This is a genomic window from Flavobacterium ginsenosidimutans (genome assembly GCF_003254625.1).
GTDB lineage: Bacteria > Bacteroidota > Bacteroidia > Flavobacteriales > Flavobacteriaceae > Flavobacterium > Flavobacterium ginsenosidimutans.
Genome location: NZ_QJRJ01000074.1, coordinates 1 through 115,343, shown reverse-complemented (window position 1 = coordinate 115,343; position 115,343 = coordinate 1). Strand labels below are relative to the sequence as shown.

Here is a 115,343-nt window from a genome sequence, read left to right as displayed (position 1 = left end):
AAATTTATTGGATGCAAATTGATGGGACTTGATTTCAGCGCCTGCAATAGTTTTTTATTTTCGATGAATTTTGAGGATTGCATTTTAGATTATTCGACTTTCATTTATAAAAAGCTCAAGAAAACCAATTTCGTCGATTGTTCTTTAAAAGAAACAGATTTATCAAATACCGATTTATCTCTGGCTATTTTTAAAAATTGTGATCTTTCTGGCGCCACTTTCGTGGAAAGTATTCTGGAGAAAACTGATTTCAGAACTTCTAAAAATTATTCTTTTGATCCGTCAGAAAACAAAATAAAAGGCACAAAAGTTTCACATACAGCGCTCGCAGGATTACTTGAAAAATTCGATTTTATAATTGAATAAATTAGAAATCATTTTGTAAAAATATAGATTCATAAAAAAAGCGGAATACAAAAATGTATTCCGCTTTTCTATTAACTAACCATGAAATTTTATTTTAACCATCTTGGATCTCCAATATTGTTATCAATCAACGTTTGATTTTTAACTGTGAAATCTCCATTTGCTGGATCAACAAACTGTGGATTTGCAGTAGTTGCTGATGCATCAATTTTATTATTAGTAATTGTTGCGTCTATAAAACTTACCGCATCATTGTAATAGTTTTTATTAAATGTCGGCTGATTGGTCGCTGGCTGATTGGTAAAAATTGCAGTTGTTGAAGTAATCAACGTGTTTTTAACTGTTGAGTTATTACTTGCAAAACGTAAGTACAATATTCTCTTAGGAGCAACTGTATTTGATACATTGTATAATGTACAGCTGTCAATTAATACATTTGTAGTTAATCCCGTTCCTGAGAAACCATTTGGAGAAACTACAGCATCAGCTCTAACAAAGTCACGTCCTATAGAGCAAGTGTCGAATGTACTGTTTTTAAGAACAATACTTGCAGCATACGTATTTCTAAAATCGATAAAATCTGCACCAATATTAGTGTTTACATTTTTTACAATACTATTATCTACTGTGAAAGACGACAATTTAGAACCAGCTGCGTTTGCCGCAATTAATGCGCGAGTATAATCATGTATTTTACTGCTGCTAATTAAGAAATCACCATAAGTTGAGTTTGCTCCAGAGATAGTAATTACGGCCGCATTATCCATTCCTGTTCCATCCAAATCAAGATCGATCAAAGACAGATTTGCTGTTCCTGCATTAACTGTAAATTTCACATGCAACTTCGGTTTATCATAAGTACGAAGCCCTCTTAGTGTAATCGATTTGTTCAATGCGATCTCGCCTGTAAATACAGTATAATCTCCAGGCATTAATACAAGAACTGATCCTGAAGCCGCTTCAGTAATTTTAGCATTCAAATCGTCTTCTGGTTTAATCAAAATTCCAGTTCCAATATCAATTCCAGTCGTAAATGTTGTTGTACCTCTTTTCTTAGTACCATTCATTAACTCGGCTGTATAAGCTGTTTCAGCAGTTAATCCGGTAACAACTGCAACTCCTGCTGTTTTTTCTGCTGCTGTAATCGTATGTGTTATTGCACCTGGATTTACAACAATTTGTGTAACAGTAATGTTAGGAGTCCATCTTAAAGTCACTTGTTTTGCTTCTACATCACCATCTTGAATTGGAAGAAAAAGTTCCTCTGACGAAGTTGTAGCAGTTACAACAGACCATTTAGAATCATCTAAACCAGAAGCGCTTACTGATTTCACTCTGATTGAATAAACCGTTTCTCCTTCTAGCGCCACTTTTACAGGAAGTTCTGTTGGAGCCACATTGATGGTTTTATAAATGGTTTTAAACTCTGGATCATCTGCACTAAACTCTACCACATAATGATCTGCATCTTCTTTTACTGTCCAATTTAATTCGACAGTAGTCTGATTTCTAACGGTAGCTGTAAGCCCTATTGGCGAAAAAGCTCTAGTTACATTTAAATCGTCGATAACAGCTTCATTAAAAGTTTCACAGCTTGAAAAAGTCAGCAAAACTAATAATGCAGCGATTATTCCTCTAGTTATATATTTTGTTTTCATAATTCTACTTTGTTAATTCTCAGAATGTTATTAATACCCATAATCATTAGTCAGTTTTCCATTACTTCCGTCAAGGAACACCTGCCAGATTGGCCAGAATTGTCTATTATCTGGATTAACCCCTGGTTTGTACAAAGTATTGATCTTAGTTTCTGATGCGGCACCAGTCCAAGTCCAAGCGAATTGTGTATAATCTGCGCCTGGATTTGTAGTTTCGCCACGGTTAAGACCATAAATATCTAAGCTTACATTATCAGATTGGTACTTATAATATAATGTTGCTGGAACATCTGCGTAAGCACCTGTACGATCCGCTAAATTTTTCATTTTTACTTTAGCTTCATCTAATTTTGTTTTTAACAAATTCCAACGAATAAGAGCTTGTTTACGCTCCATTTCACCTGTAAACTCATATTTGTTTTCTTCAACAAGAGCATTAAACATAGCTGTTTTGCTAGTCAATGCATTTACATAATTATCAACTTTTTCTGTTTGAACTGCTGTTGGGAATGCTCTTCTTCTAATTTCTTTTAAATATGGAGCTGCCGCCGCTGGACCTTCTAATTCGTTAGCTGCTTCAGCTGCAATTAAAAGAACTTCTGCATATCTCATATAAATTTTGTTCACCCCATCGTCATTTGTTGAAGTAACAAAACGAGTCATCCATTCGTAACGGTATTTCCCAAAATACCAAGTATTTAAAGCTCCCAATTCTTGTTTAGCAATATTGTTTACTGCTGTACCATATTTATAAGGAACACAAGTTACATCTCTTCTTGTATCTGCTTGATCGTAATCGTAGAATACTGTTGGAAGTGGTCCTGCTACACCACCACGATTTGCACCGTTAGCATGAAACTGGTCATTTGTAGTATGACGAACTGCAAAAGTAAATAACATACGACCTCTACCATCTGAGAAAGGAAGCTCCCAAAGAGATTCTCCTCCTGCTGTAATATTTTCTTGGTTGTATTTTTTCCAAAATGTCTCAAATGAAGACTCCAAATGTGCTGAACCGCTAGCAATAACAGAACGAGATTCTGATAAAGCTAATGCATACATATTTGCAACAGATAATTCAGGATCTGTACTTCTTCTAATTCCGTCAGGATATTGCTGATAACCGCTTGCCGCTAATGCTAAACGAGCTCGAAATCCTTTTACAAAAGCTTTATTAATTCTTTCAACTGTACTTGTCGCAGTAGATTCACCTGGCCAAGGAACCAATGTTGCTGCTTCAGCTAAATCAGCCAGAAGTTGTTTGTAAATTACATCTCGACTTGATTTTTCAATATAAATAGTTGCATTGTTTAATGGCTCAAATCTTGCAGGCACATCTCCCCAAGCTTTTACCAAATCGGCATAATAAATTGCTCTTAATGTCAAGGCTTCACCTAACAAATATCCTAACTCTGATCCTGGTGTTGGATTACCATAAGTACGTAAACCACGAATACAGATATTAGCACGCTCAATACCTGAATACATCATTGCCCAAGCATTGTTAGTTGTATTCATCTGAGAGTTATTTGGCTTTGCATCATAAGTACATAAATCAGAAGCGTCGCTAACTGTCTGAGAAGAATTGTACCATTCTGTATCTGTATTTAATCCATAAAAAGGAAGAAAACGTCCTCTGTATGAGTTGGTCTCAGCAAATGGAATTTTAATTCCGTCAATTGCCGATTCAGCTAATCCTGGGCTAGAAAAAATAACCGATTCATCTAGTGTTGATTTTGCTGGAGCATCTAAGTAATCATCTGAGCAAGAAGTAAAAAAGCTTGCTACAAATATTCCTGCGATTAATATTTTATGTTTCATCTTGTGAAAGTTTTACTGAATTAAAAATTAAGGTTTAAACCAAAAATAAACTGTCTGCTTCGCGGATATGCTGAATAATCAACACCCGGTGTGTAAGGCGTGTTTCTTCTAGTTGAAGCTTCTGGATCCGGACCTGAATATTTCGTCCAAACAAAAACATTACTAGCTGTAAAATAAAATCTTAGCTTAGAAACTCCTAAAGCAGAAGTTAAATCGCCTGGTGTAGTATAACCTAAACTTAAATTATTAAGTCTCAAGAAAGAACCATCTTCAACAGCCCAGTCACTAAAAACATAACGAGGCATATAAGGAGACCACATTGTAGTATTTGCATTTAAAGCAGCTAATTCCGTTGGATCTGTAACTAACTGTCCAGTAGTTGTATTCAAGTTTGTCCATCTTGTTCCATCAGCCATTTCAGAATTTAAATTTCTATATTGCCCATTTGGAATTGATGTAGAAAACTCCACTTTATTTGCATTGTAAACATCATTTCCAATACTCCAGTTAAAAGCTGCAGAAAGATCAAATCCATAAGCATTAGCATTTAACACCATACCTCCAGTACTTTTTGGATTAGCGTTTCCAATAACCGTAAGATCATTAGCATCTACCTTACCATCGCCATCGATATCTTTTAATTTCATAGCACCTGGCTGCATCTTTCCTACTACTGTAGTAGCATCTGGCACTCCATTTTTTAAAGTATAAGCCCCTGCACTGTAATCAAAGTCTGAAACTTCGTAACGCCCATCGCTCTTATAACCATACATGATACCTAATGGCTGTCCTACGTTTACTAAATAATCTCCAGTAATTGATGAAGAAGCCCATCCAGAAGATGCAGTAAAATTATCCATTACTCCAAGTGAGTTGATTTTATTGGTATTAAATGCAGCATTGAAAGATAAACTCACTCCGTATTTAGGTCTTTCAATAAGATTTAAGTTCAAAGTCGCTTCAACACCGCTGTTTTGAATTTCACCCATGTTTCTATATTGGTTATCATAACCTCCAGAAATTGGGAAAAGCATTAATAAATCTTTCGTCTTATTTTTATACATTTCGACAGATCCAGTTACTTTATTTTTGAATAAGTCAAAATCTAAACCGATGTTTTGTGTAATTGTAGTTTCCCATTTTAAATCTGGATTGGCCATTGTTTTAGAAGCTGCCCAATAGTTATCAACACCATTGATCCATGTTGAGGTAGAAGAAATAAAACTTTGGACCATTTGTCCAGTTGGAATATTATTATTACCTGCTTCACCATAACTTACTCTTAATTTAAGCAGGTTAACCCATGAAGCATTTTTCATAAATTCTTCTCCAGATATTTTCCAAGCTGCTGCTGCTGCTGGGAAAAAGCCCCATTTATTATCTCCTAAAAATTTACTTGAACCATCTGCACGATAAGTCGCTGTAAAAAGATATTTGTCTTTATAATCATAATTTGCGCGTCCAAAGAAAGAAAGCAATTTATCGTCTGGATAATAGAAATTATCAACTGATACTGGAGTTCCTTGTGTAGTTAATTTCTTTGCTTCATCTAACTCGAAAGACAATGGATATCCTTGAATTGTATTCGTTAAATCATTTCTTTTATAATCTATAGATTCTTCTCCTAAAAGCAATTTCAAACTATGATTCTCGCCAACTATTTTTTTCAAATCGTAATTAAGCGTATTTGCATTTCTAAAACGAGTATCTTTTCTATCTGACATTATCATTGCAGGCATACCTTGTCTTTCTGCCGCAGGGTTATTTTTTACGTAATAAGTCGTACGTCCGTAGAAACGGTAATCTTGATAGTTGTAGTTATCTAAACCTAATTCTGTTTTAAAAATTAAATCTGAAGTAAGTTTCCAAGAAAAACTTCCTAATGTGTTAAAGTTTTTTCTCAATTGCTCACGATTGTTATCTACAATAGAAACAAAAGGATGCACTAAATTGTTGGCTACAGCTTCATCTGTATCATCAGTTGTTAATCCAGGAATTGGAATTGGCGCATATCCTACAACATTTTTCAAACGAGAATCTGCAGATGAAACTTCATTTTGTTCGTTCATTCCTGCACCATTAATTTCAGTATCAGAATAACGAACTGTAAAACTTAAATCTATTTTATCTGAAGCTTTACTATTTAACGCAAGAGATAAGTTGTTTCTCTTAAAATCTGATCCTAGCATAATTGCTTTTTCATCATAATGTGCGTAGTTGAAGTTGTAATTCATTTTGTCACTTCCACCACGAATAGATAAGTCACGGCTTTGCACTTCACCTGTACGTCCAAAAACTTGCTTCTGCCAGTTATTTCCTTTCATACCTTTGTACATATCATAATCCTGCCAATTACCAAAATATTTGGTATAAGAACTTGGGTTGCTCAAAATGGTTTTATCATTCTGATCAAGTAAAGCATATTCATATTGCCATTTTACATAGTCCTCTGGAGAAGTTACGTCAATAGTATTAGCCAGTTTTTTCATTCCGTAGAACATATTGTAGTTCACAGCTATTTTACCATCTTTACCTTTTTTAGTTGTAACAATAATAACCCCATAAGCTCCTCTAGAACCATAAATTGCTGTAGATGATGCATCTTTTAATACCGTCATCGTTTCAATATCTGATGAAGAAATATCGTTGATATTGTTTACAGGAAAACCATCTACAATATACAAAGGAGAAGCATCTTGGCTTAAAGATCCGTTTCCGCGAATTCTCACTTGAACATTTGAATCTGGCGAACCTTCTGAAGAGGATACAGAAACTCCGGCAATACGTCCTGTCAAGGCTTCTGCTACGTTTGGAACCGGAATCTTACGCACCTCACTTCCAGAAAACGTTGCAACCGCTCCTGTTAAATCAGATTTTTTAGAAGTTCCATATCCAATTACAACAACTTCATTTAAGTTATTTGAATCTTCAGATAAAGTTGCATTTACTTTCGTTTTACCGTCAGCAGAGATATCAATCGTTTTAAATCCTATAAAAGAAAAACTCAATACGGCTTTTGAATTGGTCAGTTTCAATTTATAATGCCCGTCAAAATCGGTAGAAGTTCCGTTCTTAGTTCCTTTTTCTAAGACGTTTACCCCAGGAAGAGAAAGTCCCGCAGCATCCTTCACGGTTCCCTCTATCGTTGTGCCCTGTGCGTGTATTTGACTACCGATCAATAAGCACAGTAAGAAAACAAGTTTAGAGCAAAAATCTGCTCCTTTGTTTAATAATTCTTTAAAGTTCATGGTTGATTGTTTAAGTTAATTAATGTTTTTTCGTTTGGTTTAAGTGGTTTTTTGTGGTTACTTTTCAATTCATTCTTATAATTATTACTTGTGGTTTTGTTTTAACATTAAAATTTTTCGACGTCTTATTTCTGCTTCATTTATATTCCTTTTCTAATCGAAATACTTAATCGATTTCGAACATCGAAAAAAAAGTTGTAATCGATTACACAAACATAGATATTTTTTTTAAGCGAAAAATAAATTTTGCCAAAAATTTCATAAAAAAAATTACGAATCAGAAATTTTATCGCTTTTTTATATTAGATATATAATTTATACCAACATAAAATATTAAATATATTATTATTAATCGTTCATTTGATTTGATTTTTGCAAAAAAAACAATCGATTACAGGAATATTAATTACGAAATTATTAGGTGTGGATTTTACACTTAAAAAATTGAAGAAATTTAAAAAAAATTAAAATTAAACAGAAAAAAGAGTGTGTTTTTAAAGTTTATTTTCTGATAAAAATGGCCTCTAGAAGAAATGTGTTCTATAAAATTTTCATTATAGACATAAAAAAAGCCCTTAAACAAACGTTAAGGGCTTAAAAAAGGTAACTAAATTGTATTTAAATATGCTGCAACTGCACTTGTTTTTGATGTAACCTCATCAGTATAAATGTAATAATCATTCCTATAATTGACATCATAACTCCAATAAGGTTTGGAGAAGAATAGCTAAGTCCTGCCGCCAAAGGCAATCCGCCTAAAAACGCACCTAAAGCATTACCAATATTAAAACTTCCTTGAAGTGATGCCGAGGCAATCATCTCTGCTCCTTTTGCCGTACGAATCATTAGCATTTGAATTGGCGCGATAACCGAAAATGAAATAGCTCCGGTCAAGAAAGTAAGAAACAGCGATACATATTGATTGAATGAGAAAAAGTAAACTAGAATTAAATCTATAGACATTACTAACAATAAAGCTAATGTAGTTGGCGCTGGCGAGAATTTATCTGCCAATTTACCTCCAACGAAATTTCCAACAACCATTCCTAATCCTGCCAAAATCAAGATTGAAGAGACATCTTCTGGAGAAAATTTAGATACATTAATTAATAAAGGAGCAATATAACTTATCCAAGCAAAAAGACCTCCAAAACCAATTGCGGTAATCCCGATAATTAGCCATGCTTCTGTTTTCTTAAAGAACTGAAGCTGTGTCTTCATATTTACACTTTCTCCTTTTTCAAGATTTGGCATCCATAAATAAATTGCCAAAAAAGTCAATAATCCAACAATAGCAATTAATACGAAAGTATATCGCCAAATAAAGTGGTGGCCTATATAAGTTCCAATTGGCACACCTATTAAGTTGGCAATCGTTAAACCTGCAAACATGATCGAGATTGCTTGCGCTTCTTTTCCTTTATCTGCCAAACGGCTTGCGACTACCGCTCCCACTCCAAAGAATGCTCCGTGTGGTAAACCAGACAAAAATCGAGAAGCAAATAACACATTATAATCGGGAGCTATAATTGACAATGAGTTAAAAACTGCCAACATTAAAGCTAAAATTAAAAGCATTTTTTTAGGCGCATAATTTCTTCCTGCGATTACTAACAAAGGCGCTCCAATAACAACTCCAAGTGCATAAGATGAAATTAAATATCCTGCAACTGGAATTGAAACTTTCATATCTGAAGCAATATCTGGGAGTAATCCCATCATTACAAATTCTGTAATACCAATAGTTAACCCTCCTAAAGAGAGTGCAATAAGACTTTTTTTCATTTTGATTATTGTAGAAAGGAATAGATTTCTACGACGCAAAATTAACACCGTTAACCTTAAAAAAAGTTGTAAATTTGCGATATAAAATTGTACATTTAGGTTATGCCGAAATTAAATCAGTTTAAAACGCTTGTTCTTGATGAATTTGAAGAAGAGAAATTTCATCTTCCTCCGCATACTCATACGTATTACGAAATCATCTATATAAAGAAAGGAAGCGGAATTCATCACCTCAACAATAATCTGCTTCCGTATAAAGCAGGAGATTTATTTGTTATTTCGCCAGACGACGAACATTATTTTGATATAAAGAAAAGTACCCGATTCATTTTTATCAAATTCACTGATAATTATTTCAACTCCAAACAGAATCTTACTTGCGATGAATTTTTAGTAAATACTCCCGAAAGTTTCATGCGCGATAAAATCCTGAAAGAAATGGTTTTGAAGTTTGACGAACCTTGCAAAACGATTCTAAAAAATACCGTTGAAAACATTGTAACATACGGACATTATATAGATGTCACCTCCTCTCCCATTGTTTTCTATCAGATTCTTTCTCTTTTTGGTTTAATTAAAGAAACAATCCGAGGTATGAATTTACAGATGAAATCGACTCATTTGGATAGCGAACAAATTGCTAATTACATTCATCAGAATATTTATCAGCCAAAACTGGTTCAGGTAAAAGTAATTGCAGATCATTTTAATATTGCTCAAACCTATTTTAGTGCTTATTTCAAAAGAACTTTCAGTATCAGTTATCGCGAATACATTCATAATTTAAGAACGACTTTAATCGAAAAAAGATTTCATAACAATCAATTGCCAATTAAACAGATTGCCTACGAATTTGGTTTTACAGACGAAAGTCATTTGACGAATTATTTCAAAAAACGTAAAAACATGAAACCGACTGATTTTAAGAAACTGTAGTTATCGAAATCTTAAAAAGTAATTTTCCCAAACATTTTTAACTAAATTTGTACTTCTAAAAAACAATTTCTTTGAAAAAGAAAATCCATATAATACTGCTTTTTATAACGCTAAGTTTCTTTTTGAATCCGAGTTATACTTACGCATGCAATATGGGGCATCAAAAAGAAGTTGCTTCTAAAGAAGACAACAGCTGTTCTAAAAAATGCTGTGAAAAGAAAACTTCAAAACAGGAAAAACACAATTGTGACGGAAAATGTCGTCATTCTGGCTGTACAACTTCTGCATTGCAATTTGTTATTTTAACTTCAAATGATCTTGATTTACAAAATGATGTTTTTAATTTTTCTTTAAAAAACACTATTTCATTTTACAGTAACTCTACAATTTCTTCTGGATTTACTTCTATTTGGCTAAAGCCGAAAATATAATTCTCCCTATTTATGACAGCCCATATTGGGTCTTTTTTAAAACTAAATTTTTAATTAATTTTAAAGGAAATTAAAATCCTTTACCAAAATATTATATACAATGAAAAAATCAATCATAGCTTTAGCAACAGTACTTACAGTATTATTTAGTACAAATAACATTCAGGCAAATACAGCAAAATTAGAATCAGGAACAACAGAAATCGTTGATGCGAGTCAGCTTCAATCTGTTTATGATGCTTATTTTACTGTAAAAGATGCACTTATTAAAAGTGACAGCAAATTGACTTCGGCGAAAGCCAAAGACTTACTGACAGCGATTACTGCAGTAAAAATGGACAAACTAAAAAGCAACGAACATACAGTTTGGATGAAAGTGGTTAAAAAATTAACTGCCGATGCTAAAAGTATTTCAGCAACAACAGATCTTAAGAAACAACGCGAGACTTTTAAATCTTTATCTAAAAGCACTTACGATCTTATAAAAGTTTCTAATCCAGAACAACCAATCTACAAACAATATTGCCCAATGGCAGATGCTGACTGGTTAAGCAAAGAGAAAGCAGTTAAGAATCCGTATTACGGTTCTTCTATGCTTACTTGCGGAAACGTGGTAGAAACGATTAAATAATATGAAGCTTTACATCAAAAATATGGTGTGCAGCCGATGCAAAATGGTAGTAAAGTCTGAGTTCGAAAAACTCGGACTTCCTACTATTTCTGTTGAATTGGGTGAAGTCGAATTGGAAAAAGAAATCAGCGACGAGCAAAAAGAAGTCTTATTAGAAAACCTTCAAGTTTTAGGTTTTGATTTAATTGACGATAAAAAAACAAAAACCGTCGAAAGAATAAAAAATCTGATTGTCGATTTAGTGCATCATAAAAACAATGAACTTAAAATCAACTTGTCTGATTATTTAGCAGAAAACCTGAATCAAGATTATAATTCGCTAAGCAATTTGTTTTCAGAAATTGAAAATACGACTATTGAAAAGTATTTCATAAGTCAAAAAATTGAAAAAGTAAAAGAATTATTGATTTACAATGAACTTTCGTTAAGCGAAATTGCCGATATTCTCAACTACAGTAATGTAGCTCATTTGAGTAATCAATTTAAAAAAATTACAGGCTTTACTCCTACATCGTTCAAACAATCGAACGATAAAAAGCGTATTCAGATCGAGAATTTGTAAAAGTCAATTTCTCGCAAAGTCGCAGAGGCGCAAAGTTTTATTTCACGCAGATTTTAAAAGATTTAAGCAGATTTTGCAGATATTTATTTGTTAATCAAATCTGCTCAATCTGCAAAATCTGCGTGAAAACTTTAAAAACTTATTGCCTTATCTTATTTAAAAAACTTCACGCCTCTGCAAGTTTGCGAGATTAATACAAAATTTTTCAAAAATTCAGCTTTAAATCAAGTAGATCAAAAAAATCTGCTAAAATCTGCGGAATCTGCGTGAAACAAAAACCTTTGTAAATCTTACAAATCATTCACAAAATTCTACAAACCAAACTCACAGATACTTCGGAAATTTGCATTGTAATACTTAAAAAACTAATACAATGACTCATCAATATATAATTTCAGGAATGTCGTGCAACGGATGCCGAACCAAAGTAGAAAAAACTTTGAATGAAGTTGAAGGCGTTCAGGCAGAAGTTACCTTAAATCCGCCAACGGCTACGATTACAATGGAAAAACATGTTCCTACTGAAAAATTTCAGGAAGTTTTATCGGTGGCTGGAAATTATACAATTGAAATGGATTCTCCTAAAAACCATTCTGAAACAGCTGTAAAATCTTGCTGTTCTAGCAATAAAAAAGAGCATCACAATCATCATAAATTAGAAACAAAAAAAGTACATCAGCATAGTGCAAATGGTGTTTATTATTGCCCAATGCATTGCGAAGGCGACAAAACCTATAACAAACCCGGAGACTGCCCGGTTTGTGGAATGGATTTAGTGCCACAAGTTGCCATAACTGCAACACAATTTACCTGTCCGATGCATCCAGAAATCGTTTCAAGCGAACCAGGCGATTGTCCGATTTGCGGAATGGATTTAGTTCCGATGCAAGCTTCAGAAAGCGAAGAAAACAAAACCTATTCTGATTTATTGAAGAAAATGAAAATCGCGATTCTGTTTACACTTCCTATTTTCATCATCTCGATGTCAGAAATGATTCCAAATAATCCGCTTTACAATATAATGTCTATCGAAAAATGGAATTGGGTTCAGCTTTTATTTTCGATTCCAGTTTTGTTTTATGCAGGCTGGATGTTTTTTGTCCGTGCTTACAAATCGATTGTGACTTGGAACTTGAATATGTTTACTTTAATTGGAATTGGAACAAGCGTTGCTTTTCTATTTAGTATCGTCGGAATGTTTTTTCCAGATATTTTCCCTTCTGAATTTAAATCGCATCACGGAACTATTCATTTGTATTTTGAAGCTGCGACTGTAATTATCACTTTAGTTTTATTAGGACAATTATTGGAAGCCAAAGCGCACGGACAAACTAACGGAGCAATAAAAGAATTATTAAAATTAGCTCCGACAGAAGCAACTTTGGTTGAGAACGGAGTGGATAAAGTAATCTCTATTCATAATATCAAAAAAGGCGACTTACTTCGCGTAAAGCCAGGAGAAAAAATTCCGGTAGACGGTAAAATAACAACTGGAGAAAGTAGTATTGACGAATCGATGATTACGGGAGAACCAATTCCCGTTGATAAAAAAACTGGTGATGCAGTAATTTCGGGAACAATAAATGGCACAAAATCATTTGTGATGATTGCTGAAAAAGTGGGTTCAGAAACGATGCTTTCGCAGATTATCCAAATGGTAAATGACGCTAGCCGATCTCGCGCTCCCATTCAGAAATTAGCAGATCGCGTTTCTAAGTATTTTGTTCCGACTGTTGTTATTATTTCGATTTTGACATTCTTTCTTTGGGCAAAATTTGGTCCAGAACCTGCTTACGTTTACGGATTAATCAACGCTATTGCCGTTTTAATTATTGCTTGCCCTTGCGCACTTGGACTCGCAACTCCGATGTCAGTTATGGTTGGTGTTGGAAAAGGTGCTCAAAACGGAATCTTGATCAAAAATGCCGAAGCTTTGGAAAACATGAATAAAATTGATGTTTTAATTACCGATAAAACAGGCACAATTACCGAAGGAAAACCATCTGTAGAAAAAATATATTCGGTTAATAATGAGGAAGATTTTCTGCTTCAAAATATTGCTTCGTTAAATCAGCATAGCGAACATCCTTTGGCGCAAGCTGTAGTCAATTTCGCGAAAGCAAAAAACACTAAATTTAAAGAAGTTCAAGGTTTTGAAACCATCGCTGGAAAAGGTGTTTTAGGAAACATTGAAAACAAAAAAGTTGCTCTAGGAAATAAAAAATTAATGGAAGAAATTAGTGCTTCTGTTTCTTCAGACTTAGAACAGAAAGTTACAGCTGAACAAAATCTGGGGAAAACTATTTCGTACATCGCAATTGAAAATGTTGTTTTAGGTTATGTTGCCATTACCGATGCTATCAAAGAAAACAGCGCAAAAGCCATTAAAGAATTAATCGCTCAAGGTGTTGAAGTTATCATGATGACTGGTGACAATCATAATACTGCAAAAGCCGTTGCTGAACATTTACATTTAAGTTCTTTCAAAGCAGATTGTCTTCCAGAAGATAAATTGAAAGAAATTGAACGTCTTCAAGCACAAGGGAAAATTGTTGCCATGTCGGGAGACGGAATTAATGATGCACCTGCTTTGGCTCAATCCAATATTGGGATTGCAATGGGAACAGGAACTGACGTTGCGATTGAAAGTGCAAAAATTACTTTAGTTAAAGGTGATTTAAACGGAATTGTAAAAGCTAAAAACCTCAGCCATGCCGTTATGTCAAATATTAAACAGAATTTATTTTTTGCTTTTATTTATAACACTTTGGGCGTACCAATTGCTGCTGGAATTTTATATCCTTTTTTAGGGGTATTGCTTTCGCCGATGTTGGCCGCGGTGGCAATGAGCTTGAGTTCTGTATCTGTAATCGTAAATGCTTTACGATTGAGAAATTTAAAGTTATAATCCATGATAAAAATCAATTATATACTTGTGCTTTTTTTAATTGTTTTTCAGCTAAAAGCACAGAAAGTAGTTCGTTACGATTTATATGTACGCGACACAATTGTCAATTTTTCGGGCAAAGAGAAACGTGCTATTGCAGTAAACGGACAAATTCCGATGCCAACTCTGACTTTTACCGAAGGCGATATTGCCGAAATTTATGTTCATAACGAACTCAAAAAAGAAACGACTTCGATGCACTGGCACGGATTGTTTCTTCCAAATAAAGAAGATGGAGTTCCATATCTTACGCAAATGCCTATTGAACCTGGAACAACTCATAAATACACTTTTCCTATAATTCAAAACGGAACGTATTGGTATCACAGTCATTCGGGCTTACAAGAACAAATTGGTCTGTACGGGCTTTTTATCATCAATAAGAAAAAAGACGATTCAACAATTCGAAAAGGAATTGACGATTTGCCGACAATTCCTGTCATTTTAAGTGAATGGTCAGATTTGAAACCAGAAAATATCCAGCGAATGCTCCATAATGCCAATGATTGGTTTGCAATTAAAAAAGGAACAACACAAAGTTATGCCGAAGCTTTAAAACAAGGACATTTTTCGACCAAAGTAACCAATGAATGGAAACGAATGAATGCGATGGATGTCAGCGATGTCTATTATGAAAAGTTTCTCATTAATGGGAAAAATGAACAGCAGTTTTCAGACCTTAAACCAGGTTCAAAAGTCCGATTGCGAATTGCAAACGGAGGCGCATCAAGTTATTTCTGGCTGACTTATGGCGGAGGAAAAATTACCGTTGTAGCGAGCGACGGAAATGATGTCGAACCTGTAGAAGTCGATCGTTTGATTATTGCAGTTTCTGAAACCTATGATGTTGTGGTTACGATTCCCGAAGACCATAAATCTTTTGCTTTTTTGGCTACAGCCGAAGACAGAACGGGATCTGCATCTTTGTTTTTAGGAAATGGAGAAAAACAGCCTGTTCATCATCTTTCAAAATTAAAATATTTTGAAGGCATGAAAATGATGAACGATATGATGAAAATGAATGGCGAAATGAATGATATGGGCATGAATATGTCTTTGAATAAAATGGACATGAATGCTGTAATGTATCCAGAAATTTCAGGTGAAGATGAAAATTCAAAACCAAAAATGGATCATTCGAATCATAATATGGAAGAAATGAAAACGGAAAGTGACAGTACTGAAACTTCTGAAATTGTGACTCTGAATTACGGAATGCTGAAATCTCCTTTTAAAACAAATCTTCCAAAAGATGCTCCTGTAAAAGAATTGCGTTTTACGCTTTCCGGAAATATGAATCGTTATGTTTGGAGTTTAGATAACAAAGTGGTTTCTGAAACGGATAAAATTTTAATTAAAAAGGGAGAAAACGTTCGCATCGTTTTATACAATGGTTCGATGATGCGACACCCAATGCATTTACACGGACATGATTTTAGAATTTTAAACGAACACGGCGATTATGCTCCATTGAAAAATGTCATTGATATTATGCCAATGGAAACCGATACGATCGAATTCCAAGCAAATGCTGATGGCGACTGGTTTTTTCACTGCCATATTTTATATCACATGATGGCTGGAATGGGGAGAATTTTTACTTATGAAAATTCAGCACCAAATCCTCTGATTCATCATCCGGAAATGGCTTACAAAATGCTAAAAATGGACGATCGCATGTTTCATTTTATGGCTGAAAATGATTTTGCCAGCAATGGGAATGATGGTGAAGCAATGTTCAGCAATACGCGTTGGAGTATCGGAACCGAATGGAGATTGGGTTATAATAATGAACATGGTTATGAAACGGAAACACACATTGGTCGTTATATTGGAAAAAATCAATGGTTGATGCCTTTTATTGGTTTTGACTGGAGATACCGAAGAATGGGAATGGACGAGCAGGAACAGAATCTTTTTGGCCAAAGTAATACAAAAGACAATCGTTCGGTTTTTAGTGCGGGTCTTGAATACACTTTACCAATGCTGATAAAAGCACAAGTTGAGGTGTATACAGACGGAAATGTTCGTTTACAATTTGAACGAAAAGATATTCCGCTTTCGCAAAGACTTCGAATGAATTTAATGTGGAATACAGATAAAGAATATATGGCGGGATTAAAATATATTGTTGCGAGAAACTTCGGAATTACAACACATTATGACAGCGATATGGGAATTGGTTTTGGGGTTAATTTGAATTATTGATTTTTAAAACATTTAAGTTATTTAGTCCATATTACAATAACTTGTTTAATTCTATTAATTGTAATAATTTTACTACTTTAAAAATGATTAATTATGAGTTGGGATATTGTACTTTTTAATTCCGCAGAAAAAATAATTTCTATTCAAGATTTAGATGAAGAAAAACTTCTTCCAATCGATTTTGATAAAATACTGCTAGAAAATTGTTCAACAAAAAATGCGGAAGATCAAAAAAATAAAAATAGTAGTAAGGATTTCTTTTCTGATTCTATTAATGATGATATTAATTTCTTTTTTGATGATGAGCCAAGCAGTAATAAGATGATTTCTCTTTATAGTGAAGAAGCACTATTTAAAATTATTGAATTAGCAAAACTTCATAATTGGCAGATTTTCGATACTTCATTAGGAGAAATGTTAGATTTGGAGAATCCAGAAAAAAATGGATATAGTAATCATAAAAATTATGTTAGTCAAATTATGAAAAACAAGTGATAAAATTAATTCACTTTTACCAAAACATTAACAATAAAACTATTCTTACAATAAAAAATCCATTTATATTTGATTCACTCAATTATAAATTCTTCTAACAAAAAACAATTAAAACAAAATGACAAAAGTAATTACAATCGTTACTGTTGCTTTATTTTCAATTGGTGTAACCGCTCAGGAAACAAAACCAGTTGCAAAAGAAAAAACTAAAAAAGAATCTTGCTGCAAAAAGACAACAGACAAGAAAGATAAAAAATCTTGCTGCGTTAAAAAATAATTGAAACTCGATTTCAAAAAAAAGACCTCAATTTCTTGAGGTCTTTTTTGTATATAATAAAATCATTTATTACTGACTACTGACATACAGATATCCTGCTTTCTCGATTTTTCTTCCGTTGCTGTCATATTCTAATGTGTAGAAATAAGTTCCAGTCGGAAGCTTGTTTCCTCTGGCAACAGTTGCACGTCCGTCTGAGAATCCCTGAAATGGACTGGTAACGTTGTCGTAGCCGTTTTTCTCGTAAACCACCACTCCATATCTGTTATAGATTCTTACAACATTGTTTGGATAGCAGTCAATTCCTTTTATAAAGAAACTGTCGTTTAGTCCGTCACCATTTACTGACACGGCATTGTAGACTTCTTCTACGCAAGAGACATTAACGGTCTGCACAAAAGAATTCTGATTTCCGCAATTATCTGATGCCGTCCAGGTTCTGATCAGCGAATATCTGCTGGCGCAGTCCCCGTCAACTCTCTGCTCGTCATAAGCAACTGCTGCACTGCCGCAGTTATCTGCAGCTGTAAAAGTCTGGGCTGGAGGAATGGTATCGCAGTCTGCTGTTATCGTTGCCTCAGGCAGTGTTTCTGCAAATACTGGCGCTGCAGTATCATGAATTAATATCGTCTGCGTACACGCTGCAGTATCCAGAACGGTATCCTCTCCTGCATCGCGAACTCCGTTGCTGTTGGCATCTGCATATTCTGTTATGGTATAAGTTCTGGCTACATTGGCATTACAGCCTGGATCCGCTCCATTTGATGCTGTAATTTCAACCACTCCGCATCGGGTGTCTGCTATACGTCCGTCTCCATTTCCTAAAGCTTCGAACTCTGCTTCCGTCAGATTCGCTGCCGAAGGAAGCTCCTCATAGCATTGCACTGAAGTAGGCTGGAAAGTCGGGCAGATCACACTGAAACGGCAGCAGTTTGGCGAAATTCCGGCTACATTTACCGTATTGCAGGCACTTGCATCCTGAAAGCTCACATTATAATTGGTTCCCGAACTGATAAGTCCTGATGTCCAAGCATTTCCCGACCATGTTCCCGGTGCTCCGGTTCCAGTAGCAGTATAAGGCGCCTGACCTGTTACTGATAAAGTGATGTTATATCCTGGCTGTGTAGAAGAACAGGCCGCAGTTTCTGCTCCTGCCAAAGCAATCTGGCTAATAATCACATTCTGGTTTGCCGTTACACTATTGCCATTGCCATCATTAAATGTCCAGGTAATAATTGTCGTTCCCGGATCTGTTATTGGAAACGTTGATGCTGTAACTCCTGCAATTATTCCAGCACACGCATCTGTTGCTGTCGGTATCGCTGGTGTAACATTGCACTGCCCAGTAATATCCGCTAAAACAGGGATATCTGGAGGGGTAATGTCATCAATTATCACGTTCTGATTCGCTGCTGAAATATTGCCATTACCGTCATCAAATGTCCATGTCACAACTGTTGTTCCCTGTGCTGTAATTGGAAAAACAGTAGCTGTAGTTCCTGTTATAATGCCAGCACAATTATCTATTGCGGTCGGAGCTGTCGGAGCTGCGGAGCATTCTGCTGTAATATCTGCGAGTATTGGAACTATCGGAGCGGTGATATCTTTTATAATCACATTCTGATTGGCTGTTGAAATATTGCCGTTGCCGTCATCAAATGTCCAAACAACCACTGTTGTTCCCTGTGCTGTAATAGGAAATAAAGTAGCCGTTGTTCCCGTGATAATGCCAGCACAATTATCTGTAGCTGTCGGCGCTGTTAGTGCTGTCACTGAACATTCCGCTGTCACATCTGACAATAAAGGGACTGCAGGCGGTGTTACATCATCAATGATAATATTTTGGACTGCTGTTGAGATATTTCCATTTCCATCATCAAAACTCCATGTCACCTCTGTTATCCCTTGAGCTGTGATCGGGAAAATTGATGCAGTTGTTCCTGTAATTGTTCCCACACAAGCATCTATAGTTGTCGGTACTGGAGGTGTCACAGAACATTCTCCCATAGCATCTGCCAGAATAGGCACTGCAGGAGGTGTTTCATCATTAATAATTACATTCTGATTTGATGTCGAGATATTTCCATTCCCATCATCAAAAGTCCAAGTTACAATACTTGTTCCTGGAGTTACAATTGGGAAAATAGTGGCTGTAGTTCCAGTAATTGGTCCTGCACAGTTATCAACAGTCGTTGGTGCAGTTAATGTAACACTGCAATCTCCTCTGACATCTGCCAAAACTGGTGCTGACGGTGCAATAGCATCATCAATAATTACATTCTGGTTTGCAGCTGTTATATTTCCATTTCCGTCATCAAAGCTCCAAGTCACTATTGTTGTTCCTTGAGCTGTGATTGGAAAAACTGTTGAAGTTGTTCCAGAAATGATTCCGGCACAATTGTCTATAGCTGTCGGCGACGAAAGGGTTACTTCGCAATCTCCATATACATCTTCAAGAATTGGTGCTGCAGGTGCTGACGCATCTTTTATTATAACATTTTGATTTGCTGTTACGACATTGCTATTGCCATTGTCAAAAGTCCAGATAACTACAGTTGTTCCTTGTGCTGTAATTGGAAAAACTGTATTTGTTGTTCCAATAATAGTTTTAGAACAATTATCCACCGTTGAAGGCGCGGTAAGTGTCACTTCGCATTCTCCATTCACATCGTCCAATATTGGTATAATTGGCGGTGTAGTATCATTAATGATTACATTTTGATTAGCGGTTGATATATTGCCGTTTCCATCGTCAAAACTCCACGTTACAACAGTTGTTCCCTGTGCTGTAATTGGAAAAATCGTCGTTGTGGTCCCGGAAATTATTCCTGCGCAATCATCAATTGCTGCAGGAATAGCTGGAGTAGCAGAGCATTGTTCCTGTATATCTGCTAAAACAGGTGCAATAGGCGCTGCTGTATCTTTAATAATAACATTTTGATTCACAGTTGCTATATTTCCATTTCCGTCATCAAAACTCCAAGCCACTATTGTTGTTCCTTGAGCTGTAATTGGAAAAACTGTTGAAGCTGTTCCAGAAATGATTCCGGCACAATTGTCTATAGCTGTTGGAATAGATGGCGAAACGGAACATTCTGCTGTTATATCACTAAGTGCCTGAACTGCTGGAGCAGTAACATCTTTAATAATTACATTTTGATTAGCTGTAGATATATTTCCGTTTCCGTCATCAAATGTCCATGTAACTATTGTTGTTCCCTGAGCCGTTATCGGAAAAACTGTGGTGGTTGTTCCTATTATAATGTTAGAACAATTTACCGCAGTCGCGGGTGCAGCAAGTGTCACTTCACATTCTCCTGTTATATCTGGCAGGTCCGTCGGAACTTGTATTGCACTGTTTAGAATAACATTTTGATTGGCTGTTGATATGTTTCCATTTCCATCATCAAATATCCATGTAATTATTGTTGTTCCCTGAGTCGTTATCGGAAAAGTTGTTGCTGTTGTTCCTAATACGCTTCCTGCACAATTGTCTATTGCTGAAGGTATCGCAGGTGAAGCGAAACATTGCCCGATTATGTCTGCAAGAACTGGTGGAACAGGTGCTGTGGTGTCACTGATGATCACATTCTGGTTGGCAGTTGCTATATTTCCGTTGCCATCGTCAAAAGTCCAAGTTACAGCTGTTGTTCCTTGTGCTGTTATTGGGAAAACCGTAGCTGTAGTTCCTACAATTGATCCAGCACAGTTATCTGTTGCGATTGGTGCTACTAATGAAGCAGAACAGGTTGCTGTAACATCTGGAAGAGTTGGCAGAATTGGATCAATATTATCCAAAATTATTACATTCTGATTTGCTGTAGCTATATTTCCATTACCATCATCAAATGTCCAAACCACTACGGTTGTTCCTTGCGCTGTTATTGGAAAAACAGTATTTGTGGTTCCTGTAATAGTTCCGGAGCAATTATCAGTAGCTGTTGGAGGTGTTACAGAAGCGGAACATTGCGCTTGCACATCGGGAAGGACTGGAACAGTTGGCAAGGTAATATCTTTAATAATAACATTTTGGGCTGCTGTTGAAATATTGCCATTTCCGTCATCAAAACTCCATGTAACCACCGTTGTTCCCTGAGCTGTGATCGGGAAAACTGTTGCTGTAGTTCCAGTAACTGCTCCTGCACAATTATCCGTTGCAGTAGGGGCAGCTAATGACACAGAGCATTCTTCAGTTACATCTGCAAGAACTGGTGCAGCTGGAGCTATGGTATCATCAATAATGACATTTTGGCTTGCTGTTTGTGTATAGCCATTTCCGTAATCGAAAGTCCAAGTTACCGCTGTTGTCCCTTGTGCTGTAATTGGGAAAACCGTTGGCGTTGTTGCTGTTATATTTCCCGCACACTGATCAGTAAGCATTGGCGCTGCTGGGGTAATTGAACATTGCGCTGTAATATCTGCCATTGCAGATGGCAATGCTGTAGGGTTTATCGTGATTGCGGCTGTGGCTACATTTGAACAGGTTCCGTTGCTGAATTCATAACTTACTGTATAAGTTCCAGGAGTCGAAGCACCCAGATCAATATCGCCTGTCAGTTCGTCTATCACAAGTCCTGCATCTGAACTGTATTTTCCGCTGGCAATCCCAGTTTCTACAGATGTGGCTGTTCCTCTGTTGCAGTAAGGCCCGTTTGGATAATTTATAGATGCCGTTGGAAGTGCATTAATAGTAATATCTGTGGTTACAGTGTTCGAACAGCTGCCATCACTAAATGTATAGGTAATAACATGATCTCCTATTGTTGAAGCTTCTAAATTTATTTCTCCGGTATTTGCATCAATAGCAAGATTAGCATCAGAACTATAGGTTCCGCCCGCCGTGCCGAGTTCTTCGGGAACTGCTGTTCCCGTCTGGCAGTAAGGCGCATTTAAATAGCTTATCACTGCCTGAGGAAGTTCATTTACGATAACCTCAACTGGCGCAATCGAAAAACAGCCGCTAGCGTCCGTTCCTTTTATATAATAGGTATCGCGCACTGCAACCGCTGTGGGATCTGCAACAGGAATCGTAGCCTGCTCGTCTGAGAAATAAGTATACGTAAGCCCCGCAGCGCTTCCCGCTGTAACGGCAGGATCTTTAAGATTGACTGTATTTGGCGCACAGACTGGAGCCGGAGCTGTCGTTACCACTGTCGGTCTGGCGTTTACATTAATGGTCAGATTTGAAACCACACTGCTGTTGCATGGCGCGCCGAGTGTAACGGTGCAGGTATAGTTATTCGCGCCTATTGTCAGATCTGAATAATTGATCATTGGATCTTTCTGGTTCTGATTGGATGCATTTATCCCAGGTCCTGCCCATAAATAGGAAAGCGCGCCGAAAATGTCAACATCCAGCTGTACCGTGCCCGAGGTCATATCGCAGATCACGGCAGGAGTATTCAGTCCGTTGGCCGTAGCTTCTGGGGCTGCCGCCACACCAATCTGTACAGACTGCGTGATCACATTTCCGCAGCCGTCTGCTATCCTGAAAAAATAGGTTGCATCGGTCAGTCCGCTGAAGGTATTCCCGCTCTGGTAAGATCCAAAGGTATTTCCGCCATCGGTGCTCAAGGCATATTGGAGCACATTGTTAGGAGCCGGGGAATTGGATGCTGCGGTGATGGTCAAGACTCCGTTTGTCGCTCCTGTCGCGCACACAAAACCTCCCGTATTGGTTTTGTCAACTATAATAGCATTATTGGCGTCGTAGGTTATAGTCTGGGTTAGGACATCTGTCGTCCCACCTTTAATGCGTAATCCAAAAACATACGTGCCATATCCCAAACCGTCAAAAGGGAATGAAGCCGTAGTGCTGGCTAAATCTCTTGTCTGCCCCACGCTTGAAGGACCTGAAATAATGCGCACCTCATAAGCACTTGGCACATCAAAACTGCCATTCATAACATAGTTAAATCCGCCGCAGACTGGAGTTGTGGTATAACCTGAAAGACTAGCTAAATAACCTTGGACAACTAAATTTACATCTTTAGAGCCACAAGCGTTTGTAATATTGACAGTATAGTTTCCTTTTGGCCAATAACCTGCTGGATCTGTTGGATTTACTTTAGATAATACCCCTGTTCCATTAACATCTAGAGAAGAGGTTCCTGTAGCACCAACTGCTACTAAAGGATTATCTGAAGCAACAATTGTATAAGTTACTGATGGATCTATAAACGGATTAACAAAAACCATTGCTTTTCCATATCCTAAAATATTTAGGTTTGGCTGTATTCCATAAAAACTTTGGACAACAGAAAATGTGGGATTAGGTGGGATAATTATATTTTGAGATGCAGGAAGTCCTTGAAAGTTTCCGGTTGTGTTTCCTTGGGCATCTATATATGTTACGTGATATGTTGCACCGGCTGTAAGACCAAGGAAACTTTCAATTTCTGTGTTAACTGTTTTTAAAACTACATCTGAAGGATTAGCAATATTTGTAAAAACTATATCCATTGGTAAGCAACTAAGCTGATTAGGAGTAATTTTTATCAAACCTGATCCTGCACAATTTTGAACAGCTATAAAGCCACCCGATTGCCATTGAGTCATTGGAAACTCTTTTTCTCTTCCACATTTGTCAATCAATACAACTTTCATATTAGCAATATCGGCAAATATACCAGCCCGATTCGCAATTAATGGCATTCTAAAAACTCTAGTTAACGGAGAATATCCCTCACCATTTAAATCCCCATAGCTATCTCCATCCGTATCTTTTCCATATAAATTCCCTTGATATTTTACTTTCCATGTAAAAAGATCTGCATCTGCTACGGTAATAGCAGTTCCATTAGAATATTGAAAACCTGTTTCATTAGTTATTACTATTGGAGATGAACAATTATTACGAGTTAAATATAAAGGATAAGCGATACTTCCTAACTTAATATCGTTAAGTCCTACTGTTGGATTGGAAATGGAAGTTGCTCCTGTAATAGTAAGTCCACAAGAATCCGTAACACTCACAATATAGCTATTTGCCGGAAGTCCATTAAAAGCAAATGTATTGGCAGCAATAGCACCGCTATTCTGTAAAATTGTTCCCGGTGCTGTCTGCGTGGCAATCGTGTAGGTAAATGGTGCTTTTCCGTTTGCAACTGTAGTTGTTAAAACTGCAGTGCCTCCCACACAATTGGCTATTTTTGTGGGAGTTGTCACTGTCATTGCTGTATAGCCATCGTTTACAGTAATATTGCTGCTCGAATAAACGGTTCCGCCTGCTGTGGCTCTTCCGTTTACTGTATACGTTCCTGAAATTAATCCTGTAAAAACTGGATTTGTTGTAAACTGCGTATTGTCTCCTGAAACTGGAGAAACAACTGCACCAGCCCTTAAAAGCTGATACTGCGGTGTTGCTCCTAATCCTGTACTGCTTGAAGTAATTATACCTTGGCTCTGGCAGCCATTAGTGCTTGGTATACCAGAAACTGTCTGTGAAAAAAGATTGTTACTGATAAAAGGCAGGATGAGCAATGTTAAAATTAAAGTAATTTTTGTCCTCATATTTGTTTTTTATTAATTCAACAACAGCCACTTAAAACGATCTATTCTTCCAAAAAGATTAAATAGCTTTAAATAACAATTGTTTATTATTTTCTAAAAAAATTATACAGTGTAGGTTTTCCGTATTTTTCGGTGGCAAAAGCATGATAGGCTTCTTTTTACAGTTTCCTCTAAAAGCCTAAAAACAACAGAATAGACTATTTCTAATTACAAATACCCAATGTTAATCGATTTTAGTTAAACTTAATTATTTCAAAATTCCTTAAATTATAGAGGCTTGTAGAAGTTGCTTGATAAATATTTTAAGATCAATTTATCAGCTAAAATTTTGATTTAGAAAGAAAGCATTTTTCTTGCGTGTATGAGTTTAATACCATAAATGTACTGAAATTCAGTACATTAACAACATAAAAATAAAAAAAACAGATTTTAAAAACAAAAAAAACGTCAGTAAAAAAAAATTACTGACGTTTTTTATATGCAACAACAAGTAAAAAATTACTGCTGTTTCTATTTATTAATTGATATTGCTACTTTATTTCACTCGAATACTCCATTCAAAATCCATTTCAGAAACTTGAACTCCTTCTTCGTTTGTTCCAATAGATTTCATCCAGAACGTCTGCCCTTCTCCAGTTTCTATAGTTTTCTTTATTGCATCGGCAATTAAATGTCCGTCTTTGCAAACAAATGTAATTCTTCCTGTAGCTTTTTTTGTGAAGTTTCCTTTATTGTTAGCTACTAACATAGAAATCTTTTTACCACTTTGCTGGATTTGAGAAATCACCAAAGCTCCAGTTGTCAACTCAGCAGCCATTGCCTGAACTGCAAAATACATAGAATTAAACGGGTTCTGATTGATCCATCTGTGTTTGACTGTTACGGTACAACTGCTATCGTTTATATCTTTTACACGTACTCCGCAAAAGTATGCTGATGGTAATTTGAATAGGACGAATTTATTAAGTTTTGATACTGAAAGTGCCATAGGATATATTTTTTTATGTAAAAATACAAAAAAACTATGCACGCACAATAAATTCTTTACTTATCAAAAGAAGTCAACAAACACGGGAACTAGCGATGATTTTCAACAATTTAAGCATCATTTCACAACTTTGTGTTTGTTAATTTTTTGTTAATATTTGGTACTATGTAAAACAAGATACTGTCTTTTAGACATATATTTGCATAAGAAATTACTATATGCTTTTAATCATGGAAACAACAACACCACTCATCATGGAAAAAACTTCAGAAAAGAATACAGCAGCATTTACTCATTTGAGTACTTTAAGTCAATATATAATTCCGTTTGGGAACTATATTTTTCCGCTAATCATTTGGACAAACTACAAAGACAAATCTGAATTTGCAGATCATCACGGAAAACAGGCTTTGAACTTTCAGTTAAGCTTATTGCTTTATACTTTGATTTTAGCGCTTATTGCGATACCAATTTTCGTTACTGTTTTCTTGCAGAATCTTCCGCTAGAAGCTGTTTTTAATGACGACGATTTTGTAATTAGAAACTTTAACATTCAAGCAAACATTGGAATTTTAAGTGTAGGAATTACCGCTGTCGTTCTTTTTGGAGTTCTAAAATTTGTTGAATTCTTTTTAGTGATTTATGCTTCGATAAAAGCTTCAAACGGAGAATTATACAAATATCCGATTACGATTCCTTTTATAAAGTGATACAAAAATTAAAAGTTATAGTCGAAACATCAATCAAATCATATAAGTTTCGCAATCAATCATCAATCAATCATCATCAATCAAAAAACGAATTGTTCAATCAAAAAAAAACAAAATGAAATTATGAACATTGAAAACACAAAAGCACAGATGCGCAAAGGTGTTCTTGAGTTTTGCATCTTATCTGTTCTAAAAGAAAAAGACGCATATACATCTGAAATATTAGACACTTTAAAAAACGCAAAATTACTAGTTGTAGAGGGAACCGTTTATCCGTTGTTAACTAGATTGAAAAATGACGGTTTACTAAATTATCGCTGGGAAGAATCGACCTCTGGGCCACCACGAAAATATTATGGATTAACCGAAATAGGACAAACTTTTTTAAACGAACTTAGCGGCACTTGGACGGAATTATCTGACGCCGTAAATTTAATCACCAATCAAAATCAATAAGTCATGAACAAAACAGTAAATATTAACTTAGGCGGGATGTTTTTTCACATCGATGAAGATGCATACTTAAAATTGACACGCTATTTTGACGCTATAAAACGATCCCTTAACAACTCATCTGGTCAGGATGAAATTATTAAAGATATCGAAATGCGTGTTTCTGAATTGTTGACAGAAAAACAAAAAAGTGAAAAACATGTTGTTGGACTGAAAGATGTTGACGAGGTGATTGCGGTAATGGGACAGCCAGAAGATTATAGAATTGAAGACGAAGAAAATGCAAATCAGTCTTTTAATAACTACACTGCAAGACAACACAAAAAATTATACCGCGACAAAGAAAATGGTATGATTGGTGGTGTAGCAACAGGTTTGGGACATTATTTTGGAATTGACGCGGTTTGGATTAAAATCATATTCTTGATCTTCGTTTTTGCTGGTTTCGGAACTGGAATTTTAGCTTATTTCGTTCTTTGGATTGTAACGCCTGAAGCGGTTACAACTTCTGAAAAATTAGAAATGACAGGAGAGCCAGTAACGATTTCGAACATCGAAAAAAAAGTTCGAGAAGAAATTGATTCACTTTCTGATAAATTCAAAAATGCAGATTATGACAAAATGGGAAATCAGGTAAAGTCGGGAGCTGAGAGAATAAGTAGTTCATTTGGAGACTTTATCATGACGGTTTTTAAAATCTTTGCTAAGTTTTTAGGTGTAATTCTAATTATAGCAGGACTTTCAACTTTGATCATGTTGTTAATTGGCGTTTTCACTTTAGGAACTAATATTTTCATCGATTTCCCTTGGCAGAATTTTATTGAAGCCGGAAACTTTACAGAATATCCGCTTTGGTCATTTGGATTATTAATGTTCTTTGCAGTTGGAATTCCGTTTTTCTTCTTAACACTTTTAGGATTTAAACTGTTATCTCCAAACCTAAAATCAATTGGAAATATAACAAAATATACACTTTTAGCTATCTGGATTATTTCTATAGCAATTTTGGCAAGTATCGGAATCAAACAGGCAACTGAAATTTCATACGATAATAAAGTAATAGAGAAAAAAGTTTTTGCAATCAAACCAACTGATACATTATTTGTAAAGTTCAAATACAGTGACTATTATGCAAAAAGTTTAAATCACTACAGAGAGTTTGAATTTGTACAGGATTCAGCAAACAACGAATTGATTTATTCTAATGATGTACGCTTACATGTATTACATACAGACGAGTCAGCTCCATTTATCCAGATTGAAAAAAGTGCTAGAGGAAACTCTTTCACTAATGCTAAAAAAAGAGCAGAAAAAATTAATTATAAGTTTCAAATTAGCGGAAATCATTTAATTTTGGATAACTATTTTCTGACAGATGTGAAGAATAAATTTAGAGGACAAGAAGTTGACATCTACCTATATCTTCCAGAAGGGCAATTATTTAAACCTGAAAATTCTGTTAGAGATTATTTTAATTACGACGATGATTTCTTTAATCTAAATTATGACGGTAATTACAATTATAAAGTTATCGGTTCAAAAGTTAAGTGTCTAAATTGCCCAGCAGACGATAGCGATGACGACGACGACGATGCGGAAGTAATAGATACTACTGCCAATGATACAATAAATGAAGTTTCGGTTAAAATTAATGGAAAAGAAGTTTTAAACGGAAAAAAAACTAAAGGAAAACTAACTACTGATAAAAACGGAGTGATAATCAAAATTAACTAAACCATGATAAAAATAATCATTCATATTACGAAATTTATAGTTGCAACTGTAACTGCTTTATTGTTTGCCTCATGTAATTTTAACATGAATTCAATTGAAGGAAGCGGTAATGTTACAACAGAAAAAAGAACTGTTCAAGGAGATTTTACTAATATCTCTGTAAGCAATGCAATCGATGTGGTTGTTGAGCAATCAGATTCTGTAGAAATTAAAGTTGAAGCAGATGATAATCTTCAAAAGGAAATTGTAACCAAAGTAGAAAACGGAACTCTTATTATCGAATGTAAATACAATTCTTTCCGAAATATTACTTCTAAAAAGGTAACTGTAAAAATGCCTGTTCTTCATAAGATAGAAGCTTCGAGTGCATCATCTGTACAAACTAAAGGCGTTTTTGAAAGCGAAGACTTGACTTTAGAAAGCTCTAGTGCAGCATCGATGAATGTTAACATTGAATCTGATAGAATTTCTATTGATGTTGGAAGCGGCAGTTCTGTCAATATAGAAGGTAAAGCTTTAAGTTTAAATACTTCGGCTTCAAGCGGAGGAAGTGTTGACGCTGATAAATTAATGGCAAATGACATTCACGCAGACGCTTCTAGTGGCGGAACCGTTTTAGTACATCCTATTTTAAGTTTAAAAGCTGAAGCTTCAAGCGGAGGAAATATCAATTACACTGGTGAGCCAAAGAAAATTGAAAAATCAGAAAGCTCTGGAGGAAATGTTGGCAAAAATTAAAAGATTTAACTGTTAAATATAAAAGAAATCATTCATCAAAAGTGGATGATTTTTTTATATTTGTCAAAATCAAATCTAGAATTAATGAAAAAAAGTACAGCGCTGCTCCTATTATTATTTGTTACAGCATTCACTTTTGCACAAAAAAGAGAAAAAATTAAAGGTTCTAAAATTGTAACTACTTCAGTAAAAGAAGTTGGCAGTTTTGACGCCCTTGAAGTCGATGATAATCTTGAAGTTTATCTAGAACAAGGAGAAAAAAATGAAATTAAAATTGAAGCCGATGATAACCTTCATGATATCATTGGAATGGATTTAAGAGAAAAAACACTTCGATTATATACTAATAAAGAATCGACTATTTTTAAGAAACTAGCAGTTAAGGTTACTTACACTAAGTCATTAAACAAAGTAATCACTAAAAATGAAGCTGTTGTTTATGCGATTCAGGAATTGCAATTGGATGATATCACAATGAATGCTCTTGACTTTTCTAAATTATACTTGAACGTAAATTCGAAAAAATTCACTTTAATTGCAGATGATAAATCTAAAACAGAGTTGAATTTAAAAGCCGAAGAAGGAAATTTACAATTGAGTAAAAATGCTATTGTGAAAACATTAGTTTCTGCTATAAAATTTAAATGTGATTTGTACCAAAAAGCAAGTGCTGCTGTTGAAGGTATTGCAGAAAAAGCAACTATTAGATTAGACAATAACTCTACATTTACTGGAGTAAAATTTACTTTGAAAGATGCGAATGTTACTGCTGAAAGTAATGCAGTAGGAAGTATTTTTGCTGAAACAACACTTTCGCTAGCTGTGGGTGATAAAGCAGAAATTTCTCTTTTTGGAAGTCCTGCAATTCAGCTTACTCGTTTTTCTGAAGAAGCAAAGTTGTTTAAGAAAGTTAAGTAGTCGCAGTTCTCAGTCGCAGTTCTCAGTCGCAGTTTACAGTCTGAAAATTTTGCATAAAATAAAAGTCCCAATCGTAAAATGATTGGGACTTTTTTATTTTTAAAGTCTAGTTCTGTTTAAATTCCAATAAACTGAAAACTGCGACTGTGACTGAATACTTTAAATTATTCTTTAGAAGCTAAATATCTTTCAGCATCTAATGCTGCCATACAACCTGTACCTGCAGCAGTAATTGCCTGACGATACACATGATCTGCAGCATCACCAGCAACAAAAACACCTTCTACATTTGTTTTAGATGTTCCTGGAGTATTCACGATATAACCAGTTTCGTCTAGTGTAATGTAATCTTTAAAAATGTCTGTATTTGGTTTGTGACCAATTGCCACGAAGAAACCAGTTGCAGGAATTTCGATTGTTTCGCCAGTTGTTTTGTTTAAAGCTTTAATAGCATGAACTACATTATTATCTCCAAGAACTTCAACAGTATCGTGATTCATTAAAATTTCAATGTTTTCCGTTTTACGAACACGTTCTTCCATAATTTTAGAAGCTCTGAATTTTTCACTTCTAACCAACATTGTTACTTTTTTACAAAGTTTAGATAAATAATGTGCTTCTTCACAAGCAGAATCTCCTGCTCCAACAATAACAACATCTTGGTTTCTATAGAAGAATCCGTCACACACAGCACAAGCAGAAACTCCTCCACCCATATTTAAGTAATGTTGTTCTGATGGTAATCCTAAATATTTAGCCGAAGCACCTGTAGAAATAATTACAGTTTCACAGTGTAATTCGATTGTATCGTTAATCCAAACTTTATGAATATCTCCAGAAAAATCAACTTTTGTTGCCCAACCATCACGAATATCAGCACCAAAACGTTTTGCTTGTTCTTGTAACTGAATCATCATTTCTGGCCCTGTAACTCCATCAACATACCCAGGAAAGTTTTCAACCTCATTAGTTGTAGTCAATTGACCACCAGGCTGCATTCCTTGATATAATACTGGATTCATGTTAGCTCTAGCCGCATAAATAGCCGCAGTATAACCTGCAGGGCCAGAACCTATAATAAGGCATTTAATTTTTTCGATTGTATTTGACATAGTAATAGTTTTTTTGAGTTGCAAATGTAAACTTTATTATAAAAAATAACGTCGAAATTAAATCTGAAATAGCTATCTCAAAATAAGTTTTATTTATTTTTGATTTTTGCTTTTGTAAACGAAATTTATTTATATATTTGCATCCGCTTTCGGGCAGTACAGCAAAACATCTTCGGGGTGTAGCGTAGCCCGGTTATCGTGTCCCGCTCTAAGGCGGGAAGACCACAGTAACGACCAATAAGCAAATGCTACGGGGTGTAGCGTAGCCCGGTTATCGCGCCTGCTTTGGGAGCAGGAGGCCGCAGGTTCGAATCCTGCCACCCCGACAAAAGTCTTTTCATTTTTTGAAAAGACTTTTTTTTTGCTTTAAACTCAGATAAAAAACTTTGCGCCTTTATTAGCTATCCCTTAAACATACTAGAAACGAAATAAATAGTATTCGCCACGAATTCACGAATTTTCTTTTTAAATACTTTATCTAATATTATGCGAATTAATTCGAATAAATAATCGCGAAGATTTGAAAAAATAATTCGTGAATTCGTGGCGAAAAAAATCGTTCTTACTATTTTTCCATACTTATATAAGCAGGATAAGATTCTCCTTTAGGTAAAATAAATTCTTCATCAAAAGGCTGTATTCCTTCACTATTAGTATATAATGCCACACGTTTTGCACCAGTTGCTGTGCTTCCGCCAGTACTATTTATAACATTTTGAATATTCCCTGAGCCAGCAAAACGAGTAATACACATTTTCTCTAATTTTACATTTGGGCTATTCGGAATTTCAAAACCGTTTTTTTTATTCACGTTCCCATCTGTTCCAGTAAAAACGGCATAAGAACCCATTCCGATACTTTGATGTTCTTTTACAGTATTCGCAACTTTAAAAGCCGCATAACCATCAACTTTACCTCCTTGACTGCTCCAGCTCGCCTGATTTGGCGCATCGTACGGAGGTTCATTCTGAAAGAAATAAGTTCTTCCTCGTTCTCCCATCCATATCACTTCATATTCTTGATAATGTTCAACAAATAATCCATAAAGTGTAACATCATCTCCAGCAACTATAAGTCCGTTTTTACATCTGTCTCTTGTCCAGCGCGCATCTCCTCCTTTTTGCGAACCATGATCGGCGCGCCACAACCAAAAATGATCACCCACAACATTATTACTATTTATCTGCATGGAAGCTTGTATCTGGATATTTTTTGATTGAACTCCACCCACACGGCAAGTAATATCACTAAGCAAAATAGGATCTGTAGCATGATCTGCATTTGCCCTTTCATTACCAATTCTAACTTGATAAGTTGTACTATTTAGTGAATCCATCAAAAGTCCAGCAATGATAATTCCGTCTTTATCATCGGCATAAATACAGCCCCAAGTATTTTTTTCAGTCGGTTCTAAAGTTACCGAAGCAATTCCAGAACCAAGAAGAATAGCATCTTTTCTATTTACTTGTATAGGCGCATTCAACGAATAATGCCCAGGCGTAAAAAATATATTCTTACCTGATTTTAATGCAGCATTAATTTCTACATCAGTATCACCTTCTTTAGCAACATACCAGCTTGTAACCAAATCTTGGACATTACCTTTTCCCATATCCGTTGTTGTCCAAGAAGTTCCTACTCGATCTTTTTGCCATGCTGGAATAAACACTTTGTATTCTCCATCTTTATCTATAAACAGAAAAGGTTTTTCTCTAATAATTGGAGTTGTAGAAACTGGAGAATTGGCATCATCCGCTTTTGGCGGATTAACACATCCTTGCCAAACCATATTGTATGAACCTCCCATTACTCCTGAACCAGAAGGAAAAACGGTATTTCTAGTATACCATTGCTGTTGTCCGCCCCAGTTTGCCCTGTCAGATGTGTAATGAGTATCAGCAATAAAACCGCCACTTCCCCAAAAATTTGTATTTCCAACATCTGAAATATATTTCGAAGTGCTATCAATAAGAAGCCTTCTTGCGCTGGTTGATTGAGAAACAGTCCATGAAAAATCGCGCATTACTTCTACATTTTCTACCGAACGCCAAAATGTACAAGTAGCATTTGCTCCACCAGAAAGATGAGGCCTAGTAAATATAGAACCCAATTTAACATCTGATGGCACTTTACCCAAACCTCCAATATGAGAATAAAATCCCAATTCTATTGAATTAGCCTCCACCGAAGAAGCAGAACCTGACCCACCAACATCATAAGTCTGTCCGTCAACATTTGCTTTAAAATAATATGCCTGACGTTTTGTTGTCCATTCTCCATTTGCTCCTCCTAAACCAATTGCACCAAAATGCGAATTAATTTCATTTCGGGCTGTTTCAACTTTTTCATACTTTCTGTCGTATAAATATAGGTTATCACCAAAAATTTGATTTTCCAGCGAAATTATTATGGTTGTGTCATTACGCGTAATTTTATAATAGTTCTCGTATTTATCTGTATTCGGTTTATTATCTGTAAATGTCAATTTGGAAGTAGACCCAACTGATACAAATTCTGATGCCAAACGACTTCCTCCTCTACTAATTATATAATTTCCAGAAGAACCAAAAGCCGACCACGATAATGTTATACTGTGTTTTTTCTTGTTATAAATAATTTTTCGTTCGATCTTGTTTTCATGTTTTATTTCAACAGACGAATTCGGTGAGACAAAGCTGGAAAGCATAAACACTGACACGAATGTTAGAAACATTGAGTTTACTTTTTTAATCATAAAAATGTTTGTTTTTTGTGGTTTGATAGTATGTAATTGCTGTAGTTTTTAGAAAGCCCAAAATAGCAATAATCTTTAACCCGTGTCTTTACATATTTCTTATCAAAAACTATACAAAGCCCGTATTTTGTCCTTTAATGACATAAATAAACCTTTTTGAAGATGTCCATTTTTCTTCAATAACTTTCTTTTGCCAGTTTAATCGAAAGGGAAAATAAAATGAAAAAGATTCTATTGTTTACTGCTATAGTTTTTTCTAATATCATAATCGCGCAAGAAAAGAACACGACTTCTGTGGATTCATGTTCAGCAGCAAAAGAAGGCGTATTATACAAGACAAATGCACACGCTTCTTATTATCATGATAAATTTAACGGAAGAAAAACCGCAAGTGGAAAAAGATTTAACAACAATGATTTTACTGCTGCACATAAAAAATTTCCTTTTGGCACAATATTAAAAGTCACAAACGAAATAAATAAGAAATTTGTAATCGTAGAAATTACAGACAGAGGCCCTTTTATTAATGGAAGAGAAATTGATCTCAGCAAAAGAGCATTTATGGAAATCGCTTCTAATAAAAAAAGTGGTTTAGTTTATGTCACTATCGAAATTTTAAAATAACACCTTTTCTTCAAAATAAAATTTAATTCTTGTCATTTTATTGAAAGAACCTCACCTAAATTGGTCAAAATATTGCTAATAATCTTATTCATAACTAAAATTATTTTCAAGCAAACACCCATGAAACCCCGATTAAGCAAAGTTTCACAAATGTTAACAAAATAGATTTTCAAAAACCATAAATAATTGTATTTTTACGGTTCAAAATTCAGAAAATAAATGGGCAAAATCATTGCTATTGCTAATCAAAAAGGAGGCGTTGGAAAGACTACTACATCAGTCAATCTAGCTGCCGCATTAGGTGTTTTAGAAAAAAAAGTATTATTGATCGATGCTGATCCTCAAGCCAATGCTACATCTGGCCTTGGAATTGACGTAGAAACAGTTGAAACTGGAACGTACCAAATTCTTGAGCATACTGTAACACCAAAAGAAGCCGTTTTAAAATGTACAGCTCCAAATGTTGACGTGATACCTGCTCACATTGACCTTGTTGCTATCGAAATTGAATTGGTTGACAAAGAAAACCGCGAGTATATGCTTAAAAAAGCATTAGAAGAGGCAAAACAAGAATATGATTATATCATTATCGACTGCGCACCTTCTCTAGGTTTGTTAACATTGAATGCTTTAACAGCGTCTGATTCTGTAGTTATTCCTATTCAGTGCGAGTATTTTGCACTTGAGGGATTAGGAAAATTATTGAACACTATTAAAAGTATTCAGAAAATCCACAACCCAGATCTTGACATTGAAGGTTTATTATTAACAATGTACGATTCAAGATTACGTTTATCTAATCAGGTTGTAGAAGAGGTTCAAAAACACTTTAACGATATGGTTTTTGATACCGTAATTCAGCGAAATGTTAAATTAAGTGAAGCTCCAAGTTTTGGTGAAAGTATCATTAATTATGATGCAACAAGCAAAGGTGCAGTGAACTATATTCATTTAGCCCAAGAAATTATAAAGAAAAACAGTAAATAGTTTTTATGACAAAAGTAATTAAAAAACAAGCCTTAGGAAGAGGATTATCTGCCTTATTGAAAGATCCGGAAAACGACATTAAATCAGTAGAAGACAAAAATGCTGACAAAGTTGTTGGAAATATCATTGAATTGGAAATAAGCGCGATCGAGATAAATCCGTTTCAGCCTAGAAGCAATTTTAATGAAGAATCATTACGTGAATTAGCCACTTCTATTAAAGAACTTGGGGTAATTCAACCTATTACTGTTCGTAAATTAGATTTTAATAAATACCAGTTAATCTCTGGAGAACGTCGTCTTCGTGCTTCTACATTAGTAGGTTTAACACACGTTCCTGCTTACATTCGTATTGCAAATGACAACGAATCATTGGTTATGGCCTTGGTTGAAAACATCCAACGTCATGACTTAGATCCAATTGAGATTGCTTTATCATACCAACGTTTGATCGACGAAATTCAATTAACTCAAGAACAAATGAGTGAAAGAGTTGGAAAAAAACGTTCGACAATTGCCAACTACTTACGCCTATTAAAATTAGATCCGATTATCCAAACAGGTATTCGTGATGGTTTTATTAGTATGGGACACGGTAGAGCAATTATCAACATCGAAGATTTAGACGTTCAAACTGATATTTACCAAAAAATAGTTAGCCAAAACTTATCTGTTCGTGAAACAGAGGCTTTAGTTAAAAATTACCATGAAGGTCAGCAACCAAAAGCAGAAGGAAAACCAAAAGCTGATTCTGCATTTGTTGTTAGAGAAACTCAGAAAAATACTTTCAACGATTATTTTGGCTCAAAAGTTGATATAAAAGTTGCCGGTAACGGAAAAGGAAAAATTACAATTCCATTTAATTCTGAAGCTGACTTTAACAGAATTATAAAATTAATAAACGGATAGTGAATAAGATTGTCCCCATTGGTCTATTGTTCTTTCTAACAGGAACCGTTTCTCTTTTTGCCCAGGTAAAAAAAGACACGGTTTTGGTCGTAAAAGACACTACTGCATTACAAGAAATAGATCCGCTTACACCAGCAAAAGCAGCTTTTTATTCTGCTATTTTACCAGGTTTAGGCCAAGCATACAATAAAAAATATTGGAAAATTCCGTTGGTCTATGGAGCAATCGGAACAAGTTTGTATTTCTACATAGACAACAACAAAAAGTACCACGAATATCGTGATGCCTACAAAAGAAGATTAGAAGGCTATAACGATGACGATTATCAATTTCTTGATGATGACCGACTTATCGCTGGACAGAAATTTTACCAAAGAAATAGAGATCTATCTGCTTTATTTGTTGTTGGATTTTATGTTTTAAACATTATTGACGCCAATGTCGACGCAGCTTTGATACAGTTTAACGTAAACGAAAGGCTTTCAATGCGACCAGAAATTTACCCCGCCGACGTAACATTTAAACCAAATGTCGGACTAACTTTTAATTATAAGTTTTAATAGATCTGTTCTATTAAAAAAAATCAAAAATATATCATAATGAAAATTGCGCTTTTAGGATACGGAAAAATGGGTAAAGTAATTGAACGAATTGCTTTAGAAAGAGGTCATGAAATAGTTTTAAGAAAAGATGAATTTAATACCTATGACGGACTTTCAACAGCTGATGTTGCCATTGATTTCAGCGTTCCATCAGCGGCAGTAAGTAATATTTCTGCTTCTTTCAATGCTAATGTTCCTGTAGTTTCAGGAACAACTGGATGGTTAGAACATTATGATGAAATGATTGCGCTTTGCAATGAGAAAAAAGGAGGTTTTATTTCTAGTTCAAACTTCAGTTTGGGAGTAAATGTTTTCTTTGGCTTAAATGAATATTTAGCAAAAATCATGAAACAATTTGATTCTTATAAAGTTTCAATGGAAGAAATTCATCATATCCACAAATTGGATGCTCCAAGCGGAACTGCGATTTCTTTAGCTCAAGGTGTAATCCAAAACAGCAATTATGCTAATTGGACGATGGAAGATGCTAAAGCAAACGAAATTCGTATTGAAGCAAAAAGAATTGGAGAAGTTCCTGGAACTCACACCGTAAATTATGACTCTCCTATTGACAGTATCGAAATAAAACACACTGCACACAACCGCGAAGGTTTTGCTCTTGGTGCTGTTGTTGCCGCAGAATGGCTTGCTGGAAAGCAAGGGATTTTCTCAATGAAAGATGTACTAAACTTACAATAAATTGAATAAAGTTTTGGATTGCTAAAATCCTGAATTTAAAACTTAAAATACAATATTATGACACTTTACTCTTGGTTCGTATTTTTCTTAGCTGTTCAAATCATCCATTTCCTTGGAACTTGGAAATTATATCAGGCAGCGGGAAGAAAAAGCTGGGAAGCAGCAATTCCGGTATACAATTCAATCGTATTAATGAAAATTATCGGGCGCCCTACATGGTGGACCTTATTGCTTTTTATTCCGATTATCAACTTAATTATGTTTCCAGTTGTATGGGTAGAAACTTTAAGAACTTTTGGTAAAAGATCAACTTTAGATACTATTTTAGGTCTTTTCACTCTAGGTTTTTACATCTATGTTGTCAATTATACTCAGAAATTAGAGTATAATAAAGACCGTAAATTAACTCCCGAAAACAAGACAGCTGACACTATTAGTTCTTTGCTGTTTGCTATTATTGTAGCAACTTTGGTACACACTTATGTTGTACAGCCTTACACAATCCCGACATCATCTTTAGAAAAATCTTTGCTAATTGGTGATTTCTTATTTGTGAGCAAAATAAATTACGGCCCTAGAGTACCAATGACAACGGTAGCTTTACCAATGGTTCACGATTCTATACCCTTAACTAAAAGAAAATCTTATTTAAGCTGGCCTCAACTACCATATTTTAGACTACCAGCAATCGAAAAAATAAACCGATGTGACATAGTTGTCTTCAACTGGCCGGTCGATACGGTTCATTATTTCTTTGAGCCAAAAGGAAGACCAGGCGTTATCAAACCTATCGATAAAAAATCGAATTACGTAAAAAGATGCGTTGGTATCCCTGGAGACAGTTTATCAATAAAAGATGGTTTTGTTTACATTAACGGGAAAAAATTAGTTTTACCAGAAAGAGCTAAACCACAATATTCTTATTTAGTCGCTTTAGACGGAAAAACTTCTATTGATTTCGAAAATCTATTCAAAGAACTAGATATTACAGATCCAGCAGGTTTTAGAACAGAAAAAAGAGATACACTTTTCTTAGGTGCATTGACAGAAGCTGGCGCTGAAAGATTTAAAAACACTCCCGGAGTTACTGCTGTAATAAGACAGGTTGATAAAGGAAATAACAATGCTATCTTCCCTCATATCAACAGATGGAACCAAGATAACATGGGGCCAATTTATATTCCTCAAGCAGGAAAAACGGTAGCTTTGACAAATGAATCACTTCCTTTCTACAAAGAAATCATTACAAACTACGAAGGAAATACATTAGCTTTAGAAGGTTCTAAATTTTTAATTAACGGAAAACCAACAACGACATACACCTTCAAACAAAACTATTATTGGATGATGGGAGATAACCGTCACAATTCTGAAGATAGCCGTTATTGGGGATACGTTCCTGAAGATCACATCGTAGGAAAACCAGTTTTCATTTGGATGAGTTGGGATACCAACGGAAAAGGCATCAATAAAGTTCGCTGGAGCAGAGTATTTACAACTGTAGATGGTGAAGGCCAACCTCACTCTTACTTTAAATACTTCTTAATACTTCTTGCTATCTATTTCGTAGGAGATTTTATCTGGAAAAAGAGAAGAGAAAATAAAGCATAAAACGTTAATTCGTTAAACTGTAAAATCGTTTAATCGTTCTCAAAAAGTACGGTTAAACGATTTACCGATTAAACTTAAATCATCATGAATTCCTTAATACTTCCAACTTATTTCCCATCAATTAGTCATTTTGCTGTAATTGCGCAATCTGACAGCATTACTTTTGAAATGGAAGATAATTTCCAGAAACAGACTAATAGAAACAGAACCTATATCTATAGTCCAAACGGAATTCAATTATTAAACATACCCGTTAAGCATTCTAAAGAAACGCATCAAAAGACAAAAGACATTTTGATCGAAAATGAATTTGATTGGCAGAAACAGCATTTTAAATCATTAGAAGCTGCATATAGAAGTTCTCCTTTCTTTGAGTACTTTGAAGACGACATTGTGACTATTTTCGAGAAAAAGCACACCTTTTTAATGGATCTTAATTTCGAAGTTTTTGACACCGTAACAAAATGCCTTAGAATGAAATTAGAGTTCGGAAGAACAACTGAATACTTTCACGAAGCACAAGACTTTACAGATTTCAGGTATTTAGCAAATGGAAAAAAAGACACTAATTCTTTCGAAAAATATACTCAGGTTTTTGATGACAAACACGGTTTCATCAATAATTTAAGTGTTTTAGACTTACTTTTTAACGAAGGGAAATTTGCTATTGATTACCTAAAAACACAGAAAATCATATAAATTATGAATTGTAAGTTATGAGTTATGAATTCTCATAATCCCCTTAACTTTTGTCTTTCCACTTTTAACTTTCGGCTAATAAATTATTCCATAGAAAGTCTTGTCATAATCGGATAATGATCTGAATTTTCGAAGTCAGAAAAACTTTCAAATTCCTTTACTTTCATTTTACTATCTGTAAAAATGTAGTCAATTCTAGCAGGATAATATTTGAATTTATAAGTTGCGCCAAAACCTCCGCCAGCTTCTTCAAAAGCATCTTTTAGCTTTCCTTTGATATTTCTATAAACATACGAAAACGGACTGTTATTCATATCTCCACAAATAATCATTGGAGTTTTACATTTTTTGATATGCTCTTTAAAAATCTCAGCCTGTTCTTGCTGTTGCTCGAATCCTTTGCTGATTCTGCCATAAATACGCTGCGATTTCTTTTGGTTTACATTATCAATATCATCTGATATTTCACTTACATCAGGAGAAATCTTAATTGATTGCAAGTGCATATTGTAAACACGTATAATATCTTTTCCGCGTTTAATATCAGCATAAACTACATTGTTATCTGATTTTGGAAAAACAATATTTCCTTCCTCGATAATAGGAAATTTAGAAAAAATAGCCTGTCCTGTTTTGATTTTTTTTCCATCAATAAAAATATAACGATGCGGATATACTTTTAAGTCCAAATGCGCCGAATTTGAATATTCTTGGATACATAAAATATCTGGATCTTTTTCGTCTATAAAAGCTTTTATGTTTGACGGAATATCATCTCGGTCTAGCCATTTAAAAACATTAAAAAGACGTACGTTATAACTCATTACAGAAAAATCTTTTTCGTCTTCCACATACTCTTTAGCAGAGAATTTATAAAACTTACTGATAAATGTAATTCCTGTCAGCAAAACCAGACCAGATAAAATAAGGCGTTTTTTAAACTGAATTGCCCAATAAACAAAGAACAATCCATTTGCCACAAAAAAGGCTGGCATAAACAAAGTAAGCACCGATAAAAGTGGGAAACTTTTAGGTGCTAAAAAAGGTAAAACATAGACGCTAAATGTAAGCACAGTTAGGACTATGTTCAAAAAGAACATTACTTTATTAAACCAAGAAAGGTTTTTCATATTTATCTCCTACAAGTTTATTTTCCAGCTTTAAATAAAAACTCTTTTTCTTCTTTTGTCAGACAATCATATCCTGATTGGCTGATTTTATCCAAAATCTCATCAATTTGTTGTTGCGTTTTGTCTTTTGTTACAATTCTTGATGTCGTTTTTTCTGTAGGTTTTTTGTAATTTTTATGAACTTTTCTAAATGGGGTCGAAGGAGATTTTCTAAAAAGATTTGCAAAGAAATCTAAAGTTTTAGAAACAATGGTACTTAAGTCGGTACCGTTTTGAAGTAATTTAATGTACGCAAATCCGAAGAATGCTCCAGCCAAATGCGAAATATGTCCGCCCATGTTTCCTAAACGGAACTGCATTAAATCTAAAATTATAATTACTGCTGTAATGTGCCAAAGTTTTACATTTCCAAATAAAAATAGTCGAACATCCATTAACGGAGAATAGGTCGTTGCTGCTACTAAAATTGCCATAATAGCCGCCGAAGCCCCCACAATAGAGCCACTGATATTAGAAAAATAAAAACTTAATGCAAAAGCTACTCCAGCAAAAAGAGCGCTTAAAAGATATAATCCTAAATATTGCTTTTGAGTGAAATACGTTAGAAACAATGTACTTGCAAAATTAAGAACCATCATATTAAATAACAGATGAAAAAATCCGTCGTGAAAAAAAGCATAGGTTAAAAGTGTCCACGGTTTGAACATGAAAACCTGAGGATCGGATGACAAAGCAATCCAGCTAGGAAAATCAAACTGACCAATTGAAAATTGATAGAAAAAAATAAGAGATACAATAAAACATGCGATGTTCCAATACATAACACGCATAGCAATACCCCCCAATCTATACTGTAATTTTAAATCGTCTAGAATATTCATAGAAACTTTTTTTGTTTTATAATTCGTACTTTAAAGTTAAAAATTAATTCCAACGATTGTTATTAAACTGATTTTTTTTCCAGTAAAGCATCATTAAAAAACCTGCAATTGCACCACCAACATGGGCAAAGTGCGCAATTCCAGTTCCACCGCTACCAAACAAAGAACTTCCTTTAAATCCTAAAAATAAGTCAATTGCTAAAATTCCAGGAACAAAATATTTTGCTTTAATTGGAACAGGAATAAACAATAAAGCAAGCTGCGCATTTGGAAACATAAATGCAAAAGCTGTAAGTAAGCCATAAATTGCTCCAGAAGCTCCTAAAACAGGTGACTGAACTATTGAACTTGCCTGAGCCAAAGAATTAAATTGCTCTTGAGTGCAATGTGCTTTACTTAAAATATTAGAAACTTCTCCCTGAACCATTTTTCCGCTAGAATCAAATAGAGAAGAATAATCTGCATTTAAAATCAAATGAAGTTCTGATTTAGATAAATTCAGATCAGATACAGAACTTAAAAGAGATTGTAACTGTAAATAATTCACACCAGTATGAAGTAATGCCGCACCTAATCCGCATGAAATATAGAAAAACAAGAATTTTTTTCCGCCCCAAAAATGCTCTAATGCAGAACCAAAACTATATAATGCAAACATATTAAATAAAATGTGAGCAAAATTAGGTAATGGCGCATGCATAAACATGTGTGAAATGATCTGCCACATTCTAAAATTATCACTCTCTGGATAATACATCATTAAATAATCATACGAAACTGGCACTAACTGAGAGCCAATAAAGAATATAATATTTATAATTAGCAGTTGTTTAACTACTGGTGTAATATTCATCATAATGCAAACTTTTTATCTATATCTTCCACACGCATCGTGATGAAGGTAGGTTTTTGAAAAGGTGAAATATTTGGATCTTTACAAGCAAACAAACCGTTTACTAGATTATCTTGTTCTTTTTCGGTTAAATAAGATCCCGTTTTAACCGCTAAACTTTTGGCCATCGATTTGGCAATTGTATCATTTTGGCTATAACTGTTCGCTGGAATTCCGTCTTGCAAATCACTCAATAACTGTTCGATCACCAAAGGGACTTCACTTTCGGTAATATTTACCGGAATTCCTGAAATCACAACATGGTCTATTTTACTTTCGTCAAAAACAAATCCTGTTGTTGCCAGCGAAGGTTTTAATTCTTCGATTAACTTCATTTCAGATGCCGAATAAAACAAATCCAAAGGAAAAAGCAATTGCTGACTTGCTGCTTGATTTACCGTCATATTCAGCAAAAACTGTTCGTACAAAATACGCTGATGCGCACGCTGTTGATCTACAATAACCATTCCTGATTTTATAGGCGAAACAATGTATTTTTTATGAATTTGATACGTCTTTTGAGTCGCTTGTTCTACCTCATCATCATTGAATAAAGAAGATGTTACTTCTTCATTTTCGAATGTAAAAGGCGAACTTTCTATACTTTCCGGATTTTCAGTATCTAAGCCAACATATAAACTTTCCCAGCTTGCAGTTGGTTCTACTCTTTTTGAATAACCTGAATAAGACGAACCTGAGTAAGATGATCCAGACCCAGAAGACGACGAACCTGAACTGTAACTTGATGACGTTCCAGAGCTAGCTTTGCTGTAATGCTGATTCGTTTTATCATCTGTAAACGGATTAAAAGTCCCATCAACCTGAATCGTAGGTACTTCTGCTTCCATGTCTTTATAATGATAAGGCGTATCTAAGTTAGCATCTCTATCAAAATCTAAAACGGGCGCAACGTTAAATTGTCCTAAACTGTGTTTAATAGACGCTCTTAAAATTGCATATAATGCTTGTTCGTCATCAAACTTAATTTCCGTTTTAGTTGGATGTATATTGATATCAATAGTATTTGGCGGCACTTGCAGATACAAGAAATAACTTGGCTGAGAACCATCTTTCAGCAATCCATCATAAGCAGACATTACTGCGTGATGCAAATAACCGCTTTTTATAAAACGATCGTTTACAAAAAAGAACTGTTCTCCCCTATTTTTCTTAGCAAATTCAGGCTTGCATACAAAACCTTGAATATTTATAATTTCAGTATCCTCGTTTACAGGAACTAGTTTTTCATTAGTTTTTCCAGACATGATACCCACAATTCTCTGACGGTAACCTGATGCTGGAAGATTATATAATTCACTTCCGTTATGATAAAAACTAAAATGAATATTTGGATGTGCTAATGCCACACGCTGAAATTCATCCATTACATGACGAAATTCAACCGTATCTGATTTTAAGAAATTACGGCGAGCAGGAATATTAAAAAATAAGTTTTTAACCGCAAACGAAGTTCCTTTTGGCAAAACAGCCACTTCTTGCGAAACAAATTTACTTCCCTCGATTATAATATGCGTTCCAAGCTCGTCCTGATCTTGTTTGGTTTTCAGCTCCATATGCGCGATCGCAGCAATAGAAGCCAAAGCCTCACCGCGGAAACCTTTTGTTCCAAGTGAAAACAAATCTTCTGCCAAACGGATTTTTGAAGTTGCATGACGGGCAAAACACAAACGTGCATCTGTAACGGTCATTCCAACGCCATTGTCGATAACTTGGACTAAAGATTTACCAGCATCTTTTATAATCAATTTAATATCAGTTGCTTTTGCATCAACGGCATTTTCTAACAACTCTTTTACGACTGAAGCTGGTCTTTGAACCACTTCTCCAGCAGCAATTTGGTTAGCAACGTGATCAGGAAGCAATTGAATAATACTCGACATTAAGCAAAAATAAGTTTAAAGTTTAAATTCGGTTTTTATAAACCAAGAAGTACAAATTTAGTAAATTTTGATTGGCTTTTAGAATAAGAATAATCATAAAAAAAACAAAAAACCTATACTATTGTGACACAGTATAGGTTTTAATATTTTTAAAACAAATGTGTTTTATTCGTTCTCTATTTTTCTAGGAGAATCTTCAATTTGCAACGCCCCAGAAGTCAATAAAGGCTGATTGAAAGCATGAGATATTGAGGCTTGCTGACGAATATAAGCCATTTTGATTGCCGCAATTGCTGCTTCAGTCCCTTTGTTTCCGTGAGCTCCCCCACTTCTATCAATTGACTGTTGCATGTTATTATCTGTTAAAACACAGAAAATAACTGGAATATCAGTTTGAACATTCAAATCTTTAATTCCTTGTGTAACACCTTCGCATACAAAATCAAAATGTTTTGTTTCTCCTTGAATCACACATCCAATTACGATAACTGCGTCAACCTTTTGCGTTTGAAGCATTTTTTTAGCTCCATAAATCAACTCAAAACTTCCTGGAACATTCCAACGGATAATTTGTTGAGCAGGAACGTCACAATCAGTTAAAGCATCAAAAGCACCATTATAAAGTCCTTCTGTTATAGTATCATTCCATTCAGAAACAACAATCCCAAATCGAAAGTCTTTCGCATTTGGGATTGTGTTTTTATCGTATTCTGATAGATTTTTATTTTCAGTAGCCATCTTTTATATTTAAGATTTTAGTTTTTTAATTTCAGATTGTAAAAATACAAATCTAAAATCTAAAATCTTAACTCTACAAATAATATTATTGTGCTAATCCGATCAAAGCATCAACAGATGCTGCTTCTGGAGTACTGTCGTAATTATCTTTAATGTCATTGAAATATTTCAATGCATCTTCTTTTTGTCCTAAAGCTAAAGCAGTTTTTCCTGCTTTTAATAAGAAACGAGGTGTTGTAAAATCGTTTTTGTTAGACTCAGCAGCTTTCACATAAAAATCAAGAGCTTCTTTTTGCTGATTTTTTTGAGAGTAAGCATCTCCAGTTGCACCTTTAGCTAAAGCGCTTAAGATAACGTCTTCAGATTTAAATTCACCTAAATATTTAATCGCCTCATCATATTTACCAGTATTTAAGTAAGCAATACCAGCATAGTAGTTTGCTAAATTTCCAGCGTCAGTTCCAGAATATTCGTCAGCGATTTTAATAAATCCGAATTTACCTTCAGAACCGTTTAATGATAATTTGAATAATGAATCGCTAGAAACACCATTTACAGCTTTTTCAAAATTTTGTTGAGCAACAAACATTTCGCTTGCAGCTTCTTCTTGTTTAGGAGTTGCAATGAATTTTTGGTAAGCCAAATATCCAATTGTAGCAACAGCAATACCAGCCACTAAACCAATAATGATTTTTTGATTTTTAGCCACCCAATCCTCAGTTCTTGAAGCTGTTTCGTCTAATTTTGAGAAAACTCCAGCTGTTGTGCTGTCTTTCTCGTCAATAACTACTTGTTGTTCTTCAGTAACTTCTTTTACTTCCTTTTCTTTTGGTGTCTTATATCCTCTTTTATTGTAAGTTGCCATTTAAAAATTATTTAGTGAACGGCAAAAATAAAATTTTTCTTGAAACTGAGGCAAAAAAAATCAATTTTATCACTATTTTAAAAAAAATATTTTCATGATTCTCTTGTCCTTCCGCGAAAGCGTCAAAATAAATCGGCTGAAGAATACCGTAAAGCCAATTATATCGATAATTTTCGGTAATTTGCAGCCTCAAAATTTTACTGGTCGAAAACGGTAAATTTTTCACATGGAGTCCCGAAAAATGCATTTAAACAAAATCTCTTTATTCAATTATAAAAACTTTTCTGAAGCAAGTTTTGATTTTGACATCAAAATCAACTGTTTTGTGGGAAAAAATGGTATTGGCAAAACCAATGTGCTTGATGCTATTTATCATTTAGCTTACGGAAAAAGCTATTTTAATCCGCTTGCCGTTCAAAATATCAAACATGGCGAAGAGTTTTTTGTCATTGATGCTGAACTGGAAAAGAATGAACGAACAGAACAAATTGTCTGCAGTTTAAAAAAAGGACAAAAAAAGGTTTTAAAGCGAAATGGAAAACCTTATGACAAATTCTCCGATCATATTGGATTTATTCCGTTGGTTATTATTTCGCCCGCAGATAGAGATTTGATCGTTGAAGGAAGCGAAACGCGCCGTAAATTTATGGACAGCGTGATTTCGCAATTAGATTCTACATATTTGCATGAATTGATAAATTATCAAAAAGTGATTACGCAGCGAAATGCTCTTTTGAAATATTTTGCCCTAAATCATGTTTTTGACAACGACACCTTGTCTATATATAATGAACAATTGCAAGGTTACGGAAAATCTATTTTTGAAAAACGAAAAGATTTTCTCGAGCAGTTTATACCTATATTTAATAGACACCATCAGGCGATAACTGGATCTGAGGAAAAGGTTCAGTTGGTTTATGAAAGTCATTTGTTCGAAAAAGACCTTTTAACGCTTTTGCAGGAAAACATCAATAAAGATCGAGCGCTACATTATACAACTGTTGGAACTCATAAAGATGATTTGTCTTTTGAGATTGATTCGCATCCAATAAAAAAATTCGGATCTCAAGGTCAGCAGAAATCATTTCTAATTGCTTTAAAATTGGCTCAATTCGAGTTTTTGAAAAAACAAAGCGGTGTAAAACCTATTCTTTTGTTTGATGATATTTTTGATAAACTGGACGAAACGCGTGTTGCCAAAATTATAGAAATGGTAAATAGCGAGACATTCGGACAGCTTTTTATATCTGATACACATCCAGAAAGAACCGAAGCGATTGTAAAATCGACGCATCAGACTTATAAAATCTTCAATTTATAAGTCTTAAAATTGGTACAATTTGTATCAGTTTTCAGGATCAATCCCAAAATAGAAATCATTAAATTAGCCTGAGCAAAATTTAAAAAACAACTGCAATAAATATTTAAGGAATATGCTAACGAAAGAATCATTGCAATTTTTAGACGATTTAAAAAGAAACAACAATCGCGAATGGTTTCAGGAAAATAAAAAGAGATATGAAGTTTTCAAGAAAGATTACCATCAATTGGTAAGTGATTTTCTTGATGCCATGAAACCGCTTGATCCTTCATTAGAATTGTTGGAAGTTAAAAACTGTACTTTCAGAATTAACCGTGATATTCGTTTTTCTAAAGACAAATCGCCATACAAAGCACATTTAGGAATCTGGATGTCTGGCGGAACAAAAGGTTTGAACCGCGCCGGATATTATGTTCATATTGAAAAAGGTGCAAGTTTTATTGCCGGTGGATTTTATTCGCCTGAAGCGGAAGACTTAAAGAAAGTCCGTAAAGAAATTGCTTTTTTCTATGATGATTTACAGGAAATTTTAAATGATAAAAACTTCAAAAAAGAGTTTGAAAGTTTAGACATAAACGAAAACAATTCACTTAAAAGCATGCCTCGCGGTTACGAAAAAGATCATCCTGCAATTGAGTTTTTAAAATTAAAAAGTTTTACAGCAACTCAAGTCTATAATGTCTCTGAAGTGATGGAGAAAGATTTTGTAAAGAAAATGAGCCAAAAACTTATCGCTTTAAAACCTCTAAACGAATTCATCAATCGCGCTTTGGATACTGAAGAATTTTAGTTTTATTTGCCACAGATTTCACAGATTCTCACAGATTAATTTTTCGCAACTGCAAAATCCTTTTTAATCTTTTTAATCTGTGGCAAAAAATAACAACTGAATGAAAAGGAAAATACTTTTTCTTGGAGAATCTTACCGTGCTGACGCTATTACTTGGATGAAAGGTCTGAAAGAATTTGGCGATTTTGAAATTATTACTTGGGAACTTCAAACGCCAAATAATAAAAGATTCAAACGTATTTTAGAGTATTTCTTTGCTCCTTTTTCTATTCGAAAAACAATCAGAAAAGAAAAACCCGATATGGTTATTGCCGAAAGAACAACCAGTTACGGTTTTCTTGCTGCATTATCTGGATCTAAAACCATTGCGATCGCGCAACAAGGTCGAACCGATTTATGGCCCGAAACTTCAGTTTTATATCCTTATAAAAAATTCATTCAGAAATATGCTTTTAAAAAAGCACATTTAATTCATGCTTGGGGACCAGTTATGGCAATTCACATGAAAGCAACTGGCGTTGACATGAACAAAGTATTAGTTCTTCCAAAAGGAATTGACTTATCACTTTTTACTCCTTCTACTAATAATTCAAATAAAATTGAAGCGATTGTTACACGTTCGCTTCAGCCAGAATATCGACACGATTCTATTCTAAAAGCTTTTGGAATTTTAAACCAAAAAGGAATAGATTTTTCTCTTACAATTGTTGGAGATGGAACAAGATTGCAGTTTTTGAAAGATTTAGCCAAAGAACTACAAATAGAAAACAAAGTGATTTTTACAGGAAGAATCCCGAATACGGAACTTCCAAAATTATTACAGCAATCGAATATTTATATTAGTATGCCAATTACCGAGGGAGTTTCTGCTTCTTTGTTTGAGGCGATGGCTTCTAATTGTTTTCCTATTGTTTCTGATATTCCTGGAAATCAAAGCTGGATAACACATCGCGAAAATGGTCAATTAATTGAAATTGATAATATCGAAATGCTGGCCGAAGAATTAATCTGGTCTTTTGAAAATCCCGAATTGCGAAATGAAGCGATTATTCGAAACAGAAAATTTGTGGAGGAAAATGCGAATTATAATATTAACATGAAGGTTATTTCGGAGAAATATCACGAATTACTTGATTTGCGAAATATTTAACCGCAAAGAACGCAAAGTTTTTTTTACGCGAAGAACGCTAAATAAATTATAACCTTTTATATATAAAATATTAGCCTTTATTTTTTGGATACGCTAAAGAGACTTTTTTATTATGAGAATCATAAATTACATAATGAAATTCTTTATCATCTTTCAAAATTAGAAATTCTTCTAAATCTCTTTTTGTAGAAAAAACAACTTTGCAATTAGATAAAACAATCTGCTTTTTAGAATCAATACAATCGTTTATAATTTCTTGCTGATTATTTCCATTTGTATTTTGCCATACATAATCATACTTTCTCCATTCTTTGTAAAAATTATTAGCCATTTGAGTATACAGCATTTCATCTCTATCATCCTGCAAAACTCCACTACTTGGAATTAAACGAATTTTATCTCCTTCTTTATAAATATAAAAAACGCCTAAATCTTTAATAAAATCTTCTTTCTGTCTTTTATTCATTCCACATGTGAAGCCAACAAAACGAACGTCCTCCACAGTCAGATGTATGTGATCGTTATCAACCATTGCATAAGTTCCCGAGGTAAAAGCAAAACAACCCGTAAGACATTGCATTGTTTCACCGCTTGAAAATGTACCATCTAAGTTGAATGTTACAGTACGTCCACTATCAGGTTCTTTTTCTTTTATTAAAGAATATTCTGCAACATCAGTATATCCAATTATGTCTCTTGTTTTCCATTTCCCGACAATGTCACTTTGAGCAAAAGAGGAAATTGATAAAAACACATTTAGAATTACAAAAAAGAATGCTCTGTTTTTAATAATTGATTTTGACATGATTATGCGCTATTAACTAGTTCAAACTTACAAAAAAACGAAATCTGATTAAAAGCAAATATGTTAAGTTTCACATTTTAAATAAAAGCTTTTACAAACTTTACACCCTTACAGGCTAAACCAAAACTTATAATCCTTACTTTTGACACAGATTAAAAAGCCTTTTATTTATGGAAATCCAATCCAATTTTTCTTTAAAAAAATATAATACTTTCGGCATTGAAGCCAGTGCTAAACAATTTGTTGCTGTTCATTCTATTGCTGAACTAAAGACAATTTTACAAGAAAACAAAAACGAGAAAAAGTTCATTTTAGGAGGCGGAAGCAATATGCTTTTAACGAAAGATATTCAGGCGCTGGTTATTCACATTGATTTAAAAGGCAAAAAAATCACAAAAGAAGACGATGATTTTGTTTGGGTTGAAAGTCAGGCTGGAGAAACTTGGCATGATTTCGTACTTTGGACAATCGACAATAATTTTGGCGGTCTAGAAAATATGTCGCTAATTCCTGGAAACGTAGGAACAACTCCAGTTCAGAATATTGGCGCGTACGGAACTGAAATCAAAGATACTTTTGTTTCTTGCGAAGCTATGAATATTGCAACTCAAGAACTGAAAACTTTCGATAATGCAGAATGTAATTTTGGCTACCGCGAAAGTATTTTCAAACATGAAGTAAAAGACCAATACATTATTACTTCGGTTGTTTTTAAATTAACCAAACGCAATCATAAAATCAATACTTCTTATGGAGATATTTTGGCAGAATTGGCCAAAAACAACATTACAGAACCAACATTAAAAGATGTGAGTAATGCTGTAATTGCCATTAGACAAAGTAAATTGCCAGATCCGAAAGAATTAGGAAACAGCGGAAGTTTTTTCAAAAATCCGATTTTACTGAAATCTGATTTTGAGAAAATCCATCAGAAATTCCCTGAAATGAAATATTATGAAGTTTCAGATACAGAAGTTAAAGTTCCTGCGGGTTGGCTTATTGAACAGGCAGGTTTTAAAGGAAAACGTTTTGGAGATGCAGGAGTTCATAAGAATCAAGCTTTGGTTTTAGTGAATTACGGAAATGCAACTGGACAGGAAATTTTAGCGGTTTCTAAAGAAGTTCAAAAAACCGTTTTTGAAACTTTTGGCATCCATATCGAAGCCGAAGTGAATGTGATTTAAAAACAGGAATTTCCATCAAATTATAACTTTAATGAAAAAACTAAATGTTGGAGTTCTTTTAATTCAATTTTTTGGGATGATTATCCTAATTAATGGAATTCTGCAATTAAGGATTTATACTGCTGCTGAAAAAGTTATTTGCATAAAAAAACATTGCAATTCTCAAGAATCAAAAAACTGGAGCGCTTTATTCCCAACAAAAGAAGATGCTTTAAGTTTCTGGCCAAGTATATACATCTGGATTTTTCTAGGTTTATTGTTTGGAATTTTAGCTATTGGTTTCTTAAACTGGAAAAACAAACTTTCTTCGATAAATACAATTTTACTCGCCTTGGCTCTTTATATGCTAATGAGACTTAAGTTTTTTAGAAAAGAAGTAATCTCGCTTTTTTTTCGCCCTATCAGAACAGTACTTTCCAATGATTTTGCAACGCAATGTTTAATTGAAGGAGTTGTTTTTACTGTTATCGGAATATTTATTTTATATTTAAGTGTAACTTCAAATCTATTCCTTTTACAAAAAGACACAGCCGAAAATCAATAAGGAATCGAAACCTAGAAATGTTTGACTAAATCTTAAAAAATGTACACACCAGATTTATACAAGAACGAAAATGCTGAAGAAATTAGAAATTTTCTAAAAGAAAACAGCTTCGGAATTCTGATTAATCAAACTAACGGAAAATTATGTGCAACACATATCCCGATAGAACTTGAGCTTAATAATGACGGAAAAGAGATTCTGCAAGGACACATTTCAAAGTTAAATCCGCAAGCAGAAGGTTTTAAAGAAAATGATCAGGTTTTGGCTGTTTTTACAGGTCCGCACAGTTACGTTTCTTCTTCTTGGTACGATCATGAAAATGTTCCTACATGGAATTACATAGCCGTACATGTTTATGGAAAAATCAAAATCGTAGATTATGAAACTTCGGTCGAACAATTAAAAAAATTGGTTGACAAATACGAAGCAAATTCTAAAAACCCAGTTCGAGTTGAAGATTTATCTGCAAAAACAATGCGCGAAGCCAGAGGAATATTTGGTTTTGAAATAGAAATTGAGGAAATTCAGGCAACAAAAAAACTTTCGCAAAACCGTGACGATTATAATTATAAAAACATTATTTCTGAATTGGAAAAAACCGAAAACCCTCAGTCTATTGCTGTTGCAAAAGAAATGTCAAAATGCCGAAAGTAAATCAGTTTTTAGCTATTGAAATTAGCTAATTCATAGTACATTTGTACACCAGAATTTGAAATTAATAGACACCAAATAAATCAGATGCTTATATACATATTTTACTTTTTTATTGCTATTGTTGTTGTTCAACTATTTTATTATCTCGGAATTTTTGGAAAGTTTGCTTTTAGCAAACCGCAACATGTTACGCCTAAAAATCTTCCTGTTTCAGTAATTGTATGTGCTAAAAATGAAGAAGAGAATGTAAAAAAATACATTCCGCTTTTGGCGCAGCAAGACTATCCTGATTTTGAAATTGTTCTTATAGACGATGCATCAAGTGATGAAACTCTTGAAGTTTTTGAAGAATTTGAAAAAGAATTCTCTAACATTCGTTTGGTTAAAGTTGAAAACAATGAAGCTTTTTGGGGAAATAAAAAATATGCTTTGACACTTGGAATCAAAGCCGCAAAAAAAGATTATTTATTGTTTACAGATGCAGACTGTTATCCAGCTTCTAAAGATTGGATCACTTCTATGACTTCGCACTTTACTACAAACAAAACTATTATTTTGGGTTATGGAGGTTACGAAAAAGTAGAACGTTCGTTTTTAAACAAAATCATTCGTTTCGAAACGATTCTTACTGCAATTCAATATTTTTCATGGGCAAAAATAGGTCTTCCATATATGGGTGTAGGCCGAAACTTGTCATATAAAAAAGACGAATTCTTCAATGTAAATGGCTTTATTGATCATATTCAGGTTCGCTCTGGAGATGACGATTTGTTTATCAATCAAGCAGCAACAAAGGCTAATACTACTATTTCTTATAGTCCAGAAAGTTTTACTTATTCACAACCTAAGAAAACTTATAAAGAATGGTTTACTCAAAAAAGAAGACATATTTCTACTGCAGAACATTATAAGTTTTTTGACAAAATGCAGTTGGGATTATTCTTCCTTTCACAATTATTTTTCTTTTTATTAGTTATTATTCTATTGGCTTTCCAATTTGAATGGATTGCTGTATTAGCAATTTTAGCAACCCGTTACACTGTTGTTTGGACAGTAATTGGATGTTCGGCAGGAAAACTAAAAGAAAATGATATTAAAATTTGGTTTCCAGTTGTTGAGATAGCACTTATATTAACGCAAATTAATATCTTTATAACTAATATCTTTTCAAAACCAGTATATTGGAAATAAATTCTAAAATAGAAAAAGCAAAAAAAGGCGATCAGATCGCCTTTACTTTTTTATTAGATCATTATTGGAATGAAGTGTATTCCTTTATGCTCAAAAGAACCGAAAACGAAACTATCGCTGAAGATATCACGATTGAAACTTTCTCTAAAGCTTTTGACAAGATAACCTCTTATAATTCTGAATTTAAATTCAACACTTGGCTTATTGCCATTGCAAAAAATGTCTACATTGATTTGTTACGAAAAAAGAAAACTAATCTTTTTATAGAAATAACAGACAACGAAGATCAACAGGCATACAACATCGCCGACCCTACTCCATCTGCAGAAGATGCTTTAATTAAGGAACAGAATCTTTCTCGTTTGCTTCTTTGCATCAAAGAACTTAAACCGCACTACCAAGAAGTAATTCAGCTTCGTTATTTTCAAGAAATGTCTTATCAGGAAATTGCTGTTAAGATAGATGAACCCTTAAGCAGCGTAAAAGTAAAACTTTTGCGTGCGAAAAAATTATTAGCAGAAATTATCGAACGTAATAGATAATTTACTATCTTTAGATTAAGAATAATGCACTATTCGTATTTTTATTCTTAAAATAATATATTTCTACAACACTAAAACTACAACTTTCACGTTGTTAGCTCAAACCTAAACCTTTTCGCGTATGATTTAAAGTTACTTAACCTTAAAACCCAAAAATTATGTCTAAATTAAGCATTTATGAAAACAAGTGGACCGATCTTGTTTTCGAGAACAAAAACAAAGAGTACGGCGCTTATCAATTACGTCAAGAGAATTCTAAAAACTCTATCACAGCTCTCTTTATGGGTTTATTGTTATTAACGGCTTTAGGAAGCGCATCTGTGCTAATTAACAAATTTAAGCCTTCAGTAGTTGAAGTCGAGCCCGAACCAATGATTTACGATCCAATTACACCCGTAAACATTGATCCAACTGTTGTGCCTCCGCCGCCAGCTCCACCTGCACCAGTAGTTGAGCAAAGCGCCGTAAAATCGACAGATGCAAGTCAATTGATTAATCCAGTGGTGACAAGACCAGAAGAAGCAGTTGACAAAATTGCCCCAAATACAGAAAACGCACCAGTTGTAGAAAACACTAACGGAACAGGAACTGCCGTTAATGTAATGCCTTCAACAGGAGGAGATGGTAGTGGCGTTGCTGCTTCTACAGCACCTAAAATTGAAGAACCTCTTTCTTCAGCAATTTTGGACAAACAACCTGAATTCCCAGGCGGAATTGGGCAGTTTTACAAATATGTTGGAAACAATTTCCGCAGACCAGAATTGGATATGGAAAAAACATTGAAAGTATATGTTTCTTTTGTAGTTGAAAAAGACGGATCTCTTACAGATATTATTGTTAGAAATGATCCAGGTTATGGAATGGGGAAAGAAGCCATTAGAGTTTTAAAATCTTTGAAAACAAAATGGAGCCCAGGAATTTTAGATGGAAAAGCTGTAAGAACAGCATACAATCTCCCAATTACAATAAAAACGGAAGTTGAATAATCATAAAAAAAGCAGAACTTAGGTTCTGCTTTTTTATTTAATAGCGCTTTCATAATTATAACTTTTACTGTCTAAATTCTCTTTTATTTTTAACTACTTTTACAACGTTAATCATCAAAATAAAATTAGAAATAATGGGAATATTTTCAGCTATTCTTGGCAATGCAGGTTCTGTAAGCCAAGAAGATTTACTTAAAAAATACGGACAGCTTTTGACTGCAAATGAAGAAATTGAAATGGGTTTTAAACTTATTCGCGATACTTTCATTTTTACTAACAAAAGATTAATTCTAGTTGATGTTCAAGGAATCACTGGAAGCAAAACAGAATACAAATCTATAGCTTATAAAAACATCACTAGATTCAGTGTAGAAACTGCAGGAACTTTTGATCTTGATGCCGAACTAAAAATCTGGATTTCGAGCGAACAACAGCCAAGTATTGTAAAACAATTCAATAAATCTGTGAATGTTTACGAAGTGCAAAAGATTCTTGCATTTCATGTTTTAGGATAAAAAAGAAACCCGACAGAAAACTGTCGGGTTTTTATAATTTAAGAAACAACTGCTATTTCTTTTTGGTAGTTGTTTTTTTCTTTGTAGTTGTAGCCTTTTTAGTTGTAGTTACAGGAACTGTATTTACAATCTTCTGCTGCACATATGGCTTATACACACCATCTTTTTCTGCTCTTGCTTTTGCATCATCAGCTCTCTTTTTAGAATCAGGATGCGAACTCATCATTTGATCAATAAATGAAGCTTCAGATCCTTCGCTCATTTTTGCCAAGATTCTAAATGCAGATTCTTCAGCATTCACATTATATCCATTTTTTTTCATGAAATTATAAGCAAACAAATCTGCCTCCGATTCTTGTTTACGGCTGTATTTGCTGTCAATAATAGCGCTTCCGATTTTTCCAAGCTGGCTATCTGTAACTGTTGCTACAGTAGCAGATTGTGAAGCCGCCCCATCCATTAACGCTTCTTTTTGGTAAGCTGCACGAATAGCATCTCTTGAATCATTATTTGCAACGTGTCCGATCTCGTGACCAATTACTGCAATTAATTCATTGTCGTCCATGATATCCATTAATCCTGAATAAACACGAACACTTCCGTCTGCAGTTGCAAAAGCATTTACTTCTTTCAGTTTATATACTTTATAGTTTAAAGTAAATCCGTCTCCTGACGCATGTTTTCCAAAAACTCGATTTAATCTTAAAGTATAACCATCAGTTGGTCCAGCAATTTCATGCTCAGCATCTAATTTATCTACCGCTTCTTTAGATAATTTTGCCGCATCGGCATTACTAAAAGTAAAACCAGTAACTCCTTTCTGAACTGCACCAATTGCTTTATCTCCAAAATTAATCTGTGCAGTCATTTTAGTTAGACCAAATGCTGTAAATAAAAGTCCTACTATTATAAATTTCTTTTTCATGTTTTTTATAATTACGATTTAACAACAAATGTAGCATAACAAAATGCTATTTTAATTTCACACAAAACTTGTTTTTCAACAAATAAAGATATAAATTTTTAGCGAGTTACATAACCACCTCATAAAGAAAACATTACATAAAAAACCGATAAATTCTAAGAAATCTATCGGCTCTATATTTGTTGCAAAAAGGCTATTTCTTTTTTGTTGTAGTCGTTGTCTTTTTAGCAGTTGTTGTAGTTACTTTTACTGGTGCAGTATTTACAATTTGCTGTTGTACATAAGGTTTATACAAACCATCTTTTGTCGCTCTTTTTTTAGCTTCATCAGCTCTTTTACCTGGATCGGGATGAGAACTCTTCATTCTTGTAATAAAAGAAGAATCTGCTCCTTCACTTATTTTTTGCAGAATCCTAAAAGATGATTCTACTGCATTAACATCATAACCATTTTTTTTCATAAAATTATACGCAAACAAATCTGCATTTGATTCTTGTTTTCTGCTATGACCACTATCAATCATGGCGTTTCCTAACTTTCCGTATTTAGATTTAGAGAGAGTATTAACAATATCTGACCTTGATGCCGCCGCATGTAATAAAGCTTCTTTTCTATAAAATGCTTTAATTTCATTTTTACTATCATGATTAACCACATGACCAATTTCATGTCCAATAATAGCAAGTAATTCATTATCATCCATAATATTCATTAAACCTGCAAATACACGAACACTTCCATCCGCACAGGCAAAAGCATTTATGTCTTTTACTAAATAAACCTTATAATTCAAAGTAACTCCCTCACTAGAAGCATGCTTCCCAAATAATCGATTTAATCGAATTGCATAACCATCTGTAGGGTCAGCAACTGGATTATTTGCATCCATTTCAGCAATTCCTTTTTGAGCCATAGCTACTGCATCTGCATCACTAAAAGTTAATCCAATAATTGCTTTATCTTTAAGCGACATTTCTTTTTTTTCTGAATCTTCTTGTGCATTCATTTTAGTAAAGCTTAATACCGCAACTAAAATTCCTAGTATAATAAATCTTTTACTCATGTTTTCTAAATATTTAAAGTAGCTACAAAATTATTATTCAATAAATCCCTTGTCGTCTCTAAAAGCCAAATTTGTAACAGATTAAGACTGAACTTTTATATTCCATAAAAATCAGATCGTTCATTAAAATATTAAATACAAACTAAAAAAATGACCTCAAAATATATTTAAAAAATAATCTATTAACACTTGAATTAAATTATCTTGAATATTTTCTGCAAACATGATATGTAAAGGAAAAGCAAATAAACATCTCTAAATAAACTACATTCCGTATCTTTGTCCTTTGAATTTTGATATATGGAAACAGTCGCTGAAAATATACCTACCACAAAACCAAAGTGGTTAAAAGTAAAATTACCGATCGGACAAAAATATACTGAACTTAGAGGTTTAGTAGATAAATACAGTTTAAATACCATTTGTACTTCTGGAAGCTGCCCAAATATGGGGGAATGCTGGGGAGAAGGAACAGCGACTTTTATGATTTTAGGAAATGTCTGCACCCGTTCTTGCGGATTCTGCGGTGTAAAAACGGGAAGACCTGAAACGGTAGACTGGGACGAACCAGAAAAAGTAGCTCGTTCTATTAAAATAATGAATATCAAACATGCTGTAATTACAAGCGTTGACAGAGATGATATTAAAGACGGAGGTTCTATCATTTGGATGGAAACCGTTAGAGCTATCCGAAGAATGAATCCTCAAACTACTCTCGAAACTTTAATTCCTGATTTCCAAGGAATTGAAAGAAACCTAGACCGTATCGTAGAAGCAAATCCAGAAGTGGTTTCGCATAACATGGAAACGGTACGTCGTTTAACGCGTGAGGTTCGTATTCAGGCAAAATATGACAGAAGTTTAGAAGTACTTCGTTATTTAAAAGAAAAAGGTATTAACAGAACTAAATCTGGAATTATGCTAGGTCTTGGAGAAACTGAAGAAGAGGTTTTCCAGACCATGACTGACTTACGAAATGCAAATGTAGATGTAGTAACTATTGGACAATATTTGCAACCAAGTAAAAAACATCTTCCTGTAAAAGAATTTATTACGCCTGAACAATTTGCCCGATATGAAAAATTCGGTCTTGATTTAGGTTTCAGACATGTCGAAAGCGGACCTCTTGTTCGTTCTTCATACAAAGCACAAAAACATATTTTATAGAAAAAGTTTAATCGTTTAATCGTTTAATTGTAAAACCGATTAAACGATTAAACGGCTAAACGAATAAATAAAAAATTGAAAACAAGAATTGCCATTAATGGATTTGGAAGAATTGGAAGAAATTTGTTCCGTTTACTTTTAAATCACCCTGAAATCGAAGTTGTTGCTATAAATGACATTGCCGACAATAAAACCATGTCGCATTTAATTAAATATGACAGTATACATGGAGTTTTGCCTTTTGAAGTAAGTCATGACGAAAATAGTATTATTGTAGATGGAAGGCATTTTTTCTTTTTTCACGAAAAAAGTATTTCAAATATAGATTGGAAATCGCATTCGATTGATATTGTAATCGAATCTACAGGCAAATATAAAACGCATGAAGAATTAAATGCGCATTTAGATGCCGGAGCAAAAAAAGTAATTCTTTCTGCTCCATCAGAAGTAGAAACGATAAAAACAGTAGTTCTTGGAGTTAATGAAAATATTTTGAATGGAGACGAAACTATAGTTTCTAATGCAAGTTGTACAACAAATAATGCTGCTCCGATGATCAAAATCATTGAAGAATTATGCGGAATTGAACAGGCTTACATTACAACTATACATTCTTTCACCACAGATCAAAGCCTTCATGACCAGCCTCATAAGGATTTACGCCGTGCGAGAGGTGCTAGTCAATCAATTGTTCCAACAACAACTGGTGCAGCTAAGGCTTTAACAAAAATTTTTCCTAAATTGCACAACAAAATAGGTGGCTGTGGCATTCGTGTTCCAGTTCCAGATGGTTCATTAACAGATATTACCTTCAATGTAAAGCGTGCCGTGAGCATTGAAGAAATAAACAAAGCATTCAAACAAGCCTCAAAAACAAATTTAAAAGGAATATTAGATTACACAGAAGATCCGATCGTTTCTGTAGATGTAATTGGCAACACACATTCTTGTTTATTTGATGCTCAGCTAACTTCGGTTATCGATAAAATGGTAAAAGTAGTGGGCTGGTATGACAACGAGATTGGCTATTCATCAAGATTGATCGATTTAATTTTACTAATAAGAAAAAAATAAGGTTCATTGTAAATGCATTGCCATACATGAAATACTGTCTTTTTATTGTTGTTTGTTTTTTTAACTCGTTTTTGTATTCTCAAGCCAAAAAGAATACAGATAGTGTTACCTATTACAATAAACTGGCGAACACCAACCTTAAAAATAAAAAATACGATCAGGCGGTCTTTTTTACTCAAAAATCTATTAATTTTTGCGAGGTAAATGGCAAAAAAGAAAACTTAGCCAATCAAACTTTCAAGCTAGGTAAAATCTTTTATAATCAGCAAAAGTTTGAAGACGCTTTAAAAAAATTCCACAAAACGGTTTCTTTATTTGATACGCTTAAACCAAGCTGTACTAAAGTTTTGGCTCTGCATTATATTGGATTATCTAATACTTCTAAAGGCGACTATAAAACAGCTGCGGTTTATTACGCAAAAGCGCAAGATTTATTAAAAGATCTTAAAATTGAAGATCATGCTGATGTTTTAGATTATCAAATCGCTTTGGCTTTAAAAACCAATAAAGACCTTATTCAGGCAGCAAAGACTTTTAGAAAAATCACGAAAAAGCCAGATAATGTGGAAATCTTTAAAACTAAGGTTGATGCGTACTATCAGCTTGGTTTGATTGAAACGCAGTTAAAAAGAAACGATTCGGCCATTATTTACTTTGATAGGGCTTTAGATTATAATGCAAAAAGCAATGATTTTATAAAGAAATCTAAGATTGTTTTGGCTATAAGCCAGTATTATAGAAAAAACAAAAACTATGATCTGGCATATTCTTATTTAGACGAACACTATCAGCTGGAGAATTATCTTTTAAAATTAAAAAATGCAAAAATTGATTTGGACGAATTTGAGAAATTCAAGAAAAATCAGTCTTTAAACAATACTATTAAAAAAGAAAGCGAAGAAAAATTTCAGCTAAAAACGTATCGTTATTCAAAATTGGTCAGCATTTTGGCAATTGCATTAATCTCGATTTTATCTCTTTTGAGTTTGGCTTTATACAAAAACAATATCATTAGAAATCAAAACAATTTATTGCTTCGAGAAAAAAATAAAGAATTGATTTTGGCTAAAAACAAAGCCGAAAAAGCATCAAAAGCCAGATCTGAATTTCTTTCGACTGTAAGCCATGAATTGCGAACTCCTTTGAATGCCATTAACGGAATTACGCATATTTTACTAGAAGACAACCCGAAGAAAAAGCAATTAAAATACTTAGAATCTTTAAAGTTTTCTGGCAATTATTTAACCACTTTTATCAATGAAATTTTAGAGATTAATAAAATTGACTCGACTAAAGTTGAAATAGAAAATATTAGCTTTAATTTGAAAGAGCTTCTTTTTAATATTCAAAGTTCTTTAAAAGAGTTAGCTACAGCCAATAAGAACTATTTCAATTTAGAAATAGACAAATCAATTCCAGATAATCTAATTGGAGATCCAACTAAATTGTCTCAGATCATTCTGAATTTGATTAATAATGCTTTAAAATTTACCGAGAACGGACACGTTAATGTTATTGCTAAATTATATTCGCAAGAAGATGATACAGCGACTGTTTATTTTGAAATCGTAGATACAGGAATTGGAATTCCAGAAGATAAGCTTCAGAGTGTTTTTGAAAGTTTTTCGCAAGGTTCTATTGAAGTTAACCGAAAATATGGCGGAACGGGCCTTGGGCTTACTATTGTTAAAAAACTAATCGAACTTTTAGGAGGCGAAATAAAACTAAAAAGTGAAGTAGGTAAAGGTTCAACGTTTACCTTCAAATTAAATTTCAAAATTAATAATGAACCTTTGGAAGTAATTGAAGAAGTAAAACCTTATAACGACAAACAATTGAAAAACAAATCTATTTTATTGATTGAAGACAACAAAATCAATCAAATGATTACTCGAAAAATGTTAGAAAATAAAAACATTACTTGCGAGATTGTTGACAATGGAGAAGATGCTGTTGAGCTTCTAAAAATCAAACGTTTTGATATGATTCTGATGGATGTTCATCTTCCGGGAATCAATGGAACTACGGCAACTAAATTAATCAGAGAGTTTGACAAAACGACTCCTGTTATCGCTTTGACCGCTATTTCGCTTGACGAAAACCGAGATATGCTGCTTTCTTTTGGAATGGATGACGTTATTACAAAACCTTTCGTTCCAGACGAATTCTACAGCACTATTGCTAAGTATTTTGATTAACTAAGGTCTGAGATACTGAGACTCTAAGATTCTAAGTTTTTCTTGATATATTCTAAAATCGTCGCATCAAAATTTTGCTGATGATTAATAAAAGAACTTTTTATTGGCAGATAATACAACTGAGAAACTAATTTCGAATCTTTTAATCTCACATAATCTTTTTCGGTTGTAATTATTTTTCTTCCATTTGCTTTATTTTGAATTGCATCTAAATCTGCATCAGAAAAATGATGATGGTCTGGAAAAGTCAAACATTCATCGTTTTCATTTTTTAAATAATCAAAAAATGGTTTTGGCTTTGCAATTCCTGCCAAAAGCAATTTAGATTCCTCTTTGATTTCGATAACTGCAATTTTTTGATGCTTACTACAAATAAAAATATCGTAATCTATAAATGTAAAAAAGACTTGCTGCGAACAGCTTAACTTTAGCTTTAAACGAATTTCGGCTTGTTCTTCTTCAGATAAAATCTTAGGGCATTTTGTAACGATCACGATATTGGCTCTTTCTGCTCCGCTCCTACTTTCTCTTAAATTTCCTGTTGGAAGCATAAAATCATCTGAATACAAATCGCCATAAGAAGTCAGTAAAATGTAAAAACCTGCTTTTACTTTTCTGTGCTGATACGCATCATCCAGCAAAATAATTTCTGGTTTTTCGTTTTGAGAAAGCAATTGCTGAATTCCGTTCGTACGATTGGCATCAACTGCAACCATCACATTTGGAAACTTTTGATAAAACTGAAAAGGCTCGTCACCTAAAATTTCAGCATTTGAATTTTCGTTAGCCAAAACAAAACCTGCTGACTTTCTTTTGTAACCACGGCTTAAAGTGGCAACTTTATATTTATCAGATAATAACCGAATCAAGTATTCTATTTGAGGCGTTTTTCCAGTTCCGCCAACACTTAAATTTCCAACTGCAATTACTGGAAGATCAAACGAAGTTGATTTTAAAATTCCTTTATCAAATAAAAAATTACGGATTGAAGTAATGAATCCGTACAAAATGGCAAAAGGGAAAAGTATTTTTCGAAGTAAGTTCATAAAATTATTTATCTGAGTAATGACCCATTGCAGAAACTATGATAACGGTGACAATCTCTTCTTCTACCCGATAAATCATTCTATCTTTTTGATTAATTCTTCTAGACCAATATCCTTTAAGACTATACTTCAACTCCTCTGGTTGTTCTTCTCCAAAAAAAGGGGTCTCAGTTAGTTCTAGAAGTATTTTTTCAATCTTTTTTATGGTAGCTTTATTTCCTGATTTATAGTGATTTTTCAAATCTTTACGAGCAATATCGTCAAATTCTACAAAATACTTCCCCATATATCATCTGGATTTAATCTTGTCGTTTTTCCTTGTTTAATATTCTCTTCTGCTTTTTTAACTTTTTCAATAAATTCTGCACTATAAATACTTGGCTCCTCATTAACCTGTCCATAACTATCCGTTTCTACAATTTCAATACCATCAAGACCTTTAAAAAAAGCTTCGAACATTTCCATAAATGCTTTTCCCGTCTTCGTGTGTTCGTTAATTTTTATAGTTGTCATAACTTATAAATTTTATATTACAAATGTACTAAATTTGTACTTTTAGTATCAACTATTATTACCATTAGTATAAATAGTTGTTACAACAAAAATTTGGAAAAAACTAAAAATGAAAATTAAAAATATTATATCGGTTCTGGAGGAAATGTCACCTTTGGCTTATGCCGAAGATTTTGACAATGTCGGACTTTTAGTCGGAGATTCTGAAACCGAATCTACTGGAGTTTTAGTCTGTCATGATGCCTTAGAAACTGTTATTGACGAAGCTGTCTCTAAAAACTGCAATCTAGTCGTTTGCTTTCACCCGATATTATTTTCTGGAATCAAAAAAATTACGGGCAAAAATTATGTGGAACGCGCCATTTTAAAAGCAATTAAAAATGATATTGCCATTTATGCCGTTCATACTGCACTTGACAATCATTCGCAAGGTGTGAATAAAATTTTCTGTGATGCTTTAGGATTGACAAATACTAAAGTTTTGATTCCGAAACAAAATTTCATTCAAAAATTAGTCACTTTTACAGTTCCTGACAATGCAGATAAAGTTCGAAATGCCTTATTTGAAGCAGGCGCAGGAAAAATTGGCAACTACGATAATTGCAGTTTTAATACTCAAGGCTTTTTTACTTTTCAAGGAAACGAAGACAGCAATCCCGTAATTGGAGAAAAAGGAAAACTGCACACAGGTGAAGAAATCAAAATCGAAGTAGTTTTTGAAAAACACTTGCAATCTCGTATTTTAAAGGCACTTTTTGCAAATCATATTTACGAAGAAGTAGCTTATGAAATTTACAACTTAGAAAATTCGCATCAAAATATTGGTTTGGGAATGATTGGTGAATTTGCAAATGAAATAGATGAAAAAGAATTTCTTCACTTCGTAAGAGAAAAAATGATTGCCTACGGAATTCGTCATTCTGCTTTTTTAGGCAAAAAAATAAAAAAAGTAGCCGTTTTGGGCGGTTCAGGAAGTTTTGCGATAAAAAATGCAATTCAGGCTGGAGCCGATGCTTTTTTGACTGCCGATTTGAAATATCATCAGTTTTATGAAGCCGAAAACAAGTTACTTTTGGCAGATATTGGTCATTTTGAGAGTGAACGATATACAAAAAACTATATTGTTGATTATCTTCGAAAAAAAATTCTTAATTTTGCGATCATTTTATCGGAAGAAAATACAAATCCAGTTAAGTACTTATAGAATATGACGAATACGAAAGAATTAAGTGTTGAGGACAAGTTAAGAGCAATATATGATTTACAGCTTATTGACTCTAGAATTGACGAAATCAGAAACGTTAGAGGAGAACTTCCTTTAGAGGTTGAAGATTTAGAAGATGAAGTTGCAGGTTTAAGCACTCGTTCAGAAAAACTGAAAGGTGAACTTGAAGTGATTGAGGAGCAAATCAAAGCAAAGAAAATTGCTATTGAGGAGCATAAAGAAGTGATCAAAAAGTACACAAAACAACAAGAATCAGTACGTAACAACAGAGAATTTAATTCTTTGACAAAAGAAGTTGAATTTCAAGAATTAGAAATTCAATTGGCTGAAAAGCAAATCAAAGAAATGAAAGCTTCTATCGAGCACAAAAAAGAAGTTATTTCTAATTTAAAAGAAAAACTTGATGCTAAAAGCTCTCATTTAAAACATAAAAAATCTGAATTAGACGCTATTATGGCTGAAACTCAGAAAGAAGAAACTTTCTTAACTGAAAAGTCTGCTGAATTTTCTGCGCAAATCGAAGACAGATTATTAGCTGCTTATAACAGAATCAGAAGCAGTGTTCGTAACGGATTAGCTGTAGTTTCTATTGAAAGAGGAGCTTCTGCTGGATCTTTCTTCACAATTCCACCTCAAACTCAGGTTGAAATTGCTTCAAGAAAGAAAATCATCACTGATGAGCACTCTGGAAGAATCTTAGTTGACACGCAATTAGCTGAAGAAGAAAAAGAAAAAATGGAACAATTGTTCGCAAAATTCTAAATATCAAGTCCCGATTAAATCGGGACTTTTTTTTTGCTTTTATTTTTTTCTACTCCCGATAGCTATCGGGATAAAAGGATTAACACAGATTAAATTATTCTTATACTGAATAAAATCTTTTTAATCCTTTTAATCTGTGGCAAAACATTTTTTACCTTTAGAAAAAAAATAAGTTTTGAAAATAAAAAAAGGAATTCGTTTTATCACATTAAAATCAGTTGGAACTTATATAAACTTCTTGAGTTATGTTCGTCCACAAAAAGCGATGGAACTTTCGTATGCACTTTTTAGCCAGCCACGAGTTGGCCGATTAAAAAAAGAAGAACTTCCAAAAGTTTTACGACATACAGAAACAGAAACGTTTCATCATAACGAACATCATTTTCAAACTTACATTTGGAAAGGAAATGAAACCAAAATTTTATTAGTTCACGGTTGGGAAAGCAATGCTTCTCGCTGGAAAAAAACGTTACCGCATCTTCAGAAATCGGGAAGTACAATTATAGCAATTGATGCGCCTGCTCACGGACAAAGTAGCGGAAAAGAATTTAATGTTCCGCTTTATGCCGAATTTATCAATAAAGCGGTAGAAAAATATCAACCAGAAATTATAATCGGACATTCTATTGGTGGCGCAGCTTGTGTTTATCATCAATATTTATTTCCGAATACGAGCATCAACAAAATGGTAATTTTGGGCGCTCCTTCAGATTTAAAAACTTTGATCGACAATTACATTTCGATGTTGAGTTTGAATAGAAAAATGCTTCCTCTTCTAGAAAATAAATTCATAAATCGTTTCAATTTTAAATTGGAAGATTTTTCAGGACAAAAATTTGCATCTGAATTTACTATTCCTGGATTCATTGCCCACGATACTTCTGATAAAATTGTGGCTTTCGCCGAAGGGCAAAAAATAGCCAGCAATTGGAAAAACAGTCAATTTATAGAAACCAGCGGCCTTGGTCATGGAATGCATGATGACGAATTGTATGATAAAGTGATTGAGTTTCTTTTTGCCGAAGGTTCAAAGTAGCAAAGGCTCAGAGGTACAAAGTTTTTCCAAAAATCTAAATTCTGTCCCGAAGCTTCGGGGCTAAAATCTAAAATTAAAATGATCGCTGTAATTTTTGAAGTCATTCCGAACGAAGGAAAAAAAGAAGAATATTTAGATATCGCTGCAAATCTAAAACCCGAATTAAGTCATATTGATGGTTTTATTTCGATAGAAAGATTTCAAAGTTTAGCTGATCCTGGAAAAATTTTGTCTTTATCTTTTTGGAGAGATGAGGATAGTATTCAGCAATGGCGAAATCTAGAAATGCATCGTCATGCGCAAGCAAAAGGCAGAAACGAAGTTTTCAAAGACTATCATTTAAGAATTGCAAATGTAGTTCGTGACTACGGAATGTTTGATCGAAAAGAAACTCCTGAAGATAGTTCTGTTTTTCATTCTTAAGGTTCAAAGGTGCAGAGGTGTTAGAGGGACAAAGGTTTTACACAAACTTGTCATCCTGAGAAACGAAGGATCACACTCGTTACTCGAGAAAGATTGGCGATTTTGATTGCGGAGTTTCTTATGTGATCCTTCGTTCCTCAGGATAACAAAACAGTATGAAATTCAAAACAATCTAAAGTCTAAAATCTAAAATTCTAAGAAGTCTAAACTTTTAGCTACTTTTGCAGTATGGAAGAAAATTTAAAACGTCTTAATAAATTTATTGGAGAAACGGGATATTGTTCTCGTCGTGAAGCCGATAAATTAATTGAAGAAGGACGCGTAACTATAAATGGTGCGGTGGCGGAAATGGGAACTAAAGTTTCGCCAGATGATGAAGTGCGCATAGATGGTAAATTGATCGTTGAGAAAAACGAAAAGATGATTTATCTTGCATTCAATAAACCTGTCGGAATTGAATGTACAACCAACTTAGAAGTTAAAAACAACATCGTAGATTATATTAATTATCCAAAACGTATTTTCCCAATTGGAAGATTGGATAAAGCCAGTGAAGGATTGATTTTTATGACCAACGACGGTGATATTGTAAACAAGATTCTCCGTGCGAGAAACAACCACGAAAAAGAATATACCGTTACGGTAAATAAACCAATTACAGATCGTTTTATTCAGAGAATGGGAAATGGTGTTCCGATTTTGGATACGGTTACAAAAAAGTGTAAAGTAGAACAAATCAGCAAATATACTTTTAAAATCATTTTAACGCAGGGATTAAACCGTCAAATTAGAAGAATGTCTGAATACTTGGGTTACGAAGTTACAGCGCTTAAACGTATCCGAATCATCAATATTTCGTTAGATGTTCCTGTTGGCCGTTATAGAGAATTAACTGATGCTGAAATAAAAGAACTAAATCAGTTAATTGAGCCTTCTAGTAAAACTGAAGAAGCAAGTCTTCCAAAAGTTGAAGCTCCAGCTCCAAGCCGAAGAAAGACATTTATTTCAAAACATGATCCTCGATTTAGAAAAAGAGGAGATAATTAAAAAAAGGGCGCTAAATATTTTTAGCGCCCTTTTTACTTTCTATAAAAGCTTATTTTATTTCAACACAGTAAATTTACCAATCACGTCTTTATATTTCTCGCTAAGCGTTACATGGTGATTCCCTTTTAAAACAATTAAATTATCGCTCAAAACTATTTCTAAAATTTTATTAGAATTTACAATAAAATTACGGTGTGTTCTAACAAATTGCATCGGATCTAAAAGTTCTATAATCTTGGTCAGCGAAATAAGAATTACAAATTTTTCAGTTTCGGTAATGATATTGCAATAACGATCTTCTACTTCGATATATAAAATATCTTCTATACAAACCTTTTTTAATGCTTTCTTCTTTTTGATAAAAAGCGAATCGTTACTTACTACAGTATTTTGATCTTCGCTATGAAAAACATTTAACTGTTGGTAGAATTTTTCGACAGCCATTTCCATTGCATATAGAATTTCAAGTTCATTAAAAGGCTTCATTAAAAAACTGAAAGGCTTTGTAAGTTTAGCTCTTTCAAAAATCTGACGATCTTTTGAATTGGTTAAAAACACAAAAGGTTTTACACTGTTTGGAACAATGTTTATGGTTTCTGCAAAAGTAATCCCATCAGGTTTTCCGTCTAGAAAAACATCAATAACTACTATATCCACTACATTATTATAAAACAGTGCAAGTGCTTCATTGTACGTCGATGCAATTCCGACAATATTATAATTATTATCTGTAAGCACCTTTACAAGCGCATCACTTTCTGAAACGGTATCTTCAATAATCAGTACGTTTATATTATCCATGATTTTTAAACTTTTGTAATGCAATGATAATTTTCGTTCCCACGTTTTCTTTGCTTTCTATCTCCAAGCTTCCTCCGTTCTTGTAAATCATACTTTTACACAACTGCAATCCAAGACCGGTTCCTATTATGTCATCATTTTCTTTTTTAGAAAGAAGCATAGTATCTTTCAGTAAATCACTTATCGTGTTTTCGCTCATTCCTACTCCAGTATCTTCAATTACCAAATAGCAATATTCTTCTGTAGAAGTTCTGGTATAAATACTTATCAAGCCATTCTCTTTTGAGAATTTAATTGCATTATCTAGAAAATTTCTAATAATGATTTTAAGCGAATCTGTATCTGCGAATACATATTCTGATTTTGCTACTTCATTTTTAAAACCGATATTCTTACTTAACATCAACGGTTTATAATTGTATTCTACATGCTGAACTATCGAAGCCAAGTGCAGAGATTCCTTAAAAAAGTAAGATTGTTTGGTTTGCAATAAAGCCCAATTCAACAAATTATCCAGTAAATTATAAGTACTGTTTGCTATAGTGCTGTTAGTGTGCAGCAAAGTATCCAGTTCTGTGAAATTTTTACTTTTAAGATTTTCTATCAGCTTCCCATTACTGGTTTTTAAAGCATTTACAGACGATCTTAGGTCATGACTTACGATAGAAAACAACTTATCTTTTGTTGCATTTAACTCATCCAGTTCGTTTTTCTGTTTTAAAATGATTCTATTCTTTTTAATTTTTTGTCTGTAAAAATAAATCCCCGTTCCAAATAAAATCAGCAGTAAAATTGAAGAAGCTAGAAATCCATTTCGCTCTGCTGCTTTGATTTTATTCTCGGCTTCAAGAATATCTACTTCTTTTTGTTTTTGCTTGATTGCGAACTTTTTTTCAAGATCTGCAATTGCCCAAACTTTATTTTGATCGTTTAATGAATCTTTCCATTTTTCATATTCTTTTCTGTAGTTCAATGCCAGCGGAAAATTTTTTCTATTTTCCTCCACTACAGCCATATTTAAAGTTGCATTTTGCTTTAATTCTAATGATTTTGCTTTCTGCGAAAGCTGATATGCTTTTTCAAAATAAGGAATTGCCTGATTATCTTTATATTGCTGATAATACAATGTTGCAATGTCCATATAAGAACCAATTAAAAGCAATGTGTCTTTCTCTATTTCTTGTCGTTTTGCACTTTTAAACAAATATTCTTCAGCTTTCTCATAATTTTCAAGATGCAAATAACATAAACCTATATTATGCAGAACGGTGCTGAATTTTATATCATAAAGCTGTTTGTTGGTTAACTTTTCAGTTTCATGGAAATACTGTAAAGCGAGTTTAAAATTATTTTTGCTTAAAGCGATTTCGCCCAACTTCATTTTAACTTTGTACGAAAACGGAAAACCGCTTGATATTTGATTTAATTCTTTTTTAGATTCATCTAGTAGTTTTTTTTCTTTGAAGCTTATTGCTCTAAAATAATGGCAGTAATCTAAGATTTCTTTATTTCGGGATTCGTTTATTTCTTTCATCGAATAAACCAAAGTAGAATCCCAATTATTTTGAAGAAAGAAGTTCTGCGCTTTATAGAAATTAGTATTTTCTTTAAATTTTTGAGCCTTTACTTTAATTGCCGTGCTCATCAAATTCTCTTTTTGAAGGTGCGTTTGAGAAAAAACAAATAAGGAAAATAACAATAGCGAAGTAGTCAATACTCTATTTATCATTACACTTTTTTACATTGCATTATACTGATAAAAATTCATAAGTGCTGTAAAATCGAATTACAGCACTTTTTTTGATTAAGTAATTAACCTGACTGTACATTGGTTACTGTTCCTCTAGAAGCAACAGGATCGACATCCCAAAGAAAAGTCTGTATTTGTTCAATATTTGAAAGTCCGCCAATAAAATTATCCGCATCTGCCGTAAAAATTATTTCATAGATCACTAAGTCTTCTGATAATTCTTCGGGCATATCATATACTATAAAAAATTGCAATTGAGGGTTTCCATCAAGATCAACAAAAGTGTTTTGAAATATACTATAATCTAGCACTTCATTTATAACCTTTGTATGATCAACATAGACCACCGCATTTACAGAAAGAACATTTTTTTTTGCATCATAATAAGCTTCCACGTAAGGCGATAGAATCTCTACTGATTTCTTTTTTTTAAATCCGACACGACCAATAGCAGAGGCTTCTTCTGGAGGCGTTATATCTATTCCGGGGGGATCAATAAGCTGGATCTGCCTTTTGGGGGACTTTAAAGTAGTTTTTTCCATGATTTTATTTGTTTAAGGACATTAATAAAATTGTTTTTGGATAAAAATTGCTCTCAACCGATTGAAATCAATAAAAAAGCAATCATTTTTTTACAAATCAAATATATAAATATTTTCTTAATAACTGATTAATTCATTTCGACAAATAACCTAAAAACCAGACAAATAACATATATATTGGAATTATTCAAAAAAAAGCACAAAAAAATCTCATCATTTCTGATGAGATTTTAAAATATAAAGCTACTCTTAGTTTATTCTTTTTTGTCTATAAATTCATAGTACAAAGCTTTAGACAAAAAGTTTGCGTTTTGATAATTAGAAATCAATTCTTCTCTAACCGCTTCTGAATATTTCCCATCTAGATTATTTTTTTCAAAGTATTCACGACGTGCATCATCATTAAAGTTTAATCCGCTTAAGAAAACGGGTTCTACTCCTTTATTAACTGAAATATTGTAGTTCGTTATAAGATTTCCCCAGTTCACATAACTGCACAAAAGTATTGTCGCATAGAAATACCAAATCATCTGATTGAAAAGGAAAGCGTTAGTTTTCTGTTTGCTTATTTTTTGAAATGAAATAACTAATCCGATAATGGCTAAAATTAGGAAAGCATATACTCCTAGCCTTTTATAAGTCAAACCATAAAAAGAAACATATTCTGAATTTTTGATAATGGCACTTATAATCAAAACTACATTTAAAACTAACCAGACTTTTGCTAGTTTTTTTAGAGAAGAAGCTTCTTCATCAAAATTGAAACCTCCTTTAAAGTAAAACATAATTACTCCAACAGCCATTAAGATGGAAAAAATAACGGCATTTACGCGTTCATGCGTATCTGAACTTAGATTTGCTTTTTCTACAACCTCAAAAAACTGTTCGTAATTATAAGTTCCAATAAAAACCAAAAGCATAATATTTAAAAGAAACAGCGTGATTACGCCACTTTTTCTTTCGAAGTCCAAATCTAAAAATGAAAAAGTACTTTGATTTTTTACTTCAGAAACATTCGTAAAATCGTTACTCAATTTCGGATTGTATTCGTAACAAACATCTGGAACCCAATAATTCCAAAAGCTAAATGAAATATAAAATCCTAAAATGCTCATTGCAATTAGTTGTGGCAGATTGATATCCAATTCATAATCTGTAAATAATGAAGAAAAATGATCACTTCCGAAAGAATAAACGATAAAAAACAATCCAAGAAAAACAACTGGAATAAGAACAAAAGCTACCATTTTTTTAGCAAAATCATTGTGGATTTTTCGTTCTGGAAGCCATTGTTTAAAAATAAATACTCTCCCTAAAGAAGTTATTCCGTTTAAGAATATTAAAGGAAAAACTTGTATGGTTTTGAGTTCTCCTTCTTGTGTTTTGAATTGTAAAATTAGAATTGACAATGCCAAGGCAAAAAACGACGCCGCATCTCCATACCATGCAAAAGCGAAACAAGACAAAATAGAAGTCACTACTAGAACTAAATGTGATCGGTCTACAAACTTCTCCTGAAAGAAATAACTAATTAATAGCGTAAGCAAAACGCCAAAAATAGAAATATTGATTCCAACAGATTCGTTGTAAAAAAGCAGTATAAAAACCGCAGTACAGGCTAAAATAATTTGATGTTTTTTCATGATTGACAGATTTAAAAGTACTTTGTAATTCAAAGTTTTTAGGTAAAAAAATAGAGTTATTTATGATTTCATTAATTTTTCAAGGTACAATAAGTGTTCTTTAAAAGCTGCACGCCCCAAATCAGTTACTTGATAAGAGGTTTTTGGCTTTTTGCCTACGAATTCTTTTTTTACTTCAATATATCCAGCTTTTTCAAGCGCAGAGGAATGACTCGCTAAATTACCATCGGTGATATTCAAAAGCGTTTTCATCTCGGTAAAATCTACCCAGTCGTTAACCATCAGAATAGACATAATACCTAATCTGACACGGCTTTCAAAATCTTTATTTAGTTTATCAATAATTCCCATTGGGTTATTTGTATTTTTTGAACATCACTAATCCGTATGCGATATGTAGAATTCCGAATCCTAAAATCCAGAAAATCAAACCATATCCTATATAAAAAAGCGAAATACATCCTAAAATCAGTTCCGAAAAACCAAGATATTTTACATCAGAAAATGTATATTTTTCAGCATTTATAACAGCTAGTCCGTAAAAAATTAATGTTGACGGTGCCACTAAACCAAAGTGTCCATGATACATTAATGCCAGACAAAATATTCCGCCAGCTACAAGCGGTACCGCCAGATTGAACAGCATTTTTTTTGTTGCCGAAGTCCAAATTGGCAAATTGTATTTTCGGCTTTTTCTAACTGTAAAGAAAGTACCGAATAACAATGCAAAAACCATAATTGTAATTCCGATCCAGAATAATTCTGAAACCAGATTGGTAGAATATAATCTATGCTCATCTTTTAAATAATCCATTCCATTTGCTTTGAACAACTGGTAAACATAGATTCCGCCAATTAAAGCCGAAAGTCCAGCGAAGACTCCCGAAAGTCCGCTTAATGATATAAATCTTGAAGAGCGCTCCATCATGGAACGAATATGTGCTAAATCTTCTTGGTGCTTTTGATTCATAATTAAAGTACTTTGCGTTACAAAGTTATTATTTATTTTGAATTGGCAAATAAAAAAATCATTTTATTTTTAATATACCGCCCCTCTGGGGCTTAAATGGGTGTACTTACATGTTTCTACAAATATTTCATCCCTCTGGAATTCTGCAAACTTTTTAAAAACGAAACTTTCTTATGAAAATGATTGCGTGAGGGATAGAAGCTAGCTACCAAAGTAGCGCGGATAGCCCGACCGTACCGATATAAGAAGGCGTATATGCGCAAAGTATGTTTGCCTTCTTATATCGGTACGGTCACGCCCAAATTATAAAATGAAAAAGCCCATTCTTAACGAACAGGCTTTTCTTTTATTATGAGATTTTAAATTAGAACCATCTTCTGCGTTTGAATAAAAATACGCCGAAAGAGGATAGAATAATTGAAATTAAAAGTAGAATCCAGATTCCATATTTACTTTCTTCCAGGCCGTTTGGCACGTTCATTCCGTACAAACTGGCAATTAGTGTCGGGATCATTAAAATGATGGAAATAGAAGTCATCTGCTTCATAATATTGTTCATATTATTTGAGATTACAGATGCGTATGCGTCCATCATTCCGGTTAAGATGTTGTTGTAAATGTTTGCCGTATCTTGCGCCTGATTTAACTCGATTTCAACATCTTCCAGTAATTCTGGATCGTAATTGGCTTTGTGTGCTTTTAAGTTTTTGATTCTTTGAAATAAAACATCATTTGCTTTTAAAGAAGTGATGAAGAATACAAAACATTTTTCGATTTGAAGTAACGCCTGCAATTCTTCGTTTTTGATTGATTTCTCTAAATTATCTTCTGCCAGTTTTATTTTGTGATTGATTTGTTTTAGATATTTCAAATACCAAACGCTTGATGATAAAAGTAATCTTAGCACTAGGTTGAAATTATCTTCTATTTCGATGCTTTTGCGCTGTGAATAGGCAACAAAATCCTTTATAATTTCTGTTTTATAAAAACTGATGGTAACACATATATCATCTTTAAAAATGATTCCGAGCGGAACGGTATGAAAAGGAATTTTGACATCGCCGCTTTTTATGGGAATACGCATGATAATCAGCGTCCAGCCATCTTCGATTTCGATACGAGGTCTTTCGTCGATATCTTCAATATCATTATAAAAGGCTTCGGGAAGCTGAAGTTCTTCTAATAAGTAATTTTTATCTGATTCTGTTGGAGATTCGATATGAATCCAGCAATTTGAAGTCCATTTTTGGATTTCTACCAATCCGTTGTTGTTTGTGTAAAAGGCTTTCATTTCAAAATACAGGTTTTTAACGCAGCATTTTGAAATTTCAAAAGCTGCTTAATTTAATACTAACGAATAATAATAATCGTCCATTTGGAGAAGTGTGTTTTTTTAAGTGGTGCAAAAGTATCCTTTATTTTTAAGAACCGAAACTTTAAACTATTAATTATATATTAAAATGGAACTTTGAGAAGATTTTAAACACAGAGAGACATAGATATTCTAATTGTAGAAAAGGCGTTTCACTTTTTTTAAATAAACATAGTAGGAGTTCGAGTAAACTATGTGAAAGAAATTTGTTTCTCTTTTTGTATTCTTTTTTAAGAATTAAATTCTATGTTTCTATGTGTTAAAAAAATAAAAAAGCCTGCTCAATCGAACAGGCTTTATAAATATATTTTGACGCAATTTTATTTATTTCTTGCGCTTCTCATTTTTCTTGCTAAAAGTGTATTTTTAAGCAACATCGCAATTGTCATTGGTCCTACTCCACCTGGAACTGGTGTAATGAAAGATGCTTTTTTGCTTACTGCGTCAAAATCAACGTCACCTTTGATAACGTATCCTTTTGCGTTTGATGCATCTTCTACGCGTGTAATTCCAACATCAATAACAGTTACTCCTTCTTTTACCATATCGGCTTTTAAGAATTCTGGAACCCCTAAAGCTGTGATGATGATATCTGCATTTTTAGTGAATTCTGCTAAGTCTTTCGTACGGCTGTGCGTTAATGTAACTGTAGAATCACCTGGATTTCCTTTTCGGCTCATTAAAATACTCATTGGACGCCCAACGATGTGGCTTCTTCCAATAACTACTGTATGTTTTCCTGCAGTTTCTACTTTGTAACGTTCTAATAATTCCATAATTCCAAATGGCGTTGCTGGAATAAAACTTTCCATTTCAAGAGCCATTCTACCAAAGTTCGTTGGGTGGAATCCATCAACGTCTTTATCAGGATCGATAGCTAATAAGATTTTCTGCTCGTCGATATGTTTTGGTAAAGGCAACTGAACAATGTATCCATCAAGATTATCATCTTCGTTTAACTCTTTAATTTTAGCAAGCAATTCGTCTTCGGTAATCGTATCCGGCAGACTTACTAAAGTTGAATCGAAACCAATTTCTTGGCATGATTTTACTTTACTTCCTACGTAAGTTAAACTTGCTCCGTTATTTCCAACTAAAACAGCTGCTAAATGAGGCACTTTTCCTCCAGCTGCTTTTATTGATTGAACTTCGGCTGCAATTTCGTTTTTAATGTCGTTAGATGTTTTTTTACCGTCTAGTAGCTGCATTGTTTTGTTTCAAGTTTAAAGTTTCATGTTTCACGTTGTCTGTGAAACTTAATATTTATTGAATTAAAAAAGTTTCAAGTTTTGGTCTCTTAACTTGAAACCTTAAACTTGAAACTTTTTTTTATTTTATCTCGGCATTCCTCCTGGCATACCACCCGGCATCCCTTTCATACCTCCCATCATTTTCATCAGATTTTTTCCGCCTGGGCCTTGCATCATCTTCATCATCTTGCTCATTTGGTCAAACTGTTTCATCAGCTGATTTACTTGCTCGACTTTAGTTCCCGAACCTTTAGCGATTCTGGCTTTTCTTTTTACGTCGATAATGGCTGGTTTGCTTCTTTCTCCCGGTGTCATCGAATAAATAATCGCTTCGATATGTTTGAAGGCGTCGTCTTCGATTTCTACATCTTTCATGGCTTTTGAAGCACCTGGTATCATTCCAACCAAGTCTTTCATATTACCCATTTTCTTTACTTGTTGAATCTGCGTTAAGAAGTCGTCAAAACCGAATTCGTTTTTAGCAATTTTCTTTTGAAGTTTTCTTGCTTCTTCTTCGTCAAATTGCTCTTGAGCTCTTTCAACAAGAGACACAACGTCTCCCATTCCTAAGATACGCTCAGCCATACGTTCTGGATAGAAAACATCAATTGCTTCCATTTTTTCTCCAGTACCAACAAATTTAATTGGCTTGTTTACAATCGATTTGATTGAAAGCGCCGCTCCACCACGAGTATCACCATCTAATTTCGTTAAGATAACTCCATCAAAGTTTAAGATATCGTTGAAAGCTTTTGCTGTGTTTACAGCGTCTTGTCCTGTCATAGAGTCTACAACGAACAATGTTTCTTGTGGCTGAATTGCTTTGTGTACACGTGCAATTTCGTCCATCATTTCCTGATCTACTGCCAAACGTCCTGCCGTATCGACGATAACAACATTGAATCCGTTTGCTTTTGCATGTTTAATTGCATTTTGAGCAATTTCAACAGGATTTTTATTTTCTGGTTCTGAGTAAACCTCAACACCTATTTGATCTCCAACAACATGCAACTGATTAATCGCCGCTGGACGGTAGATATCACACGCTACAAGAAGTGGTTTCTTGTTTTTCTTTGTTTTTAAGAAGTTAGCTAATTTTCCAGAGAAAGTCGTTTTACCAGAACCTTGAAGTCCTGACATCAAAATAACTGTTGGATTTCCTGAAAGGTTCACACCAGCAACATCTCCACCCATTAATTCGGTAAGTTCGTCTTTTACTAACTTAACCAATAATTGTCCTGGCTGCAATGTTGTTAATACATCTTGACCAATTGCTTTATCTTTTACTCTGGCAGTAAAATCTTTCGCAATTTTAAAGTTAACATCGGCATCAAGTAAGGCACGACGAACTTCTTTTAAGGTATCGGCAACGTTTACTTCTGTAATTTTACCGTGTCCTTTTAATATATGGAACGCTTTATCTAACTTATCACTTAAATTATCAAACATATCATTTTCTTTATTTGAAGTGCAAAGATAATCTAATTAGATATTTCAGGCAATTTTTATTTAAGTGCAATTGCGTTTGAATTTTACCGCAAAGGACACAAAGATTTACGCAAAGTTCCCTAAGTTTTTTTGCTCGCAAAGTCGCAAGGTCGCAAAGTTTTCTTTCACGCAGATTTAAAAAAGATTTAATCATTTTAATCTGTGGCAAAAGAAAAAGGCGCAAGAAGAAAAACCTCTGCACCTTTGTTACTTTGTCTCTTTGAACCTTTATTTTAGAATTGAAAGTAAATGAATGGTTGTGAACCTGCAACAGCTGTTGCATAAACAATCCAGTAAACAAATCCTAAGATTATTGCTTTTACCAATATCGGAGTTTTGTCGAAAACCGATTTCATCCCGTTGGTGAAAGTTTCTGGTAAGAAATGCCAAACGTAACCGAATAACATTAATCCGAAAACATTTTTGTAACCTAATACAATCGTTTTCCAAAGTTCTGGTTCGAATGTTAATTGTCCAATATTATTGATTACCTGTAAAGCTGTTTCGAAATCTCTTGCGCGGAAAAAGATCCAACAGAAAACCACAAAATGGAATGTGATTAAGATTGAGAAAAATCTCCACAAGAAATTTGGACTCTTATCTTTTTTAGAAGGAAAGAATTCCATGAATATTTTATGAACTGCCAAAGCTAATCCGTGAAGTGCTCCCCAAACTATAAATTGTGCTCCTGCTCCGTGCCACAAACCTCCTAAAAGCATTGTCGTAAACAAGTTAAAATTGGTTACTAAAGTCTGTTTTCTTTTGCTTGAAAGTAAAAATGATAAACAGAAAACTAGAATACTGGCTAACGCCACAATCAAAGGAATTATACTTGTCGTATAATTTGCCATTCCCCAAAGCAATAATCCAAAAAAGAATAAACTTGGGAATAAATATCCAGCGAAAGAACCTTCACGATTTCCTCCAATCGAAATGTATAAAAAGTCTTTTAACCAAGTCGAAAGTGAAATATGCCATCTTCTCCAGAAATCGGTAATCGAAGTTGATTTATAAGGCGTTCTAAAGTTGGTTGGCAATTTAAATCCAAGCAACAATGCAATACCAATTGCCATATCTGAATATCCAGAGAAATCGCAATAAATCTGAATTGCATATCCGTAAGAAGCCATCAAGTTTTCAAAAGAAGTATAGCTCAATGGTGTATCAAAAACACGGTCTACAAAGTTTACCGAAATGTAATTTGAGATTACTGTTTTCTTGATTAAACCTCCAATAATCAAAAACAAAGCATTGTTTACATCTTGTCTTGTTAGATTTAATTTTTGATAAATCTGAGGCAAAAAATCTTTCGCGCGAACAATTGGTCCAGCGACTAACTGCGGGAAAAACGAAACGAAGAATAAATATTCTATGTAGTTTTTTGTTGGTTTAATTTCTTCTCTGTAAATCTCAATAATATAACTCATCGACTGGAAAGTATAGAAAGAAATTCCAACAGGAAGAAAAACATTATGAAGTGCAAAATTACCCTGAAACATATCATTGTAAGTTACAATCAAAAAGTTCATATATTTGAAATAGCCCAAAAGTGCCAAATTCAAAATAACACTAATCACCAAGTATAATTTCTTAACTCCGTCTCTGCTTTCTCTATAAATAATCTGGCTCAAGCCATAATCTACAACAGACGAAAGCAATAAAAGCAGAAAGTAAATTCCGCTAGATTTATAATAAAAGAATAATGAGAAGAGAATAACATACGTTAATCTCAAATAAAATGTTTTGCGTAAAAAACCATACACAAAATAGAAAACCAGAAATAAACCTAAGAATAAACCGGTGTTGAATAAAAGTTTTTCGTCGGGATTGTAAACAAACCAACTCTTAACTTGTTCTATTGTAATTGCACCAAAGTTTTGAATGAACCAATTATTAATGCTATCTATTGTTGTCAACTTATTTCTTTAATTTAAAATTATCGTATGTTCTTAAAAACGCCTGAGTAAACAAATTCCCTTGTTTCTCGTATCCTTTTTTTGAATAATGAACCCAATCTGGCCCAATTAATCCTTGTACTTTTAATTGTTTAATGCCACTCATTCCGCCAAACTCATCGTACAAATCCCAAACTGCAAAACCATCTTTTTGAGCTGTCTCAATAATTTCTCTTGCATAATCGTTGATATAATTATTCGGTTTTCTTCTTAGCAGCGATGGCGGCGGCGTCATCACAATTATTGGAGCATTTATATTCTGTGCTTTAATATTGCTGATAAACTCTCTTAATTCTTTGATATAATTTCCAGCATCTAAGTGATCGTAACTTTCATTTGTCCCTAACGAAAAAATAAGCAAATCTGGATGCAACGATTTTAATTGTTCAAAGAATAACGGATATTTATTGTAATCTGAATATTTGGCTCCATTTACTCCAATTCCGCTATAAATAATTCCAGAAGCATCTTTTTCTAAAACAATTCCGTTTAATTCATAATCCTTAGCTTCTTTATTCGGAATCAAGAAAATTCGGCTTAGAGCATTTTCTGAATTATAATAATGTGAATAAGAATCTGATTCTATTGCCAACGGAACAAACTCTGACATAGAAATGGTCTTTTGTTTTGTTTCCTTTGTAGCAATTTTTAACGTTCTTCCCGCACGAATATTATTTGACTTTAAATGATTGTCTCTTTTAATATCTGCAATCGAAACGTCGTATTTGTCTGCAATAGTTCCAAGTACCTCGCCTTTTTTGATTTTATGTGTAATAACTTTTGGCTCTGTCGTCTGAATGGAATTAATTTTAGACGAAATTGCCAAATCGAACATATTTTGGTTCTGAGGCGTAATAATTTTTATGGTATTGAATTTATAGGCGGGATCTTTTACATTCATTTCCATTACAAATCCACCAGTATCTCTCCAAAGTCCAATTCCGCATAATCCAATTGGGTTATTCTTTACTGGATAAATATTTCGATAACTTTCCCAAGTTCTGTTCGATCTAAATCGTTCATTGTAAGATCCGTTTGTTTTGGCCAATTGATAAGGAAATACTAGACCTCTTCCTCCATTTCCAAATTTCTGCTGCAGATTTTTTCTGATTTCATTAGTCATCAAATCGCCTTGAATATGCGAATCGCCAATATGCACAATATTTATTTTTTGATTTTTATTACTTTCATTTTCCTCTAATTTCTTAAAGAAATCTTCTAATACTTTCGCATTATAAATCTGACCATCAGAAGGAACATCAATTTTTGCGGTATCCACTTTTTGAATCATACTTTTAGGTATTGGATGTAGGTCTGTTTTCGGAGTTTTTTCATTTGTTGCAAAAAAAAGACAACAAAAGAAAACAATGAGTTTATTTATCATAAGCTGTCTGTTGTTACTGAAACGGAATCAGGTTTGGCTCTTCTTACTGGTTTTGGTTTAGTTCCTTCAGCATCTCTTTTTTCTCGGAGTTTTTTATACTCTTCGTATCCTTTGTTTAATTGTCCATACAGCAAATTACCAATTGCTTTTGCTCCACGTTGGTTAAAATGCGTATAATCTTTATTGGCTTTCGCCGGAGTTTCATCAACCCATTTAATCATTGAACCGTCACCTCCCATTAAAGTGTATAAGTTTACAAATCCTGCTTGTGTTTCAAGTGCATAGTGTTTTTGCGCTTTCATTAAAGGAACTACGGCAGAATCGGTTTTCATTTCCATATCATATTTTGTCGATTTATCTGCTGTAGAAACAATCAAAATTGAAACTCCTGGAAAAGATTCTTTTATTTTGTTAACGGTTTTGGTCATTCCTTTTTCATACCAAGAATAATTTTTGGTTCCGTAATTTAAAACGTTTGTTCCGTAATGAAGGATAATTAAATCGTATTTCAAACTATTATTAAAAGCTCTCATTACGTCAGCATTAAACATTGAAATCGGAAGTCCTGAATTTCCTCTTTGCGAAAAGTTATCTACGTGAACTCCCGCGCCATTATCAAAATTAAATCCGTAAATCGGAATAGAATCTGCTTGTACAAAATTTGCTTTGAAAGCTTTCAAGCTTCCAGATGAAACTTTTAATGTATTCACTAAATTATTTGGCGAAAGACTTTTCTTGATGGTATCTTTTCCAATAATAAAATTCACTTTTCCAGTTTTAGCTGAATACCCATAAAATAAGCTTGCATTATCTAAAGAAGTAGAAAATTTGTTAAGACCTGCTTCGTATTGAACCCAAGTCGAATTGGATTTATCATTTGCAAAAAACACATGACCATTCACACCAAAAGGGCTTGTTGGTCTTTTTACATTTAAGTAGGATTGTGTTTTCCAGTTTTTAGAATAAGTTGATTTGACAGAACCTCTTGAAGCTGCAGATTCTGAAGTAATAGAAACAAAACCTACTCCATTTCCTCCAAAACGTTCCTGATAATTGGTACGAACATCCTGAACGATTAAATCACCATCTGTCATCGAATCTCCATAATAAGCGATTCTAACTTTGTTCTGTGGATTTTTTTCTAGCTGATACAATTTCTCATAAAAAGAAATCAGATATTGATATCCTTTATAATCTTCAAATGTTTCTGCAGGAAATTCGATTCCTTCAGTTTCATCAAAAACAATTTTCTGCTGATTCAGCTTTCTTTCGCTCTCAGCAATACTATCATCATCCAACGAAAGAGAATCTTGGGCAACAGACTCTAAAAGCAAACTGTCAATTAATATGTTTTTAGAATCTAATTTACTGTCCGAAAATATTTTATCTGGAAGGATTTGTTTGAATCCAATAAAAGCAACCAATGCCAAAGCAACGATCGAAAAAGACTGAAAAAAATAAGATTTTGTATTCACTTAATAATTATAAAAATATGAAGAACTGCATTCAAAAATTAAACCAATTAAATAATTGTTAACTTATTGCAGAAAAATTTTGTGCAAAGATAGAATAACATTTTGTTTCTAATTCAATTTAACAAGAAAGTAGAACAAAAAAAAGAGGTTAGATAAATCTAACCTCTAAATCAAAAAAAAAATAAAAAAAACAAAGCTAGTGATTAACTAAATTTTTGATTCCGTTTAATTGAATATAACTTTTCCAGATTTTAATTCTTTATTGTCAGAAAGTATCTTATAAAAATAAAGCCCTTTTTGATAGTTTGCTGGAATTTTCCAATTTACTACCTGGTTTGGTGTTACTTTTCCTTTATAAACTGATTTTTCGTTTCCTAATTTTTCTGAGTACAATACGATTTCAAGCTCTTTATCTGCAGAAAAATTTGTTGCAAAATTTATAGATTCAGATGTTGGGTTTGGATAAACTGTTAGATCTTCAGCATTTATTCCTTTTGAAGTAATTTTATTTGCCTTTGTAGAAGGAAGAGTTAGTACATTGCTTAAGGAAGGTCTATTTCTAGATTTTACAGTTCTGGTAACAGTCATACCCTGATAAACATTTATAGGCAGATTTGCATTATATACCCAAGAAGGAAGCACCAAATGTTGACCAACCTCTCCAGGAAATTCAAACGTTCCTATTTCTGCACTTGTATACTGCCAAGAATATTCATACACTCCATCTCCTCCAGCCGGTAAACTACCTGTTATAGTAGATCCGTTTATAGTAATTATATTATTTACTGTCTCTGGAAGAGGTTGAATTATTAATTCATTACTTGAAACAACTCTATTTCTAGATTTCACAAATCTAGTAACAACTACACCTTCATAAACATTAATTGGTAAATTCGGATTGTAAATCCATGATGGAAGTTTTAAATTTTTTCCTTCCTCTCCAGTAAACTCAAATGTTCCAATTTCTTCACTCGTATACTTCCAAGAGTATTCATATGTTCCATTTCCTCCCGTAGGAGTGCTTCCTTGTATTTCTGACCCTAATAAACTAATTGTGTTATTTTGGATTGATACTGACAAGACACTATTTACCTGTATATCAACCACATTACTTATACTTCCATTACTAGCATGTCTACGATATTGTGTATAATTAGCCACAAAGTTATCTTTAAAGCTTAGACCATTATTAATTTCGGGTCTATAATCCTTATTTGTAGCTCCGGCAATAATTTTAAAACCCTGCCCATCATAGTTGTACCTATACCATTGATAGGTTACATTGCTTCCCATATCACTTCCTATTAGTGGCTGTATAGTATTATCTTCATAGATATATTGAGGATTGGTATTTGTTATTACATTTGAATTTGTTGGATTTGTTGGATTTGTTGGATTTGTAGTGGATGATCCCTTATAATTAACAGTAATTTTTATCATCTTACTTTCTTCTTGAAAACAACTTCCATTTGTTGAAAACTTATAAACGATCTGGGTATCCGTGGTCACCGTCTTTTTAAACTTAAACTTCAGAGTCGTTGTTTGACCTGGAGTTAATGAGTGTCCATTTGTTGCTTCATAAGAAATATAACCATCCGGATTACCACATAAAAAAAAAGTATTAAGAACAACTGGGATACCACTGCTTCCAAAACAGCTAACAACTATATCTGATGTACCTTCAACACCTGAGTTAAGATTTAGAGTAGTATTTAAAGAACTATATGATACTGAATTCTGAGCAATTCCAAAAATTCCAAAAAAAAGAAAAGTCAACAATAGTAATTTTGCTTTCATAATAATTTATTTATTAGATTTTTTTTTCAAAAAAGTTCAAGAGAAAAACTATATTACATTTAAACATTAGTTTCTTCTACAAAAAATAATTTTAGTTAAATGACAAAAAAAACCTCGAATAAATAAATTATTCGAGGTTGCTAAAAATTATTTTATTTCAAAATAGCATACTGGAATGATGGATGTCCTCTTTCTAAATCTGCTTTTGCTCCACCTGTAAATTTCATTTTATATACATTTCCTGCTGGATCTTTTACAACAAAGAATCTATCAGTTTTTAAAACAAACTGAGTTACAATAGTACCATTTACACTCGCAGAAGTAGCTCTCCAATTTGAACCAATATTTCTTTGATCGGCAGTAAAATTAGCAGTTTCAACATTAGCCAATGTAAAGTTCTCATATGTAGTTGTCTCAGTTATCAAAACCTGATAAGCTTGCGCTCCTCCTTTTACATTATTTACTACATAATCTGGGTAGAAATATGGTACTGTAGATCCTGCATAAGGAATTACATTAGTAAAGGTTGTAAAATTAAGATCCCATTGTGCTTTCTGTGGTTCAACACTAACCGTTTTATTATCAAGTAAGCTAAAGAAAGTAAAGTTATAAGCAGAATTTTTAGAAACAACAACTTCTTGGTGTGTTGTAGCATCAATATTAGCATATTGAATTTTATAGTCATTTCCACTTTTTAAAACTCTAATTTTTTTCCATCCTCTTGTTTCTCCTGCGACTGCACCTTCTTTTCCTAAGACTGGAGCTACATCTGCTGGCTTGTTTCCTAAATAAACCAAATAAACCTTATTTTCAGAATCAGTTGCAGATACTTCAGCAATTGCTGTTTTTGTAATATCACCTGCTGAATCATCAACCTGAGAAGAAAATCCAGTCCCTTGAGAAATAATCATCGTCTCATCAGCTACTTGAACCTCATCAATATTACTTGTTTCAAGTTTTTTTGCAGCCATTTTAACTGAGCTGTTTAACACTACTCTAAAATCTGAACCAGAATAAAATCCTAGATCCCAAGAATTACGTAAAACAGAAGTCATTTTTCCACTACTCAAATCAATATAAATTTGGTTTGGTTCCATTGGCCCACCAACTTCTGGAGACAAAGACGTTCCTAAAGAAGCTGTTTCGTTAAAATTTACTTGAATTGATTTGTTTTCAGAAATTACAGCATTAATAGTTGCGCTGCTAATAGTGAAAACGACATTTTTTACTTCGCCTTCTATAGCCTCTTTTAATTTCTTAAAAGTAAATGTTACCGAAGACACATTTTTTTCGAAAGGAACTATTACTTTACCTGCAGCGATTGCTGGTGTTGTACTGTAGTCTGTACCATTTACAACTGCAGTTTCAGTGTAAGACAGAGTTAAAGACCCTGCAGATGCTGTTGGAGAAGCAAATTTAATTTCGATTGGAGTTGTTTCAGCAGATAAATTTACTGAAGTTGCTGCAAAAGCAACTACATTAGCCTGCGCTACTTCATCATCACTATTACAAGCTCCAAGAGCAAGCAGTACAAAAGATAATATTAAAATAAAGTTTTTTTTCATAGTATTGATTTATTAATTAAAATTTAGATTATATGTTAGTTTGAGAAAATAAGAGCGTCCGTAAGCAAGCATTAATTCTGAACTTCCAGAACCATGAACTCCTCCACTTGAACCGCCGTTACCCTGAATAATTTGAACAGAAGTAATATTGAATAAATTGCGGGCTCCAACTGTAACTTCTAATTTATTATTGAAGAATGTTTTACGGGCAGAAGCATCCATCCAACTATAAGGTTTAATTTCATTCAAATAAAATTTCGCTTTGCCATTTTCGTCTGTCCCAGCAGCAAATTGCTGTTGCTGTCCGTTATATTTATAATAAAGAGCTAACAAAGTATTCCATTTTGGAATATTATAAGAAACACTAGAGTTCAACTGTAAGGAATATAAAAATTTATCATCAGAACTAATACCTAACTGAGCCAGATCCAGCTTTTGCGAAATACCAACAAGTGCAGCCCCAACTTTTACATTCCAGTTTTTATACGCATATTGTTCTGTGGTTGAAATATTCCACATTTTGTACTTATTGATATTTATATATTGATACTTTCCTGGAAGCTCAACTAAGACCATATCAATTCTGTCATTAACATCTAAAAAAGTTACAGCAAGATTGTTTGCTATTTGAGCTCCTGAATCAAAGCGGCAGGTTCTTTTAAAACTAGCTTCGTATGAAGTGCTATTTTCTGGAACCAAATTAGGATTACCTTGTACGTTATGATTAGAATCTACAAAATAGGTATATAGTTCGTCAAAATTTGGTGTGCGATATGACTTTCCAAGAGAAGCTCTGGCTTCTAATCCTTTTTTGAAAAGATATCTCAGTCCTAACGAACTCGCATATTGGTTTTCAAAAGCAGACTGAAACGAATATCGAAGTCCTGGGCGAATAGAGAATTTATCTGTCAAACTAATCTCTGCAACTGTAAAAATATCGTAATTTTCTAATCTCTTTCTGACATCTTTAGACTGAAGCTGATTATCTAAAAATGTTCCTGCAGCACTACTATAAAACCCATTTTCGTTCGTAATCTCATAACCAAGCTGAAAATCGACTTTTTTATTATTAAAAAAATTGCTTAACGCTCCTGTTGAATAAAAAACTTCCTTAGACTGATATGTAAATCTATTATTATTAGATTCTTGCTCAGTCTCCATTTGGTAATCAAACAATTCGGCATCTCGTTCTTGTTTTTGATGTGAAACAGAAACATTGTAATTCAATTTGGAAAAGATCTTTCCGTTTGCATTTAAATGATGGTAAAACCTATTTGTAATGTATCTTTTGTCTCTTGTAAAGTAAGTTTCCGGAAACGGATAATTATCTTGAGGAACCAATATTGGACTATAATAATCTACATTTTCTCCATAGTAATCGAATTTGTAGAAAATTTTAAAACTGTTTTTCTGGTATCCAAGCATTGCATTTCCAACCCATTGTTCTTTTGGTAACCAACTGTACCCTCTCAAACCATCAGTTGCATAATGATCTTTTCCTTTCATGTTATGATAAAAACCTTCAAAATTATTATGATTTCCCCCTACATTCACAAACCAATTATCGTTAAAATTATGACCTATTTTTGCTGATTGAATATGACGTCCTTTATCAGAAAATGAATATTCATTTCCTACTGTTTCTTCCTGAACAGTTGCACTAATATCCCATTTATGAGTCCCACCTTTTTTAGTGATAATGTTCAATATACCTGTAACAGCGTTTGCACCATGAGTTACTCCCATAGAACCTTCTATAATCTCTATACGCTCCACGTCATCAAGATTCACCTGCGTTAGATCTACATTTGTCCCCATTCCAGTATCACTTACTAATGGTATATTATCAACTAAAATTTTAAAATACTGCGAATCCAATCCAAACATTGAAACTGTCGAACGACCATCACTTCCACTATTTTGTATTGTAATGTTTAAGTATTGGTTTAAAACATCAGCAAGATTGTTTGCCGCTAGCTGTTTAATATCTTCTTTTGAAATTACTCGAACATTAAAGACTGATTTTTTTATAGATTGTGGTTCTAATTGACCCGTCACAACAACTTCTGATAATTTTTCATGCGCTATAATAGTATCTTTTTGCTGTGAAAAAGAATATGTACAATACAGTAAAGTAATAAAAAGAGTAATTTTAATTTTCATTATTTTTATTCAGTCTTAATAATCGATGCAAATATATAACTATTTTTAATTGTTCTAAATAAAATTTATATATTTGCGAAAAATTTTAAAAACAAAACAAAAAGTTATGATTTCAAAAAGCCTATTTATGTCAGCCGCTATGGCTTTAACATGCAGTCTTGGTTTTAGTCAGGACAAAAAACAACAAGACATTAAGTCAATTAAATCGATGTGTGGTTGTTATGAAGTGAAGTTTAATTTCACAGAAACTTTCTCTTACCCAAAAGATTCTCTTACTTATAAACCATCTGAAACTAAACATGAGTCTGCTTTAGAATGGGTTGAATTATTAGAAGACACACCAAACAAAATCGTTATGCAACACTTATTGATTGTAAGTGACGATATGATCATCAAACACTGGAGACAAGATTGGCTATACGAAAACACAGACTTATACTCGTTTGACAAAGGAAATTCTTGGAAATACAAAAAATTAGACAAAAAAGCAGTTAAAGGTCAGTGGACTCAAAAAGTATATCAAGTAGATGATAGCCCTAGATATGAAGGATCTTCAACATGGGTTCACGTTGATGGACAAGATTATTGGGCAAACGTTGCCGATGCTCCACTTCCAAGAAGAGAGCAAACAAAACGTAACGATTACAATGTTTTAAAAAGAAGAAATATTCACGAAATCACTTCTACTGGATGGAATCATGAACAAGACAATGATAAATTAGTTCGTGACGATGCTGGAAAAGATGTTTTACTAGCTCAAGAAAAAGGATTTGATGTTTACACTAAAGTTCCAGACGTAAAATGTATCGCCGCTCAAAAATGGTGGAAAGAAAACAACGCATTATGGAAAAATGTTCGCGACAAATGGCAAACTCTTTTTGACAGACATCAAGATTTAAACCTAGAAGCTAAAGTTGACAGAAAAGCGCTTTATTCTTTATTGTTTGATTTAAAACCAGATGCTGCAAAAGCAGAAACAGATAAAATCATTGACAAATTTGTTAAGTAATTAGAATTAGTTGTTATAAAAAATCCGGAAGTTTTTAAGGCTTCCGGATTTTTTATATTTATTATTATTTTTCTTAACCTACAAAGGGTTTTGAACAATTAATGGATTTGCATCTATTTCTGCTTGAGGAATTTGAAAGATAAATCTATTATCTCCTGCTGGAATATTAAATTTACCAAATGCAGGATGATTTGAACCATCATAATCTCTTGTTAAAGAAACCCCTAATCGCTTCATATCATACCAAGCACAACCTTCTCCCCATAATTCAATTCTTTTTTGAAGAATTATTTCATTAATTAATGAAGAACCTGAATTTGTAGAAAGCGTATATGACGGATCTCTAGTTATTGTTATCTCATACAATACTTGCTTTGCTGAAGCTTCATTTCCAGATCTTGCAAGTGCTTCTGCTTCTATATAATACATTTCAGAAGATCTCAAATAAATGTAACTACCGGCGTCTATAGTTGGATCTCTAAATTTTATATTTGCATAAGCTGGTAAAGATGGGTAAGTCAAATTTCCTGATGGTGAGACAAAGGCTTTTTTTCTAAAATCAGTTTCTGAAATACTGTTATACAAACTTTTGTCTATATTTTTATAAATTCCCATTCCACCTGCGTATCCCGACGCGTTTGTATTATCAAAATGTCCAAAGAAATTTGCAACAAAAGTACTAGTTGAAGAATTTAGTGTTGCTCCCCACATGGTTTCATTAGATTTTGTAATATAAAAACCATTCATCCATTCTGTTTCATTAAGCAAAGTATAGTTTTTTCTTGCTAGGTGAGCCATATTTGCAGCCTCTGCATATTTTCCCATTTCTAAATATACTTCTGCTAAAAAAGCCTCTGCAACAGTCTGATCTACAGAATCATTATTCAATCTTTTATACGATGCTAATAATTCTATAGATTCCTTTAAATCGTTTTCTATCAAACTATACACCTCGCTCACGTTAGATCTTGCCTTACCTTCTAATGTAGGCTCTATATATAGAGGAACACATAATTTCGTTTCATTACCAATATATGTAGGTCCATAAGTACGTGCCAACATAAAATAGAAGTAACCTCTTAATGCCAAAGCCTGGCCTCGAATTGCCTTTAAATTCTCATCTGCAGTATTTGAAGGAATACCGCCAAGTACAATATTAGTCGATTTAATCTGAGGATAGTAAGTATTCCATACTAATCTAGATCTTGCATTCGTTTGTTGTCTCCCAATGTAAGTATAGAAGGATTGGTACCAACTCGATTTTGTCATTAGCATATCATTAGACATCATATCCATTGCAGAAAGTACAGATTTATGACCATAATCTTCATGATTACTTCCAATTGCCAATCCATAAGATCGTAATGCAGAATAAATTCCGCTTACAATAGCTTGATTCGCCGATGTAGAAGTTGCCAATTGTTCTTTATTAATTGTTGATTCTGGCATTGTATCGAGAAACTCTTTATCACAACTTGTAAGAGCCAATAAAAATACAATTGCTATTATTATCTTTTTCATGTCCTTAAAAATTTACTGTTAAACCAAATGAAACACTTCTCATCACACCATACACATTAAGTGATTGCCCATTATTTACCCTTTCTCCTAATCTATTTAGCCTTGGATCCATTCCTGTTCTCTTAGACCATAATGCTAAATTTGATCCCATCAAAGTAAATTTTGTAGATTGTATACCTAAATCCCTAAGCCAAGCGTCGTTATAGTTATATCCTATCGAAACATCTTGAAGGCTTATATAATCAGATTTTATTAAGAAATAATCTGAATTTCCCATTTGATAGATTGATATATGATCAACTCTTGGTATGTTTGAAGTAGGATTATCAATTGTCCAAGCTTTTGTCACATCTTTATGATAATTCTGACCTATATTATCCGATCCTGAATACATTGCAGATTGGTAAACTCCATCATACATGTAACCTCCAAATTGATAAGCAAAACTAGCTTGAAACGTAATGTTTTTATATCTAAATAAAGTTCCAAATCCACCATATACATCTGGATTGGCATCTTTTTTACTCAAATATGTTGTAGCGTCTCCAAAGACATTCGTAGTTACTTTATTTCCTGTTAAGTTTCCACCAGCATCTTTCTCGTCTTTATACCATAATGCATCGCCATTTGTTTTATCTACTCCAGCAAATTCTCTTAAAAAGTATGAATAAGCAGGAACACCAACTTCAAAACGATAAATTCCATCTGTAAATGCTTTTGGTAACGACGTTATCTTGTTTTTATAGCTTGTTGCATTAGCCCAAATATTGAAGTCAACATTTTTATTTTTAACGACATCAACTCCTAAATTTATCTCTATTCCTTTATTTCCCATGTCTCCAATATTTTTAGAGACAAACGACGTTCCTGTAGACAAAGCGATAGGAAAATTGTATATTAAATCACTAACGTTTCTTTCAAAATATTCAGCTTCAATAGAAATTCTATCAAATAAAGTAATATCAAATCCTGCGTTTAAGTTTTTAGATTTTTCCCATTTAACACTTTTATCTGCTTCAAAAACATTTAAAACACTTGCGTTACCTTCAGAGTCAGGCACTACTTCGTATTGAGTTTCGTAAGCATAATAGTTTCTTAAACTTCCAAAATAACTGCGATGACTAATTTGTGAAGTAACAGGATAATTTATATTGTCATTCCCTTGCTCTCCATAACTACCTTTTATTCTAAAATCTGTGATCCATTTTGTTTTAGGAAAGAATGACTCTTTAATCACAGACCATGCAAGTCCAAAACCATAGAAATTACCCCATCTATTTTCTGGAGCAAATACAGAAGATCCATCTCTTCTAAAGCTTCCGTTAACAAAGTATTTATTTTTATAATTATAGTTTAATCTTGAAAAATAACCCTCTACTTTATATAGATCATTGTATCCATCCAAGTAACCATATTTGGTAGCGTTGCTAATTATTGGTAAATCAGATATCATCACATTACTTTTTTGTCCCGCTAGCATTTTTGAAGTAAAATCAGATGATTCATGTCCAATTAATACATCTAATGCATGCTCTCCAAAAGTTTTTTTCCAAGATAATAATTGCTGATTCGTTAATGTATATTGGTTTTTAGTAGCTGTTCCTATTCTACCATTAACTCCCATATCATCACCGCCTTCACCTGTTGTACTTGTTAAGTAATAACCAGACAATAAATCATATCCAATATTATATCTAAAATTAAAATCTTTTAAGAAATCAATAGAAACATAAGCTCTGGCACCAAACTTATTTTCTTCATTTAATTTTGTATTTAACAATGTAGTTGCATACGGATTCAAATTTGACCCATACGGTCTATCTCCCTGTTGATTAAAATCATAAGATTTAGTGCCATCTTCATTATAAATCATATTACCACTTGCGTCTCTTTGCCAAATTGGATATATAGGAGCGATATTACGAGCCCAACTAAATAAATTACTATAAGTTGAAGATGACGTATTTGAAATTGGAGCATTTTGATTTGAATGTGCGTAATTTACATTTGTTCCTATTTTTACTTTACTCGAAACATTATAATCTACATTAGCTCTCAATGTTACGCGCTCAAAATTCGAATTGATAGTATAACCCTCATCTGATAAATACCCAATAGACAAATAAGAGTTAAGATTGTCTGTACTGCCAGACAGACTTAAATATTGCTCCTGTCTAATAGCATCTCTAAATAATGCTTTTGACCAATCGTCGTGATACAACAACTTAGCATCTGCATTTATTTCTCCTGTTATTGGATTTATAACTTGATTATTGGCTACATTATAATTATTATATCCAAGAGAATAAGTATCCCCTTCTATTAAATTTTGGACAGCAATACTTGAAGCATTAGCTGGCGTTTGTCCTTGATAAATTAAACCATTTTTAACTCTATTGTATACTGCTTTATAATAATCAGCTGGATTTTTAATCATGTCATATTCAGGCACAGCTCGTGAGTTAACACCAATTTTAGTCTCATAAGTAACTGTCAATTGCCCTTTCTTTCCTTTTTTGGTTGTAACAATTATTACACCGTTTGCGCCTCTACTTCCGTATAGTGCGTTAGATGATGCATCCTTTAAAAAACTAATTGATTCGATATCCTGAGTTGATATAGAGTTGATATCTCCATTAAATGGTATTCCGTCTACCACATACAATGGAGCATTTGAAGATGAAATTGAACCTATACCTCTAAATCTTACTTGCGGCGGGTCTCCAGGCTGGCCTGAATTAGCACTAATTTGTACGCCGGCAACTTTCCCTGTTAAGGATTGTACTGCATTAGATGCTTGAGATGTTTCTAACATTTTTGAATCAATTTTAGAAACAGCTCCAGTAATTTCTTGTTTCTTTTGTGTCCCATAAGCTACCTGAACCACAACTTCCTGTAATTCTTCACCAGCTTCTTGCAATTTAATATTTACTGCAGATGCATTCCCAACTGTAATTGCTTGATCTTTCATACCCATATAAGAAAACAGTAGAACATCTCCCGTTTTTGCTTTAATCTTATACTTTCCATCAAAATCGGTTTGAACTCCATTGCTAGTTCCTTTTACCACAACATTTGCACCTGGAATTGGTCCGCTTCCATCCGATACAATTCCAGAAATTGTTTTTTCCTGCGCAAAAAATATTTGAACAGTAAACAAGAATACAAGAATTGCAAACCCTTTAATTTTCTTTTTCATTTATTGTTTTTTTAATTAGAGGGGCGAACTTAAAAAATTAAAATAATTTTAACAAGTATTAAATTACTTTTAACATGTAAAAATATAATACTAATACTACATTTTATATTTTTGTTGAAATTAAAAAATAATCGCTTAAGAAGAGAAATAAAAATAATTGAGAGAAAAAAACCGTCTAATTACTAGACGGTTCTTGTTTTATCTCTATCATCTTTACTAAAAGCGTACTAATTCAAAATAGTTAAAAATGAATATTAGAAGAGTTGACTTATAATATTATCACTTGCATTGTAATACTTACAAAGCCACTGCAAAATTATTTGAGAATTTTATTACACTTGTACCTTTGAAGCCAAAAAAACAATAAAAAAAGCCAATAGTTCGAAAACTATTGGCTTTAAAATTTATTATGCTTTAATTCTTACATTCTCTCTGGAACTTCAATTCCTAATAGCTGGAATGCAGAATTTATTACCTCTGCAACTTTTTGAGAAAGCTGCACTCTAAATATTTTTTTCGTTAAATCAACTTCTCCTAAAATATGTACTGATTGGTAAAAAGAGTTGTATTCTTTTACTAAATCGTAAGTATAATTGGCAATTAATGCTGGACTATGGTTTTGGGCCGCGTTCTGGATTACTTCTGGGAAAAGTTCGATTTGTTTAACCAATTCTTTCTCTTTTTCATGAAGTTCCTCGATTTCGATTTTGTTAGAAAAATCAAAATCTGCTTTACGGATTATCGATTGGATTCTTGCGTATGTATATTGAATAAACGGACCTGTATTTCCAGCAAAATCAACAGATTCTTCTGGATTGAATAAGATACGTTTTTTAGGATCCACTTTTAAAATGTAATATTTCAAAGCTCCTAAACCAATTGTTTTGTACAATTTTGCTTTTTCCTCATCAGAATAGCTATCTAGTTTTCCTAAATCTTCTGAAATCTGTTTTGCTGTATCGGTCATATCTTGCATCAAATCGTCTGCATCTACAACAGTTCCTTCACGGCTTTTCATTTTTCCAGAAGGCAAATCAACCATTCCGTATGATAAATGATACAGACTTGAAGCCCAGTCAAAACCTAATTTTTGCAAGATTAAGAATAATACTTTAAAATGATAATCTTGCTCGTTTCCAACAGTATAAACCATTCCGCCAACATCTGGCATATCTTTTACACGCTGAATTGCAGTTCCAATATCTTGCGTCATATAAACTGCGGTTCCATCAGAACGCAAAACAATTTTACGGTCAAGACCTTCATCAGTCAAATCAATCCAAACAGAACCGTCTGGATCTTTTTCGAAAACTCCTTTATCTAAACCTACTTGTACAACATCTTTTCCTAAAAGATAAGTGTTGCTTTCGTAGTAATATTTATCAAAATTAACTCCAAGATTGGTGTAGGTTGTAGCAAAACCATCATAAACCCATTCGTTCATTTTTTTCCAAAGTGTGATCACTTTTTCATCTCCAGCTTCCCATTTCTTAAGCATATCTTGAGCTTCGATAATAATCGGCGCTTGCTTTTTTGCTTCTTCTTCTGTTTTACCAGTTTCGATTAAACCGTTAATTTCATTTTTGTAAGCTTTGTCAAACTCCACATAATATTTACCAACTAGTTTATCACCTTTTAAACCAGAAGTTTCAGGAGTTTCTCCGTTTCCGAATTTCTCCCAAGCCAGCATTGATTTACAGATATGAATTCCTCTATCGTTGATAATTTGAGTTTTGTAAACTTTTTTACCAGAAGCTTTTAAAATCTCTGCAACAGAATATCCTAACAAATTATTACGAACGTGTCCTAAGTGCAAAGGTTTATTTGTATTTGGAGAAGAATATTCGACCATAACTGCTTTTTCAGCTGGGTTCGGAGCTACAAATCCAAATTGCTTTTGGTCTTTTATTCCATTAAAGAAATCTACATAATAGCTGTCTGAAATTACAATATTCAAGAAACCAGAAACTACATTAAAGCGAGCAACTTCAGAAACATTTTCTACTAGATAATTTCCTATTTTATTTCCCAATTCAGCCGGATTACTTTTAATCACTTTCAGCAAAGGAAAAATTACCATTGTAATATCTCCTTCAAACTCTTTTCTAGTAGTTTGAAACTCGATTTTATCAACAGTAACATCAAATAATGCTTGTATTGCTTTTTGTATAGAAGGTGTAAGAATTTGTGGTAATGACATGTAAACTTATTTTAAAGTGAGCAAAGATACTGCTTATTCATCAATTAGAGAAAATCAAAAACATATTAAATTCAAGAAAAGAATTTCAATTTGATAAAAAAGCTATTTTTTTAATTGTTAAAATTATCAAAAATTTAAAAGCTTAAACTCTTACAAAACAAGGCTTACGATTTTTTTTGTGCTTTTTTTCACATTTTCTTGTAACATATCGATACCTAAAGAGTCTTAATAGTGACTTCAATTTTTTTGAGGCAAAGAAAAACAAAAAAAAGAAAAACTAACAAAAACAAAAATCATCATCAATCAAATCAAAAATAATCAGTAAAAAAATCATGAAATTAAAATTCTTTCTGTTTGCGCTATTAGGGATAATCGCAACAACACAGGCCCAGAATACTGGTAGTGTTTCTGGAAAAATTACAGAAAAGTCAAACAATGCACCTATTTCTTATGCAACTGTTTCGCTTAAAGAAAATGGAAAAGTGGTTTCTGGTGTAAACACAGATGACAACGGAGACTTTTCATTTAAAAACATCGCATTAAAAAGTTATACGATCGAAATTCAGTACATCGGATTTAGAAAATATATCGGTTCTGTTCTTTTGAGCGAAAACAAAAAATCTGCAACTGTAAATGTTTCGCTTGAAGAAGAAGCTACACAACTTAAAGGTGTAAACATTGTAAGCGAGCGCTCTACTATCGAGCAAAAAATTGATAGAAAAGTAGTTACTGTTGGTAAAGATTTAACAACGGCTGGAGCTTCTGCATCAGATATTATGAACAATATTCCTTCTGTGAATGTGGATCAGGACGGAAAACTTTCGCTTCGCGGGAATGATAATGTTCGTGTATTAATTGATGGACGCCCTACTAATATTGACCCTGCTCAATTATTGAAACAGATTCCATCAACTTCTATCAAAAAAATCGAGCTGATTACCAATCCAAGTGCAAAATATAATCCAGAAGGAATGTCTGGAATCATCAATATTATTTTGCATAAAAATGCTAACACTGGTTTTAATGGAAGCTATAGCGGTGGTATTACTTTTGGTGAAACTGCAAAATACAATCAGTCTTTAGATTTGAATTATAAAACAGGAAAAGTAAATTTCTTTGGAAACGTTGGTCAAAATTTTGGAACATACCATAATAAAGGTTTTATCCAAAGATTTGATGAAGATATCACTCAAAATATAGATGTTTTGAATGATAATGAATCATATTTATACAAAATTGGAATGGATTATTTAATCGATGATCACAATACTTTATCTATTTATACCAACCAAAACAAATCTGACGGAAAAGGTTATGTAGATACTAATATTGATTACAATAATGTAACTGATTCTGATATTTCAAATATTTTACAAAAATCAAAATATTGGGGGCCAGACCGAGTTGGAACATACAATTTAGCATACAAACACATCTTTAAAAAAGAAGGTCATACATTAGATTTTGAGGCAAATTACAGCGATAATAAAGAAACTCAAAATGCTTCATTCGACACTCAAACAACTAACATTGACAATACAAGTTCGGCTGTAGTTTATGATGATTTTCTAAAAGGTGGCAGAAAACTAAGCACCGTAAACGTAGATTATGTTAATCCGTTAAACGAAAAAACAACTCTTGAAGCTGGCGCTGAAGCAAGAATCACAAGAACTGATAATGATTATATAACTGGCAATCCTTCGCTTCCTGTTGCAGATCAAACATCTCATTATACTTATGACACAGATATTTATTCTGCTTATGTAACATTTGGACAAAAATTCAAAAAGCTAAGCTATCAAGTAGGTGCACGTTTTGAAAGTTATAAGGTTCAGGCGAACTTAAATTATGGACAGACTAAATTTGATGATGATTACATCACTTTGTATCCATCAGCTTATTTAACCTATAATTTGACTGAGAAAAATACTTTGCAATTAAGCTACAGCCGTCGTGTAGACCGTCCGAGTTTAGAGCAGACAAAACCAATTCGTGAATTTGCCACTCCGTTAGTTACCTCAATAGGAAATCCTAAACTAAGACCTCAGTTTACCAACTCGATTGAAGTAAATTATACTAAAACTCTTGAAAAAGGAAGTTTTACTGCTGGAGTTTTCGTGAGAAGCATTAATGATCAAATCAGTAGAATTTTATATCCAGATCCTAACGATGCAAGCGAGCAAAAGCAAATTATGAGTTATACAAATTTTGATCATAATACTGCTTACGGATTTGAAATGTCATTAAATTATAAAATCACAAAATGGTGGGATATTCAGCCATCGATTGATTTCTCAAGCATTGATCAATCAGGAGTTATATATGGTTTTATTCCGGAAGAAAATCAAATTGGACCTAAGAACAAAACAGTTACTGTTGCTGCTTTTAATGGACGCATGAACTCTAACTTTAAAGTAAACAAACGTTTAAGTTTCTTAGCTTTCGGATTCTATAGGGGTGCAACAGACGGGCTTCAGAACAACAGCCACGAAATGTACAAAATGGATATTGGTACGCGATATACATTGTTAGACAACAAAATGAATTTAAGTGTTCGTTTCAATGATGTATTTAATACTATGAAATATGCTTTCGATACTGAGAATCCTTACCCTCAAGCTGGGCAGTTTAAATGGGAAAGTCAAACAGTATATTTTGGTTTAACTTACAATTTTGGAGGTGGAAAAATCAAAAATTTACAGCGTAAACAAAGAGAAGACAATACTAGCCAAGGCGGAGGCGGAATGTTCTAATCTTGTCTGAGAAGATTTTTTAAATAATTTTTGAATATTTCTTGTAAAAAAAAGTCTGGAGGTTGCCATCTCCAGACTTTTTTCGTTTTAGTACCTATTTATAAAAAGTTTCGTAATTCTTTTATTTCTTCTGGATTTGCAATTTCAGAATTATCGGTGATTGCTGAAGAATGATAAAAAGTCAGATCTAATTTTTCCTGAAGTAATTTGATGTTTGAAGATCGTAAACCACCGCCAGGCATAATTTCTATTCTGTCGCCAGCTAGTTCTTGAAGCCTTTCTAAAGCGATAATTCCTTCTTCAACATTTACGCCTTGACCAGAAGTTAAAATTGTTTTGAAACCACATTCAATAATAGATTCAAGTGATTTTTCTGGATTTTTCACTACATCAAAAGCACGGTGAAAAGTACAAGAAAGCGGATGCGCTAGATGTACCAATTCTTTGTTTTGCTTTTTATTTATTTTTCCGTTTTCCTTTAAAATTCCGAAAACAAAACCGTCAACTCCTAGCTTTTTATATTGCTTGATATCTTGTTTCATTTCCGTAAGCTCTTCGTCAGAATAAACAAAATCACCACCTCGAGGCCTAATAATGACATGCATTTTTATATCTATGCTTTCGCGGACTTTTACCACTAAAATTGAGTTTGGCGTTGTTCCTCCCAATTTCATATTTTCACATAACTCAATTCTGTCCGCGCCATTTGCCTGAGCAATTAACGCCGATTCATAATTAAAACAAGCTATCTCTAGTTGATTTTTTTTCATTGTTATTTTATTAAAAGAGGCTTCGACGACGCTCAGCCTGACAAACTGCGAAACAATTATGTTCAATCTTTGTCTCCCTGAGCGGAGTCGAAGGGCGCTCCTATTGGAACGTGGGCTTCGACTCCGCTCAGCCGGACAAGTCGCCTCTGTTCTACTGAACAAAACCGACGGCTAATTTACTACTAAACATCCTTTTTATTAAAATTTTTATGAGTTGTTTTATTCAAACATTGAGAAAGTTTTTTCAAATCCTCCCATTTATCTTTTATTATAGCTTCTTTCTTTTTTCTGCTCCAGCCTTTTACTTGCTTTTCAAATGCAATAGCTTGGATGACATCATTAAACTCCGTACAAAATACCAACTCTAAAGGTCTTTTATTAAATGTGTAGCTTTCTTTATTTAAACCATAATTATGTTCATTTAGTCTTCTATTTATATCATTTGTCATTCCTGTGTAATAACTTCCATCAGAGCATTTCAAAATATAGACGTAATATCTTTTCATCATTTTCTATTTTAAAAAAAAATAAAAGTAAGAAATTTAACCCAAAAAACATTAAATAGAAGAGCGTGCCAATTGGAATGGGGCTTCGACTTCGCTCAGCCTGACAAATAGAAATCAAACACATACAATCCTCAAAGTTTTGTCTCCCTGAACGAAGTCGAAGGGCACTCCTACTGGAACGTAGGCTTCGACTCCGCTCAGCCTGACAAATCTGTATAAAAAAACCTGCTCCCAATAAGAAGCAGGTTTAAAAAAAATATAATGTAAGATGATTATTTTACCATTTAATAATAGCACTTGCCCAAGTAAATCCACTTCCGAAAGCTGCTAAAACTACAGTATCTCCCGATTTGATTTTTCCTTGTTCCCAAGCTTCAGTTAAAGCAATCGGAATAGACGCTGCCGTAGTATTTCCGTATTTCTGAATATTATTGTGAACCTGATCGTCTGTTAATTTGAATTTATTCTGAATGAATTGCGAAATTCTCAAATTTGCTTGATGTGGAATCAGCATATCAATATCTGAAACTTGCAGACCATTCGCTTCTAATCCTTCATTGATTACTTCTGCAAAACGAACTACAGCATTTTTAAATACAAATTGTCCATTCATATAAGGATAATAACTTTCGTCATTCGGATCATTATCTGCAATAATGTCTGTTACCCAACGCGCACCCATTCCTGGGGCTTGCAAAGCCAATTCCTCTGCATGCTCACCTTCTGAATGTAAATGCGTAGATAAAATTCCTTTTGTTAAATCTTCTTCACGGCTCAAAACTGCTGCTCCTGCTCCATCCCCAAAGATTACAGAAACTCCGCGTCCGCGAGTTGTCATGTCTAATCCCGTTGAATGAACTTCAGAACCAATCACCAAAATATTTTTATACATTCCAGTTTTAATATATTGATCTGCAACAGAAAGAGCATAAACAAAACCAGAACATTGATTTCTAACATCTAAAGCTCCTACTGTTCTTAAACCTAAATCTCTTTGAACCAAAACTCCTGGTCCTGGAAAATAATAATCTGGACTTAATGTAGCAAAAACTACAAAATCAATATCTTCTTTGGCAACGCCAGAACGCTCGATTGCGATTTTAGCTGCTTTCACTCCCATTGAAGTTGTGGTGTCTTCTCCACGAATAATGTGTCTTCGCTCCTGAATTCCGGTTCTTTCCTGAATCCATTCGTCATTGGTATCCATTATCTTCGACAAATCATCGTTAGTAACCACATTAGCAGGAACATAATATCCTAAACCAGCTATTTTTGAATGATACATATTCTATTATTATTTATTAAAAAATTGGATTGCAAATTTACGCATACTTTAAAATATACGCATACAAAATACTATTTTTTTCGTTATTAGCAATTTAATATATTTTAATTATATACTTACTTAGAATCATTTACTTCTTGAAAAGACAGTTTTCAGACACAAACACTGAAAAAAATTAAAAATCGGGCACAAAATGTAACAAGACAAAAGTATCTTAGACAAACATTTTGAATACCATTTACAAACCCATAAAATTCAGACTATGAAATTAAAGGTTACACTCTTTTTATTTTTAAATATAAGCTTTTTATCTTTTGCGCAAGAGAATCTAATTTATCAAAAACCTTCTAAATCTATTTTAGATTTGGCAGATTATCAAAGAGCTCCTTCAGTATCGATGGATACAAAAAAGGAGAATATGCTCTTAATGTACCGCAACACTTATAAAACGCTTGATGATTTAAATCAGGACGAGCTTCGTTTGGCCGGTTTAAGAATTAATCCTGTTACTAATATTTCGAGTACGGTAACTTATCTTATCAATCTTAAATTAAGGAAAGTAAGTGGAAAAGAAGAAATTCAAGTGAAAGACCTTCCTACTAATCCAAAAATATCAAACATTCTTTGGTCTCCAAACGACAAAAAAATCCTATTCTCTCACACTACAAATTCTGGTGTAGAACTTTGGGTTATAGATGTAGCAACAGCACAAGCTACAAAACTTACAGAGGCTTTAGTAAATGCAAATCTTGGAAATCCGTTTAATTGGTTTTTAGATAACGAAACCATTTTAGTAAAAATGCTTCCTAAAAACAGACAGCCACTTTTAGACTCTAAAAAAGATTTACCGACTGGACCAATTATTTCAAACACTTCAGGAGAAAAATCTCAAAACAGAACTTATCCTGATATGCTGAAAAATAAAAATGACGAAGCAAATTTCGAAAACAGCATAACTTCTGAATTATACAAAGTAAAATTAAATGGTGATGCTGTTTTATTTAAAGAAGCAGCAATGTATTTTGGAGAAGAAATATCTCCAGATGGCAATTATATTATGCTGACTACAATTCAAAAACCATTTTCTTATATCGTTCCTTTTTACAAATTTCCTTCTAAAACTTATGTTTATAATTTAAGTGGAAAAGAAATTAAACTGGTAAATGATGTTCCGTTAAACGAAATTACGCCAAAAGGTTTCATGGCAGTTCGTAAAGGAAAAAGAGAAATGGACTGGAGAAAGGACAAACCTGCAACATTATCTTATGTTGTGGCTTTAGATGAAGGAGATCCTGCTAAAAAAGTTGACTTTAGAGACGAAGTTTTCCTTTGGGATGCGCCTTTCGATAAAGAAGCGACTTCATTAGTAAAAACACCACAACGTTTCTCTGAAATCACTTGGGGAAATGACAACTTAGCCGTACTTTCAGAAGAATGGTATGACACTAGAAGCACCAAAACTTTTTTGATTAATCCATCAAATCCAAGTCAGCAACCAAAATTAATTACGGATAGAAATTCGCAAGATGTTTATTCAGACCCCGGAGTTTTCGAAACAAGAAAAAATGATTACAATCAATATGTCTTAGCTGTTGAAAAAAATAACCTTTACAGAATTGGCGAAGGTTATACTAAAGATGGACAATTCCCTTTTGTAGATGAATTCAATGTTGAAACTTTGAAATCAAAACGCATTTATACTTCTGCTTATAAAGATAAAAAAGAGGATATTTTAGAAATTGAAGATTTTAAATCTGGAAAAATATTAGTTCAGATTCAGTCAAAAAGTGAGTATCCAAATTACTTCTTCAGAAATATAAAAAAACAAAACAGCTTAACACAAGTTACTGATTTCAAAAATCCTTTTGAAAGCATTAAAAACGTAAGTAAAGAAGTTATTAAATACAAACGTAAAGACGGATTGGAGCTTTCTGGAACTTTATACCTTCCTGCGGATTATGATAAAACTAAAAAAGAAAAATTGCCGCTATTAATCTGGGCTTATCCAGCAGAATATAAAGACAGAAATAGTGCTTCGCAATCGACTCAAAATTCAAATGAATTTACATTTCCTTATTATGGATCATTTGTTTACTGGGTTACAAAAGGATATGTGGTTTTAGATGACGCTGCGTTTCCAATTATTGGCGAAGGAACTACAGAACCAAACGACAACTTTATTTCACAGTTAGTTGATAATGCTGCGGCGGCGATTGATGCAGTTGATGCTTTAGGATATATTAACCGTAAAAAAGTGGCTGTTGGAGGACATTCGTATGGAGCATTTATGACAGCTAATTTATTAACACATTCAGATCTTTTTGCGTGCGGAATTGCGAGAAGTGGCGCTTACAACAGAACTTTAACTCCATTCGGATTTCAGTCTGAGCAAAGAAATTATTGGGAAGCTCCAGAAGTTTACAATACAATGTCGCCGTTTATGAATGCCGAAAAAATGAAAACTCCAATTTTGTTGGTTCATGGAGAAGCAGACAATAACCCTGGAACTTTTACTTTGCAAACAGAAAGATATTTCCAAGCATTAAAAGGATTAGGAGCGCCAGCAAGAATGGTTATTCTTCCAAAAGAATCGCATAGTTATGTTGCCAAAGAAAACATTCTTCATTTACTTTGGGAACAAGATCAGTTTTTAGAAAAATATCTTAAGAATTAATTTCATTAAGCAATAAAAAGAAACCCGATAGAATTTACTATCGGGTTTCTTTTTATAAATAATTTAATGCTAGAAAAACTTCTTGTTCCAACGGCAGATCTATTTCACTTTCAAAGAAAATCAATTGCCTCTTGTGAACTGTCTCGATTAAATAATGACCTCCTCTAAAATATGTTCTTCTAATTTTCACCATTAATTTCGATTCTGAAACCATTTTAAACTGATGCGGATAAACCAATGTTTTGTGAGTTTCATCTTCGTAAGGCAACAACAAATGAGTTGGAATCTCATTCACTTCTCCAAATAATGAAGCAACATATTTTATTTTTGGATCTTCATATATTTTTGACGGATCGTCTTTAACGACTACTTCCCCATTTTTCATTACAATCGCCTGATCTGCAAAAGACAAAGCATCGGTGCTGTCGTGCGTTGCAATAATACAGGTAATTTCTTTTTGCTTTAAGTAACGGAATAAATTACGGCGAAGCGCATTTTTTCTAAAAGCGTCAATCTGACTAAAAGGTTCATCTAACAAAATTACTTCTGGCTCTAAAGCTAAAACTCGAACCAAAGCAACTCTTTGCTGCTGTCCTCCACTTAAAAATTTTGTTTTGGTATTAGCAAACTGATCCATTTCTACCATCTCCAGCAATTCCTGAACACGAAGTTTTTTCATGTTTGCAAAACCATTCGAAAGAAACTTACCTACGTTCTCTGCAACAGTTTCATACGGAGACAAATCAAAATCCTGCGCCAGATATTTCATATAAGGCATTCCAGGAATCAAATTAAATTTTGGCCCCAAAATAGGTTTATCACCATAAAAAATATTCCCCTCATCTAAATCATACAGACCGTATATAAGTTTAAGCAGCGTACTTTTTCCGCAGCCACTCTCACCAATAATCGCAATGTTCTGACCTTTCTCAATAGAAAAAGAGATGTTTTTTATAACGGGGCTATCAGTATACGTAAAAGAGATATTTTGAATGTCAAGCATGAGTTGTAATTGAGAGGTCAAATTTACAATGTTTAATTTCTAATGTCAAAAAAAAGCTGCTTCAATTATGAAACAGCTTTTTTTATATTTTATTTTGTTTTGAAATTATTTTCCAGCTTCCGCTTTAGCGTCATTTACCATTTTGTCATTTGCTGTAATTGAGAATTCAACACGACGGTTTTGAGCTCTACCTTCTGGAGTATCATTTGTTGCAATTGGATCTGCAATTCCTAAACCTGAAGTTTTGAAACGGCTTGCTTTTAATCCTTTTGAAACTAAATAAGCTTGTACAGAAGCTGCTCTTTGCCCAGAAAGTGTCAAGTTATATTCTGGTTTTCCTGTACTATCAGTGTAACCAAAAATCTGAATATCTGTATCTCCATATTCATTAAATACTGGAACCAATTTATCTAAGTTAGCTTTTGCAGTAGACGTTAAAGTTGATTTGTTAGTATCAAAACGAACTGAGTTTTCATTTAAAGTTAAGTGAATTCCTTCTCCAACTCTTTCTACAGAAGCACCAGGCAAAGCTTGGTCGATTTCACGAGCTTGTTTGTCCATTTTGTTTCCAATTAAAGCTCCAGTTCCACCACCTACAGCAGCTCCAATTGCAGCTCCTAATGCAGCGTTTCCACCTTTTCCTAAGTTATTTCCTAATACTGCACCAATCACACCACCTGCAACTGCTCCAATTCCGGCTCCTTTTTGTGTATTATTTGCATTTTTTACTGAATCACAGCTTGTAAAAAAACTCGCTATCATCATTAAACTGCTTAAACCTAAAACTGTTATCTTTCTCATTTTCTATATCTTTAAAATATTAATTAGCTCTTTGGAATTGATAAACTACATCTTTTACCTGACCTCCAACATTGATGTTATCAACTAACTGAAATGAACTTTCACTCACCCCTGCAACTTTAAGCAAATAACCATCTCTTACTTTCTTCGCTTTTTCACCTGCGTTAAGAATTTTCAGTACAAACAAACCTTGGTTGTTGATACTCCATACAATTGGAGAAGAAAATGCAGTACAACTTGGAGAAGTCAAAGCCATTGTTCCTTTATTATTGTTAGAAATAAAGCTCCAGTTACTTCCGATAAAACATTTTGAATCTGCAAGATCAAATGAATTTACTTTGATATAATCAGAACCTGGATAAGAAACATTGGTAAGCACCCAATTTCCTTTTAACGCTACTTGAGTCGATTTGTCAAGTTTTGTTGAAAGTGTTGTAGCCTCAGATGACGAAGCTGATGTTGACGAAGCCGATTTACACGCAAAAAACATAGCGGCAATCACGCATATAAAAATACTCTTCTTCATTTTATACAATTTTTTAAGATTAATATTTGTCGTTTTAACAATTATTGTACCACAAATATACGATTAGCTGAGAGATTATTTGTTTAACAATCTATTTATTTTCTTTCAAAATTAACATTCCGACATTTTGTCACCCAAAAATAATTGGTATTCTATTTGAATAAGTGAAAATCATCACATTAAATCAAAAATTAAAAAATATGGCAACAGGTAAAATTAATGTTTCAGTAGAAAACATTTTTCCCTTAATTAAAAAGTTCTTATACAGCGACCACGAAATTTTCTTGCGTGAGCTTGTTTCTAATGGTACTGATGCTACTTTAAAATTAAAACATCTTATCAGCATTGGCGAAGCGAAAGTAGAATACGGAAACCCAATTATTGAGGTTAAAGTGGATAAAGAAGGTAAAAAAATCCACATTATCGATCAAGGTTTAGGTATGACTGCTGATGAAGTTGAAAAATACATCAATCAGGTTGCTTTTTCTGGAGCTGAGGAGTTTTTGGACAAATACAAAGATTCTGCTAAAGACTCTGGAATTATCGGACATTTTGGTCTTGGTTTCTACTCTGCTTTTATGGTGGCTGAAAAAGTTGAAATCATCACAAAATCATACAAAGATGAGCCAGCTGCACATTGGACATGTGACGGAAGCCCTGAATTTACTTTAGAACCTGCTGACAAAACTTCACGCGGAACAGAAATCATTCTTCACATTGCTGAAGATTCTTTAGAGTTCTTAGATGATTCAAAAATCAGCGGTTTATTGAATAAGTATAACAAGTTTATGCCTATTCCAATTAAATTTGGAACAAGAACTGAAACGCTTCCAAAACCAGAAGATGCACCAGAAGATTATGTTAATGAAACTGTTGAAACTGACAACATCATTAACAACCCAAATCCAGCTTGGACAAAACAACCTTCTGAATTATCTGATGAAGATTACAAAAACTTCTACAGAGAATTGTATCCAATGCAGTTCGAAGAGCCGTTATTCCACATTCATTTAAATGTAGATTATCCGTTTAACTTAACTGGTATTTTGTATTTCCCTAAATTGGGTACAGATATGCAAATCCAGAAAGATAAAATTCAGTTGTACCAAAACCAAGTTTACGTTACTGACAACGTAGAAGGAATTGTTCCTGAATTCTTGACAATGTTAAAAGGTGTAATTGATTCTCCAGATATTCCGTTGAACGTTTCTCGTTCTGGTTTACAAGCAGACGGAGCTGTTAAGAAAATTTCAAACTACATTACTCGTAAAGTAGCTGATAAATTGAAAGCTTTATTTAACGAAAACCGTGCTGATTTTGAACAAAAATGGAACGACATTAAAATCGTTTTAGAGTATGGAATGCTTTCTGAAGAGAAGTTCTACGAAAAAGCAGGCGCATTTGTTTTGTATCCAACTGTAGATGATACTTATTTCACTTTAGAAGAATTAAAAGAAAAACTAAAAGAGAACCAAACTGATAAAGATGGTAAACTTGTAGTTCTTTATGCTGGAAACAAAGATGCTCAGCACTCTTACATTGAAGCAGCAAAAGATAAAGGTTATGAAGTATTGCTTTTAGATTCTCCGATTATCTCGCATTTAATTCAGAAAATTGAAAACGATAACAGCGGATTAACTTTCGTACGTGTTGATTCTGATCACATTGACAACTTAATCAAAAAAGAAGAAAATACAATTTCTAAACTTTCTGATGACGAAAAAGCAGCTTTAAAAACATCTTTAGAAGCTTATATTCCAAAAGCTTACAGTGTTCAGCTAGAAGCTATGGATTCTCAGGCAGCGCCGTTCATTATCACGCAGCCAGAATTTATGCGTAGAATGAAAGAGATGAGTCAAACAGGTGGCGGAGGAATGTTCGGAATGGGTAATATGCCAGAAATGTACAATTTGGTTGTAAATACAAATTCTGATTTAGCTTCAAGCATTTTAAATACTGAAGACAAAACGCACCAAGAGCATTTAGTTAAACAAGCTTTAGATTTAGCTAAATTATCTCAAAACCTTCTAAAAGGTGAAGCTCTTACCGCTTTCGTAAAAAGAAGCTTTGAAATGATAAAATAATCATTCGAAAATAAATATTTTAGAAATCCTGCAAATTAAGTTTTGCAGGATTTTTTTTGCTCAAAAAAATCACTTCAAAAAAGGGGCATTCTCCCCTTTTTTTACAAAACATAATTATATATTTTTGATTATCAATGAATTAATTCCAAAAATAAATCTAAATTCTAGAAATCATGGATAAGAGAAAATTTACAGAGAATGGCGAAATTCTAGCAATTTTAAAAGATTTAAAAGAACGAATCAAAGACAAAAAATTCTCTGACATTATCGACAACAATAATTGCCAATATGTTGATCTTGTGCAAGAAGGCGGTGGTGTTCTCGGAATCGCATTAGTCGGTTATGTATATGTTTTAGAAAAGATGGGAATTCGATTTTTAAGTCTTGCTGGAACTTCCGCCGGAAGCATTAATACGATGCTGATGGCTGCAGCAGGAACTTGTGATATCGAAAAATCGGAATGGATTTTAGATTGTTTATGCAATAAAAACTTATATGATTTTGTTGACGGCGATCGAGATGCGCGTGAATTTATCGATGCTTTATTGAGCGACGCTGGAAATTTAAAATTAATCATGAAAGGCTGTCAAGTAGTTGATAATTTTAAAGATGATTTAGGACTGAATCCAGGAAACAATTTTTATCAATGGATGACGAACTTGCTTTCGCAAAAGGGAATAAAAAATTACGCCGATCTAAAAGCTTTAAGAGAAAAAGGAGTTTCAGACGATAATAAATTATATCGAGTGCATACAGAAGGAAATGAAGAATATAAACGCATGGATCACTGGAGCGAAATGGCCATAATTGCCGCCGATATTACGACCGAAAGCAAAATTATTTTCCCAAGAATGATCGATTTGTTTTATTCTAATCCAGACGTTCAAAATCCAGCTGACTTTGTTCGCGCTTCCATGTCAATTCCGTTGTTTTTTACTCCTTTTAAAATTAAAAATATTCCAAGCGGAATCGAGGCTTGGAACAAATGGAATGATGCGACTTGTTTACGAACATCTGTTCCGTCAGAAGTTATGTTTATGGATGGCGGCATTATTTCAAATTTCCCAATTGATATTTTTCATGAAAACAGAAATGTTCCTGCATCACCAACTTTTGGAGTGAAATTAGGTTACGACAAAAATGAAATCAACAAAAATGAAAAATTACCCAATTTAATTAGTTCGATGTTTGATACCGCGAGATATGGTTACGACTTTGAATTCTTAAGAAAAAATCCAGACTTCAAAAACCTCATCGGATATATTGATACAGGAAGTCACAATTGGCTAAATTTCAATCTGACAGATGATGCCAAAATAGATCTTTTTATTCGAGGCGCTCAAAATGCTGCCGATTTTCTGGATCGTTTTAATTGGGAAGAATATAAGAAGATTAGAAAGGCAAAAAGCGATTATTATAAATCGGTTTAAATTCATTTCTAAACTATTACTATAATTTTTCTCTCAAAAAATCGTTATAAAATCCTGTAACCAAGCGTTACAGGATTTTTTATTGTAATTCATTTTTTTATTACATTTGACTGCCTTATTAATCTAATCCAAAAACAAATACCATTATGAAAAAGACTGCCATCTTACTAACAACTATTTGTGCTACAGCACTTTTGTATATCTCTTGCTCTAGCGATAATAATGAGCCAACTCAAACCGCAGATTTGACAAATATTGGGGCATCTGTTGCTATCGATGCTTCAAACGAAATGGACCTCAACACTGCTCTTCTAGTTTCTAACGGTACATCTACAACTGGAAAAACTACCGAAAGCGCTCCTGTTGCAGTTTGCGCTACAATTACAGTTACAACACCAACGGGAGAAAATTACCCAAAAGTATTTTTAGCAGATTTCGGAACAACAGGTTGTAAAGACGATAATAATTTGACAAGAAAAGGAAAATTAAGAATTACACTTTCTGGACCAATAACTACAACTGGAAGCAAAATGACTATTGAGCGACTAGATTATTCAATTAATAATCTTAAACTAGAAGGAACTATTGAATATACAAATACTACAACTGACGATACTGTTCCGCAATGGACTAGAAAAGTAACCAACGGAAAACTTACAGACTCAAAAGGCAATGTGTTTACTAATTCTGGAAATTACACTACAAAACAAACTGCTGGCGTTGACACTCCTTTTGTCTTAACAGATAATGTTTACGAAATTACAAGTGGAACACATACAATTGGTGCAGCAGATGGAACAGACTTAACATTTACCGTACAAGAAACATTGGTTAAAAAATATTCTTGTTTATTTGTCTCTAAAGGAAAATTAAAAGTTCAAGGTGGAATTTTTAACGGTGTTATTGACTACGGCAATAATGATTGTGATTCCGTTTACACTTATACAAATGAAAACGGCGCTTCATTTACTTTATCAATGTAAGAGCTTTTAATGCAAAACTTTAAATCCCAATTTAGAAATAGATTGGGATTTATTTTTTTTATAAAAATAAAACTTCAGCATCTTTACATTTAAACTATTTTCTTTATTTTGCACCAAAATCTAATAAACCAATGAAAAAAACTTTAATTGCTTTTGTTACTCTTGCACTAGTTGCATCATGCAGCAAAAAAGAATCATCTAGTGACAATGTACATATTACTGGAAACATAAAAGGATTAAAAAAAGGAACTTTATATATCCAAAGAATTGTTGATACTTCTCTAGTTGCTATTGACAGTATTAAAATAGACGGAAATTCTGCTTTTGAAACAGATATCAAACTAGAATCTCCAGAGATGCTATATTTATTCTTAGATCGTGGTGTAACCAATTCTTTAGACAATAACATTTTATTCTTTGCTGAACCAGGAAATATTAATATCGACACCAACTTAGACAATTATATTGCTGGCGCTAAAATTACAGGATCAAAAAACCAAGAATTATACGAGCAATATCAAAAAATAAACTCTCGTTTTATCGATGAAAACCTTTCATTGGTTGAGCCGCGTTTCAAAGCTATAAAAAGACAAGATCAAAAAGCATTAGATAGTTTAACTAAAAAAGTAGAATCTAACATTAAAAGAAAATACTTATATGCTACAAACTTTGCTTTAAACAATAAAGATTATGAAGTAGCGCCTTATATTGCTTTAGCGGAAATTTATGATATTAATATCAAATTTCTTGATACGATTCAAAAATCAATGACTCCTAAAGTAGCGAAATCGCTTTACGGAAAGAAATTGACAAAATACATTGGCGATCTTAAAAAAGAGCAACAAACAACTCCAGCAGAAACTAAAACTGAAGCTGAAGCAACAACAACTGAAGAACAAAAATAATTTTGTCTCCAATACAACAAAAAAAGCCCTGAGTTTTCAGGGCTTTTTTTATTCATGCTTTCATCTCTAAAATTTCATATTAAAAAAAACAGATTCAATACCAGTAATAAACAAAAAGCCAAATCTTATAAATTCTTGAATCGTGTTAAGAAACTTGAACACTAAATAGATTTCCAAAACAAACAAATCACAAAACATTAAAAAACAATTAGTTACAACTTAAAATTAGCTTTTTTAAACCATCTCACCAACCTTGTTTTTATAAAAACAGGATTTTTTCATATCTTTTTTTTCGACTTCAATTTTTATTCTCATAAATATTTGACAATCAAATAATTAAAAGTTAAATTGTCAGAATTTACATAGATATAAATTTAATTTGTAATAACTTAGCTTCAAATTAAAAAACTACATTTATGGAAAATTTTACCACCAACATCAGTCGACCTAAGTATGATTTTATAGATTCGGCAATTTTTCACAAATTAGAATCTTATAATCCAAACCATTCACAGGCACCAAAAATTCCAGACCAAGATCCCTACACTTTAAATGGTCAAAAATTACGTCTGAATTTTATTCGCAGTCAGTTAAATTTAGACTTGGATTTTCTGTCTGGAGAAAAAGTATTCACTAATAATGAAAGTCTAAAAGGCAATATCGAAAATTACATCGAAATGAGCCAGATTCCTACTGGAATAATTGGTCCATTAGTAATAAACGGAAGCGTTGCTCAAGGACCTTTCTATGTCCCTCTTGCTACAACCGAAGGTGCATTGCTTGCATCGTACAATCGAGGCGCAAAAGCCTGTCGAGAATCTGGACCAATAACTGTAATTACCCTTCAAGAAGGTGTGCAAAGAACCCCAACTTTTAAGTTTAAAACCGTAATCGAATTAGGCAAATTTGTCTCATGGGTTTTAGACCATACTGAAACCTTTTCGATATTGACCCGACAAAGTAGTAATTATGCCATTTTAAACGATATCGGCATTAATATCGAAGGAAATATTCTTATTTTAAAATTTGAATTTGCTACTGGCGATGCATCTGGCCAAAACATGGTAACAATTTGTTCAGACAGAATATGCCAGTATATCATAGAAAATTGCCCAATAAAACCTGTATTCTGGACCATAGAAGGTAATTTTTCGGGAGATAAAAAAATAAGTCCTTTAAACACTCGAGTTCGCGGAAAAAAAGTTACCGCAGAAATCGTAGTAAAAAACGAAGTCGTTAAATCAGTTTTAAAAACAACTCCGGCATTACTACACGAACAGTGGAAAATATGTGTTTCTGGTGCAAAAAAAGCGGGTGTAGTTGGCGGCGGAATGCATCCTTCGAATGCACTTGCAGCTTTGTTTATTGCGTGCGGCCAAGATGTTGCCTGTACAGGTGAAGCTTCTGTTGCGGTTACAAGAATGGAAATCACGGAAAACAATGATATTTATTTCGCCATTACCATGTCTAATATGATTGTTGGAACAGTTGGTGGCGGAACATCTTTTCCTACTCAAAAAGAATGTTTACAATTATTAGACTGTTATGGCGCTGGAAAAAGTGGCAAATTTGCAGAAATAGCAATTGCTTTATGCTTAACAGGCGAACTTTCCATTTTTGCGGCAATGTCTTCAGGACAATTTACAGCAGCACATGAAAAATGGGGAAGATAAATTGTTTAAATTCCAAAATTTAAATTCCAATTCCTAACACGAACTGGGAATCAATAACTCCAAAAGCTGCTAAATCAGTTTACAGAAAGAAGTTGACAAAATATATTGGTAACTTAAAAAGAGTACCGCAAACTGAAGCCCCAGCACAACAAAAATAATTTCGTTTATTATATAACAAAAAGCCCTGAAGATTCAGGGCTTTTTTATTAAGAATATTTTGCACGTGCAATTATAATAACTATTATAATTATAGAAACATATAGAACTATAAAAGAAATTGTAAAGACCGCTATATACTTAAAATGAGATTTTAAGTTCTTAAAAGACTTAGTAAGCATACTAGAGTCATTTTCTCTAAATGCTTTCTTTACATTTACTGCGAACTTATTTAAATAGTAAACTGGAAAAAAGTAAACAACTATTAGAATTACGTAAATTAATGCAATATCTTTTCCTGTAATACCATTTAAAGGCCCAACTCTTAATGTTGTAATCTTAGAGGATAAAAATCCAGAGATAGCCGCTAGCCCCATAAATCCAATTCCAACAAACCCAATGATAGATAGAACGTTTGCCCATTTAGCAGCTTCTTTTAGAAAACCTTTTGCTGATTCATCAAACTGCATTTCAAATTTTTCAAAAATTGATTTTTCTTCCATTATTTTTTTTTTCGCAAATATATAAAAAATAAATACTTTTCCTACAAAAAAATAAATACTTTACATAGCTGTCACAAAGAGCAAAAAAATCCAAATCAAATGAATTGGAGTTGGGGGATTTTACTTTTTCATAAAACCTTTGTCAAAGTTTAAAACTTTGACAAAGGCGATAATTTGGAATTTCAAAATTTGGAATTTTCATTTTTGAGCATAAAAAAACCACCACATTTCTGTGATGGTTTTTG

Annotated in this window: 92 protein-coding genes and 1 tRNA gene (1 of these 93 running past the window's edge); 48 read left to right on the top strand and 45 right to left on the bottom strand. The window is 33.4% G+C overall.

Going from position 1 to position 115,343, the window contains the following annotated elements; all coding sequences use genetic code 11:
* Nucleotides 1-366: the 3' portion of a pentapeptide repeat-containing protein gene (locus tag DM444_RS08930; RefSeq protein WP_111285759.1), read on the top strand. 207 nt of this gene lie to the left of the window's left edge; only the last 366 of its 573 coding nucleotides appear in the window; its start codon lies beyond the left edge, outside the window; the stop codon is at nt 364-366.
* 89 nt (nt 367-455) lie between these two features.
* On the opposite strand, the gene DM444_RS08925 is transcribed toward DM444_RS08930, so the two are convergent.
* From DM444_RS08925 to DM444_RS08910, 4 genes are all read right to left on the bottom strand, one after another.
* A complete protein-coding gene (locus DM444_RS08925) occupies nt 456-2,024 on the bottom strand; it encodes a DUF5123 domain-containing protein (RefSeq protein WP_111285757.1) in 1,569 nt (522 codons plus the stop codon).
* A 30-nt stretch (nt 2,025-2,054) separates the two neighbouring features.
* On the bottom strand, nt 2,055-3,845 hold the full coding sequence (locus DM444_RS08920; RefSeq protein WP_111285755.1) for a RagB/SusD family nutrient uptake outer membrane protein: 1,791 nt from the start codon (nt 3,843-3,845) through the stop codon (nt 2,055-2,057).
* A gap of 20 nt (nt 3,846-3,865) precedes the next feature.
* Nucleotides 3,866-7,093, bottom strand: coding sequence for a SusC/RagA family TonB-linked outer membrane protein (locus DM444_RS08915; RefSeq protein WP_111285753.1), 3,228 nt, complete (start codon nt 7,091-7,093; stop codon nt 3,866-3,868).
* Nucleotides 7,094-7,711: 618 nt separating this feature from the next.
* Nucleotides 7,712-8,878: an MFS transporter gene (locus tag DM444_RS08910; protein ID WP_111285751.1), complete on the bottom strand. Its 1,167-nt coding sequence runs from the start codon at nt 8,876-8,878 to the stop codon at nt 7,712-7,714.
* Nucleotides 8,879-8,980: 102 nt separating this feature from the next.
* Here DM444_RS08910 and DM444_RS08905 point away from each other — a divergent pair, with 102 nt between their 5' ends.
* The 8 genes from DM444_RS08905 to DM444_RS23600 all read left to right on the top strand — a co-directional run bounded on the left by DM444_RS08905 (nt 8,981) and on the right by DM444_RS23600 (nt 17,365).
* Entirely contained in the window at nt 8,981-9,814 is an 834-nt protein-coding gene (locus DM444_RS08905; protein WP_111285749.1) for an AraC family transcriptional regulator, read from the top strand.
* Between the two features lie 71 nt (nt 9,815-9,885).
* Complete coding sequence (locus DM444_RS08900) at nt 9,886-10,245, top strand: hypothetical protein (protein WP_239455635.1); 360 nt, start codon at nt 9,886-9,888, stop codon at nt 10,243-10,245.
* Between the two features lie 100 nt (nt 10,246-10,345).
* Nucleotides 10,346-10,876: a DUF3347 domain-containing protein gene (locus DM444_RS08895; RefSeq protein WP_111285747.1), complete on the top strand. Its 531-nt coding sequence runs from the start codon at nt 10,346-10,348 to the stop codon at nt 10,874-10,876.
* 1 nt (nt 10,877) lies between these two features.
* Nucleotides 10,878-11,438, top strand: coding sequence for a helix-turn-helix domain-containing protein (locus tag DM444_RS08890; RefSeq protein ID WP_111285745.1), 561 nt, complete (start codon nt 10,878-10,880; stop codon nt 11,436-11,438).
* A gap of 373 nt (nt 11,439-11,811) precedes the next feature.
* A complete protein-coding gene (locus DM444_RS08885) occupies nt 11,812-14,346 on the top strand; it encodes a heavy metal translocating P-type ATPase (RefSeq protein WP_111285743.1) in 2,535 nt (844 codons plus the stop codon).
* Between the two features lie 3 nt (nt 14,347-14,349).
* The gene (locus DM444_RS08880) at nt 14,350-16,593 is read left to right on the top strand and encodes a multicopper oxidase family protein (protein WP_239455634.1); all 2,244 of its coding nucleotides are present in this window, start codon (nt 14,350-14,352) and stop codon (nt 16,591-16,593) included.
* 93 nt (nt 16,594-16,686) lie between these two features.
* Nucleotides 16,687-17,088, top strand: a complete 402-nt coding sequence (locus tag DM444_RS08875; protein WP_111285741.1) for a hypothetical protein — start codon at nt 16,687-16,689, stop codon at nt 17,086-17,088.
* A 118-nt stretch (nt 17,089-17,206) separates the two neighbouring features.
* The gene (locus tag DM444_RS23600; protein WP_162614942.1) at nt 17,207-17,365 is read left to right on the top strand and encodes a hypothetical protein; all 159 of its coding nucleotides are present in this window, start codon (nt 17,207-17,209) and stop codon (nt 17,363-17,365) included.
* 69 nt (nt 17,366-17,434) lie between these two features.
* Here DM444_RS23600 and DM444_RS08870 read toward each other — a convergent pair whose 3' ends face one another.
* The gene (locus DM444_RS08870; RefSeq protein ID WP_111285739.1) at nt 17,435-24,877 is read right to left on the bottom strand and encodes a gliding motility-associated C-terminal domain-containing protein; all 7,443 of its coding nucleotides are present in this window, start codon (nt 24,875-24,877) and stop codon (nt 17,435-17,437) included.
* Between the two features lie 535 nt (nt 24,878-25,412).
* Entirely contained in the window at nt 25,413-25,865 is a 453-nt protein-coding gene (locus DM444_RS08865) for a DUF4442 domain-containing protein (protein ID WP_111285737.1), read from the bottom strand.
* 254 nt (nt 25,866-26,119) lie between these two features.
* Here DM444_RS08865 and DM444_RS08860 point away from each other — a divergent pair, with 254 nt between their 5' ends.
* From DM444_RS08860 to DM444_RS08840, 5 genes are all read left to right on the top strand, one after another.
* Entirely contained in the window at nt 26,120-26,575 is a 456-nt protein-coding gene (locus DM444_RS08860) for a DUF4870 domain-containing protein (RefSeq protein ID WP_111286014.1), read from the top strand.
* Between the two features lie 123 nt (nt 26,576-26,698).
* Nucleotides 26,699-27,031 (top strand): PadR family transcriptional regulator, encoded by a 333-nt coding sequence (locus DM444_RS08855; RefSeq protein WP_008464689.1) that lies wholly within the window; start codon nt 26,699-26,701, stop codon nt 27,029-27,031.
* A 3-nt stretch (nt 27,032-27,034) separates the two neighbouring features.
* Nucleotides 27,035-28,762, top strand: coding sequence for a PspC domain-containing protein (locus tag DM444_RS08850; RefSeq protein WP_111285735.1), 1,728 nt, complete (start codon nt 27,035-27,037; stop codon nt 28,760-28,762).
* Nucleotides 28,763-28,765: 3 nt separating this feature from the next.
* Nucleotides 28,766-29,500, top strand: a complete 735-nt coding sequence (locus DM444_RS08845; protein ID WP_111285733.1) for a head GIN domain-containing protein — start codon at nt 28,766-28,768, stop codon at nt 29,498-29,500.
* An 84-nt stretch (nt 29,501-29,584) separates the two neighbouring features.
* Nucleotides 29,585-30,418, top strand: a complete 834-nt coding sequence (locus DM444_RS08840) for a GIN domain-containing protein (protein WP_239455632.1) — start codon at nt 29,585-29,587, stop codon at nt 30,416-30,418.
* Between the two features lie 164 nt (nt 30,419-30,582).
* Here the strand turns inward: DM444_RS08840 and trxB are convergent, their stop codons facing one another.
* Entirely contained in the window at nt 30,583-31,530 is a 948-nt protein-coding gene (gene trxB, locus DM444_RS08835) for a thioredoxin-disulfide reductase (protein WP_111285729.1), read from the bottom strand.
* A gap of 251 nt (nt 31,531-31,781) precedes the next feature.
* Here trxB and DM444_RS08830 point away from each other — a divergent pair.
* A tRNA-Pro gene (locus DM444_RS08830) sits at nt 31,782-31,856 on the top strand.
* Nucleotides 31,857-32,095: 239 nt separating this feature from the next.
* Here DM444_RS08830 and DM444_RS08825 read toward each other — a convergent pair.
* Nucleotides 32,096-34,243 carry a glycoside hydrolase family 55 protein gene (locus DM444_RS08825; protein WP_239455630.1) on the bottom strand — a complete coding sequence of 716 codons (2,148 nt, stop codon included), beginning with the start codon at nt 34,241-34,243 and terminating at the stop codon, nt 32,096-32,098.
* Nucleotides 34,244-34,483: 240 nt separating this feature from the next.
* Here DM444_RS08825 and DM444_RS08820 point away from each other — a divergent pair, with 240 nt between their 5' ends.
* The 7 genes from DM444_RS08820 (at nt 34,484) to DM444_RS08790 (ending at nt 40,394) form a co-directional block, all read left to right on the top strand.
* On the top strand, nt 34,484-34,888 hold the full coding sequence (locus DM444_RS08820) for a septal ring lytic transglycosylase RlpA family protein (RefSeq protein ID WP_111285725.1): 405 nt from the start codon (nt 34,484-34,486) through the stop codon (nt 34,886-34,888).
* Nucleotides 34,889-35,107: 219 nt separating this feature from the next.
* Nucleotides 35,108-35,875, top strand: coding sequence for a ParA family protein (locus DM444_RS08815; protein WP_111285723.1), 768 nt, complete (start codon nt 35,108-35,110; stop codon nt 35,873-35,875).
* A 5-nt stretch (nt 35,876-35,880) separates the two neighbouring features.
* Nucleotides 35,881-36,783: a ParB/RepB/Spo0J family partition protein gene (locus tag DM444_RS08810; RefSeq protein ID WP_111285721.1), complete on the top strand. Its 903-nt coding sequence runs from the start codon at nt 35,881-35,883 to the stop codon at nt 36,781-36,783.
* Entirely contained in the window at nt 36,783-37,343 is a 561-nt protein-coding gene (locus DM444_RS08805) for a DUF5683 domain-containing protein (RefSeq protein WP_111285719.1), read from the top strand. Before DM444_RS08810 ends, DM444_RS08805 begins: the two co-directional genes overlap by 1 nt.
* A 39-nt stretch (nt 37,344-37,382) precedes the next feature.
* Nucleotides 37,383-38,084 carry a 4-hydroxy-tetrahydrodipicolinate reductase gene (gene dapB, locus DM444_RS08800; protein WP_111285717.1) on the top strand — a complete coding sequence of 234 codons (702 nt, stop codon included), beginning with the start codon at nt 37,383-37,385 and terminating at the stop codon, nt 38,082-38,084.
* Nucleotides 38,085-38,141: 57 nt separating this feature from the next.
* Nucleotides 38,142-39,695: a signal peptidase I gene (gene lepB, locus DM444_RS08795; RefSeq protein WP_111285715.1), complete on the top strand. Its 1,554-nt coding sequence runs from the start codon at nt 38,142-38,144 to the stop codon at nt 39,693-39,695.
* A gap of 84 nt (nt 39,696-39,779) precedes the next feature.
* The gene (locus tag DM444_RS08790) at nt 39,780-40,394 is read left to right on the top strand and encodes a WbqC family protein (RefSeq protein WP_111285713.1); all 615 of its coding nucleotides are present in this window, start codon (nt 39,780-39,782) and stop codon (nt 40,392-40,394) included.
* A gap of 83 nt (nt 40,395-40,477) precedes the next feature.
* On the opposite strand, the gene DM444_RS08785 is transcribed toward DM444_RS08790, so the two are convergent.
* The 6 genes from DM444_RS08785 to DM444_RS08760 all read right to left on the bottom strand — a co-directional run bounded on the left by DM444_RS08785 (nt 40,478) and on the right by DM444_RS08760 (nt 46,801).
* Nucleotides 40,478-41,524, bottom strand: a complete 1,047-nt coding sequence (locus DM444_RS08785; RefSeq protein ID WP_162614941.1) for an endonuclease/exonuclease/phosphatase family protein — start codon at nt 41,522-41,524, stop codon at nt 40,478-40,480.
* A gap of 17 nt (nt 41,525-41,541) precedes the next feature.
* Complete coding sequence (locus DM444_RS08780) at nt 41,542-42,405, bottom strand: rhomboid family intramembrane serine protease (protein ID WP_111285711.1); 864 nt, start codon at nt 42,403-42,405, stop codon at nt 41,542-41,544.
* A 43-nt stretch (nt 42,406-42,448) separates the two neighbouring features.
* Nucleotides 42,449-43,261: a rhomboid family intramembrane serine protease gene (locus DM444_RS08775; RefSeq protein WP_162614940.1), complete on the bottom strand. Its 813-nt coding sequence runs from the start codon at nt 43,259-43,261 to the stop codon at nt 42,449-42,451.
* Nucleotides 43,258-45,198 carry a DNA mismatch repair endonuclease MutL gene (gene mutL, locus DM444_RS08770; protein ID WP_111285709.1) on the bottom strand — a complete coding sequence of 647 codons (1,941 nt, stop codon included), beginning with the start codon at nt 45,196-45,198 and terminating at the stop codon, nt 43,258-43,260. The genes DM444_RS08775 and mutL overlap by 4 nt, the downstream gene beginning before the upstream one ends.
* Nucleotides 45,199-45,363: 165 nt before the next feature.
* Complete coding sequence (ribH, locus tag DM444_RS08765) at nt 45,364-45,936, bottom strand: 6,7-dimethyl-8-ribityllumazine synthase (protein WP_111285707.1); 573 nt, start codon at nt 45,934-45,936, stop codon at nt 45,364-45,366.
* A gap of 85 nt (nt 45,937-46,021) precedes the next feature.
* The gene (locus tag DM444_RS08760; RefSeq protein WP_111285705.1) at nt 46,022-46,801 is read right to left on the bottom strand and encodes a tetratricopeptide repeat protein; all 780 of its coding nucleotides are present in this window, start codon (nt 46,799-46,801) and stop codon (nt 46,022-46,024) included.
* A gap of 241 nt (nt 46,802-47,042) precedes the next feature.
* On the opposite strand from DM444_RS08760, the gene recF reads away from it, so the two are divergent.
* The 3 genes from recF (at nt 47,043) to DM444_RS08740 (ending at nt 50,062) form a co-directional block, all read left to right on the top strand.
* Complete coding sequence (gene recF / locus DM444_RS08750) at nt 47,043-48,122, top strand: DNA replication/repair protein RecF (protein WP_111285701.1); 1,080 nt, start codon at nt 47,043-47,045, stop codon at nt 48,120-48,122.
* Between the two features lie 112 nt (nt 48,123-48,234).
* On the top strand, nt 48,235-48,912 hold the full coding sequence (locus DM444_RS08745) for a DUF2461 domain-containing protein (RefSeq protein WP_111285699.1): 678 nt from the start codon (nt 48,235-48,237) through the stop codon (nt 48,910-48,912).
* Nucleotides 48,913-49,012: 100 nt separating this feature from the next.
* A complete protein-coding gene (locus DM444_RS08740; protein WP_111285697.1) occupies nt 49,013-50,062 on the top strand; it encodes a glycosyltransferase in 1,050 nt (349 codons plus the stop codon).
* A 70-nt stretch (nt 50,063-50,132) separates the two neighbouring features.
* On the opposite strand, the gene DM444_RS08735 is transcribed toward DM444_RS08740, so the two are convergent.
* Entirely contained in the window at nt 50,133-50,867 is a 735-nt protein-coding gene (locus tag DM444_RS08735) for a hypothetical protein (RefSeq protein ID WP_111285696.1), read from the bottom strand.
* 170 nt (nt 50,868-51,037) lie between these two features.
* On the opposite strand from DM444_RS08735, the gene murB reads away from it, so the two are divergent.
* From murB to DM444_RS08700, 7 genes are all read left to right on the top strand, one after another.
* Nucleotides 51,038-52,051 carry a UDP-N-acetylmuramate dehydrogenase gene (gene murB, locus DM444_RS08730; RefSeq protein ID WP_111285694.1) on the top strand — a complete coding sequence of 338 codons (1,014 nt, stop codon included), beginning with the start codon at nt 51,038-51,040 and terminating at the stop codon, nt 52,049-52,051.
* 31 nt (nt 52,052-52,082) lie between these two features.
* The gene (locus DM444_RS08725; protein WP_111285692.1) at nt 52,083-52,595 is read left to right on the top strand and encodes a hypothetical protein; all 513 of its coding nucleotides are present in this window, start codon (nt 52,083-52,085) and stop codon (nt 52,593-52,595) included.
* Nucleotides 52,596-52,634: 39 nt separating this feature from the next.
* Complete coding sequence (locus tag DM444_RS08720; RefSeq protein ID WP_111285690.1) at nt 52,635-53,249, top strand: FMN-binding negative transcriptional regulator; 615 nt, start codon at nt 52,635-52,637, stop codon at nt 53,247-53,249.
* A gap of 84 nt (nt 53,250-53,333) precedes the next feature.
* A complete protein-coding gene (locus DM444_RS08715) occupies nt 53,334-54,440 on the top strand; it encodes a glycosyltransferase (RefSeq protein ID WP_111285688.1) in 1,107 nt (368 codons plus the stop codon).
* Nucleotides 54,431-54,982: an RNA polymerase sigma factor gene (locus DM444_RS08710; protein WP_111285686.1), complete on the top strand. Its 552-nt coding sequence runs from the start codon at nt 54,431-54,433 to the stop codon at nt 54,980-54,982. The genes DM444_RS08715 and DM444_RS08710 overlap by 10 nt, the downstream gene beginning before the upstream one ends.
* Nucleotides 54,983-55,140: 158 nt before the next feature.
* The gene (locus tag DM444_RS08705; protein ID WP_111285684.1) at nt 55,141-55,968 is read left to right on the top strand and encodes an energy transducer TonB; all 828 of its coding nucleotides are present in this window, start codon (nt 55,141-55,143) and stop codon (nt 55,966-55,968) included.
* Nucleotides 55,969-56,102: 134 nt separating this feature from the next.
* Nucleotides 56,103-56,483, top strand: a complete 381-nt coding sequence (locus DM444_RS08700; protein ID WP_111285682.1) for a PH domain-containing protein — start codon at nt 56,103-56,105, stop codon at nt 56,481-56,483.
* Between the two features lie 52 nt (nt 56,484-56,535).
* On the opposite strand, the gene DM444_RS08695 is transcribed toward DM444_RS08700, so the two are convergent.
* Nucleotides 56,536-57,408, bottom strand: coding sequence for a M48 family metalloprotease (locus DM444_RS08695; protein WP_111285680.1), 873 nt, complete (start codon nt 57,406-57,408; stop codon nt 56,536-56,538).
* Nucleotides 57,409-57,601: 193 nt separating this feature from the next.
* On the bottom strand, nt 57,602-58,471 hold the full coding sequence (locus tag DM444_RS08690; RefSeq protein ID WP_111285678.1) for a M48 family metalloprotease: 870 nt from the start codon (nt 58,469-58,471) through the stop codon (nt 57,602-57,604).
* A gap of 300 nt (nt 58,472-58,771) precedes the next feature.
* On the opposite strand from DM444_RS08690, the gene lipA reads away from it, so the two are divergent.
* The 3 genes from lipA (at nt 58,772) to DM444_RS08675 (ending at nt 62,910) form a co-directional block, all read left to right on the top strand.
* Nucleotides 58,772-59,638 (top strand): lipoyl synthase, encoded by an 867-nt coding sequence (gene lipA / locus DM444_RS08685; protein WP_111285676.1) that lies wholly within the window; start codon nt 58,772-58,774, stop codon nt 59,636-59,638.
* Between the two features lie 75 nt (nt 59,639-59,713).
* Nucleotides 59,714-60,712, top strand: coding sequence for a type I glyceraldehyde-3-phosphate dehydrogenase (gene gap / locus DM444_RS08680; RefSeq protein ID WP_111285674.1), 999 nt, complete (start codon nt 59,714-59,716; stop codon nt 60,710-60,712).
* A gap of 26 nt (nt 60,713-60,738) precedes the next feature.
* Nucleotides 60,739-62,910, top strand: a complete 2,172-nt coding sequence (locus tag DM444_RS08675; RefSeq protein WP_111285672.1) for a tetratricopeptide repeat-containing hybrid sensor histidine kinase/response regulator — start codon at nt 60,739-60,741, stop codon at nt 62,908-62,910.
* Nucleotides 62,911-62,933: 23 nt separating this feature from the next.
* Here the strand turns inward: DM444_RS08675 and lpxK are convergent, their stop codons facing one another.
* From lpxK to DM444_RS08660, 3 genes are read right to left on the bottom strand one after another with little or no spacing between them, the layout of a single operon-like run.
* Nucleotides 62,934-63,956: a tetraacyldisaccharide 4'-kinase gene (gene lpxK / locus DM444_RS08670; protein ID WP_111285670.1), complete on the bottom strand. Its 1,023-nt coding sequence runs from the start codon at nt 63,954-63,956 to the stop codon at nt 62,934-62,936.
* A 4-nt stretch (nt 63,957-63,960) separates the two neighbouring features.
* Nucleotides 63,961-64,242: a Txe/YoeB family addiction module toxin gene (locus DM444_RS08665; protein WP_111285668.1), complete on the bottom strand. Its 282-nt coding sequence runs from the start codon at nt 64,240-64,242 to the stop codon at nt 63,961-63,963.
* Nucleotides 64,224-64,469, bottom strand: a complete 246-nt coding sequence (locus tag DM444_RS08660) for a DUF2683 family protein (RefSeq protein WP_111285666.1) — start codon at nt 64,467-64,469, stop codon at nt 64,224-64,226. Before DM444_RS08660 ends, DM444_RS08665 begins: the two co-directional genes overlap by 19 nt.
* Before the next feature lie 109 nt (nt 64,470-64,578).
* Here DM444_RS08660 and DM444_RS08655 point away from each other — a divergent pair, with 109 nt between their 5' ends.
* From DM444_RS08655 to rluF, 5 genes are all read left to right on the top strand, one after another.
* The gene (locus DM444_RS08655) at nt 64,579-65,673 is read left to right on the top strand and encodes a Nif3-like dinuclear metal center hexameric protein (protein WP_111285664.1); all 1,095 of its coding nucleotides are present in this window, start codon (nt 64,579-64,581) and stop codon (nt 65,671-65,673) included.
* A 3-nt stretch (nt 65,674-65,676) separates the two neighbouring features.
* A complete protein-coding gene (locus DM444_RS08650) occupies nt 65,677-66,456 on the top strand; it encodes a zinc ribbon domain-containing protein (RefSeq protein ID WP_109190517.1) in 780 nt (259 codons plus the stop codon).
* 175 nt (nt 66,457-66,631) lie between these two features.
* Entirely contained in the window at nt 66,632-67,492 is an 861-nt protein-coding gene (locus DM444_RS08645) for an alpha/beta fold hydrolase (RefSeq protein ID WP_111285662.1), read from the top strand.
* A 78-nt stretch (nt 67,493-67,570) separates the two neighbouring features.
* Nucleotides 67,571-67,915 (top strand): antibiotic biosynthesis monooxygenase family protein, encoded by a 345-nt coding sequence (locus DM444_RS08640; protein WP_111285660.1) that lies wholly within the window; start codon nt 67,571-67,573, stop codon nt 67,913-67,915.
* Between the two features lie 228 nt (nt 67,916-68,143).
* A complete protein-coding gene (gene rluF / locus DM444_RS08635; RefSeq protein WP_111285658.1) occupies nt 68,144-68,962 on the top strand; it encodes a 23S rRNA pseudouridine(2604) synthase RluF in 819 nt (272 codons plus the stop codon).
* 54 nt (nt 68,963-69,016) lie between these two features.
* On the opposite strand, the gene DM444_RS08630 is transcribed toward rluF, so the two are convergent.
* From DM444_RS08630 to DM444_RS08560, 15 genes are all read right to left on the bottom strand, one after another.
* Nucleotides 69,017-69,763 carry a LytR/AlgR family response regulator transcription factor gene (locus DM444_RS08630; RefSeq protein WP_111285656.1) on the bottom strand — a complete coding sequence of 249 codons (747 nt, stop codon included), beginning with the start codon at nt 69,761-69,763 and terminating at the stop codon, nt 69,017-69,019.
* The gene (locus DM444_RS08625) at nt 69,756-71,408 is read right to left on the bottom strand and encodes an ATP-binding protein (protein WP_239455627.1); all 1,653 of its coding nucleotides are present in this window, start codon (nt 71,406-71,408) and stop codon (nt 69,756-69,758) included. The genes DM444_RS08630 and DM444_RS08625 overlap by 8 nt, the downstream gene beginning before the upstream one ends.
* 167 nt (nt 71,409-71,575) lie before the next feature.
* Nucleotides 71,576-72,055, bottom strand: coding sequence for a hypothetical protein (locus tag DM444_RS08620; protein WP_111285652.1), 480 nt, complete (start codon nt 72,053-72,055; stop codon nt 71,576-71,578).
* A gap of 254 nt (nt 72,056-72,309) precedes the next feature.
* Nucleotides 72,310-73,698: a DUF4153 domain-containing protein gene (locus DM444_RS08615; RefSeq protein ID WP_111285650.1), complete on the bottom strand. Its 1,389-nt coding sequence runs from the start codon at nt 73,696-73,698 to the stop codon at nt 72,310-72,312.
* Between the two features lie 60 nt (nt 73,699-73,758).
* A complete protein-coding gene (locus DM444_RS08610) occupies nt 73,759-74,049 on the bottom strand; it encodes a winged helix-turn-helix domain-containing protein (RefSeq protein WP_111285648.1) in 291 nt (96 codons plus the stop codon).
* A 4-nt stretch (nt 74,050-74,053) separates the two neighbouring features.
* Complete coding sequence (locus DM444_RS08605; protein ID WP_111285646.1) at nt 74,054-74,668, bottom strand: hypothetical protein; 615 nt, start codon at nt 74,666-74,668, stop codon at nt 74,054-74,056.
* A 364-nt stretch (nt 74,669-75,032) separates the two neighbouring features.
* Nucleotides 75,033-75,959, bottom strand: a complete 927-nt coding sequence (locus tag DM444_RS08600; protein WP_111285644.1) for a magnesium transporter CorA family protein — start codon at nt 75,957-75,959, stop codon at nt 75,033-75,035.
* Between the two features lie 401 nt (nt 75,960-76,360).
* Nucleotides 76,361-77,248, bottom strand: coding sequence for a bifunctional 5,10-methylenetetrahydrofolate dehydrogenase/5,10-methenyltetrahydrofolate cyclohydrolase (locus tag DM444_RS08595; protein ID WP_111285642.1), 888 nt, complete (start codon nt 77,246-77,248; stop codon nt 76,361-76,363).
* 126 nt (nt 77,249-77,374) lie between these two features.
* A complete protein-coding gene (gene ffh, locus DM444_RS08590) occupies nt 77,375-78,739 on the bottom strand; it encodes a signal recognition particle protein (protein WP_111285640.1) in 1,365 nt (454 codons plus the stop codon).
* Nucleotides 78,740-79,011: 272 nt separating this feature from the next.
* On the bottom strand, nt 79,012-80,694 hold the full coding sequence (locus DM444_RS08585; RefSeq protein ID WP_111285638.1) for an MBOAT family O-acyltransferase: 1,683 nt from the start codon (nt 80,692-80,694) through the stop codon (nt 79,012-79,014).
* A gap of 1 nt (nt 80,695) precedes the next feature.
* Nucleotides 80,696-82,024 (bottom strand): GDSL-type esterase/lipase family protein, encoded by a 1,329-nt coding sequence (locus DM444_RS08580; protein WP_239455625.1) that lies wholly within the window; start codon nt 82,022-82,024, stop codon nt 80,696-80,698.
* An 89-nt stretch (nt 82,025-82,113) separates the two neighbouring features.
* Nucleotides 82,114-83,592, bottom strand: a complete 1,479-nt coding sequence (locus DM444_RS08575; RefSeq protein WP_111285633.1) for an SGNH/GDSL hydrolase family protein — start codon at nt 83,590-83,592, stop codon at nt 82,114-82,116.
* A gap of 225 nt (nt 83,593-83,817) precedes the next feature.
* Nucleotides 83,818-85,389 carry a hypothetical protein gene (locus DM444_RS08570; protein WP_111285631.1) on the bottom strand — a complete coding sequence of 524 codons (1,572 nt, stop codon included), beginning with the start codon at nt 85,387-85,389 and terminating at the stop codon, nt 83,818-83,820.
* A 152-nt stretch (nt 85,390-85,541) separates the two neighbouring features.
* Complete coding sequence (locus DM444_RS08565; RefSeq protein ID WP_111285629.1) at nt 85,542-86,954, bottom strand: HmuY family protein; 1,413 nt, start codon at nt 86,952-86,954, stop codon at nt 85,542-85,544.
* 12 nt (nt 86,955-86,966) lie between these two features.
* Entirely contained in the window at nt 86,967-89,117 is a 2,151-nt protein-coding gene (locus tag DM444_RS08560) for a TonB-dependent receptor plug domain-containing protein (RefSeq protein WP_111285627.1), read from the bottom strand.
* Between the two features lie 106 nt (nt 89,118-89,223).
* Between DM444_RS08560 and DM444_RS08555 the strand changes: the two genes are divergently transcribed.
* Nucleotides 89,224-90,126, top strand: a complete 903-nt coding sequence (locus tag DM444_RS08555) for a DUF6607 family protein (protein ID WP_111285625.1) — start codon at nt 89,224-89,226, stop codon at nt 90,124-90,126.
* 78 nt (nt 90,127-90,204) lie between these two features.
* On the opposite strand, the gene DM444_RS08550 is transcribed toward DM444_RS08555, so the two are convergent.
* The 3 genes from DM444_RS08550 to argS form a co-directional block, all read right to left on the bottom strand.
* Nucleotides 90,205-91,647 carry a RagB/SusD family nutrient uptake outer membrane protein gene (locus DM444_RS08550; protein ID WP_111285623.1) on the bottom strand — a complete coding sequence of 481 codons (1,443 nt, stop codon included), beginning with the start codon at nt 91,645-91,647 and terminating at the stop codon, nt 90,205-90,207.
* Between the two features lie 4 nt (nt 91,648-91,651).
* Nucleotides 91,652-94,846 (bottom strand): SusC/RagA family TonB-linked outer membrane protein, encoded by a 3,195-nt coding sequence (locus tag DM444_RS08545; protein ID WP_111285621.1) that lies wholly within the window; start codon nt 94,844-94,846, stop codon nt 91,652-91,654.
* A 421-nt stretch (nt 94,847-95,267) separates the two neighbouring features.
* Entirely contained in the window at nt 95,268-97,046 is a 1,779-nt protein-coding gene (argS, locus tag DM444_RS08540) for an arginine--tRNA ligase (RefSeq protein WP_111285619.1), read from the bottom strand.
* Between the two features lie 332 nt (nt 97,047-97,378).
* Here argS and DM444_RS08535 point away from each other — a divergent pair, with 332 nt between their 5' ends.
* Complete coding sequence (locus DM444_RS08535; protein WP_111285617.1) at nt 97,379-99,799, top strand: TonB-dependent receptor domain-containing protein; 2,421 nt, start codon at nt 97,379-97,381, stop codon at nt 99,797-99,799.
* A 98-nt stretch (nt 99,800-99,897) separates the two neighbouring features.
* Here the strand turns inward: DM444_RS08535 and DM444_RS08530 are convergent, their stop codons facing one another.
* The 3 genes from DM444_RS08530 to DM444_RS08520 all read right to left on the bottom strand — a co-directional run bounded on the left by DM444_RS08530 (nt 99,898) and on the right by DM444_RS08520 (nt 102,360).
* Nucleotides 99,898-100,569 (bottom strand): copper homeostasis protein CutC, encoded by a 672-nt coding sequence (locus DM444_RS08530; protein ID WP_111285615.1) that lies wholly within the window; start codon nt 100,567-100,569, stop codon nt 99,898-99,900.
* A gap of 182 nt (nt 100,570-100,751) precedes the next feature.
* On the bottom strand, nt 100,752-101,075 hold the full coding sequence (locus DM444_RS08525; protein WP_111286008.1) for a GIY-YIG nuclease family protein: 324 nt from the start codon (nt 101,073-101,075) through the stop codon (nt 100,752-100,754).
* Nucleotides 101,076-101,352: 277 nt separating this feature from the next.
* On the bottom strand, nt 101,353-102,360 hold the full coding sequence (locus DM444_RS08520) for a 3-oxoacyl-ACP synthase III family protein (protein ID WP_111285613.1): 1,008 nt from the start codon (nt 102,358-102,360) through the stop codon (nt 101,353-101,355).
* A gap of 262 nt (nt 102,361-102,622) precedes the next feature.
* Between DM444_RS08520 and DM444_RS08515 the strand changes: the two genes are divergently transcribed.
* Nucleotides 102,623-105,034 carry a S9 family peptidase gene (locus DM444_RS08515; RefSeq protein ID WP_111285611.1) on the top strand — a complete coding sequence of 804 codons (2,412 nt, stop codon included), beginning with the start codon at nt 102,623-102,625 and terminating at the stop codon, nt 105,032-105,034.
* A 52-nt stretch (nt 105,035-105,086) separates the two neighbouring features.
* Here the strand turns inward: DM444_RS08515 and DM444_RS08510 are convergent, their stop codons facing one another.
* The 3 genes from DM444_RS08510 to DM444_RS08500 form a co-directional block, all read right to left on the bottom strand.
* On the bottom strand, nt 105,087-106,037 hold the full coding sequence (locus DM444_RS08510; protein WP_111285609.1) for an ABC transporter ATP-binding protein: 951 nt from the start codon (nt 106,035-106,037) through the stop codon (nt 105,087-105,089).
* Between the two features lie 105 nt (nt 106,038-106,142).
* Nucleotides 106,143-106,838 (bottom strand): OmpA family protein, encoded by a 696-nt coding sequence (locus DM444_RS08505; RefSeq protein ID WP_111285607.1) that lies wholly within the window; start codon nt 106,836-106,838, stop codon nt 106,143-106,145.
* A gap of 19 nt (nt 106,839-106,857) precedes the next feature.
* Nucleotides 106,858-107,364: a lipocalin family protein gene (locus DM444_RS08500; RefSeq protein WP_111285605.1), complete on the bottom strand. Its 507-nt coding sequence runs from the start codon at nt 107,362-107,364 to the stop codon at nt 106,858-106,860.
* 200 nt (nt 107,365-107,564) lie between these two features.
* Between DM444_RS08500 and htpG the strand changes: the two genes are divergently transcribed.
* From htpG to DM444_RS08475, 5 genes are all read left to right on the top strand, one after another.
* Entirely contained in the window at nt 107,565-109,448 is a 1,884-nt protein-coding gene (gene htpG, locus DM444_RS08495) for a molecular chaperone HtpG (protein ID WP_111286006.1), read from the top strand.
* 173 nt (nt 109,449-109,621) lie between these two features.
* Nucleotides 109,622-110,878, top strand: a complete 1,257-nt coding sequence (locus DM444_RS08490; RefSeq protein WP_111285603.1) for a patatin-like phospholipase family protein — start codon at nt 109,622-109,624, stop codon at nt 110,876-110,878.
* A 146-nt stretch (nt 110,879-111,024) separates the two neighbouring features.
* On the top strand, nt 111,025-111,861 hold the full coding sequence (locus DM444_RS08485; protein ID WP_111285601.1) for a hypothetical protein: 837 nt from the start codon (nt 111,025-111,027) through the stop codon (nt 111,859-111,861).
* A 131-nt stretch (nt 111,862-111,992) separates the two neighbouring features.
* On the top strand, nt 111,993-112,766 hold the full coding sequence (locus DM444_RS08480) for a DUF4369 domain-containing protein (RefSeq protein ID WP_111285599.1): 774 nt from the start codon (nt 111,993-111,995) through the stop codon (nt 112,764-112,766).
* 416 nt (nt 112,767-113,182) lie between these two features.
* Nucleotides 113,183-114,439 (top strand): hydroxymethylglutaryl-CoA reductase, encoded by a 1,257-nt coding sequence (locus DM444_RS08475; RefSeq protein WP_111285597.1) that lies wholly within the window; start codon nt 113,183-113,185, stop codon nt 114,437-114,439.
* Nucleotides 114,440-114,645: 206 nt separating this feature from the next.
* On the opposite strand, the gene DM444_RS08470 is transcribed toward DM444_RS08475, so the two are convergent.
* On the bottom strand, nt 114,646-115,098 hold the full coding sequence (locus DM444_RS08470) for a hypothetical protein (protein ID WP_111285595.1): 453 nt from the start codon (nt 115,096-115,098) through the stop codon (nt 114,646-114,648).
* Nucleotides 115,099-115,343: the final 245 nt, after the last annotated feature.

Coding starts and splice junctions, on each gene's coding strand:
- DM444_RS08925 (WP_111285757.1), bottom strand. CDS start 2,024: ATGAAAACAAAATATATAACTAGAGGAATAATCGCTGCATTATTAGTT.
- DM444_RS08920 (WP_111285755.1), bottom strand. CDS start 3,845: ATGAAACATAAAATATTAATCGCAGGAATATTTGTAGCAAGCTTTTTT.
- DM444_RS08915 (WP_111285753.1), bottom strand. CDS start 7,093: ATGAACTTTAAAGAATTATTAAACAAAGGAGCAGATTTTTGCTCTAAA.
- DM444_RS08910 (WP_111285751.1), bottom strand. CDS start 8,878: ATGAAAAAAAGTCTTATTGCACTCTCTTTAGGAGGGTTAACTATTGGT.
- DM444_RS08905 (WP_111285749.1), top strand. CDS start 8,981: ATGCCGAAATTAAATCAGTTTAAAACGCTTGTTCTTGATGAATTTGAA.
- DM444_RS08895 (WP_111285747.1), top strand. CDS start 10,346: ATGAAAAAATCAATCATAGCTTTAGCAACAGTACTTACAGTATTATTT.
- DM444_RS08890 (WP_111285745.1), top strand. CDS start 10,878: ATGAAGCTTTACATCAAAAATATGGTGTGCAGCCGATGCAAAATGGTA.
- DM444_RS08885 (WP_111285743.1), top strand. CDS start 11,812: ATGACTCATCAATATATAATTTCAGGAATGTCGTGCAACGGATGCCGA.
- DM444_RS08880 (WP_239455634.1), top strand. CDS start 14,350: ATGATAAAAATCAATTATATACTTGTGCTTTTTTTAATTGTTTTTCAG.
- DM444_RS08875 (WP_111285741.1), top strand. CDS start 16,687: ATGAGTTGGGATATTGTACTTTTTAATTCCGCAGAAAAAATAATTTCT.
- DM444_RS23600 (WP_162614942.1), top strand. CDS start 17,207: ATGACAAAAGTAATTACAATCGTTACTGTTGCTTTATTTTCAATTGGT.
- DM444_RS08870 (WP_111285739.1), bottom strand. CDS start 24,877: ATGAGGACAAAAATTACTTTAATTTTAACATTGCTCATCCTGCCTTTT.
- DM444_RS08865 (WP_111285737.1), bottom strand. CDS start 25,865: ATGGCACTTTCAGTATCAAAACTTAATAAATTCGTCCTATTCAAATTA.
- DM444_RS08860 (WP_111286014.1), top strand. CDS start 26,120: ATGGAAAAAACTTCAGAAAAGAATACAGCAGCATTTACTCATTTGAGT.
- DM444_RS08855 (WP_008464689.1), top strand. CDS start 26,699: ATGAACATTGAAAACACAAAAGCACAGATGCGCAAAGGTGTTCTTGAG.
- DM444_RS08850 (WP_111285735.1), top strand. CDS start 27,035: ATGAACAAAACAGTAAATATTAACTTAGGCGGGATGTTTTTTCACATC.
- DM444_RS08845 (WP_111285733.1), top strand. CDS start 28,766: ATGATAAAAATAATCATTCATATTACGAAATTTATAGTTGCAACTGTA.
- DM444_RS08840 (WP_239455632.1), top strand. CDS start 29,585: ATGAAAAAAAGTACAGCGCTGCTCCTATTATTATTTGTTACAGCATTC.
- trxB (WP_111285729.1), bottom strand. CDS start 31,530: ATGTCAAATACAATCGAAAAAATTAAATGCCTTATTATAGGTTCTGGC.
- DM444_RS08825 (WP_239455630.1), bottom strand. CDS start 34,243: ATGTTTCTAACATTCGTGTCAGTGTTTATGCTTTCCAGCTTTGTCTCA.
- DM444_RS08820 (WP_111285725.1), top strand. CDS start 34,484: ATGAAAAAGATTCTATTGTTTACTGCTATAGTTTTTTCTAATATCATA.
- DM444_RS08815 (WP_111285723.1), top strand. CDS start 35,108: ATGGGCAAAATCATTGCTATTGCTAATCAAAAAGGAGGCGTTGGAAAG.
- DM444_RS08810 (WP_111285721.1), top strand. CDS start 35,881: ATGACAAAAGTAATTAAAAAACAAGCCTTAGGAAGAGGATTATCTGCC.
- dapB (WP_111285717.1), top strand. CDS start 37,383: ATGAAAATTGCGCTTTTAGGATACGGAAAAATGGGTAAAGTAATTGAA.
- lepB (WP_111285715.1), top strand. CDS start 38,142: ATGACACTTTACTCTTGGTTCGTATTTTTCTTAGCTGTTCAAATCATC.
- DM444_RS08790 (WP_111285713.1), top strand. CDS start 39,780: ATGAATTCCTTAATACTTCCAACTTATTTCCCATCAATTAGTCATTTT.
- DM444_RS08785 (WP_162614941.1), bottom strand. CDS start 41,524: ATGAAAAACCTTTCTTGGTTTAATAAAGTAATGTTCTTTTTGAACATA.
- DM444_RS08780 (WP_111285711.1), bottom strand. CDS start 42,405: ATGAATATTCTAGACGATTTAAAATTACAGTATAGATTGGGGGGTATT.
- DM444_RS08775 (WP_162614940.1), bottom strand. CDS start 43,261: ATGATGAATATTACACCAGTAGTTAAACAACTGCTAATTATAAATATT.
- mutL (WP_111285709.1), bottom strand. CDS start 45,198: ATGTCGAGTATTATTCAATTGCTTCCTGATCACGTTGCTAACCAAATT.
- ribH (WP_111285707.1), bottom strand. CDS start 45,936: ATGGCTACTGAAAATAAAAATCTATCAGAATACGATAAAAACACAATC.
- DM444_RS08760 (WP_111285705.1), bottom strand. CDS start 46,801: ATGGCAACTTACAATAAAAGAGGATATAAGACACCAAAAGAAAAGGAA.
- recF (WP_111285701.1), top strand. CDS start 47,043: ATGCATTTAAACAAAATCTCTTTATTCAATTATAAAAACTTTTCTGAA.
- DM444_RS08745 (WP_111285699.1), top strand. CDS start 48,235: ATGCTAACGAAAGAATCATTGCAATTTTTAGACGATTTAAAAAGAAAC.
- DM444_RS08740 (WP_111285697.1), top strand. CDS start 49,013: ATGAAAAGGAAAATACTTTTTCTTGGAGAATCTTACCGTGCTGACGCT.
- DM444_RS08735 (WP_111285696.1), bottom strand. CDS start 50,867: ATGTCAAAATCAATTATTAAAAACAGAGCATTCTTTTTTGTAATTCTA.
- murB (WP_111285694.1), top strand. CDS start 51,038: ATGGAAATCCAATCCAATTTTTCTTTAAAAAAATATAATACTTTCGGC.
- DM444_RS08725 (WP_111285692.1), top strand. CDS start 52,083: ATGAAAAAACTAAATGTTGGAGTTCTTTTAATTCAATTTTTTGGGATG.
- DM444_RS08720 (WP_111285690.1), top strand. CDS start 52,635: ATGTACACACCAGATTTATACAAGAACGAAAATGCTGAAGAAATTAGA.
- DM444_RS08715 (WP_111285688.1), top strand. CDS start 53,334: ATGCTTATATACATATTTTACTTTTTTATTGCTATTGTTGTTGTTCAA.
- DM444_RS08705 (WP_111285684.1), top strand. CDS start 55,141: ATGTCTAAATTAAGCATTTATGAAAACAAGTGGACCGATCTTGTTTTC.
- DM444_RS08700 (WP_111285682.1), top strand. CDS start 56,103: ATGGGAATATTTTCAGCTATTCTTGGCAATGCAGGTTCTGTAAGCCAA.
- DM444_RS08695 (WP_111285680.1), bottom strand. CDS start 57,408: ATGAAAAAGAAATTTATAATAGTAGGACTTTTATTTACAGCATTTGGT.
- DM444_RS08690 (WP_111285678.1), bottom strand. CDS start 58,471: ATGAGTAAAAGATTTATTATACTAGGAATTTTAGTTGCGGTATTAAGC.
- lipA (WP_111285676.1), top strand. CDS start 58,772: ATGGAAACAGTCGCTGAAAATATACCTACCACAAAACCAAAGTGGTTA.
- DM444_RS08675 (WP_111285672.1), top strand. CDS start 60,739: ATGAAATACTGTCTTTTTATTGTTGTTTGTTTTTTTAACTCGTTTTTG.
- lpxK (WP_111285670.1), bottom strand. CDS start 63,956: ATGAACTTACTTCGAAAAATACTTTTCCCTTTTGCCATTTTGTACGGA.
- DM444_RS08665 (WP_111285668.1), bottom strand. CDS start 64,242: ATGGGGAAGTATTTTGTAGAATTTGACGATATTGCTCGTAAAGATTTG.
- DM444_RS08660 (WP_111285666.1), bottom strand. CDS start 64,469: ATGACAACTATAAAAATTAACGAACACACGAAGACGGGAAAAGCATTT.
- DM444_RS08655 (WP_111285664.1), top strand. CDS start 64,579: ATGAAAATTAAAAATATTATATCGGTTCTGGAGGAAATGTCACCTTTG.
- DM444_RS08650 (WP_109190517.1), top strand. CDS start 65,677: ATGACGAATACGAAAGAATTAAGTGTTGAGGACAAGTTAAGAGCAATA.
- DM444_RS08640 (WP_111285660.1), top strand. CDS start 67,571: ATGATCGCTGTAATTTTTGAAGTCATTCCGAACGAAGGAAAAAAAGAA.
- rluF (WP_111285658.1), top strand. CDS start 68,144: ATGGAAGAAAATTTAAAACGTCTTAATAAATTTATTGGAGAAACGGGA.
- DM444_RS08630 (WP_111285656.1), bottom strand. CDS start 69,763: ATGGATAATATAAACGTACTGATTATTGAAGATACCGTTTCAGAAAGT.
- DM444_RS08625 (WP_239455627.1), bottom strand. CDS start 71,408: ATGAGCACGGCAATTAAAGTAAAGGCTCAAAAATTTAAAGAAAATACT.
- DM444_RS08620 (WP_111285652.1), bottom strand. CDS start 72,055: ATGGAAAAAACTACTTTAAAGTCCCCCAAAAGGCAGATCCAGCTTATT.
- DM444_RS08615 (WP_111285650.1), bottom strand. CDS start 73,698: ATGAAAAAACATCAAATTATTTTAGCCTGTACTGCGGTTTTTATACTG.
- DM444_RS08610 (WP_111285648.1), bottom strand. CDS start 74,049: ATGGGAATTATTGATAAACTAAATAAAGATTTTGAAAGCCGTGTCAGA.
- DM444_RS08605 (WP_111285646.1), bottom strand. CDS start 74,668: ATGAATCAAAAGCACCAAGAAGATTTAGCACATATTCGTTCCATGATG.
- DM444_RS08600 (WP_111285644.1), bottom strand. CDS start 75,959: ATGAAAGCCTTTTACACAAACAACAACGGATTGGTAGAAATCCAAAAA.
- DM444_RS08595 (WP_111285642.1), bottom strand. CDS start 77,248: ATGCAGCTACTAGACGGTAAAAAAACATCTAACGACATTAAAAACGAA.
- ffh (WP_111285640.1), bottom strand. CDS start 78,739: ATGTTTGATAATTTAAGTGATAAGTTAGATAAAGCGTTCCATATATTA.
- DM444_RS08580 (WP_239455625.1), bottom strand. CDS start 82,024: ATGATTCAAAAAGTGGATACCGCAAAAATTGATGTTCCTTCTGATGGT.
- DM444_RS08570 (WP_111285631.1), bottom strand. CDS start 85,389: ATGAAAGCAAAATTACTATTGTTGACTTTTCTTTTTTTTGGAATTTTT.
- DM444_RS08565 (WP_111285629.1), bottom strand. CDS start 86,954: ATGAAAAAAAACTTTATTTTAATATTATCTTTTGTACTGCTTGCTCTT.
- DM444_RS08560 (WP_111285627.1), bottom strand. CDS start 89,117: ATGAAAATTAAAATTACTCTTTTTATTACTTTACTGTATTGTACATAT.
- DM444_RS08555 (WP_111285625.1), top strand. CDS start 89,224: ATGATTTCAAAAAGCCTATTTATGTCAGCCGCTATGGCTTTAACATGC.
- DM444_RS08550 (WP_111285623.1), bottom strand. CDS start 91,647: ATGAAAAAGATAATAATAGCAATTGTATTTTTATTGGCTCTTACAAGT.
- DM444_RS08545 (WP_111285621.1), bottom strand. CDS start 94,846: ATGAAAAAGAAAATTAAAGGGTTTGCAATTCTTGTATTCTTGTTTACT.
- argS (WP_111285619.1), bottom strand. CDS start 97,046: ATGTCATTACCACAAATTCTTACACCTTCTATACAAAAAGCAATACAA.
- DM444_RS08535 (WP_111285617.1), top strand. CDS start 97,379: ATGAAATTAAAATTCTTTCTGTTTGCGCTATTAGGGATAATCGCAACA.
- DM444_RS08530 (WP_111285615.1), bottom strand. CDS start 100,569: ATGAAAAAAAATCAACTAGAGATAGCTTGTTTTAATTATGAATCGGCG.
- DM444_RS08525 (WP_111286008.1), bottom strand. CDS start 101,075: ATGAAAAGATATTACGTCTATATTTTGAAATGCTCTGATGGAAGTTAT.
- DM444_RS08520 (WP_111285613.1), bottom strand. CDS start 102,360: ATGTATCATTCAAAAATAGCTGGTTTAGGATATTATGTTCCTGCTAAT.
- DM444_RS08515 (WP_111285611.1), top strand. CDS start 102,623: ATGAAATTAAAGGTTACACTCTTTTTATTTTTAAATATAAGCTTTTTA.
- DM444_RS08510 (WP_111285609.1), bottom strand. CDS start 106,037: ATGCTTGACATTCAAAATATCTCTTTTACGTATACTGATAGCCCCGTT.
- DM444_RS08505 (WP_111285607.1), bottom strand. CDS start 106,838: ATGAGAAAGATAACAGTTTTAGGTTTAAGCAGTTTAATGATGATAGCG.
- DM444_RS08500 (WP_111285605.1), bottom strand. CDS start 107,364: ATGAAGAAGAGTATTTTTATATGCGTGATTGCCGCTATGTTTTTTGCG.
- htpG (WP_111286006.1), top strand. CDS start 107,565: ATGGCAACAGGTAAAATTAATGTTTCAGTAGAAAACATTTTTCCCTTA.
- DM444_RS08490 (WP_111285603.1), top strand. CDS start 109,622: ATGGATAAGAGAAAATTTACAGAGAATGGCGAAATTCTAGCAATTTTA.
- DM444_RS08485 (WP_111285601.1), top strand. CDS start 111,025: ATGAAAAAGACTGCCATCTTACTAACAACTATTTGTGCTACAGCACTT.
- DM444_RS08480 (WP_111285599.1), top strand. CDS start 111,993: ATGAAAAAAACTTTAATTGCTTTTGTTACTCTTGCACTAGTTGCATCA.
- DM444_RS08475 (WP_111285597.1), top strand. CDS start 113,183: ATGGAAAATTTTACCACCAACATCAGTCGACCTAAGTATGATTTTATA.
- DM444_RS08470 (WP_111285595.1), bottom strand. CDS start 115,098: ATGGAAGAAAAATCAATTTTTGAAAAATTTGAAATGCAGTTTGATGAA.